Consider the following 115,343-nt stretch of genomic DNA (forward strand, 5'->3'; position numbering starts at 1 on the left):
AGTTTCTAAGTATTTATCTAATATTTCTTGATATTCACCAGAAGCCTTTAAATTTGTTAGACCAGCGTTAAACATTTCAAGAAGTTCTGTATTTTGTCCTTTAGAAACAGCAAAACCATACGATGCTCCTGCTTCTTTGTCTGTGACAATTTTTAAGCCATTGCCTTGCTTGATTCCATACGCTAATACCGGATAGTCATCAAATACAGCAACAGAATTTCCTGTTCTTACTTCTTCATACATATTAGCAGAATCGTCAAACGTTACGATTGAAAATCCGTATTCGTCCTTGATGCCCTCAGCAAAGCTAGCACCCTCTGTTCCTGTTTTAACAGCAACCTTTTGTCCTTTTAAATCTTCATAAGAAGATACCGTTTCATTATCATCTTTAACAGCCATAATGATACCAGAATCAAAATAAGGATCGGAGAAGTCAAACTTCTTCTTTCTTTCGTCTGTAATGCTCATTCCGGCAATAACAGCATCGACTTGTTTGGATTCAAGTGCTTGAACAGCTGCGTTAAATCCAAGTGGCTTCATTTCATATTGGAAACCTTGGTCTTTCGCGATAGCAGCGATTAAGTCCATATCAATTCCAACGAAATCACCATTTATATCTTGGAATTCAAATGGTGCAAATGTAATATCTGTTGCAATCTGATATACTTTCTCCTTTGCTTCTGCTTTTGTTATGGGAGAGATAATATTCAACATAGTTAGAACAACTACAAAGAATATAATTAATTTAGACATTCTTTTCTGCTTCATTCGTGTAACTCCTTTTCACTTTTTTCTTGATGTTTATAAAGTCCTGGAAATCTTATGTTAGATTATCTAACAAAAACATAATTAAAATAATACTAAACAATTGTGATATTGTACAGATAAGAAAATAGAGTGAAAATTTACCATTTCCTCTTTCGGCAGTGGATTACGAATTGGAAAGTGTGTTATACTACAGATACTTATAACGAAAGGGATGATGGGTGAACGATGAAGAACTAATCTTATTTTTCAACAATTTGAATGAAATAAATTTCAAATTAAACAAAAATAGGATTAGTCTGCCCATTTCCATAAACCGCTTTTTCATGTATATCTCTAATGGTATGCGCACAATTATTCGTCAATATGCACATTTTTTTGTATATGATTGTGATGATGAGTGAATAGATAATTAGGTACGGCTAATCCTTCCAAGAATAATTGGGAGGATTTTTTTCTCCCTTCTTAGAAAGGGTTTGATAGGATGACAGAACTTTTAAAATTAGTGAATATCGGTTATGAAGTGTTGGATGTGACCATTTTTGAAAAAATAAATGCAAGTATACAGCAGGGAGAGGTTATTGGGATTATTGGTAAGAATGGTGCAGGGAAATCGACTCTATTGCAATTAATAAATCAAGATATTACTTCTACCGATGGACATTTGAAGTGGGTAAAGGAAAATCTGGTTATTAGAATGGTCGAGCAGGAAACGGAAGATTATGACCTTGAGGAAGAAAATTCTACTGAAATGAAGCTACTGGAAAAATGGCAGGTGCCAACAAATGATTTTCAGAAAATGAGCGGTGGGGAAAAGTTAAAAGCTCGGCTTGCGAGAGGCTTTGCTGTTGAAGCGGATTTACTATTATTAGATGAACCAACCAATCATTTAGATGAGCACAGTATGGAACTACTTCAAGAGCAAATCAAAAAATATAAGGGCACAATTATCCTTGTTTCCCATGATCGTTATTTTCTTGATGCTGTTGCCACAAAGATTTGGTCTATTGAAAGTAAGAAGCTTATCGAGCATAAAGGAAACTACTCCAGTTATATGGAAGCGCGCGAACAGAAAAGATTAACCCAGCAGAGGGAATATGACAAACAACAAAAGAAGATTAAACAAGTCGAAGGGCAAATGAAAGAAATTACCTCTTGGTCACAAAAGGCACATGCACAATCAACGAAACAAGAGTTTCCAAAAGAATATTATCGTGCAAAGGCGAAACGAATGGATGCTCAAGTGAAATCGAAGCAAAAACGATTGGAAAAGGAACTGGAAAAAAATAAAGTGGAGCGTGTAGAAGAAGAGTATACGGTATCTTTTTCGATTGAAGCGAATAAAAAGAAAGGAAAACGCTTCTTGGAGATTAAGGATTTATCGAAGAAATTTGGCTCTCGCGTTTTGTTTGAAAAAGGGAATATTACGATTCAATATGGCGAGAAGGTTGCTATTATAGGTCCGAATGGAAGCGGGAAGACAACCTTATTAAACATTATTTTAGGAAAAGAAAAAGCAGACGGGGAAGTCTGGATTTCTCCTACAGCCAATATGGGGTATTTAACACAGGAAGTATTTGATCTCCCTTTAGAGGAAACACCAGAACAGCTATTTTTTACCGAGACGTTTGCTGCAAGGGGAAAAGTACAAACGTTAATGAAACATCTAGGGTTTATGCCGTCCCAATGGAAGGAACCGATAAAAAATATGAGCATGGGGGAACGGGTAAAGTGTAAGTTAATGGCATATATTTTAGAAGAAAAAGACGTGCTCATTCTAGATGAACCAACCAATCATCTTGATCTACCATCCCGTGAACAATTGGAAGAAACATTATCTCAATATATAGGAACGCTCATTATCGTTTCCCATGATCGCTATTTCTTGGAGAACACAACCTCGAGCAAATTAGTCATGGAAGAAGGAACGATTCGAAGACAATGGACGGAGTCTGGAGAGCAGGTAAGAGACAATAAAGAAGAGCTCCGTTTAAGGCTAGAAACGGAAAGACAAGAAGTCTTAGGTAAATTAAGCTTTATGACACCGAAGGATAAGGAGTATGCAGAATTAGATAGAAAGTTTTTGGAATTGACGAAGAAAATTAAAGAACTATAGTGAAATAGCGGGATGAAGCGAAGGGTCTAAAAGTTGGTCAAGAAAAATTAATTGTTTTTTTTAGAAGAGTAAAGAAAAAAGGAAGTATTTATGAAGCAACATGGTATTAATTTTATTCCCGGCACTTTAAGGAGTATCAAGTAATAATTCCTTCTCACAAAAGTAAAGGGATTTTCAGGAATTATTTATTAAATGAATATTCTTTACCGAATGATTTAAACAAGTTAATTACAATTTCTGACGGTGAAGTTTATCCAATACGTTTAAAATACGGACATAAAAAAATTAAAGGATTTCATTTTATTCTAAGAACAAAGGTTTTAATATTAGTCGCTCTGCCATCATTAGAGATATCTATAATAACCTTATTAAAGGTTACAAGGATAATCCAATTGCTGCAGGAGAAAAAAACGTCTAAATTTCACAGTTAAGTTTGGAACCAAAAGAAGCTTTAGCTAAGATAATAAATGAAGGCAAGAGGATTTATTAGCGATCATCATTCATTATGGAAGGTTATGTTCCAAAAATCCAGAATATAAAACCTGGAAATAGGGGTTTGAAAAAGAGATACTAGTGTTTCATACAGATGAAGAAGTATTTGATAAATTAGATAATATTGCAGCAGAGCTTCAAATGAAAGCAGGCCGACCCAAAGTATTTAGAGATGCTGTACAACAATTTATTGATGTAATGGAAGATAAAGAAATACAATTGCAGCAAGAGTTAAAGTAAGAGTTAAAGTCTGTTATCAACCGATATAAAGAAATTTCAGATCCTATAGCAATAAAAGAAAAAGTTGATAAATATCTTAGTCACTAAGACAGAAAATCTTAAAAGAAGTTATAGATAGTTAATTTTACGAATTTAAATTACTATTTCTCCTATCATCAAGAAGAACTTAATTATATGTTTAAAAAAGAATCCCTTTTAAATGAATATGCTCTAAGATTATATGATGCTGATAAAGTTTATGATGTGACTGTATCAAAGAAATTTTCAATTGAAGGAGGTTTTTTTCATGACAAGAAGCCCTAATCTAGAATTACGAAAAGAATGAGAACAGTGAATTAATGACTACAAAGTGAGTGGTCAATCACAAGCTAAAATGGTGTGAGAACAATGGGATAAACTATTATCAATTTGGATACTGGAAGAAAAGGCTTAAACAAATGGGGACTATTTGTCGCTTACTACGAAAAAATCAGTCATAGAAAACATTCAGTTTTTAATATGACTGATTTTTTAAAATAAGAGATTATTGGGGGTATAATGTTAATCAGCAAGAAAGTATAAAGTGTGATTATGTTGCAGCAATAATTGTAATTAAATTAATAATGATAATTGTCAAAATTATTATAAGTGTTTTCTTCATAATATCCACCTTTCATTTAATAGAATTAAATTTCGTTGCAGGAACAGCTTAAATTAATCTTACATATAGCCTCTTTATAAAATCCAAGATAGAATCACTAATGAAAGAAACACAGTCATAATAGTAAGCGAAGCAAGAATTATAACAACTCCCATGGCAGATACACTAATAACATTAAAATGGATTAAAGTAATAAACAATAAAAAATAGAACATCAAAATGAAATAAGAGTAAAACATCCCTTTTTCTCGTATTACTTTCATTCTTTCATCTTTCTTCTCAAATTGAGGTTGTAAATATCCTAAGGATAAAAACATAATAGATAATGCAAATATTAGTCCTGCTATTGGTGATAAAAAAAAGTTACCAGTTGCTCCACCATAAATAAGATAACCACTTTCTATCAACAAAAGAAAACCAATGAATAAATATCCTAATCTTGATTTCACAATAATCCCTCCTAAATTAGTTAATACTACTTATAATCTTTTTCTTCCAAGATAAAAATATTTTCCACCCTGGTTTGAAATATTTCAGCGATAATCATTGCTAAAGGAAGTGATGGATTATACCTACCCTTCTCAATAGATATTATTGTTTGTCTAGAAACTCCTATCTTTTCTGCTAATTTATCTTGCGAAAACCCAAAATTCCTTCTGTGTTCACTTAGCTTATTCTTCAAATTGAAAGCCACCTCCCACATTATTATTGGTTTTAATTACATTGTAAAGTTAACTTTACTGTAAAGTAAGCTTTACTGTCAAGGTGTTATTTATCTATTTTTTAAGAAAAATTAAACAAATTCTATCAAATGGGTCGGATTCCTTTTTTTGGAATTATATACTAAATATGAATTTAAAAATGAGAGGAGAATAATGTACAAATGAAGAAATTTATTACTGGATTAGTAACTACTGGATTATTGTTGAGTTCGGTAACTCCGTCTTTTGCAGAAGCAGCATCGGAAAAAAATAATAGATTAATAGTAGGCGAACAAAAACAGCAAGAAATTTCACAAGGAACATTACTCAAAAAAGTAGAGCCTTTCGTAAAAGTAACAGAACAAGGTACATTAGAATTAGAGGGGGTACCAACGAATTTTTATGAAACATATAATCTTGATCAATTACAAGCACATTTTGATAATTTGAATCAACTTGCACTTAGAGGAAATATTACTATAAATAAGGATTTGAGTATTCAAGATAATTCTATTCAGCTTAATGCTGTTTATGGAAAATGGACATATCATTGGTGGGGCTATGATAGAAAATTTACTAATGCACAAGCAAACGATTATGTAAATTATCTTTTATCAGCCGCTGCTGGAGGGGCAATTGTAACAGGTGCAGGGGCATGGTTTCCTCCAGTTGCAGCAATAGAAGGGACAAGTTCAGGATATTGGGCTTTATTAGCGACTCGTGTAAATGCTAATAATAAAGGATATGGAGTTCTTGTCGAAGTTAGCTGGTTAGCGGTTTTTGATGTAACTCCACTATAAGACTATAAATAGTCATATAAGAAAATTATAGTTTAATAGTAAGCGTCAAACTCCTCCCACATATTCAAATAGAATAATCTTTGATATAATCTCTTCAAATAAATATTTGAGGAGGTTTTTTCATGACTAAAAAAACCAATTTAGAATTACGAAAAGAATGGGAACAGAGAATTGCCGACCACAAATCCAGTGGTCTATCCCAAGCTAAATGGTGTGAGGAAAATGGTATGACAGTGGGGTCAGGTTCCTTGTCCCACTTTCCGCTTCATAGGAACTTAATTTGTAAAATAATAAATCACTCCAGCTATTGCCAACGAGACAACACCAATCAAACCAGCTACCATTGAAATTTTTGTATTTAATGCGCGATCCTCTTTTGTTTCTGTGAAAGAATGGTTTCTATGTTGCCTTCCATCGGGCCATGCGCCCACCATAGTCACAGCGATGAAAATCGCGATAATCCCAATGACTAAAAAAAATGTAAACATAAATATTCCTCCTTTATAAATGAAACGAAATTTTCTTTTGTAAAATATACGTTTTGTTCTCCCTAAAAGTTACAGAAATATGTGATTATTTGTGCTTTAATAAGAAGAAAGGGAGGAATAGGCATGAGAATACCTGCTAAGCTGCAAAAGGGGGATGAAATTAGAGTAATCGCTCCTAGTCGAAGTGCCAAAATTTTATCGGAAGAAGGGATTATGCAAGCAAAGAATAGATTAGAGGATCTTGGATTTGTTGTTACGTTTGGGAAGCATATCTTTGAATCTGACTTACAGTTTTCCACGACAATAGAACATCGAATAGAAGATATTCATGATGCTTTTCGAGATAAAAAGGTGAAAGGAATTTTAACTGTAATTGGTGGATTTAACAGCAATGAGCTATTGCCTTATTTAGATTATGATTTAATAAAAAACAATCCAAAGATACTTTGCGGGTATAGTGATATTACTGCTTTAGCAACAGCAATCACAATAAAGACTGATCTTATTACATATTCAGGACCACACTTTTCTAGCTTTCAAATGGATAAGTTACAGGAATACCAAACGGAATACTTCCAGAAATGCTTGATGGAATTACAGGAATTTATTGTTGAGCCTTCTGATGTATGGACAGATGATGCATGGTATTTGGATCAAAAAAATCGTAACTATGAACCTGGTGGCTGGGAAGTATACCAAGAGGGTAGGGCAAAAGGGCAATTGTTTGGCGGTAATTTATGTACCTTAAATTTACTGCAGGGAACAGAATATATGCCCAATCTTAAAGCCAGCATCCTATTTGTAGAAGATGATGAGTTAACCATTCCTGAAACGTTCGCAAGAGATTTAACCTCTTTGTTGCAGACAGCAGGAAAAGTTAAAGCATTAGTAATTGGAAGATTTCAACGAGCTTCCAAAATGGAAGAGGAGCAGCTTTTGTTTATTCTAGATAAACATCCTAGTTTGAAACAAATCCCTGTCCTATATAATGTTGATTTTGGACATATCCAACCATTCTTTACTTTTCCAATTGGGGGAGAAGTAGAGATTGATACGAAGAATCATGGAATTAAAATGACTTCTTTTTAAAAGCCCAGAGGAGGAATCGACTTGGAGCTTAAAGAAAAAATAAAAAATCTGCCAGCATCTCCAGGGGTGTATTTAATGAAGGATTCCTCGGGACAAATCATTTATGTTGGCAAATCAAAAAAATTAAAAAATAGAGTTTCTTCCTATTTCCAGCATTCGAAAAATCGAATGGGTAAAGTGGAGAAGCTTGTAAAGCATATAAAGGATTTCGACTTTATCCTAACAGATACGGAATTTGAGGCATTGATGCTGGAATGTAAGTTAATAAAGGAAATTCAGCCAATGTACAATAGGATGATGAAAACGACAAAGGCTTATAACTACATCGTTTTTCGATGGCAGAAGGGTATCTACCATATGGAGATTGCTAATGAGATGGATAAGGACGACATTCATTATTACTTTGGTCCTTTCACTAGTAAAGGAACGGTAGAGAAGGCAATAGAAGGAATCAAAGTATTTTATAAAATTGATTGTTCGCAGTCAATACCAAGTAATACTCCATGCCTAAATTATTCAATCGGAAAGTGTAGGGGAATTTGTTTTGACCCACTAGCCAAAGAGACTTATCAACAAATCATCCATCGTATTATCTCTTTATTAAAAAAAAGCGACACTAAAATAATAGAAGAGATGTCTGCGAAAATGATCGAAGCTTCCAGTAATTTTGAGTTTGAAAGAGCAGCGGAAATAAGAGATACCATTGCGAAAATAAAGACCATTTTGCAAACAGAAACAGTAGTAAATTTTATGGTGGATAATCATCTAATAATTGCAGTGGAATCCTTAGATGATTTCCGAATAAAGCTTTTTCTCATTAAACGGAATGAAATTATGTACCGGCAAATATATGTGTTGAATAATTTAGATATTCAAGATTTAAAGTGGAAAATTACATCGTTTCTTTCTATGAATATTCAGCATATCGGTACTTTGGAAAAAGCAGAAATAGACGAAGCTTATATTATTTACAAATATTTAAACAGCGACAATTGTAAGTATGCTGTTATAGAGGATGAATGGTTAGGAAATAGCGAAAGTAATCATTTAGAAAATTTTTTTGAAAGAATACTTTCGATTCGCTGAAAGGCTATTTAAATAAACTAATTGGTGAAATTTGTGAATGAGAGTAACCCCCAAGTAAGATACCCCAAATCAGAGGAGCAAATAAATATGCTGTCAAAAGAGCAAATTGCAGAAATTAAAGCGCTTAAGGAGATTTGTGAGAAAGAGGAAGGTTATGAATTAAAGCTTAACTTCGATATGCTAGAGAACCGAAATGGAGAAAAGAAAGAGGACTTTTTCCAATATGCAGACGGCAAGCTAGTTGGATTTTTAGGAAGCTACTATTTTGGCAGAACAGTAGAGTTTTGTGGCATGGTTCATCCACATTATCGAAGGAAAGGGATTTTTACAGCTTTGTTAGAAGAAGGTTTAGAAGAGGCAAGAAAGAGAGCGGCGACGAGTATATTATTAAATGCTCCTGCTGCATCGCAGAGTGCAAATGCATTTCTGGAAAAAATACCATGTTCCTATGCCTTTTCGGAGCATCAAATGAAATGGCATAAGGCAGATTTAATGGAGGATGCAACGATTTCATTAAGACCATATGATTATGTCCAAGATAAAGAAGTAGAAATCCAGCTTGATGTCTTGGGGTTTGGAATGGTGGCAGAGGATGTTCGAACATATGTGGAAACAATAAAGGAACAGGAAGGCAATCACCGCATGATTATTGAAGCAGATGGAAAAATAGCTGGAAAAATCAGAGTTTCTGAAACGGATGGAGAAGCATGGATTTACGGCTTCGTTATATTTCCAGAGCTTCGCGGCAAAGGAATTGGAAGAAGGGCATTATCCCAAGTTGTAAAAATGGAAAAGGAAAAAGGCTTCCCCATTTTTTTAGACGTAGAAGCAAAAAATGCCCGAGCGCTCAAACTCTATGAGTCTTGTGGATTTAAAAGCTATCAATCTCAGGACTATTACGAATATAAGTAACTCTTGTGAAGAAGGAATCTAAATTTAACAGTCGGGATCCTTCTTATTTTATCCCATTCTAAACTTTTAGTAAGACTCAACCGTAAACTTATGAGAAGTCAAGGACGATAGGTGAGAAACCAACTGCACGTAAAGGTTCGAGTGTTTCAACTAACCAACAGTGGGGAGGAAAGAACCCCCTCACTGTTGGAAGTTTCACTTTACGTTAAAGGGAGTGTTGTAATACAAGTATTATCATCTTTAAAAGTAGTGAAATCAGTTTTAGCTGTTTTACCATTATAGGTGATGGTAAGTTGATAATCCTTATTGCGAGGAAGCCATAAATCAATAAAACCATTTGGTTGTGATTTTAAGCGTTCATCTACATAAACATTTCCATCTCGATCTTCAATATATACAGCAAATTCCTTATTAGCTAATTCGCCACGACAACCTGCTAGATTATGAATAGCACAAGGATGGGTATCTATTAAATAGGGAGCAACAGATACGAAAAATTCATCTTTGGGCAAATGATAGTTGAGTTCTTTGTTTTCAAGTGTACTTACTGTTAGTGTATCGGAGCTAATCGAAGCAGCAGCAGCTGATTTCTTGCCGGAACTATAATCTTGGACGAGTTGCTTTACATCAATACTGTCCGTTTTTTCATATCGATTATTTTGATTAATTAACAAAAAGACGGTTACAGCAAATACTATCGTAATAAATATCGGGATGATAAGTTTATTTTTCTTCATCTTAATCGCATTCTCCCTTCTAGTTTGATTGCTTTTTTTAAAGATAACAAAAATAAATAGAGAAATTATGTATGAAAAATGGAGATTTTGTGAATTTTTCTGAACGAACAAGGATGAAGTATAGATAGTTATGTAAAAAAATGTGAAAAAAGTCCTTGCTTTCTCTTGTCTATCTAACTATTTTCCTATAAAATTTGTAATAGAAGCTAGAAAAAGGAAATAGGATAAGTACGATATTTCATTAATTAAATATAATAAAGTGATAAAGGCAAATTCATCGAAAGGTGAAGACGCAAAGCTATAGGGACTAAGATCTTGGAGATTAAGTCAGCCAGTTACCGATTTATCTTTATAAATAGAAGGCTAATCGGTAAAAGATTAGCTTTTTTCTGTTATTAGGATAGTTGTAATATGCAGATGATAGTCTCACTAATTTTAAGGTGAGGATGAAGATGGGGATATTCTATTTTTTTAGCGGTATAATATTTGGTATTTTCTTTTGGAAAATAAATGATAAGCGAAAACATAACAACTGGAAAGTGAAAATGGAAAAGGAAGATATTATGTTTCGCCTAGTGGAAAGCTCGAAGGATATTGTTTACAGATATGAAGTAAAACCGCAAATGAGACATTCCTATATTAGTCCTTCTGCTGATTATATTTTAGGAGATGGCATGGTCAAGGAAAGCTTTCGCAATCCGAATGCACCATTAGAGATTATTCATCCAGACGATTATGAGATTATGTACAAAAAGCTCCATGGAGAAATTGATTATAGCAAGCCATTGATTCAACGCATGAGATGTGTAGACGGTACTTATAAGTGGTTTGAGGAATATGCTACCCCTATTTATGAACATGGGGAGCTAGTTGCTATTCATGGAATCATTCGCAATATTGACGAGAAAGTAAGACTGCGACAAAATTTAGAATATCAACTGATTCATGATGCACTGTCAGAAGTACATAATCGCTTTTACTTTGAACAAAAGATGGAAGAGTTTGATACAAAAATAGATGAAGCAATCGCGATAATTTTATGTGACTTAGATGAACTAAAGCAGGTAAATGATAAATATGGTCATAAACAAGGTGATGATCTTATTAAAGAAGCTGGTACATTATTAAATACTTTTTCCTCACCGTATATTACCGTGTCTAGAATAGGCGGAGATGAGTTTGTACTATTAATCAAAGGAATGAAAAAGGAAGAAATCGATGAGTTATATAAAAGAATGTCTATTGAATTAGGTGGCAATGAACATAGTGAGAAAGATATTACGGTGAAAATGTCGATTGGTTATGCATTTGTTCCCAGCTCTCTTGGAAAAATGACAGCGTTATTTACAGAAGCAGATAATAATATGTATCAAAATAAAATGAAGAAGAAAAAAAATACCGTACCTTATGGAAATAGAACGCTAGTTAAGTAACATTTTTGGTAACTCGCATATTGGTAGTTAAAAACAGCTTTCATTAATGGAAGCTGTTTTTTTGATGAATAGAGGAAAATATCCTTCATAGGCAGAAAGAATGACAGTCATTATTTAAGAAAGCACGAGTAATAAAGCTCTTCATAAGACGGAGGGCACTGAAAAAGTCCTTTTTACGAATAAAATTAAGTGAAAACAAATCCTACATCTCCATTTAAATAATGGCTACTATCAGTAGGAAGTGCATGGAAGTTTTCAATGGGCACATAAGAACTAACCCACTTTTAAAGAGAACACCCCTCATATTAAAAAAATACAGAAGATATTAAAAGAGTACTACTGTTAACGCTTACAAAAGAATGGTTTTTCCCATACAATTTTAACTGTAAAGAAATGAAAGAACCAAATTCAAAGGGGGAAAAAATCAATGAAAAGATGGAAATCCATATCCTTATTACTTGTAGTAATGCTAATTGCGGCTCTTATGGGAGCTTGCAGCAACAGCACAGGTGGAAGCAGCAATAAAATCAGTGTGGGAATTGTCTTGCCAACTAAAGATGAGCCACGATGGGTACAGGATGAACAACGTTTTAAAGATGCCTTAAAAGACTCTGAATACACGACTGAAATTTTATTCAGCCAAGGTTCTTCTGCGAAGGAAAAAGAAAATGTGGAAACGTTAATTAATAAAGGGATTGAAGTACTTATTATTACCCCACAAGATGGGGCAGCAGCAGCGGCGGCTGTTGAGGCTGCTAAAAAAGATGGCATTAAAGTTATTTCGTATGATCGTCTGATTACGGATACAGATGCAGTCGACTACTATGTCACTTTTGATAGTGTGGCAGTTGGTGCTGCACAAGGGCAATATTTGATTGATCATTCAGAAGGAAAGGACGTACCTTTGTATCTATATGCAGGAGCTGCTTCGGATAACAACGCCTTTTTATTCTTTGAGGGCGCATGGAGTGTACTTCAACCGAAAATTGCGGATGGAACATTCAAAATTGCTAACTCAGGTGAGGCAGAAAAGTTAAAAGATAAGCAAGAGCTTAGCCGTGATGAAATGAGTAAAATCTTAGGTCAGGTTACAACAAACTGGGATCCAAACGAAGCGAAAAATAAAGCACAAACGCATTTAACAGCGGTAGGAACCGATATGAAGGGGGATGTTGCCGTCCTAGCGCCTAACGATGGTACAGCTCGCTCAATTGCAGATGTTTTTGCTTCTGACGGAGATATTTCTAGTTATACAGTGACAGGTCAAGATGCAGAAAAAGCATCTATTCAATATGTGATTGATGGAAAGCAATCCATGACAGTATTTAAAGATGTTCGTACATTAGTAACGGATGCAATGGGGATTGCTGTCGATATCTTAGATGGAAAATCACCAGAAACGACGGGTTCTTATGATAATGGAGCGATTGAAGTAAGCGCGAAGCAAACAAATGTCATTGTTGTAGATAAAGATAATGTGCAAAAAGAATTAATTGACTCAGGCTATTATGAAGCAAGTGAATTTACAGGATTAAAGTAATTTTATAGAAGGGACTTCCCAAAAAAAGCTCGACCTCAATTGGCCATATCGATTGCTTCTGGTGAAGGATATACCAAGGGAGGTCGACCCTTTCATCCATTCCCTTGTCAGCTTTTAAAGGAGGAAGAAAATGAGTGAATATATTCTCGAAATGAATGGGATTACGAAAGAATTTACAGGAGTAAAGGCGTTAAGCAATGTTAATTTCAAGGTGAGTAAAGGAGAGATTCATTGTTTAATAGGAGAAAATGGGGCTGGTAAATCGACTTTGATGAAAGTATTGAGTGGGGTCCATCCATATGGAACGTATGAGGGAGATATTGTCTTTGAAGACGAGATTCAGCAGTTTCATAAAATTAGTGACAGTGTGAAAGCAGGCATTGTTATTATTTATCAGGAACTTGCTTTATTTCCTGATTTATCAGTGTATGAAAATATTTTCGCTGGCAATGAAGTAAAGCAAGGCGGAGTGATCAATTGGAATCAAACGATTGTTGAATCGAAAAAATTATTAGAAAAAGTAAAGCTAGATGTTGCTCCAGACACACTTGTAAAGGATTTAAGTGTCGGAAAAAGGCAGCTTATTGAAATTGCCAAGGCATTAAGTAAAGATGTAAAGCTACTTATCTTAGATGAACCGACCGCTGCATTAAATGAAGATGACAGTGAAAATCTGCTCCGATTATTAAAGGAACTAAAGAAGCAAGGAATTACTTGTATTATGATTTCCCACAAACTAAAGGAAGTTATCTCGATTGCAGATAAAGCAACTGTTCTTCGGGATGGCCAAACGATTTGTACCTTAGATGCTGCAAAAGGAGAAATAACAGAAAATATTATTATTAAAAACATGGTTGGTCGAGAAATAGAGGATATTTATCCAAAACGAGATAAGAAAGAAAAAGGAAACCCTGTTTTAGAGCTGAAAAATTGGAGTGCCTTTGATCCTCAATTAGGGAGAGAAGTGGTAAAGAATATTAACCTTCATGTAAAAAAAGGCGAAATTATTGGGATTGCAGGCTTAATGGGATCGGGACGAACAGAACTTGCATTAAGTATTTTTGGAAATGCCAAATCGTATAAAATTCAGGGTGAAATGTTCTTGAACGGGCAACCGCAAAAGCTTAAACATACGAGCGATGCCATTCAGGCAGGAATCGCGTATGTAACAGAAGACCGTAAAGGAGATGGATTATTCTTGTTACAAGATATTAAGAGTAATATCTCCGCTGCTAATTTGAAAGGAATTGCGCAAAAAGGAGTCATTAATGAAAACGAGGAAATTAAGGTCGCTGACTCCTATAAAAAGTCGCTTCATATAAAAGCTTCATCTCTTGAACAGCTCGCAGGTAATTTAAGTGGAGGGAATCAGCAGAAGGTCTCACTTGGAAAATGGCTATTTGTTGCCCCGAAACTATTAATCTTAGATGAACCAACCCGTGGCATTGATGTTGGTGCTAAATTTGAAATTTATACTGTTATGAATAAGTTAATTGAAGAAGGGTTAAGCATCATTATGATTTCTTCTGAGCTAGGAGAGGTACTTGGCATGAGTGACCGAGTGTATGTCATGGCACAAACCGAATTAAAAGGTGAATTGAAAATAGAAGAAGCGAATCAAGAAAACATTATGCAGTTGGCAACACAATAGGGAGGGTGGAATGAATATGTATCAAGAAACAAAAACACTTATTCGAGCGAATATTCGTGATTATGGAATGTATATCGCTTTGTTTGTTATTATTCTTACTTTTACGATTATGACAGACGGATTATTTATCTCTTCGCGAAATATAAGTAATTTACTAGATTCAGCAGGATATATAGCCGTGCTTGCAGTTGCGATGACATTGATTATTGTCATTCGTCATATCGACTTATCTGTGGGATATGTTGCGGGATTTCTCGGAGCGATAGCTGCAATCCTATTGACCCAGGCAGGCGTTTCGGTGTATATTACCATCCCTATCATTCTAATTCTAGGAATTGTAGTAGGGCTATTTAACGGACTATTAGTAGCGCAAGTGGGAATACCATCCTTTGTGGCTACCTTAGCGGGAATGCTGATTTTTCGGGGGGCTTTATTGCAAGTAACGGAAAAAACGGGAACTATTATCATTCAAAATGATGCGTTTAATGCGATTGGTAATGGATATATTCCATCTCTTCTTGAAGTAAATGGACTTCATTTCTTATCCTTATTGGTGGGTTTAATAGGGATCCTGCTCTATATTTATAGCGAAATAACAAATAGAAGAAATAAATTAAACTATCAATTTGATGTATTGTCTAAACCAATGTTTATTTTAAAATTAGCATTTGTTTCTATTATTATTGCCTATATTACATGGATTCTTGCTGGGTATAACGGATTTTCTTGGACCGTTATTATTATGCTTGCAGTGGTTTTTGTGTATCATTTCTTGACTACGAAAACAGTACTTGGAAGGCATATTTATGCAGTCGGAAGCAATCCAGAAGCTGCTCACCTTAGTGGAATTAATGTCAAAAAAATTACCTATATTGTTTTTGGATCAATGGGAATGATGGCAGCATTATCCGGGATTTTATTCACGGCTCGTCTCCAATCAGCAACCACAACAGCCGGTACTCTATTTGAATTAGATGCAATTGCCGCTGCCTATGTAGGGGGAGTTTCAGCTGCCGGAGGAGTTGGTAAAGTAACAGGTGCTATTATTGGTGCAATCGTTATGGCATCTCTTTCAAGTGGAATGAACTTACTAGGAGTCGGCATCTCTTATCAATATATGATTAGAGGCGGAGTTCTAGCAGGTGCGGTTATTTTTGATGTAATGACGAGAAAGTCAAAATAAACTAGAAGGAGAGACAGCGGTCTCTCCTATTTTCCGCCTTTTCACTAGGACAAGCTGATGCCTCGTTTTTTCTCTATTCCCTTTTTGCTGTTATTTCCACTAGATAATGACATTTCTTTTCCAGCCAACATAACTATTGTACAATTTACAAAGCATGCTATGATGAGTTTATAGGATACAATTAATGGAAGGAGATCGATCTTTTGCGAAAAACGATTATGGTTGTATTATTAACGGTCATTTTAATTCTTTGTTATTTTACATTTGATTCAGCAAAAAATGTTTTTCGTGCGGATTGGCAATTCCCCTCCGATGATATGGTTAACAATCAAGACCAGCAACGTCTTGTCTTAATCACCCAGGAAAGAGATACCCCTTTTTGGGATAAAGTAGCAAAGGGTGCGAAGAAACAGGCGGAATTAGAAGAGGTTAGTCTTGAAGTTTGGGGGAGCTATGGCAATAATCAGGAAGATTTTCTGAAGAACATCGAAATAGCGATTCAATCGAAAGTAGATGGAATTATTGTTCAAGGATTAGATACAGATGAGTTTAAGAATTTGACGAAAATAAAAGCCTCCTTTTATGGAATCCCCATTATTACTGTTGCCAATGATGTTCCGATAGCTGACAGTTTGCGAAGAACCTATGTAGGGTCAGATCAATTTTTCGCTGGAAAAATGATTGCAGAGCAACTAGTAAGGGATATGGGATCAAAGGGGAAGGTTGTCCTCATGCTTGACTCCCAGGAGGAATATTTTCAAAAACAGCGATTGAAAGGCATAGAGGAGATACTTAAACAATATAAAGATATTAACGTTGTTTATGCAAAAACAATTGACACAACGAAAGAGCAGGTAGTTGTAACAACACAGGATATTTTAAATAAGGAGCCTGATACGAATGCGTTCATTGCTATTAATGCAAATGTCTTAGGAACTTTGGTTAAAGAAATAAGTAAGCGTTATCAAATTGATCCTTATTATTTATATTCCTTTGATGATGGACCGGAATCCATCTCCTTATTAGAAGCAGGAACCTTAGATGCAATGGTGGAGCAATCTCCTGAAACAATGGGAGAACGGAGTGTACAATTAATGATGGAATGGCTCAATGGTGAAAAAGTTCCGTTAGATAAAAATGGCTATCTAACAGATATAAAGATACAGAAGGCGGAAACTACATATGAATAGTATTCAGAAAAAAATCCTCCTGCTCACAACAATTGTCTTGATTATCATGTCCGTCATTTGGATAGCGCTTACTTATTACAATCATAAGACACAGCAACAATACAATGAGATTTTGCAGCGTTATTTAAAGTTAAACGAAGTTACCACTAGTAGCCAGAATGTAATCACTGATTTAAATAACTACATGATAAATCCATCTGAAGAGAATATGTCGCAGCTTAATCAAAGCAAGAAACGAATGGAAGAAGCAAAACAAGGGGTCATTACGCTAAGAAATGTAGAAAACAATTTTACTTTAACAAACTATGTTCATTTAATTGATAGTTTTATCGAAACAACCAATCGACTTCTGCTGTTTCTATCAGAAAATGACAGTGAAGCAGCTGCACAGGAATTTTCTGAAGTTACGAGCATATCAACATATATTTCAGAGATGTCCTTATCTTTAGTAGATACGGAGCTAAAAACCTATGACCGTTTTTATCGAGGCATTATTAAACAGTCAGGTGAAGTGATGAAACTAGGAATCTTCCTTTTGTTATTAATCATGTGTGTATTATTCTTGGTAACGTACTGGTTTTCGCTAACCATTACTAGACCGATATTTAAGCTAACCCAGGCAGCAAACGAATTATCTAAAGGTCGATTTGATTTGCAGGTGAAAGTAGAGACAAAGGATGAGATTGCCTTTCTAGCGAGAACTTTTGATCGCATGAGAAAGAATATAAATATGCTCATTTCAGAAATAAAACATAAGGCACAGCTAGAACATGAATTGCAGCAAAGCAAAATATTGCTGCAAGAAAGCCAGTTTAAAAGTCTACAGAGTCAAATCAGTCCCCATTTTCTGTTTAACACCTTAAATACGATATCTAAAAAGGCTTATTTAGAAGGCTCAGAAGAAACAAGTGATTTATTAGTTAGTGTAGCAGGAATCCTTCGCTACAATTTAAAGCAATTAGATCGGTCGGTGACACTGCGAGAGGAAATAATGGTGTTAAGGCAATATATGGATATACAAAAAGCGAGATTCACAGATAGATTACGTTTTTTTATGGAGATAGATGAATGCTGTCTAGATTGGAAAATTCCGTCGTTAACTTTACAGCCAATCATTGAAAATGCAGTTATTCATGCAGTGGAACCAAATGAGGATGGTGGTACGATTTGGGCCAGAGTAATCGATGAGAAGGACACAGTCCTAATTGAAATTGAAGACGATGGGATTGGAATACATAAGGATAAAATACAACAATTGCTTACAGAGGATTTACAGCTAGTTGAAAATAAATCAAAAGGCATTGGAATAGGATTTAGCAATGTAGTAAAAAGATTACGACTTTTTTATGGAGAGGAAGATGTCATAGCGATTAAGAGTGAGGTTGGCTCAGGAACTAAGGTGATCATTCAAATTAAAAAATAGGGTGTGGGATGATGATAAAACTCCTCATTGTAGATGATGAACAAGTAGAGAGAGAAGGAATGGAGGCAATCATTAAAAAAGGTTTTCCTGATACGAAGGTAATGCAAGCAAAAAATGGGAAAATGGCAATCGAATTAGCGGAAACATTTCGACCTGATATAATTTTAATGGATATTAAAATGCCTGGCCTTAATGGTTTAGAAGCAATTGAAAGGATTACTGCAAGCAATTCAATGATTCGATTTATTATGGTAACTGCTTTTGATACGTTTGAATATATGCGTCAAGCCATAAAGCTAGGAGTGAAGGATTATATTCTTAAGCCGAGTCGAGCAAGTGAAATAATCACAACGGTGGGCAAGGTTTTTCAGCAAATTAAAGAAGAACATAGAGCATCTATTGTCAGAAAGTATCAAGAAGAAGCATTTTTGAAAGCGTTATCTCTGGTGGAGACAGATGTGGTGACACAATTATTATTTGATCATGTCCACGAAGTGCATGTGGATATGCTTGTGGAAATGTTAGAGACACCATCTACACAGGAAATGTTTGTCATGCTAGTGCTAATGCCAACAGGGGAAGAGTCCCTTTATTCGGTCATAAAAGAGAAAATTAGAGAAACGAAAAGCTGCTGGGTAGGTGCCCTTTATGGCAGTCATCTTCCTATCATTGTGTTTAGAGACGAAAAGGTGTCTTATCGTTCACAGGCAACTGCTCTAGCTCATCAAGTGCTTTCCATTGTTAAACGTAAACGTACGAAGAAAGCAGATTGTTTTATTGGAATCGGGAATGTTTCGGATTCCTTAGAGAAGGTTCGCCAGTCGTACCACGAAGCTCTATTTGCGACAATGGATATTTCATTATCAGCAAAATATCGTTTTTATTCAGAAGAAACAGCATCTTCAAGTGAAGCCATGAGCGGAAGACTAATAGAGCACCGGAAAAAGGAATTTGCTGACCAAATTCGAATGGGACAGTGGGAAAATGTACGAAAATATATTTTATATGTTCTGCAGCACTATGAGAGAGAAGCGGCAGATGTATTGCATACACAGCAACGAATTTTAGAAATTCTCTGGATAATATCGCGAGTGATGGAAGAGATGGGAATGGAGACAGATCCCCCTTTATATGCGTATAAGCCTTTAAGCTATCGGGAATTGCAAGTAGAAACAACGAGATTGCTTGATGAAATGGTTCATTCTTTCAGACAAAGAACAGAACGATTGGAAGCAGATGCGATTCATCAGTTGAAGCAATATATTCTTTCCCATTCCCAAGAAGATATATCCTTAGATTCATTGGCTAGGAAAGTCGGTCTTAGTCCCATTTATATAAGCAAAATTTTTAAAGAAAAACAAGGGGTTAACTATATTGATTTCTTAACAGAATGTCGAATTGAGAAGGCAAAGGAATTAATAAGAGAAACGGATAAAAGTATAAAAGAAATCACCTTCGAGGTTGGCTATCATGATCCAAATTATTTTAGTAAAGTCTTTAAAAAGCTATGTAATATGTCACCAAAGGAATATCGGAAGTTATTATTAGCGAATAAGACATCCTAGATACTTTTTTCATTAACTGGTTCCTTAAAAGGAATAGCTAAAGGAAAACAACGAATAAAAAATAGGAGAGGGATGGATGAAACGGATTGGAAAACAATCATTGTTAATTCTTATGTTACTATGCATGGCAGGTGTCCTTTCTGGCTGTTATAAGGAACAAGGAAAAGAAGACGGTCATTCTCTATCCAAGTCTTCTTCCCAAACAACAAAAACAGAAGAAGGGAAAAAAAAGCTTAAAATAGGATTTTCAATGGATACCTTGAAAGAAGATAGATGGCAAAGAGACAGAGATTTATTTAGAGAAGCCGTGGAAGAATTAGGTGCAGAAGTGGAAATTTATGCTGCCAATGGAGATGACGCTTTGCAAATTCTACAAGCAGAGACGTTAATAAGCAAGGGGGTCGATTTATTAGTCGTAGTCCCACATAATGCAGAAGCAATGGCAACAATTGTGAACAAAGCGCATTCTTCTGGAATAAAGGTTCTCTCGTATGATAGATTAATAAAAAATGCCGAAGTCGATTTATATATTTCTTTTGATAATGAAATGGTTGGAATATTGCAGGCGGAAGCAATTACTAATATAGTGCCAAAAGGAAAGTATGTCTACATTGGGGGAGCAGATACGGATAATAATGCTCATCTTATTAAAAGAGGCGTCTTTCAAGTTTTACAGCCTTTTATAGATAGAGGAGATATCACTGTAGTATATGATCAATGGTCAAAAAACTGGGATCCAGAATATGCTTACAGTAATATGGAAGAGGCTTTAAAAGCAAATGATAATAAAATAGATGCTGTTATCGCAGCAAATGATGCAACAGCTGGAAGTGCCATTAAGGCCCTTAAAAAACATGGACTAGAGGGGAAAATTCCTGTCGCTGGACAAGATGGCGATCTTCCGGCAGCACAACGGATAATCCAAGGCACTCAGACTATGACTGTATATAAGCCAATTAAAGCCTTGGCAGAAGAAGTAGCGCAAATTGCTGTTCAGATGGCAAATGGAGAAATGATTCCTGTGGAAAATAAAGTCAATAATGGAAAAATAGAAGTTCCGACTATCTTGCTTTCACCTGTTGCTGTAACAAAAGGAAATATGGACGAAACAATCATAAAAGATGATTTTCATTCAAAAGAAGAAGTGTATAAAAAATAAATGATTTCGCTCCTCTTGAGTTATTGCATGTTCCATATGTTGAAAAGGGTATAATAGAAAATATCCAAATAACGATTGGAAGGGAGCTAAATATGAGTAACAGTGAAAAGAAATTAAATGCTGGCTGGAATTTTGATAACAGCTATGCTCGTCTTCCCGATGTTTTTTATTCTGAGATGACGGTGAATCCGGTCAGTTCGCCAAGCTTGGTGAAGCTTAATAACGATTTGGCAAAGACATTAGGATTTAATAGGGAACAATTGCAAAGCCCAGTGACGATACAAATATTAAGTGGAAATAAGGTTCCCGAAGGAGGCTTTCCTCTTGCTCAAGCGTATGCAGGGCATCAGTTTGGTCACCCAACGATGCTTGGAGATGGAAGGGCAATGTTGATCGGAGAGCAGATTACTCCAACAGGCGAAAGATTTGATATTCAATTAAAAGGTTCTGGCCGCACTCCGTACTCTCGAGGAGGAGATGGGAGAGCCGCTCTTAAGCCAATGCTAAGAGAATATATTATAAGTGAAGCGATGCATGAGCTTGGTATTCCAACAACAAGAAGTCTTGCTGTCGTGGCAACTGGCGAAAAGGTTGTCCGTGAAACAGATTTGCCAGGAGCCATTTTAACGAGAATTGCAGCAAGCCATCTCCGAGTTGGGACCTTTCAATTTGCCGCTTCCCTAGATTCGAAAAAGGATCTCAAAGCTATTGCTGATTATGCAATCGACCGTCACTTTCCAATGATTGAGAAAGATGGAAATCGTTATTTAGCAATGTTTAAAGAAGTGATTAAACGGCAGGCTGCCTTAATAGCAAAGTGGCAGTTGGTTGGATTTATCCATGGTGTTATGAATACGGATAATATGACAATCAGCGGAGAAACCATTGACTATGGTCCTTGTGCTTTTATGGATAGCTTTCATTTAGATACGGTGTTTAGCTCTATCGATGTTCAAGGTCGATATGCATATGGCAATCAACCGAAAATGGGGGGCTGGAACCTTGCGAGATTCGCAGAAAGCTTGCTACCGTTATTTCATGACGATATGGAAAAGGCAGTCGAATTAGCACAAAAAGAACTATATGAATTTAATACATTCTATCAACAGCATTGGCTTGATGGCATGAGAGGAAAGCTAGGATTAGAAGCGGAAACGGAAGAAAAAGATGCAGAACTAATCGAGAAGCTCCTTGGTATCATGCAAAATAATCAAGCAGATTATACAGATACTTTCCGGGCTTTAACATTAGGGGAAGTTGAAAAACTAGAGTTAAGCAAAAATCAAGCATTTATTGATTGGCACAAGGATTGGAAGAAAAGAGTAGAGAGTCAAGAAGGTGGAGAAGAAGGAGCACGTGAACGAATGAAAAAACATAATCCAGTCGTTATTCCTCGAAACCATCTTGTAGAAGCAGCCCTTGATGCAGCAGAAGGTGGGGATTTAAGTGTGATGGAAGAATTATTACAAATGCTTTCTCAGCCTTTTGCTTATACAAAAGAACAAATCGAATACGGAGTAGCCCCGCAGCAGGTGAATCCTTCGTATAAAACATATTGTGGGACATGAGTTAAATGCAATAAATATAAAGACCTTCAGTAAATGCTGAAAAAGCAATTTGCTGTCAGCTTTTTTGTTAACGGTAATATGGCTTAGGGACTGTTAAAGAAGTCTATTTTTCTGTCATTTGCAGTTCGTTTTGAGTATCAAGGGTTCGAAAGGGTCCGCACTTGTCGGTTGGGGTATAAGGTAAAGCGCATGAGTTGAAAATAGACGGAAAATTTTCGCTTATTTAGTAATTATTATTAAAAAAGGCTTAAATAGACGGAGAGATTCCGCCTATTGACCCGAAAAATGCGAAAAAGGGAGATTTTGTTTTACGTAATCGGAAAAGCTTCCCTTATTTACGCCGAAACAGGCTCTATTCTGAATTTAACCGGAAAACTTCCGCTTATTTCCCTTTTGCCGATTACTCGATTCAGGACAAAACATCTTGTTTAAAAGGGAGTGAGTCCAAGAGATCCTTATTTTAATGCATTACGGTGAACCCTACCAAAAGTAAGTGAGGGTTTTATATAAATAGGAAAACTTGTTAATTCCTAATGGCGAGTTTTCCTATTTTATACCAATAACGCTGCTAATGCCACTGTCAGATAGACACACATTTTAAAGAAAAGCATCTCAACAGAGAAGGTATCTTAAATCTTAAAGCCAATATAATCAAAAAGAACAAAAATGCTGCATGAAAAGTAGTTTATTAAGCTGAAAATGATATAAAGTAACCCCAAATAATGCTATGACGTCCCCCTCTATCCAAACATTCTTTAGTTTCAAATCGTTGATTGCAAAACTTCATTCTTTACTTCATGAACATAATTTTTATAAACATATTCCCTACCACCATGTGTTTCATACCATTGCTTAATACGATGTATATGCGCAGCATCTAATTTAATTTTTGTTTCAATTTCTTGATATTTTTCATAGCTATCGTATTCCCAAATGGCAAACACTTCTGTTGAATCTTCATTAAATGGGGGCATCCATCTGCCGATTAATCTTGCACCGTGCTTTAATTGATTAGGCAAATTGGTCTCGGTAAAATGGTTATTAAAGACTTCCACGAATTCATTTTTAACAAGGTAATATTTTCTGCGATAAAACATCGTGTTACCTCCTCCTCCAGTATTTTTCTTTTATTATGACACAAGCATGATTGCCCGTTCCATCTAAGGACAGAATAGGAAAATGAAACTTTTTCTTCATCCAATCAGTATATGTATATATCAACCTTTTTCAAGGGTAGAAAAGCAGTAAGTGGAAAAATGAGTTATGATTAGTATATTGATAGATAAATAAATTGAGGTGATTGACTTGATCCTTCATTATAAATGCCCAAATTGTGGGGGAGACATGAGTTTTAATGCAGATACTGGCAGTTTAACTTGCCCTAGCTGCGGAAATGAAGAGAATATTGAGAGCTATCCAGAAAATTTAATGTCAGCATCCTTTGAGGATAATGAGGTTAAGGAGTATCATTGTGACAACTGTGGAGCTGTTTTAATAACAGAAGCAGATACTACGGCAACCAATTGTAGTTTTTGTGGGGCGGGAGTAGTTATCGCTAATCGGTTGGCAGGCGTGCTTGCCCCTAAGAAAGTAATTCCTTTTACTATTAGTAAAGAAGAGGCAATCGTTGCTTTTCGAAAATGGTGTAGAAAAGGGCTTTTAACACCGAAAGGGTTTATGAGTGCAGATCGAATAAAAAGTATTACAGGTATGTACGTTCCATTTTGGCTTTATGATTTAAATAGTGATGTGGATGTAACTGCTTCTTGTACAAAGGTTCGGACTTATACAAGTGGAGACTATATTTATACGGAAACAAAGTATTATGAAGCGTATCGGAAAATAAATTTAGATTATGTGAAAATTCCAGTAGATGCTTCTGAAAAAATGAATGATCAACTAATGGATAAATTAGAGCCTTTTCCTTATGAACAGTTAAAAGATTTTAAAACACCTTATCTTGCTGGCTTTATTTCGGAAAAATATAATTATACCGATTCAGAATTATTACCGAGGGCGAAAGATAAAGTTAGTGATTACATTGATTCATTTGTGCACTCGACTTTCGCTGGTTACCATTCAATACATTATCGCAACAAAAATATTGATACGAAAGCTGTGCGTAGTGATTATGTCTTACTTCCTGTGTGGATGGTAAGCTATGATTACGAAAACCAAGAGCATATTTTTGCGATGAATGGGCAAACAGGAAAGGTAGTAGGAAAGCCGCCGATTAGTAAAGGGAAAGTGGCATTATGGTTTAGTGGGATTGCCGCTGGTTCGTTTCTAACATTAAAATGCGTATCCTTCTTTATGGGAGGTGGCTTCTTTTGAAAAACTTGCTAATCAAGTATAGTAGTTTACTGCTGATTGCCTTGGCAATACTGTCCGTTTTTTCTGGAATTACTGTCAATGCAGTCTCAGAAAATCAAAAGCAATTTATCTTTGATCATGCAAAGCTATTAACTGATACAGAAAGAACAGAACTAGAAAGCTTGGCAGCGGAATTAGGGGAAGAAACGGAAACAGCTTTATTGGTACTAACGCTAGATGGTACAGATGGGAAAGACATTGAACAATATGTAGATGATTATTATGATGAAGAGGCTCCTGGTTATGATCAGCCTTTTGGAAATACAGCTATTTTAGCCATTGATATGGAACAACGGGATATATATTTAGCAGGCTTTAAAAAAGCTGAAGATTACTTAGATAATTCTACGTTAGATTATATTCGTGAAGAAATAACCCCAGCTTTATCTGATGGTGAATATTTTGAGGCTTTTTCAGCCTTTATGCATGAATCAGCCTATTATCTGGTTGAAGATTCATCGAATTTAGAAAATGATTATGACTACAGCGGAATTGCTGACTCTCGAAATGAATATATTGAAGAAAACACTTCAAGTGGGATGTCGGCATTTTTCACTAATTGGCTCTTTCAATCAATTGTTTCTGTCGTGCTTGCAGGAATTGTTGTAAGTATCATGGTCTTCCAATCAGGTGGAAGAGTAACGGTGAATGGGAATACGTATATGGATAAACGAAATTCAAAGATTATAAATAGGCATGACCGATTTATCCGAAAGACAGTGACAAAACAAAGAAAGCCACAAAATAATTCAGGTGGCGGTGGAGGGATTACTGGCGGTGGTCACTCTCATAGTGGAAGCCGTGGGAAATTCTAAGCAGTTAGTTGAATCAGGAAAGGGGACAAAAAAGTGTCATTTTTTCGCAATCAATTTGCAAATGTAGTGGAATGGGAAGAATTCAGAGAAGATATGATCTTCTATAAATGGAATAATCGTGAAATTAAGAAGGGGAGTAAATTAATTATTCGTCCTGGCCAAGACGCCATTTTTCTAAACAATGGTAGCATAGAGGGAGCTTTCCAAGAGGATGGAGAGTATGATATTGAGTCACAAATTGTCCCTTTTTTATCTACTTTAAAAGGATTTAAATTTGGATTTAACAGTGGAATGCGTGTAGAGGTATTATTCGTAAATACAAAGGAATTTACCGTTAAATGGGGTACGAAAAATGCGATAAATATTCCGGCAGTTGGACTTCCGGGTGGAATGCCAATTCGAGCGAATGGAACTTTTCAGTTTAAAGTAAATGATTATATTTCTTTAATTGATAAAATCGCCGGAATTAAAAATCAATATTTAGTGGAAGATGTAAAAATTCGCATTATCTCGGTCCTAGACCAGCTTCTTATGAAGTGGATTGTCACAGAAGGCAAGGATATGTTTAATTTACAGGCAAATGCTTTTGAAATTGCGAAAGGCATCAAAGATGATCTAGATAGTCAAATGGGAGAAAGTGGTCTTACTATTACTGGCTTCCAAATCATGAGCTTCAGTTATCCAAAGGAAGTTCAGGAAATGATTAATAAAAATGCTTCCCACGGAATGGTCGGCAATATTGATAAGTATCAGCAAATTTCCATGATTGATAGCATGTCCAACGGGAAAAATTCTGGCGGTGGAGCTGCATCTGATATGGCTGGAATGATGATGGGCATGAATATGGCCAATCAAATGATGGATAAAATGAATAAACAAAGTCAAAACCAGCCGCAAACACAGAATCAAAATCAACAACAAACACCAGAAACAGCACCACCGAATGAAGAGAAAAAGCAACGACCAAATTTCTGTCCAAATTGCGGGACGAAAACAGGAGAAGGAAACTTCTGCTCAAATTGTGGATATAAGCTCGTATAGTAAGGATAACAGGACGGTTCTAGTAAATAGAGAATTGTCCTGTTTATTTTTCATGGGAATTTTCTTAACAAAAAATAAATTTAAGGAGATAATAGTTACATAATTGAAATAAGCAATAAAGAGGGTAGCAAATGAGCAGTGAGAATAATATGGAGCGTCGATTAAATACATTTATACAAGTTTCAAAAAATATTACGACGAATGATAGTCTAAAGGAATTAATTCAGCAAATTATCGAAGACGTCATTGGAGCTATTGATAAAGCAGATGCAGGTTTTTTATTACTTTGGAATGAGGAAAATCAGTATTTAGAAATTGAGGCTGCTGTCAATTTTAAGGAAGATATTTACTTGCAGAATAAGCTGCTAGAAGGAGAAGGAATTAGCGGAACTGTTTTTGCAGAAGGTAAAAGCATGCTAATTAATACAATCGAAGAAATTGAAAAAGCGATGTCTAATATGCGTAATAAGACTCTTCAATATTACTTAAAATCGACGGTTCATGCTTTAATGCCAGTTAGCTGTATGTCTGTTTTACTTGTATATCAGCAGCAAAAAATTGGTGTTCTTACGATTGATAACTTTAAAAATGATGGCTTTTTTACAGAAGAGGATTTGCGGTTTTTAGAAGCAATTGGTAGTCAGATAGCGATCTCTATTGTAAATGCACGTGCTTTCTACGAAAAACAGCAAAGAGCTCTGCAATTAGAAACAATTCTTAAACTGCATAATCAATTAAATGAGACAGTGCTAGAAGGAAACGGGATGCAATCACTTGTAAAAAGTCTTGCCCGAAATCCAAATGATTTCATTTATTATTTTGATTCATTAGGTCGACTTGATATATCTCATCCAACTTCTAGCGGCGATGTTTCATTTTTAAGCGACTGGCTTAGGGAAAATCGGAAAGTCCTGCAAATCCAGCAGCTACAGAAAATATATGAAGGGAAGGAGTTGTTTGGACAGGCATTATCTGTGCAATCTTCATTTGGAACAATTGGTTATTTAGTGATTACAGGAAAAAGCGTTCCACTCGATATTGTGGGAGAGCTTTCCTTTCAGCATGCTGCTTCTATTATTGCGATTGAGCAAATAAAGCTCCAAGAACAATTAAAGAGCAGACAAGCGGAAAAGGAAGCTTTATTAAAAGATATTTTAAACGTGAATTTAACCACAGAGGTTCAAGGTTATTTAAAAAAGCAGGAGATGATTCCTTCCAAGTACTTTGTCTTTCTTGTAATCAAAAGCAATCAGCATTCCTTTGAAGAACTAATTCAGTTTAATTTGCTAGAGGAAGGGATGCGGCAAGTATTCAAAAAAGATTTTTCGGTGATGATTTTTCCTAACCGAAATAAACTGTTTCTACTGTTAGGAGCAAAGAAGGAAGAAGCGGGGAATGTTCAAGTCATTAAACAATATGTAGACCGGTTACAAGCGAGCTATAAGGATATACTCGTTTATATTGGCCGTCCGGTTTACTCCATGCGTCACCTCCCCATCTCCTATAAAGATGCGGAATTATTAGAGAAAGAAATGGATCATTTTCAAGGAGAGGAAACGGTGTTTGACTTTCAAGCTCTTGGCTATAAGCGCTACTTGTTTAATGTACCAGAAGAAGAAGCAGAATACTTTGTAGAAAATATTTTGGGACCCATTCTTTCCCAAGTGAATAATCGAACAAAAAATGAATGGTTGAGTACCTTACAAAGCTACTTATATTCGAATAAAAATGTCTCAAAAACAGCTGAAATAATGCATCTTCACCAAAATACGGTCTACTATCGAATTCAACAAATTCAGGAAAAATTGCACTGTGACTTTGATAATCTAGACGACTTAACCAATTTAAAGGTAGCGTTGTTTTTGTATGAACAACAAGAACAAGGAACGATGGGGAATGAAGAATATTAACAACAGCATTACGGAAACATCTCTTTTAAAAAGCTATTGAAAAGCCAAACAATCAAACGAAAACTTTCGTGTAATTGTTTGGCTTTGTCTTTAGCTGAAATACATATGTCCCAGCTTCTTTTTCCTTTTATTCGTTGATCAAGCTTTCTTGTTTAATTTCGACAGATTCATTCTTTAAATAGTTTAATGATGCAGTCCCTAGTGTCTTGGCTGCGATGAGAAGTGACCGTTCATCAATATTGAATTTCGGATGATGATGTGGATAGACTTCCTCCCAGTTAGGATCCATTGCACCTGTAAAGAAGAAAGCACCTTTTACATGCTGCAAGTAATACGCAAAATCTTCTCCGCCCATAATTGGATCGCAAATTCTTACTTGTTGAACTTCCTCAATTTGTTCGGCATGTTTGATGATAAAGTCTGTTTCTTCTTTATGATTTACAACTGCAGGATAGCCACGTTTAAAACGATAATCATAAGATGCGCCAACCATTTGGCATGATGCCTGGATGACATTTCCGATTTCCTTCTCAATTAAATCACGAGCTTCATCGTGGAATGTACGTGCTGTTCCACTTAATTTTACTGTATCGGCAATAACATTGAAGGGATTTTGAGCTACAAAGTTACAAACAGAAACAACAGCAGGATGTAATGGATTCACGCGTCTTGAGACAATTTGCTGCACATTGGTGATAAATTGGGCACCGATCATAATCGCATCTTTTGTCATATGTGGTTCCGATCCATGACCCCCTTTTCCTTGAATGGTAATATCAAATTGGTCTGCAGCTGCCATTAGAGGACCAGCGTTAATCATGATGTTTCCAACTGGTTCTGTTGCCCATAGATGGGTTCCAAAAATCACGTCTACACCTTCTAAACAACCATCCTCAATCATTGCAATGGCACCACCTGGAGATAATTCCTCTGCAAATTGATGAATAAACACGATGTTTCCTTCGATGTCTGCTTGCAGCTTGTTCAATGCTTTTGCTAAAACTAATAAAGTAGCAGTATGACCATCATGACCACATGCATGCATAACGCCGTCTACCTTGGATTTATAGGGGATATCATTTTCCTCTTGGATAGCAAGTGCATCAAAGTCCGCCCGTAATGCAACGGTTTTACCTGGTTTGCTGCCTCTAAGTGTAGCAACAACCCCACGACCGCCGACACCTGTTCTTACTTCATGCCCTAATTTTTGATGATATTCTGCAATATAAGCAGGTGTATATACTTCATGATAGGATAATTCTGGATGTTCATGGAGATGACGACGAATGTCAATCATCTCTTGTTCGTATTCTTTTAATAGTGAAAATAATGCTTCCATGTTACTTACCCCTCATTTCCATTTTTACAGGCTGCTCGTCGTAATTCGTTTAAATTATTTTAAGAAGATAGGATCCCCTGGTCCTAAAGGAAGTCCACATAAATACCAGATGGAGAATAAGAGAATCCAGCTAATCGCAAAGAAGATGGAATACGGAAGTAAAGCAGATATTAAAGTTCCAATCCCAATCGACTTATCGTGTTTTCTTGCAAAGGCTAAAAGTATGGCAAAGTAAGCAAGCATTGGCGTGATTGGATTTGTGATAGAATCTCCAATTCGATAAGCCATTTGTGTTAATGCTGGGCTATAGCCTAAATACATAAACATTGGTACAAAGATTGTAGAGAGTAATGCCCATTTTGCTGATGCACTGGCAATTAATAGATTAATAAAGGAACAAATAATGATGAAGCCAATAATCATTGGCAGGCCAGTAAAGTTCATCGCTTGAAGCAATTCGGCACCTTTAATCGCAAGAATCGGACCAATATTACTCCAGCTAAAGTAAGCAATCATTTGTGCAGCGACAAAAGCTAGCACGATAAACGGAGCTAAGTCTGCAATGGATTTAAATAATTTTTCTGCCACATCTTTATCATTTTTAACCGTTTTGGAACCAATACCATATGCTAAAGCAGGTAATAAAAAGAAAAATAGCATGATAGGAACGATGGAAGACATAAATGGTGAGTTAATAACAGAGCCTGTCTCTAAATCACGTAACCAACCATTTCTTGGAATAACCATTAATAAAATGACAGCAAAATAGATGATTAGGGTAATACCTGCAAAACGTAGACCTCTTTTTTCATTGGCAGTTACTTGATCTAGTTTTTGTACCACTCCTGTGTATTTTCCAAAGCGCGGTTCCACAAATTTCACCGTAACCCAAGTAGTGACAGCAACTAATACAAAGGTAGAAATGATTAAGAAATAATAATTCATCGTCGGATTTCCAACATAATTTGGATCTACCGTTTTTGCTGCTTGTTCAGTAATGCCGGCTACTAATACATCTAACGAATTTAGAATCAGATTTGCACTATAGCCACCAGCGATAGCTGCATAGGTAGCGATAAGGCCGACAATTGGACTTCTTCCCACACTCATAAAGATGAGAGCTGCAATAGGAGGGAACACGATAAATGCTGCATCAGCAGCAATATTGCCAAGGATTCCTGTTAAAACAATTACAGGAAGGATTAATTTTTTAGGTGCACTTAACACCGTTCTTTTCATAACCGTTTGGATAAGACCTGTCGTTTCTGCAAGACCAACACCTAACATAATGACTAATACTAGTCCAAATGGAGGGAAGGAAGTGAAGTTGCTCACCATACTTGTTAAGATTTGAATAATGCCTTCACGATTCAGTAAATTAACTACTTCAATTGTTTCGCCTGAGCTCGGATTCGTAGCAGAGACACCAATTAAGGATAGTAAATAAGAAGCAATTAAAATAATAGCTGACATGATGACAAATAACGTAATAGGATCAGGTAACTTATTACCTGCACGTTCAATGACGTTTAAAAATCTGTCCGCTAGTTTTGTTTTGCTAGGCGGAGTTGGTTCGGCATAATTTGGACGTTTTTTTGCTAATTCGCTCATATGTACCTCCGTATCGTAGGGTATTTTTAGATTTTTTTAAATTATACGAATATTTAAGAAAATAATCTATGGAATAAATTCTAAATTTATTCATTATTTTTGTGTTGGGACACAAAGATAGATAGGTAGGAAAGTTTCACCTTTTCTGTTTACAATAAATAAATTATAAAGTAGTATGTAATAGGTTTAAAGATTACTAATAAGGAGTTGAATTTTTATGAGTACTCGAATGTGTTTGGAACCTGAACCGGAACCCACGGCCATGAAAGAGGAAGTCAGGAATAGCCCTTCCTTTATAAGTTTGAATACTGATAAAGATTCAACTTTTTTTGGCAGAGAATTTTGACTTCCTCTACAATAGAGGAGGTAAAAGCATGAGAAAAATTTATATTTCTACTGAAGAAGGAATGCTGAAAGAAACGGATAGCATGTTGAATGGCTGCTGGATCAATTTAATTGCACCAACGGAAAATGAAATCACGGAAATTGCTACCGGTTTAGATATTTCATTAGCGTTTATGAAAGATCCCTTGGATGAAGAAGAGCGTTCAAGAATTGAAAAGGATGGGGAAAATGTATTAATTATTGTTAATCTTCCTCTTGTTTCCTTTGATGAGAAAAATATGCCAATTTATGACACAATCCCATTAGGTATGATTATTGCGAAGAATTGCTTTATTACGGTTTGCTTAAAGGACAATCCAATATTTCATCAATTTTCAGAAGGCAGAATGAAGAGCTTTTTTACGTATAAAAAGACACGGTTTTCCTTGCAAATCCTATACTGTATGGCAACTGCATATTTAAAATATTTAAAGCAAATCAGCAAAAAGACAGATAGTATTGAAAAAGAACTTCACCAGTCCATGAAGAATAAAGAGTTATTTTCTTTGCTTAATATAGAAAAAAGCTTAGTATACTTTACCACTTCCTTAAAATCGAATAATATTGTCATGCAAAAAATGCTCAAAAGCAATTACTTGAAAATGTATGAAGATGATCAAGAATTGCTAGAGGATGTCATTATTGAGAATCAGCAGGCAATTGAGATGGCTGAAACCCATATGTCTATTTTAAGTGGTATGATGGACGCTTTTGCTTCTGTTATTTCCAATAATGTTAATATCGTGATGAAATTTTTAACATCCTTTACGATTATTTTGTCCTTGCCAACAATGGTTGCGAGCTTCTATGGAATGAATGTTCATATCCCATTTCAAGATGTTCCCTATTCTTTTACAATCGCGATTATGATTTCTTTCCTTTTATCAGGAGTAACTGCTTTGATATTTTGGAAGAAGCGGTTTTTTTAATAAGGAAGCCTGCTCGTCTGTGCTAGTTGCCTTTATTAATATATTGTTAACTCCTCCATTTTGAAGTGGAGGAGTTTTTTCTAATAAAAGGAGCGGAATTCTTTAGGGGTATATCCAGTTTCTTTTTTAAAGGTTGCTACAAAATGACTTGTATCATTGAATCCGGTTAGAAATGTAATGTCTTTTATTTTCAAATCGCGATTTGTGACTAAAATTTCTTTTGCCTTTTTGATACGATAAGCAAGGACATATTGATAGACAGAGACACCGATAAATCGTCTGAAAAGTTTGTTTAAATATTGTGGTGAAATAAAGAGACTTTTCGCTAAATCAGCGATGGCACATTTTTCTCTGTAATTGGATTGGATCCATTGAATACTTGGCGATATATATTGATGATATAAATCATTTGTTTGAAATGTTCGGTGTAACCCATGATCTCTAATGTTTAATAAGAAGGTATACACATCAATAGACAGCTTTTGATGTATGGAATTTTTGTTTTCTTTTTTTATATGGGACAACATTCTTTTCGTCCACTCACTATAGGAAAAATCAAGACAGTCATTTGCAAGATAAAAGGAATCTGTACCAAGTATTTTGGCTATACTTGGAGCGAATGTACCGTTAATAGTCAAAAAATTTGTCTTCCATCCCTTTGCTGAAATAGCTTCATAAAAATGGGAAACAAATGGGGCTATTAGAATCCCTTCAGAAGGTTTTAACCGAATTTTCTCCTGTCCAATGGTAACTTCTCCTAATCCTTCCTCTGTTTGTAGCCAATGATAATAGGGATAGCCTTCTTCTCTTATAACCATTTCCTGTTCCCATTTATAGCCAATACTTTCAATCGAAAAAGGATTGAAATCATCCAATAAATTAAAATGAACCTCCATTTATGTATCCCCTTACAATAGTTTCATATTTTTATATAAACTAGTTACTCTTATTATACTTTTTCTCCTTTGTCCTATCTATAATGAATGTATGAAAAATGACGACGGAGGGATGGAAATGGAGAAGAAATTCTTTAATCGTATATTATATGGTGGAGATTATAATCCAAATCAATGGTCAAAGGATATTTGGGAAGAGGATATGCGCATCTTTAAAAAAGCAGGCATTAATTCGGCAACGATTAATGTTTTTTCATGGGCGAAAATCCAGCTCTCGGAAGAAGCGTATTATTTTGAAGAATTAGACGAAATCATCGAAATGTTAAGTAAGGATAAGCATGATATTATTCTCGCTACGTCTACAGCTTCTTTGCCTGCATGGATGGTGAAAAAATATCCTGAAGTGGCGCGAACCGATTATGAAGGAAGACATCATAAGTTTGGACAAAGACATAATGCCTGTCCGAATAGTCTTGTTTATCAGAAGTTTGCTCGCAAATTGGCGGGAAAACTAGCAGAAAGATACGGAAGTAATCCCCATGTAACCTGTTGGCATATTAATAATGAGTATGGCGGCGAGTGCTATTGCGAAAACTGTGAGAAGGCATTTCGTGTATGGCTGAAAGATCGTTATAAAACGATTGAAGCACTAAACAAAGCATGGAACCTAGAATTCTGGGGTCATACTATTTATGAGTGGGATGAAGTAGTATTGCCGAATGCACTAAGTGAAGGAATTGGCAGCGATAAAACCGCTTTTGCGGGAATATCAATTGATTATCGCCGTTTTAACTCGGACAGTATGCTGGAAAATTACAAGATGGAACGAAATGCGATTCGGAAATATGATGCTGATACGCCAATCACTACAAATTTAATGGGAACTTATAAAAATTTAGATTACTTTAAATGGGCAAAAGAGATGGATATTGTTTCATGGGACAATTATCCAAGCTATAATACGCCATTAAGCTATACGGCGATGTGTCATGATCTAATGCGTGGTCTTAAAGATGGTCAACCATTTATGTTAATGGAACAAACACCAAGTCAACAAAACTGGCAGCCATATAATTCTTTAAAACGACCAGGGAAAATGCGTGCCCAAAGCTACCAGACACTTGCCCATGGAGCGGACACCATCCAATTTTTCCAATTACGTCGTTCAGTAGGTGCGTGTGAAAAATTCCATGGTGCAGTTATTGAGCATGTTGGACATGAAAATACACGAGTATTTCGAGAAGTGATGGCACTAGGAAAAGAACTGGAGCAATTAAGGGAGATTATAGGCTCAACAATAAATAGTCAAGTCGGCATCATCTTTGACTGGGAAAATTATTGGGCGCTGGAGTATACGAGTGGACCAAATAAAGATTTAACCTATGTAGACCAAATTCATCAGTACTATCAATATTTTTATAATAAAAATATTCCAGTCGATATGCTGTCGGTTGATAGTGACCTTTCTAAGTATGATTTGGTAGTTGCCCCCGTTCTCTATATGATGAAAGCTGGCTTGGCAGAGCGCATCACAGCATTTGTTGAAAAGGGAGGGCAGTTTGTCACTACCTTTATGAGCGGTATCGTTAATGAATCAGATAATGTATACCTTGGAGGATACCCAGGACCATTGCGCGAAATAGCAGGAATATGGGTAGAAGAAATTGATGCATTAGCTCCAGAGCAAAAGAATGGCGTTGAATTTAAGGATGGAAATGCATATACCTGTGAGTTGTTATGTGACATTATCCATCTAGAAGGTGCAGAGACCATTGCCACCTATAAAGAAGATTTTTACGGTGATACCCCAGCGATTACGAAAAATTCGTATGGTAAAGGGAATGTCTGGTATGTTGGTACCCAAGTAGAGCAAGATGGCATTGCCCATTTATTCAATCAAGTGATAGCAGAAACGAATGTAAAACCAATTTGTTCGAATGGAGAAGGACTCGAAATCACGAAAAGAGAGACAACGGATTCTTCTTATTATTTTGTCATTAATCAAAATACAAAAAAGCAATTATTACCAGAAGAGCTAGTTGGAAAGCGAAATCTTTTAACAGGAGAAATTGTGAAGGAAGCAGTGGAGCTAGGGCAATTTGATGTGCTTTTATTGAAATAGAGGTTTTGAGATTTTGAGGCTACACCGATTAAAGTTCGGTGTGGCTTTTGTTGTGGTTTTGGTGTGTGGAGGAAAGGCGTGTAATGGTTGTTGCTATGCTGGATGAAAGCCGGAATTTTTGGGGGAAAGAGGGAAAAGTGGCGTTCATCAAGGGAATGAAAACCACAATTCAAGGGAGAAGCAGGAAAAGTGGCGTTCATCAAGGAGATGAAAACCACAATCCAAAACAGAAGCAGGAAAAGTGGCGTTCATCAAGCAAAAGAAAACCAAAATCCAAAACAGAAGCAAAAAAAAAGGTGTTCATCATGCAGATGAACGCCGAAATCTTAACAGGAAGCAAAAAAAAGGCGTTCATCCAAAGAAGGAAAACCAAAATTTCAAGTAAAAAAGAAAAAGTGTCTTTTATAAACACCTCTTCTCCAGAACCGAAAGAACCATTAACTACTCACTTCACTCACTCTTCGCACAACAAAAGGATGATTTCCCCATTCCATCACACAGGATTACTATAATAAGTAATAAAATTTATATCTTGATCGTAATTCCCAAACCCTTTTCCAAATAAAGTAACGCCTCCAAGATTTTGGGCATCTTCTTTTATTTCTACCTTTAGATCCCACATCCCTCGTTGTTCATCACGAAACTCGTCAATGGTAGTGTCTGATAATTTTTTTCCATCTGCATAAACACCATGCTTGGTGATGCGGATAGTAAGCAAGATGCCGTATTGATTGGTTTCATTTGGCCACCAATCAGGGGTGAAGCGGCCTCTTGTATCAGAGAAGTCTCCTGGGCTAGTCCAGGTACATAGCTCTTTTCCATTTAAGGAAAAAGTAATGTCAGATGGCCAAACATTATTGGAATATGGAAACTCAGACGATGCTTCTAATACAACATCTATCATCTCAAGCTTATCCGTCTCTTTTAAAATAGACGGAATGCGATATTCAATAAATCCCTTTGTAAACCAAAGGATAGCTGCTTGATTTTTTTGTGGATCCATAAAGTATTTAGGATCGTCATATTCGCCAATCGATTTTGTTGTAGTAGCAAGTCCACAGGTTGGATAAACATCAAAATTAAAATAATGTCCAACAGGAATTTCTTGTTTATAGCTTTCATAGGCAGAGTAGATCTTTTGCGGAAATTGTATTTCGATTCGATCTACTTTTAAGATAACGACTTTTTGTAGACCGGATTTACCAGGGATTGTTTCGGTTTTCACTAAACCTGCATCGCTCATTTTTGTGATATGTCTACTGACTATCGCACTACTTATATTCAATTCTTTTGCTAATTCCCCAATATTCATTTTTTTCTTGGATAATAATTTAATAATGTTTATTCGAGTAGGACTGGATAGAACCTCGTACACAGGGATAGAATTTTCCGATATATCTAAATGCATGTGTGATTCCCCCTTTTATTACTCTTATATTACTACAGTGATAAGATAATGGCAAAAGAATTTATTTTATATAACTGATTAGTTAACTAAAATAATTAAAAATATTAAAATAGTATACTAATAAGTTATTGACAACGGTTTCAAATTATAATATATTTTATTCGTAAGTTTATCTTTGAAGTATGTAACTGGCAATGGATAATGAGTTAGACGTAAAGGAGGAAATGATACATAGATTAGCCTGTTATCTATTCACGTTTTTCCAAAAAATAATAATGGAGGAATAACAATATGCAAGTAAATTTATTATTAGATAAACAAGGACCGAAGATTAGTAAACACATTTATGGACAATTTGCGGAACATTTAGGGCGGTGCATTTACGAAGGAGTATGGGTTGGCAAAGATTCAGATATTCCAAATGTAAATGGAATTCGTAAAGATGTAGTGGCAGCATTAAAGGAAATTCAAGTACCAGTAGTTCGCTGGCCAGGTGGTTGCTTTGCGGATGAATATCATTGGAAGGATGGAATTGGGCCAGCTGAGAACAGAAGTACAATAGTTAATACACATTGGGGTGGCGTAACAGAAAATAACCACTTCGGTACACACGAGTTTTTTGAATTAATCCGTCAGTTAGAATGTGAAGCATATATTAACGGGAACGTTGGTAGTGGAACTGTTCAGGAAATGCAAGAATGGGTCGAGTATATGACGATGAACGGAGAGTCGCCAATGGCAAATCTTCGTAGAGAAAATGGTCAAGAGGAAGCATGGAAAGTAGAATTTTTTGGAGTAGGAAACGAGTCTTGGGGCTGCGGCGGAAATATGCGTCCTGAATATTATGCAGACTTATACCGTAGATATCAGACATATGTGCGTAAGTATGGAGAGCATAATATTTATAAAATTGCTTGTGGTCCCAATGTAGATGACTACAATTGGACAGAGGTATTGATGAAAAATGCGGCAAGATTTATGGACGGACTTAGCCTACATCATTATTCTATCCCAACAAGAGTATGGCAGGATAAAGGAATGGCGTTAGATTTCCCAGAAGAACAATGGTATTCCGTTTTAGAACATGCACAGTATATGGACGAGTTAATTACAAAGCATAGTACAATTATGGATAAGTATGATCCAGAAAAACGTGTTGGCCTAATCGTAGATGAGTGGGGCGCTTGGTATAACGTAGAACCTGGCACAAACCCAGGCTTCTTATATCAACAAAACACGATTCGTGATGCAATGCTAGCTGCTATTACGTTAAATATTTTCCATAAGCATGCAGACCGAGTCCATATGGCGAATATTGCGCAAATGGTGAATGTATTGCAGGCAATGATCTTAACAGAAGGGGAAAAAATGATCAAAACCCCTACTTATCATGTCTTCGATTTGTATAAACATCATCAGGATGCAGAGTTAGTTGATTCTTATGGAGATGAAAGTAACCATGTAACATACACAGCTTCTAAGAAGGACGGAAAATTAACAGTTTCCCTATGTAACTATGATTTAACGGAAACGAGAGAAATTACACTTTCCAGAAAAGAAGGGGAATTTGTAGTAGTAGAAGCAGAATATATTACTGCTGATACAATGAATGCCCATAATACATTTGAACAACCAGATGTTGTAGCAAAAAAAGAGTTTACTAGTTATATAGTAGAGAACGATACATTAAAGGTCACTTTACCACCTATGAGTGTAGCAAGCATCGTAACAAAGGAAAATTAAGATGGCTTGTGTGGGTTGTGAGATAAAGGAACAAGTTAGTCGACTAGATGTTGACGCACTTGTTCGAGAACAGCTTTCCTTCGAAATAGATTTAGCCGAGGAGGAAGTAAGAGATCAGCGGTTGAGCATATGTGAACAATGTGAGCACCTAAATCAACACACATGTGGAAAATGCGGATGCTTTGTCCGCTTCCGTGCTAGCTTAGAAAAGAAAAGCTGTCCAGTTCGAAAATGGTAGCTTTAGATATTAGACAACCGTGAATATTACTTTATAAATAAGAACGGAATAAATATTTTTGCGAAGGTTAGCGTATTGCTGCCTTCTTTTTTTGTGTACCTATTAAGGTAGCCTTTTTTTTTACGAAAAATAAATTTCATAATCCGAAATTTTTTCGCGAATTATAGTGAATATTTTCATTATTTGTAATACAATAACTCTTTGTGGGGAGGAGAAAGAATGAACTTATTAAGAACTACTTTACAGCATTTTAAACCATATTGGCGTAAGTTATTGATTGCCTTATTTTTCTCATTAGTTGGTGGTGCCTTTACGATTTTGCCGCCGATTTTTGTAGGGAAATTGGTGGATGAAGTAATTGGAGACAAAGCATTAGCATTTATTTTATGGATAGTATTCGGAATATTAGCAGCATTTTTAGGAAAGGCGCTATTTGAATCCTTACAAGAATTTGTCCAGGTGAAAATTGGATTTGATGTGATTACAGATATGCAAATTCGTGCGTTTAAAAGGCTTCACAGAACACCGATGTCCTTTTTCTCAAAGACGCCTCGTGGGGATATGCTATATCGACTAACCCATGATGTAGAATCGATACAAAATTTAAATAATACGGTTGTACCTAGGATTCTTCAACAAGTAATTAGTGCAGTAGCAGCTTTTATCACGGTATTTGCGATATACTGGCCTGCTGCGATTGTGATGTTCATTGTATTTGCCATTTATATTCTCCCATCCTTTAAGTTAGGGAAAACAATGCGGAAAATGAGTGCGGTACAAAGAGATATGAGTGCTGACATGTATCAGCATTTGCAGGAAAGTATCGAGAGTGTTCGTTTAGTAAGAACCTATCAAACGCAAAAAGAGGAGATTGCTACACAGGAAAAGAAACTGACCAATTGGAAAAATTATTCTATTCGAGCGGCTTTAATTGGAAAAGTCAATTGGCGTCTAGGGAATTTATTTAATATCGCTACTCCTGGTGTCGTGATGCTGATTGGTGGATTAGCCATTTGGCAAGGGAATATTACCGTTGGAACACTCGTTTCTTGTTTGAACTTTATTCCAATCATGTTCCAGCCTGTTCGTTCCTTAGCGGAAAATGCCTTAACGATTCAACAGGCAATTCCAGCGTTGCAAAGAATATACGAATACTTTGATCTGCCAGAAGAGCATGAACAAAATCTTCCGAATTTTGGTGCAGTTCAAGGGCAATTAGATTTAGATAATATTTGGTTTTCCTATCCAGGGAGCGACAAGCAAGTTTTAAAAGGTGTATCTGTTTCAGTAGAAACCGGTAAGCATATCGGCATCGTTGGCACGAGTGGTGGAGGGAAAAGTACGCTTATTCAAATTTTGCTTGGTCTATATGAGCCGGAGAAAGGCACAGTGACCATTGATGGGAAAAATTTATTTGCCTTTAACCGCAATAGTTTTCGCAGGCAGGTTGGAGTAGTCTCACAGGAAACCTTCCTATTAAATAGTACGCTTCGCAATAATCTTCTTTATGGAAAGCCTGATGCAACGGTGGAAGAGCTGGAGCAGGCTGTTGAAGCAGCAGGATTAAAGGAGTTAATTGATTCCTTGGAGGATAAGTATGAAACGGTTGTTGGAGAACGTGGCTTGAAGCTTTCTGGGGGACAAAGACAACGAGTTGCCCTTGCAAGAGCGATTTTGCGTCAGCCACCAGTGTTAATTTTTGACGAAGCTACATCTTCCTTAGATGGAGAAACGGAAGAAAAGGTTCAAGACTCGCTGGAGCAATTAATTCCAGGAAGAACGACAATTACCATTGCCCATCGATTGATTACAGTTAGAAAGGCGGATACGATTCTGCTGCTTGATCAAGGAATGGTTGCCGAACAAGGTACACATGAAGAACTATTAGCCTTAAAAGGGCAGTATTATCAATTATATCGAGCACAATATAGCGAGCTAGAGAAGGAGATGATTGGATGAGTAAGCAGAATATCTCCAAACAAAAGAAAATCGGTGATGGCAAACGTGTTATTCAATTTTTAATGCCCTATAAAAAATGGGTAATTGGAGATTCGCTTGTTATTGCTATTAGCCAAGTTTTTTCAGCATTAATACCGACTTTAGCACTGAGCTGGCTGATCGATACGATTCTTCCAAGTGAGAATAATACGTGGCTATGGGGATTAATGTGGCTACTGGTATTATCTGCAGTATTAGATTTAGGCATGATGATCATTGATGAATATTTTTGCCATATTACTGCGAAGTCTGTGACAAATAGACAAAAGCTACGATTATTTGGGCATTTGCAAGTGCTACCTTTTTCGTTTTATCAAAATAATTCATCAGGAGAATTATTAGCACGAACTTCTGATGATCCAGATACCCTTCATAATTTTTTAGCATGGGAAGGGTCAACTTTTATGGCAAGTGCACAAGGGGTAGTGATTTATAGTATTGTATTGCTGTTCATCCATCCTTATTTAATGATCACAAGTGTTGTTCTTGGAATTCTGTTTTACTGGGCATCCAACTATTTAGGGGCTAGAACGCGAGCTGCATCCGCGGATGCTAGGGCAGAAGCTTCCAGATATTTAGAGAGATTAAGAGAATCTGTAACAGGTATTCATCTATCACGAGTAATGGGTGTTTCCGATAGTGAAGTGGAAAGTGTTGTTTCCATTAGGGATTCTTTTGTAAAACATTCTTTACGAGAATTAAAAGCAAGAATGCAATCAGTAGTTGTGATTGCAAGCTATAACGGCTTTGCATTAGGACTTGTTTATTTTATCAGTACTCTCCTTATCTGGAATGCTGATTTAACTAGCGGGCAAATGTTAACAGCAGGCGGGTTAGTAACGATTGCAGCAAATGAAATGCAACGTCTCCTTCGGAATTGGCTTTCAGTCAGACGAACAGGACCTGCTTTGGATCGTTCCGATATCTTGCTTTCTCAATCTGTATCAGAAGCAGAAACGAAGCAAGGGGTAAGAGGAGAAAGAGCAAGTGGCGATGTGCGCATGAAGGACGTGTCTTTCGTTTATCCGGATAAAGAAGAGAGTGTATTAAAAGGTGTTTCTTTTGATATTAAGGCAGGGGAAAAAATAGCGTTAGTTGGTCCGAGTGGTTCTGGGAAATCAACGATTATTGATTTGCTCTTTCGATTATATGACACAACAAAGGGTTCTATTGAAGTAGATGGTCGAGAGATTCGAGAATGGGATACAGACTGGCTTCGCTCGCAAATGGCAATTGTTACACAGGATGTACAAATGCGAAGTGGCACGTTGGCAGATAATTTACGAATCGGAAAATCAGATGCTACAGACAGAGAATTGTATGATGTTCTCCGTGCGAGTGGTTTAGGCGAATTACTAGATACCCTTCCAGATGGACTGAACACAAAGGTCGGAGAAAGAGGAAGCTTACTGTCTGGCGGGCAGAAACAGCGTCTATCTTTAGCGCGGGCAATTTTGAAAGATGCACCAATCCTTGTATTGGATGAAGCGAGTTCAGCGCTAGATCCTATTACAGAAGCAAAAATTAATGAAGTAGTTTTAAAAACAGCGAAGAAACAAACGATTTTCATTATTTCCCACCGACTATCAACAGTACTATCTGCAGATCGTATTATCGTATTAGATAAAGGTGTAATAGTCGAAGAAGGTACACATAACGAGCTATTAAAAAATAATAATGGCGTATACACACGACTATTCAAGCGGGAAGCAGATATTGGAGAGGCGACTGTTAATCAGAAAGAAACACAGCTTATTTAAATAATGGCAAAGAACAGTATTTCTTTTGGGGATTACTGTTCTTTTCGTATGGTTGATTTTTTTTAAGACGAAATAAAGTTGGAGAAAGAGGGGTTCTCAGAGCCCGTTTTGTCAAAAGAGGAAGGAGAAAGGTAATAGAGAAGGCCGCTCTGAGCCCGTTTTGTCAAAAGAGGAAGGAGAAAGGTAATAGAGAAGGCCGCTCTGAGCCCGTTTTGTCAAAAGAGGAAGGAGAAAGGTAATAGAGAAGGGTGCTCTGAGCCCGTTTTGTCAAAAGAGGAAGGAGAAAGGTAATAGAGAAGGCTGCTCTGAGCCCGTTTTGTTAAAAGAGGAAGGAGAAAGGTAACAGAGAAGGCTGCTCTGAACCTGTTTTGTCAAAAGAGGAAGGAGAAAGGTAACAGAGAAGACCGCTCTGAGCCCGTTTTGTCAAAAGAGGAAGGAGAAAGGTAACAGAGAAGGCCACTCTGAGCCCGTTTCGTCAAAAGAGGAAGGAAAAAGGTAATAGAGAGGTCCGCTCTGAGCCCGAGTTGGCATTAGAGCTAGGCAAAAGGTAACTGACTCTTCCCGACAGAGCCCGCTTCCTATTTTTCAAGAAAGTAAAAAGTGCTATAGTTATCATATCGTCAAAATATTCTGAGAGAGTAGGGGAAATACCATGAAAAATACATTAAGAGAATCCTATAACAAAACCGCCTATAAATTAGGTAATCATGGCAAAAGAAATGTACAAGTACTAAAAGAAGCGTTCCAGCAAATAGACGAAAATGTAGAAAGTGATATGTATGGACAAGGACAAATAATAGAAGACTTTCAGCAAAAAATGGCCAATCTTTTCGGAAAGGAAACAGCAGTTTTTTTTCCAAGTGGAACAATGGCACAGCAAATTGCTTTACGAATATGGTGTGATGAAAAAGATTTAGGGAAGGTTGCCTATCATCCATTAAGTCATTTAGAAATTCATGAACAAGATGGATTAAAGAAGCTTCATAAAATCGAAACCATTCTATTAGCTGATGAAACGAGAGTAATAGAATTAGAAGATATTAGGCAAATGGAGAATGGAGTTGCCTGTGTGCTGTTAGAATTGCCTCAGCGTGAAATTGGTGGTCAATTACCAAGCTTTGAGACATTAGAGGAAATTTCTCGTTATTGCAAAGAGCATGGAATTAAACTCCATCTCGATGGGGCAAGATTATTGGAAGTGCTCCCCTACTATCAAAAAACAGCAGCCGAGCTATGTGCGTTATTTGATAGTGTTTATATGTCTTTCTATAAAGGAATCGGCGGAATTGCCGGGGCAATATTAGCTGGAAGTAAGGAATTTACAAGCCAATCAAAGGTTTGGAAACGACGATATGGCGGTGACTTAATCAGTTTATATCCATATATTTTGTCTGCAGATTATTATTACGAGAAACGAGCGCATAAAATGGCTGAATACTATGAATCTGCCCAAGAGCTAGCAGCATTTTTTAACGGATGTGAAGGAATTAGTACACTTCCAATTGTGCCAGTTTCTAATATGTTCCATGTGCATTTTGATTTGGATAAAGAAGCAGTAGAGACTATTTTGACAGATATTCAAGAAATAATGGGAATAGGAATAAGTGGCTATGTAAAAGAAATAGCTGAAAATACTTCTTCTTTTGAAATTAGCCTAGGTGATGCCTATCAAGAAGTTCCGATAGAGGCGGTTCGAAAAATGTTTGGTTTACTAGCAGAAAAAATAAGCGAAAGAAGGAGGGGGGAATAATGGAAATAATCCAGCAATGGGTTCAAGAGGATAGTGATTATATTAGAAAAAAACTGGTTGCTTATAATATGGAGCAGCTGCCAGAAAAATTAAAAAGTCCCTATGAAAATATTAGTTTTGTTGTAAAAGATGATAATGGCACAATTGTGGCTGGGGTTACTGGTCATATGTTTTGGCATCATATGCATGTTGATTTCTTATGGGTGGATGCAAGTGTTAGAAAAGCAGGATATGGCAGCAAGCTTTTAGCGAAGATGGAACAGACTGCGAAAGAAAATGCGTGTGCATTTATCTATTTAGATACCTTTAGCTTTCAAGCACCAGCCTTTTACGAAAAGCATGGCTACGAAGTATTCGGGACTTTAGATCGTTTTCCGGAAGGCGTAAAACAATACTTTTTGCAGAAAAGATTAGTGGAATAGAAAAAGTCTGAAAGTGAAGAAGAGGATTGGTTGATAAATTGAAATTTTGGCTGGTATATCATAAATTTCACTGATATTAGATTTAGCAAGCCTTATTTCCCTATCCCTTCACCCTAATTTGGAAAAAATAGGGTTGATTAGTAATCGATATATTCCTATAATTTGAATAGTAAGAATTCTTAGTCGGTAGTAAAGAAAAAGAAAGGAGATCTATGAGAAAATTTGCGAAATTAATCATCTATTATTTACTTGGCATGATTGCAATACTTGCTTTAAGCGTTTTTCCAAAATATTTTCAAATGAGAAATTTTCCAGAGGGAGAGGGATATTTTTCAACACTGCTGTCTTTTTTATCAAAGGAATTTTTTCAGAAGGATAGATGGGTATATTCCTTAAATGGGGTAGATGAAAAGCCAATTTTGGATGTTTTATGGCCGGCTTTTGTTTATTCGATGGAAATTCTATTTGGTGCATTATTGCTAGGATGTGCTGTTGCTTTTATTTTATCACTCTTCTCTTTTTTTCTACCCAAATTTCTATTGCAGCCAATAAAAAGAATCCTAGATTTCATTGAATCAATTCCAGACATAATTATTGCGACACTTCTGCAAGCTCTAGTCATCTTTATTTTTGTACATACTGGTGTAGAGATATTTGAAGTGGCCAGTTATTCAGATAAGGCATATTTAGGTCCGATTATTACCCTTGCTATTCTTCCTGCCATTTCATTATTCAAAATTCTTATCCTGATGATGGAAGAAGAATTTTTGAAGATGTATGTAACTTTTGCAAGAAGTAAAGGGATTCACAACTTTCCGATTTTACTGAAACACATACTTCGAAATATTATTCCAGTCTCGTTCCATCATTTGAAAATAATTATATGGGGATTGTTATCTAGTCAATTTATTATCGAACGGCTCTTTAATGTACATGGATTTACTTATTTTCTAGTAGAAAGCTTTTCGCCAATGACGATTGCTGTGTCCCTGCTGCTTATATTCACGCCGTTTTTTATTATTTTTCAACTAGTCGATATCGTGATGAACGAGGAGAAAGAACCGACACGTGAACTGAAAAAGGAAGCATGGAAAGAGAAGCTGACCTTTACGCATTTCGCTTCTTCCTCTAAAGTATTTCTTATTAATATCAAGGATGGATTCCAACAGTTTAGCTGGAGAAGCCTTTCCTTGATTCGTCCAGTAATGTGGGTAGGAAAGATGTTTGGCGTACATATGAAGAACTGGAAATTTGCTGTGGGAAGCTTGTTTTTTATCGTGGTAATTGGGTATAGCATTCTTTACTCTGTCACAACTAATAATCATGTTGATCAAATGAACTTATTATATGCAGAAGATGGAGCGACCCTAATTGCTGCTCCGCCGTTTGCGCCAACAGAACCTTTTTTCTTTGGGTCTGACAAAATGGGCTATAGCCTTTTTGATCAAATTGTTATTGGGGCAAAATATACCTTGCTTTTTGCCCTGCTTATTGCATTTTTACGAGTAATTGGTGGATTACTGTTTGCTGTTGTTTATTCTTTTCATGTCAAACCTCAAGTGCAGCATTGGCTGGCAAAGATGGTAGATTCCATTCACTTTATGCCATTAAGCTTGATTGCCTATATTTTGCTAAGACCGATTCTGTTACCTGGCTTTGACGGATTCAGCTATTCCTTTTGGGAAAGGGTCTTTTTAGAAACGATGATTTTGACTTTACTAGTTGTCCCTTTAACTACTGTATTATTAGGGAAAGAAATCAATCGCGTGCTTGATTATGAATTTATTGCAAGCGCTAAGGTGATGGGCGGTGGGAAATTTCAAATCTTTACTCGGCATATTCTCCCCCACTTAGGTCCAAGACTTACCATTCTTTTTGGACAGCAATTTATCCAAGTGCTGTTAATCTTTATGCATTTAGGCATTTTTGATTATTTCTTTGGTGGAACTAAATTGTCCATGGACCCCATGTTTGCAGATCCTCCTCAATCATCTACCTATGAATGGTCTGGATTAATAGGACAGGTTGGCAGAGGAGCCCTTGCTTCTGGACGGTACTGGTATTTATTTATACTTGTTCCATTTATTATTGCCATTTTTGCAATGCAGCTGATTGTACAAGGGGTAAAAGAGGTTCAGCAAGTAAAAGTGGGAGTAGTCTTTAAACAACCAAGTGCTCAGAGGAAAAAACAAAAGACAGAATCAAATGCTGTAGTTCCATCCATTACAAAAGAAAGTTTTACACAGATAGGGAGAGAGTCAAATGGAAATCAGGCAATTACACCTCCATGATGCAAAAGCATATTTTGCACTAAGATTAGAAGCGCTGAAAACAAATCCAGAAGCATTTGGATCAAGCTATGAGGAAGAAAAAGACTATTCAATCAGTCGAACGGAGAACCGGTTAACCGATCCCACTTCTTTTGTATTTGGGGCATTTGCTGAAAATAATCTAGTCGGTGTCTTGACCTTAATGAAGGATACGAAACAAAAAATGAGTCACCGTGGCCATTTATATGCAGCTTATGTTACCCCTTTACACAGAGGTAAAGGTGTCGGGAAACAGTTAGTACAAATAGCAATTAATAAAGCACAGAAGTTACAAGAGATAGAGCAGTTATATTTAGAAGTAGTTTCTGATAATATCCAAGCCAAAAAGTTATATGAGTCCTTGGGGTTTGAAACATATGGAATGGATCGAAAAGCATTAAAAGTTAGTGGGAAATATTATGATGAAACATTAATGGTTCTCTATTTATATTAGATTTTAGACTGTGGTTATACTTTTACTAGTAGAAGTTTGACCACAGTTTTATTTTTTAATAGGGGGACTGTACAAATAAAATAAAAGAAAATATTATCATAAAAAAATTTTTAAAATATAAACAATTGAGTAAAAAGTCCGATATATTATTTGTAAATAAAATTGAATTATTCTGTAAATTACTTTAGTATTGTACATATAAAGTAATAAAGTACCTTGTTTTTAGTGAATCTCTAATTCTATTTTACTAGTTAATAAAGCGCGATAGTTTAATTTTAATGAAATAGATGAAGACAAACAAAGCATATTATTTTTATAAAAAAGGAGAGAATAAACATAAAAAACCAAAATCACTATTTCGGAATATACTAGAATTTGTTTCGAGATAAGTAAGCGGAATAAAACTCTTAGTAGTAGGGGTCTTAATCATCAAAGGGGAGAACTTGTGATGGCAAAAATAAAGTTTAAAAAACTAAAAATAGCTGGTCCTAAGAAAGAAAAAAAACCTAAGCAATCTAGCAAGCTTATTGATGGGAAGTTTAAGATTTTTGGTAAGTTTACATTAAATAATAGTAAGCTATATAAGTTAAATAATGTATCGATTGGTTGGAAATATGGATTTACCTTACTGTTTGTTTTTGCACTTTTAACCATTACTACTATTCTAGTAACGACACGTTTAATCCATATTAATAATAGTATTGAGAAATTAAATAAAACCGATGAAAGAGCACTTATCATAACAGAGATGGGTTCTATTACCCGTGAAAAGAGTATTAGTATCTTAAATTATCTCGACTATCAAAACCCTACATATGTGGACGAATATCAAGTGAGTATTACTAAATTTAATGAATATGAAGAAGAGATAAAAAAAGATATTCGAAATTCGGAAGAGCAAGCTTTATTTGATGAAATCGTCGAGCGTGATAAGAATATGAATGAACTGTTCATCGATCAAATTATGCCTGCAATGCAAGCGAATGATCGTTCTGCTATTAATTCCTTAAGCTTAACAAATACAACGATGCGTAATAGAACGATAACGGCTTTAAATAAACTGCAAGAATTGGTACAAGTTAGTCGTACAAAAGCAGCAAGCGATACGGTTGATAGTGCGGCTATTGCGACAAAAACCTTAATTATAGCGATGATAACGGCTCTAATTATCGGTACAGCCTTAATTATCATTATAAGTCGAATCATTTCTCGTAATTTAAAGAAAGTTGTTCAAGTTAGTGATACGATTGCGAATGGTAATTTAACGGCTGAAAACATTAACTATGAAGGCAAGGATGAGATTGGAAAACTTGCTCAGTCGATGAATAAAATGAGTAGTAATCTCCGTATGGTCATCCAAAAGATATCAGAAGTATCGATTACCGTTAACAAACAGAGTGAGAACTTATCTCAATCTACAAATGAAGTGACTGCAGGAAGCCAGCAAGTAGCGACTACTATGCAGGAATTATCATCTGGAGCCGAAAGCCAAGCGAATACGGCAAGTGATTTAGCAGCATCGATGGAATCATTTTCAGGCACAATTGGTGATGCATATACGCAAGGGGAGTTAATTTATCAATCATCTAATAGGGTGTTAGGTATGACGAATGATGGAAGTCAATTAATGGAATCTTCTATTGAGCAAATGATTATTATTAATAAAATTATGAAGGATGCTGTGGAAAAGGTTCGAGGCTTGGATACGCAGTCTCAGGAAATATCGAAGTTAGTTTCCGTCATTAAAGGAATTGCCGATCAAACAAATTTACTAGCTTTAAATGCAGCGATTGAAGCAGCACGAGCTGGAGAGCATGGGCGCGGCTTTGCAGTGGTAGCGGATGAAGTAAGGAAGCTTGCAGAGCAAGTTGCATTCTCCGTCACAGACATTACAAACATCGTAGGAAGCATTCAAAAAGAATCAAGTGTTGTAACTGAGTCGTTGCAAGGTGGCTATGAAGAGGTAATAAAAGGTGCGGAACAAATCAAAACAACGGGTGCAACATTTAATGGTATTAAAAATGCTGTAAATGACATGGCAAATAGCATTGAAGTGGTTTCAGAAAATCTCGCTTCCATTTTAGAAACAAGTAAAGAGATGAATCGTTCTATTGAAGATATAGCGGCTATTTCCGAAGAAGCTGCTGCAGGTATTGAGCAAACATCAGCCTCTGTTCAACAAACAAGTAGCTCGATGCAAGAGCTGGCCGATAGTTCACATGAGTTATCTAATTTAGCAGTAGAGTTAAATGGATTAGTAAAGGAATTTAAAATCAAGTAATGATGGAAAGTTGAGAAACGAAACAAAGTTTCTCAACTTTTTTATGACCTAACTTTTCGGAAAATAAAAATTTCGGGTATAAAAATAAATGGTAGTATGCTATGATGGAGGAAATAAATCTCATTGGCTTGGTATTTGTTGCTGATGTCTTAGGAGAGCGATACTAAATGGAAATTTGGAAGCGGAATTTACTTGTTTTATGGATAGGGGTTTTCTTTACCTCTGCATCATTTAACATGGTAATTCCCTTTTTGCCAATTTTTCTTCTAGAATTAAATGTTCACGAAAACACAGAGATTTGGTCAGGAGTATTGTTTAGTGCAGCGTTTTTTGCAGGAGCATTTGCTTCTCCATTTTGGGGAAGGCTAGCAGATAAATATGGAAGAAAACCGATGATTATTCGAGCTGGATTTGTGCTTTTTGTGGTGTACACCTTAGCTGCTTTTGTTACGAATCCTTATCAATTATTAGTACTTCGAATTCTGCAAGGGTTGTTATCTGGTTTTATTCCTGGAGCAATTGCATTAATTGGAACGAATACCCCTTCTGATAAAACAGGTTATGCTTTATCGATGATTTCCACTGCTTCTGCATCAGGAGGCATAATGGGACCATTGATTGGAGGGGTGATTTCGCAATTAGTTGGAAATCGGCTTTCCTTTGCGAGTGCGGGACTTCTTGTTTTCATTGCAACATTTTTGATCATTTTCTGGGTAACAGAGGATAATTTTTCGCCGAGTAAAGAAAAAGGTTCTGTTAGAAATGACTTGCGAATAGCCTTTTCGAATAAACCCCTTATGCTAGTACTCCTTTTAACAGTGGTCACCTCCTGTTCTATTATGACCATTGAGCCGATTCTTCCTCTTTATATTTTGGAGGTGGGTGGTTCGATGGACAAAGCTTCCTTATTAGCAGGGATTATCTTTTCTCTTCCTGGTATCGCGAGTGTCATCATGGCACCTTATTGGGGGAAATGGGCAGACAAGGTTGGATTTAACCGTATCTTATTTATTGGATTATTAGGTGGGGGACTGGGTACCTTTTCCCAAATAATCTTCAGCAATATTTGGGGCTTCTCGATTACCCGTTTTATTTTTGGCCTTTTCTTCTGTGCTGTTTTTCCGGCATTGAATGGATTAGTTGTAAAATCCACAGCAGAGAATTTCCGTGGCAGAGCCTTTAGTCTTAACCAAACAGCAACTCAACTAGGCGGAATGTTTGGACCGATGGTAGGAGGATTCCTTGGAGGGATTTTCCCTACGCAGTCTGTTTTTATCGTAACAGGCATATTGTTGTTAGTAGCAACAGGAATAGCCTATAAAAAAGGAAATGTGTTTAGAACAACCATAAAGCAAAAGGTGAAAATCGTGACCCACGGAAAATAACAGACAGAGACTTCCAATGCTTTAGATAGCATGATAGGAAGTCTCTTTTTTTGCCGTGAAAATTTCACCATTCAGCTTACATATTTCTAATGGGGCAAGAAAGAATAAAGGATGGAGGTGACAATCATGGCAAAAAATAAAAATAAAAATGCTAAACAAGCAGTGCAGGATGATACATCCCGGCAATTTGATCATGAATTTGCCAATGAGCCATTAACAGCAGCGGAGAAATTAAATAATAAAAAAACAAAGAAAAGACAATAAGCGTAGCTAAAAAGTATCCTTCCAAAAGGGGTACTTTTTTTCTGCTTAATGGGAGGTAAGATTGATTTCTTCTTATAGCAGGAAAATATATGGGGGAAATAGAAGGTAATATCATAAATGATAGGATGATTTCTTCTTGGAAAATTTTTTAGAAAGTGTGGAGAAGGATGGAATATTTACTAAATAGTGAAGAAATGAAAAGATGTGATGAAACAACGATTCAAAAAATTGGCATGCCATCTATGGTGCTCATGGAAAGAGCAGCTCTTTCTGTCGTCGAAGAATTGACTTCCTTTGATTTAACTAGAGTACTCGTTGTATGTGGTTCTGGAAATAATGGGGCAGATGGGTATGCAGTGGCAAGGTTATTGCATTTACAAAATATTAAGGTGGATGTTTTATTTGTAGGCGATGAACAGAAACGAACAACAGAAAATAAACAGCAACAGAAAATAGCCGAGTATTATGGGGTAAGCTCAGTAAAGGAGATAGAGAATAATCCATACACAACGATTGTGGATGCCTTGTTCGGGATTGGGTTATCACGGCCGTTAAGTGGAAAATATCTAGAGATAATAGAGCAAGTAAATCAAGCTGAAGGGGAAATCCTCTCTGTAGATATTCCTTCAGGTATTTCAGCAGATAATGGAAAAGTGATGGAAAACGCCATGAAAGCGACACTAACAGTAACATTTGCGTTTCGTAAATTAGGCCTAGTCCTTTATCCTGGGGCAGAATATGCGGGGAGTATAAAGGTAAAAGATATTGGGATTACGAAAGCAGGATTTGAACGGATATTTCCGAAAATATATACCTATACAAGCGAGGATTTAGAGAGAATTCCGAAACGTCATTCTTATTCTAATAAAGGTACATATGGAAAAATAGTAGTGATTGCCGGTTCTAAAAATATGAGTGGTGCAGCTTATTTTTCCGCAAAGGCAGCTTATAGGATGGGAGCAGGTCTAGTAAGAATCGTGACTCCAGAAGAAAATCGGCAAATACTTCAAACCTTGCTTCCAGAAGCCATTGTAACGACTTATCAAAGAAATCAATTAGAAGGAGACTGGTTAACAGAGGCGATTAATTGGGGGAGTGCCATTGTCATAGGACCTGGAATGGGTGTATCAGAGGAAGCTAAATATTTGTTAAGTAAACTACTTTCCATTAGCAAAGTTCCCCTAGTGATAGATGCTGATGCAATTACAATCGTAGCTAAGGAACCAGAGCTTTTGCACGATCATGGACAAAAAATCATTATGACTCCACATTTAGGAGAGATGTCTCGCCTCACTGGTAAACCAATTCCCGAGATTGCAGATGATATTATCGAAGTAGCAGAAAAATTCGCGGCAGAAAAGAAGCTAACATGTGTATTAAAGGATGCAAGAACAATCGTAACAGAGGGTGCTGGAAATACGTATGTGAATACATCTGGGAATAATGGCATGGCGACCGGTGGTACAGGAGATGTACTAACAGGTGTGATTGTCGGTTTGCTTGCACAAGGGTTAAGCGTTGCAGAGGCAGCGAGGTTAGGTGTCTATATTCACGGCTTGGCAGGAGATGCTGCAGCATCCAAAAAGGGACCTTATGGATTGTTGGCAGATGATGTATGTGATGCGATAAATGAGGTAGTGAGATAAAATAGGGATACGGAGGAAAAGAATGGACGCGCGGATTAAAGAACTAGTAGACTTTACAAAAGATCAATGGGGACTATCGGAATATTATTTAGGAAGGCATCGTTTATTTAGAAGGCTAATGTTGGATGGGGAGACGTTGTATTTCTTAAATATGGAATGGTTTCCTAATATATATGCCGATTGGACAGATGAGGAGGAGAATCCTGAAGGGGCAGCCTCTATTGATATAAACATCCATTCAAAGGAGTTCCACTCAGCTATTTTTGTACAAGGCCTGACCTATGCGGAAAATGGAGTTATTTTTCTAAATAAAGACATAAATGAGATTAAGGATTGGCTCACTGATTTCACTGGGTTAAATATAGAGAAAGATTTTGTTTGCCAGCAAACAGACGAAAGGGAGTTTTACTTTCAGGAACAGTGGAATGGCATTCCATTATCCCCATCTTGTTCGATAAATGTAGAGTTTAATGAAAACGGAGAGCTAACTTTTTATTCGAAAAACGTTAGTGTGTTATCGAAAAAGAAAGATTTGCAAGACGCATTTACATTATCATTATTTAGTATAGGGGATATCGCAAAGGAGCAAGTTGTTTTAGCAAAATTTCCTGAAGCTGATGGTACGATGATCGTATATGGCGTCGAAGAAACGTACATCAGAAACGATCGTAATGGAAGTCTTCCATTTATGCAGGAGCATGGTGCATGTCGAAAAAATGTAAACAAAATCTTGGGATGGGAGGAAGTAAGAGAAGATACTTTTGAACGGGCATATATACAGTGGGGGAATGTGGTGAGTATCGATCAAGCCTATTTGATGGAACCCGATCCAGATTCCTTGCCAATAACGGATGAGGAGGTAGAAAAATCGATACAAGCAGTAATAGCATTTTTGCAAATGAAGTATCCGAATGATTCAGGTAAATGGACACTTACCTATTTATCTCGAGAAAATTCCTATTTGCATGCATACCTAGAGCAAAATACTGCACCAACTCTTTTTCCAGGGAAGTTAATCGTTTTCCTAGATACAGAAGGAAAGGTAGTAAATTATATGGACAAAAAGGAATTATGGGATAATTTGGACGTGAAAGAAGATGAAGCGATTGAGATGAAGGTGAGTAAAGAGGAGGCTTTTGAGAAGCTACAGCCATATTGCACGCTAACTCCATACTATGTGTATGATGCACATGATAAAAATTGGGTACTATGCGGAAAGCTTGACTGTGATTACTTTGTAGATGTAGAAAGTGGAGAAGTCAGTAAGTTAGGTGCGTCTTTCTTTATTAATTAATAAGAAATGATATCCGTCAAATGTGGATTTTAATAGAAGGCACTGTTATAACTGAATGATTATTTTTTTTGTGTTTGAAAAATAAACGGTATAATTCCGTTTAAATGGAAAAATACTCCTATTTCCTTAAAAATAAAGGAGGTTTTTCCGTCTATAGTATCCAAATCCTTGGATTTTGTCTTTTTTAGAGCAGTTAATCGGAATATCTCCGCTTATATCTGCTACTTAAGCTCACTCTATATACATTAACCGGAAATTCTCCGCCTATGATTTCTCATACCTACAAGAAAATCAACAATGAATAATAGCTAAGCCTGATAGAAAAGGAAGTTAGAAATCAATAACTTCATTCGAAATATTTAACACGAACAATCATCAAAGGTTTTTAAACAGAAGGAGGAAGAAGAATGGACTCTTCCCTTGAATTACAAATGCTCATCCAGTTATTTGAACGAGCTGCACTTTTACTTATTACCTTATTTTTTATGACGAGAGTTCCGAAATTTAAAGAAACCTTGCAAAAGGATCATCATTCTCCTACAGAGCTAACGTTAATTACTTTGATATTTTGCGCATTTGCTCTATATGGTACCTATTCAGGAATCCAAGTAGAGGGTTCAATTGTTAATATCCGAACAATTGCAATCATGTCAGGCGGTATCCTGTTTGGCCCATGGGTTGGAATTGTGACAGGGATTGTATCAGGGGTTCATCGTTACTTAATTGATATTGGTGGTGTAACCTCTATCCCTTGTTTAATAACGAGTATTTTGGCAGGGATTGTATCAGGCTACATCCATCAAAAAGTGAAAAAAAAGAGCCGTTGGATTTATGGGATTGTAGCGGGAATGCTATGCGAAATGCTAACGATGATACTTATTTTACTAATGGCAGACCCCTTTGATTTAGGGATAGATATTGTATCCAAAATTGCCTTACCGATGATTCTAGGACAAGTTAGTATCGGGTTAATTGTCTTAATGATTGCTAGTGTAGAAGGGGAAAAAGAAAGAATCGCTGCACAGCAGGCACAGCTAGCTCTTAATATCGCCAATAAAACATTGCCGTATTTCCGTTCCATTAATGCAAATTCCTTGCGTACAATTTGTACGATTATAAAAGAGGATATTCAGGCAGATGCTGTGGCAATAACGGATACAAAGGATGTCCTTGCCTACGTAGGTTTTGGAGAAGAAAAATATAAAATTGGTCAGGAAATTATTAGTGATTTAACGAAAGACACCATTCGAAGCGGAAAGATTACCATTCGAAATAATATCGCTGATCATCATACCCCACAAATTCATTGTTTATTGGTTATTCCGTTGGAAGAAAGAGGCGTTGTAACTGGTACTTTAAAAATCTATTATCGAAAAGCATATACGATTACAAATACGCTCCAAACAATGGCGATTGGCTTAGCGCAAATTATCTCAACACTAATGGAAGTTTCAAGAGTAGAGCAGATGAAAGAAGAAGCAAATAAGGCGGAACTTAAAGCATTACAAACAAAAATCAACCCACATTTCTTATTCAATGCTCTAAACGCGATTGCTTCAACGACCCGTCGTGATCCAGAAAAAGCACGAGAATTAATTATTAATTTATCAGGCTATATGCGTTACAACCTAGAGGTAGGGGAGGAGCTTATTGATATTCAAATAGCCCTGCAGCAAGTAAGAGACTATATCCAAATTGAAAAAGCACGTTTTGGGAATCGACTACAAGTGAACTATGAAATAGATGATACACATATTAAGCTTCCTAGTCTGCTTATCCAGCCGTTAGTGGAAAATGCCGTTGTTCACGGTATTTTAAAGCGCAAGGGACCTGGAATTGTCACGATAGCAGTCAAAGATTTAGGAGAAAAGGTTCGAGTGAGTGTACGAGATACAGGGGAGGGGATTGATCAGGAAGTGATTGATCGCCTCGCAAAAGAAGAGGTATCATCAAAACAAATCGGTTTAACGAATGTCCATCAACGAGTAAAATTAATGTATGGAACAGGCTTGATCATTCGAAGATTAGAGCCAGGTACGGAAGTTTATTTTGACATAACGAAGGAGATAGCATGAAAGCAATTATTGTAGAGGATGAAATTCCAGCAAAAGATGAACTAGAATATTTAATTCAAACTCATAGCAGTATTGAAATTGTTGCCTCATTTGAGGATGGTCTAGATGTGCTTAAATTTTTACAAGCGGAAGAAGTCGATGCCATTTTCTTGGATATTAACATCCCTTCTTTAGATGGAATGTTTTTAGCAAGCAATATTAGTAAATTTGCAAAAAAGCCTTATATCATTTTTACGACAGCCTATAAGGAGCATGCAGCACAGGCATTTGAATTAGAAGCATTTGATTATATTTTGAAGCCATACGAAGAAAAGCGCATTGCGGCGATGCTTGCAAAATTAGAATCAGCATATCAAAGAGAAAGCAAAGGACCAGAAGAGGTCACAACAGAGGTAAATCGCCGTATCAACCTGCGCAAAAATGAAAATATTATTGTGACAGATGTAAATGATATCTACTATGCGGAAGCGAGTGAAAAAGTAACAGTAGTTTATACAAAATCAGAGGAATATATGATGCCAATGAGTATCTCTGATTTTCACGATAAATTGCCGCAGGATACTTTTTTTCGCTGTCACCGTTCTTATACAGTGAATCTTTCGAAAATCCATGAAATTGTGCCATGGTTTAATCATACTTATTTAGTTCGATTAAAGGATATGAAGGCAGAAATACCAGTTAGCAGAAGTAAGGCAAAAGCATTTCGACAACTTATGCATCTGTAATTACCATTCATTCCGAATATAGGGCATTTCATTCTGACACCGGTTTCAAATAGCTTTCAGGCGGTATAATTTAACTATAAATAGAAAGAATAAACAACCTTTTATAGTAGAAAATACTGTTTATAAACCGAGTAGAAAGAGGAGATCGGAATGAAAGAACGAAATGGAAATCGCCTTCTTATAGTTATTGGTACAATTATTGTTCAAATGGGATTAGGCACCATTTATACATGGAGCTTATTCAATCAACCACTCGTTGATAAATATGGATGGGATTTAAGTGCAACTGCAATAACTTTTTCGATAACAAGTTTTGCACTAGCATTTGCTACCCTTTTTGCAGGGAAGATTCAAGATAAATGGGGATTGCGTCGATTAATTGCTATCGCTGGAATTTTCCTCGGTGGAGGATTAATGTTAAGCTCTCAAGTATCGTCTTTATGGATGTTATATCTTGTTGCAGGAGTAATCGTTGGTTTTGCCGATGGTACTGCATATATTACTTCCTTAACGAATTTAATTAAATGGTTCCCTGAGAAAAAAGGATTGATATCCGGTATTTCTGTAGGGGCGTATGGAACTGGTAGCTTAGTTTTTAAATATTTAAATGCTAGCTTTATTGAATCATTTGGTGTTTCAACAGCCTTTTTAATCTGGGGTATTATCGCATTAGCTATGGTAGTGGGAGGATCATTCCTCTTAAAAGAAGCGCAAGAAGTAGAAACAACCACAGCTTTAGCAACTGGTCAAAAGAATTATACTGTGAAGGAAATGCTGAAAACGAAACAAGCATACTTACTATTTGTTATATTTTTTACCGCATGTATGAGCGGGCTGTATTTAATCGGAATTGTCAAGGATATTGGTGTTAGTCTAGCGCATTTAGATGTTGCGACAGCAGCTAACGCCGTTGCGTTAGTAGCCATATTCAATACAATTGGACGTATTATTCTTGGAGCATTATCTGATAAAGTAGGACGAATCAAAGTAGTTTCTGGAACATTGGTAGTAACTGCAGTTGCAGTCACTGTTTTAAATGTAGTGCCATTAAGTTTTCCATTATTCTTTGCCTGTGTAGCAGCAATTGCATTCTGTTTTGGAGGAGTAATTACCGTCTATCCGGCCATTGTCGCTGATTTCTTTGGTCTGAAAAATCAAAGTAAAAACTATGGAATTATCTATCAAGGTTTTGGATTCGGTGCACTGGCTGGATCTATGATTGCAGCAGTACTAGGAGGATTTCATGCAACCTTTACGGTTATTACGGTATTATGTGTGATTTCATTTGTTATTACATTGATTATCGAGCCACCATACATGAAGACAGAACCGAAAGAGAAAAAGACACGCCAGCCTGAATTGGCAAATCGCCTTGGGTAAAAAAGAAAAGTGAATAAAGAAACGAAAAGAAGCCAGTTATGATAATCGTAACTGGCTTCTTCCTATATAATTACTTATGCAATTGCTGTTTCTTTTTTGTGTTTATTATTTCTTCTATTGTTAAATTGATTTTTAATATATGGCATTACGTAACGATCAAGACCGAATTTACCAGCATTTGCACCTGCTACGATTACGAATATTGCTAATAGAATCATTTGTCCATTTGTGCTTACTGTTCCACTAAATAAGAAGGCGAAGTTCATTACCATCCCCATTAATGTTGCGAAGCTTGTGAATATACCAAGGATTAATGCAATCCCTACTAGTACTTCTCCCCATTGAACTAAGAAACTGAATAAATCTGCATTTGGAAGTGCTACATGCTCAAGAAATGTTGCCCACCAGCCTTGTACTGCGGGATGATCTCCTGTGCTACTTGCAATTGCTCCTTGTAGGAAGCCACTTGCGTCAAAGCCGCCACTTGTTATTTTTCATAGCCTGCATGGATAAATTGATAACCAAGATAAATTCTAAATATCGCTAAAATTCCTGCCACCACTTTATTATTTCTTAATAGGTCTAACATTTTACTCCATCTCCTTAAGATTCATTATTAGTTTTTTTATTCGGTTTGTTTGTTCACTATTTCACATTATTTTTACAAGATCTTGTTTGTTTCTTACTACACTTATATAATAACACCATTTCTAACGTAAGAAAGATGTTTGTGATGTAATTCACATTTAGTTCACAAAGTTATGTCTGAATTGTGAAGTACCTTAATTAAGTATGGGCAACATATTCGAAAGGGATTAGACCACTGAAAAACGGCTAGCTAATGATTATTGATAGTAGTCAATTTCTAAACTTAGATGTTGAATCTGTTTTTCGAGTCGTCCCCTCGCTTTTCAAAGACCCTATATATCAATATGTACCTTTTGCAACCCTTGGAAATGATAAACATAAGTCTAACATTTCCGGTTTTTTTCTATCTATTACATTCCATATCTAATCGAAACCTGAAACATATTCCTAGATTTGATAGAATCAAAAGGATCAAATCATTTTTTTATGCTTTTCCACATAGATATAGTTTAAGGGACAGTATAACAAAATACGTCTTTAGTCGTAGACGATATTCCATTTAAAGTCTATAGCAAAAAATAGCCTGTTTACGTTAAAATAGAATTAAATAAAACGTACATTTTTGAAACAAATGTTGATTAGAAACGTATAAAAATTAAAGGAATACAAAGGCAGGAGTCGATTATAGTGAACTCATTTTTAATGTTTTTAGTACGAACAGGCATCTCTTTTCCTGTAGGTGCTTTAACATGGTTAATCAGTTATGTGGGATTTGACCAATATTTCTTCCTTTCCGTTGCATATGGGATAGCAGCAACCGCTGTTACTTATTTTATCTCCGATGGTGTAATCAAACATCAGCTAATGGTAAGGCAAGGATTATCAAGAAAAGAATATAAATTTATCCAGACACAATTAAAGGAAGCGAATGAGAAAATTAGTCGTTTAAATCGACATGTATTTGCCATCCGTCACTTTCCTTCCTTTAAACAAAGAATCGATTTAATGCGTGTAACAAAGAAAATCTATCGATTAACGAAGGAAGAGCCACGCCGTTTCTATAAAGCGGATAAATTCTATTATTCTCACTTGGATTCATTAGTAGAGATTGCAGAGAAATATGCACTGTTATCAGCTCAACCAAAAAAGAACAGAGCATTACAGGCGACTTTAAATGATACAAGAAGAACATTAGAGCAGCTTTCAAGAACGCTAGAAGACGATCTTCATGAAATACTGTCAGATGATATTGATGATTTACATTTTGAATTAGATGTAGTAAAGCACACATCTTTTAAGGAGAAAGACACTGATTTATTAGATGAAAGCAGGCGGCCTAAATGACAGATGAACGAGAAATGAAAACTATAACAGATGATTATTTCTCTGACCCTTTAGGAGAAAGCAATAATTTGTTGTTAAAAAAAGGCGAAACAGCTGAAACTGTTCGCCTTATTGATGTTTTGCCACCAGACAATCAGAAGCGGGCATATGAACTGGCGGCTAAACTTGATCCGACTAATCACCGAATCATGATTTCTTACGGGGCAGAAGCTCAGAAGAAATTGCTTTCTTTTTCTCATATGATGATTGAACATGTACAGCGAAAAGATGTTGGAGAAGTAGGCGATGTTGTAGGCGAATTAATGGAAAGACTAAATGAAATAAATCCAGATGAATTACGTGTAGAGAAGAAAGGATTTTTTCGCAGATTATTTAGTAGGCCATCTAGAAGTGTTCAGGAAGTCCTTTCTAATTATCAAAAAGCGAGTGCGCAAATTGACCGCATGAGTGTTCGTCTCGAGCGCAGCAAAAATGTCCTGACTGCAGACATTCATTTATTAGAGCAATTGTATGAAAACAATAAAACGTATTTCCAAGATTTGAATGTCTATATTGCAGCGGCAGAAATGAAATATGAAGAAATGACTGAAAAGCTTATTCCAGAGCAAAAAAAATTGGCGGAAGAGTCAGGGAATCGAATGAAGCTACAAGAGGTAAATGATTTAATTCACTTTGCTGAATTACTCGAGAAGCGTATTTACGATTTAAAGGTCAGCAGGGAAATTACAATCCAAACAGCTCCACAAATCCGCTTGATTCAACATACGAACCGAACTGTTATTGATAAAATTCAGTCATCAATCATGACCTCGATTCCCTTATGGAGAAATCAAGTTTCCATTGCTTTAACTCTTTTAAGGCAGCGTTATGCGATTGAAACGCAAACGCGAATAAATACAAATCGGGTAGACTCAAATGTAAGAGAGATGGCCACGATCGCGAATGAAAATCGATCAGCGATGCAGGAAATAGAATCATTAAAAGAAACACAGCATAAATTGATGAATTCGTTAGAAGAGACGCTACATATACAAGAAGAGGGTAAGCAGAAACGAAATCAGGCAGAGCAAGAGATTGTTCAAAGAGAAGGTAATTTAAAGCAAGCATTGGATACTGCTAATAATAGGTATTAAAAAAAGCTGGATAAATGGAATAGTTCCTTGGACAAAAGATTGGGTAAAACAATACTATGAAGAAGAAAAAATACTTAAAAATATTTTTAAAGATGAAATTCTTGATATTTACCATATAGGGAGTACAGCTATACCTACAATAGGTTTTGCCAAACCGATTGTAGACATCTTAATTGTTATAAAAGATATTGAAAAAATGGAGTTATACAACGGAAAAATGAAGGTTGTCATTTGGGTATGGGCCAAGAGGTGAAAATGGAATTTTAGGCAGAAGATATTTTCTAAAGGCGAAGGAAAAAAGAACTCACCATTTACATAGTTATCAAGCGGGAGATGGAAATAGTAGGAACAGTTTAGATTTTAAGGAATACTTAATTAAACACCCAGAGGATGCCAAAAGTTACGGGGATTTAAAATTAGCTAATCAGTTCCTGAATGATATCCATAAATATCAAGATGAAAAAGAGTATTTTGTTAATAAATTAGTTGAAAAAGCTATAGATTGGAGGTTAAAAAGAACTTCTTGTTGTTGAGCTAAAGGGTGATTATGTCCAAGATCAGCGGCCAAATATGTTTCTTTTCTTATGTAACAAACGGGGACAGGATAGTGGAAGAAGGATAGCAATAAACGTTTGAAAAAAAAATCGCCGATGAGATTATGGCGTTTTTTTTATTGTTTAGAAGGTAAGGGATAATTAGGAATCAATTCCGAAATAGTTTTTAAACCCTACCTTCCCTAAAGCAGTGATAGTAAATTTCACGTGAATTTTTATTTGGCGTTATCCACTTCAATACCATATACCAGGGCTTTCCTGAAATAAAAGGAAAGCCTTCTTCTTATGTCGCTAAAGGGGCAGGTTAGTGAACAAGACTTTTAATAAATTCCTGTAATTTGGAGAGAATAGGAATACTAATTTTTTTAAGGATGGATCTTATTGTACATTATAATCAATGTTTTCTATTTGATAGCAGCATTTAAATGGGGAGATTGGAGGAATTGGAAACTTTATTATCCGACAATACTCTTCTTAATCATTGGAGATTTTCTATATAACTTTCTCCTCTATAAAAAATCAATGTGGTTGTTTCACGATTTAATCTTACCTAACCATACCATCATTACAATTTTAGCTATGGTTGTATCTTACTCTGCGACCGTATTAATTTACCTAGGGAGGTTTCCAGAGGAATGGAATAAACGCTTCTTATGGTTTTTATTATGGGTAGGAATATACTTATCTGCTGAGTATTTTAACAGTAATTTTGGGTTTATTACATACCATAATGGATGGAATATATTGTGGTCTGCACTATTTACAGGTATTATTTTCGTTATCTTACCAATACACCAAAAAAAACCTTTGTTAGCTTGGATATTATCAATAGTGATAATATTATCGCTGTTTACTATCTTTGATGTGAAAATTAGTGAAATGAAATAAAAAACTACAACGGTATCCTTGGATTGAGTTTGAGAAATTATTTAAACGAAAGGGGGAAAGAACTTAGATCCGGTTGTAATTAGCTGTTTTTATTTAATGAAAGTGGATTAAATAGAAGTTTTTATGAAGTGTTTCACGTAAATTAACGGGTAAGATAATGCAAGAAGAAGTTTAAAAAAGCCTGTATCAATGATTACTTGGTAATCTACGATACGGGCTTTATTTATAGGTAAATAATTCTCCAAATATATATTTAACTACTTGAGGAGTTCTTATTTTATTTGGTTGTTTGATAAGATTTTCTTTATCCTTCTGATCTCATATACAATCCAAATCGTTTGAATGTTAGCTAAAATCCAGCCCGCCAAATGCGAGACAAAAAAGCCAAATGTTATTTTCTTACTTGTAAACATAGCGGAAGGCTTTAATTTCATCAACTCACTTATTTCTTAATTTTTTATTAGAATGCCAACGTTAAAAAAAATAGGATACAGTATATAACCTGTATAAATCGAAAACCTTGTGAAGAAATGTACTTAAAGTAACGGCGGCTTTCCATAAATAAAAGGGAAGCATTTCTTTTGTATCGCTATAGTGCAGCATTCCAGTAATAAGTGAACTTTGCTTATAGTAGAAGAGGGGCAGGTTACTTTAATAAGTTCATCTAAAAATGTACATTTATGGTAAAGTATAGAGAAAAGGGAGTGATTTGTATTGACAGTGTGAAATTATATGCAATTACAATTGTTGAAATAGTAATTTCCTTATTAGTGGGATTTTTCTTGACCGAAATGGTATTAAGCAGAATATATGAAAACTTCGGTATACAGTATTTAGGAAACATTGGCGTTGTTTGGTTTGGATTATCTTTTATATTATTCTGTCTATATACATTGATCCAAACTTATTTAATATCTAAAAAGAGTTCATTACTGAATGGACGTATTAGCTCTCTTACTTTCTGGGTAGTTTTTATTTGGTCTGTCTATTCCGTAATTTCACCTTTTATTAGAGGTGAAATTTAACTAATGGACAGTAAAATTATAGTTTATATATTTGAATCAATTTCATAAATTTAACGCTTAGAGCCTCAAGGTCTCAGAGACACAAAAAAAGGAGTACCTCCCCAAAATGTCGAATTTAGTAAGCACTACACAAACTAATAAGACTGGAGGAAGACTCCCTATGACTATTATACGACAAGGAAGCCTATTTGACCTACAAGAATTATATCATTTAGAACCTACCCAACGGTTTGAAGCTGTTTTTTCTACCATTGACATCGAACCGATCTTCGCTGTGGTAACGAAGAAATCGCGTTTTGGAAGGCCTGTTGGGCTAAACTATGCAGCGATGATTTATTCGCTCATCGCTAGAATTACGGAGCGAATTCCGTTTATTAAGGATTTAGTGAAACGGTTAAAATATGACATGATCTTTCGTCTCGACTGTGGGTTTTTAGTTTCAGACTCTATCCCCTCAGAAGCAGCTTATTCTAGAATGATTACTGTTCTTTGTGAATCCGATGTTCTTGAAAATGTGCAAGGAACACTGCTCCATCAAGCCATTTCAGAAGGCTTTGTGGAGGATGACACAGTTGCCATTGATGCCACGCATGTACTAGCCAAAGATGCAGCACCTCCAAAGGAAGAACAGCCAAAATCGGAACCGAAAAAACGTGAACGTAAATCAAAAGAAGAGCGTGAACAATGGCTTATCGAAAAAGCAGAACAGGAAGCCAACCTTCCACTTTATGACAAGAAAATAGAAGAACAACTAGATATTCCTCTGGATGAACTTCGAGCTGAAATTCCTCAAGATCCTCAATGGGGAATCAAGAAAAACAGCCAAGGAAAAAATGTTTTTTGGTATGGCTACAAAGCTCATTTAGCTGTAGGGACAAAGAGTCAGTATATCTTTCAATCTCTTCTATCTTCCGCTAATTTAAATGATGGAAAAGCTGCAATCCCTTTATTAAAAGGACTTCACGAACACGTTTTGTTTCCTTCCATGCGTTATCAAACAATGGATGCAGGTTATGATTTTGAAGCGATTTATACCCAAATTCATCGAATGGGGCATCAATCTGTGATTGCTTATAATAAGCGGAATGAACCCGAACCTATTGGATTTGATAAGCACTTCGCCCCTACATGTGTTCGAGAGCATTCTTACCGTTACGATAGCTTTGATCATCAGTATGAAACGTTAAAATATACACGTCCAAAAGAGTGTAAAGACTGTCCGTTAGCGAATGATGGTCTTTGTCAGAGAGTATACAAAGTAAAAATCACAACCGATCTTAGAAGATATACCGCACCAGCTCGTGGGTCAAATACTTGGAAAACCATCTTTAAACGACGTACAGCGGTTGAACGAGTAAATGCCTATCTTAAGGGTTATTTCCAGCTCAATAATGTTCGTTATCGTACTGGGAAAAGAGCGAAAGTCCATTTTGATCTCGTGACGCTTGTTTATAATGCTTCCAAGTTAAGCGCAGATAGGATTAACCGTAAGTTAAGTAAGCAACAAGCAGCTTAAAAATTTTATAGGAGATAAAATTCTGTAAGTCTGTGTTTCTTTAAAAGCTCGAATTATGAAATTAACTCATTTAGTTTAAATTAAAGTTTATGAAAAAAATACTTAAATAAAGGGAAGGCTTTTTCTAATGTCGCTAAAGGGGCAGGTTGTTTAAATAAGGTTCCTATTGTACTAACTATCTTGGAGATTAAAATATTTTTAATAAAAGAGGAGTATTTTCTATGAAGATAAGTAAACAACACGCAGAACACTACATATGGGGAGGTATTTGTGATGGATGGCATTTAATAAAAAATAAAGAATTAAGTGTCATTCACGAAAGGATGCCCTGTAACACATCAGAAGTAAGGCATTTTCACGAGCAAGCACGTCAATTTTTCTTTGTTTTATCTGGAATTGCCACGTTAGAGGTCAATGGTGAACGCATAATTTTGAATCCTCAAGAGGGAGTTGAAATAGCCCCTTTAATCCCACACCAAATGATTAATGACTCAAGTGAAGATGTTGAATTCTTAGTAATTTCTCAACCTACCAGTAAAGGCGACAGAAACGTAATTTGATTTGTTATTTAACTAATGGGGAGGTTAGTGTGAAGTAACCTCAGAGTAGTACCATTATTTTCAATGGTACTACGATATACTAAATATAACCTTTGTAAGAAAATTACTTTTGGTTAATTAGATAAAAATATCTGGAGGGAAAATGAGAAAATTCTTTTCGTTTTTATCTGTAATATCAACCTTAATAGGCCTTATTATGTTTATTTCGTTATTTCAGAATGATGAAGAACTTCTTAACACTCTATCATTTGGAACTAATGGAAAGACCTTTTTTATTATGCTAAATCTCTACAACTTTATGGGTTTGCTATTATCAAGCGTTTTTTCATTGAAAAAATTTATTTTCTACCCAATTTATTACTGAATGACGACATTCCCTACATATTGGGCAGTTCCGCTATCCGTATTGAGTGTCACATCAATAACATAACTACCTACTTCTGACGGATAATTAAAATCTAAACTTTTTTCATCTATGTCTATTGTTGTACTCTGTCCATCTTTCCAAAGTAAAACAGTTATACTTTCAAGTAAAAAATCTTGATTGTCAAATTGAACACTATCATTATCTCCAGCTTTAACTACTACTTGTCCTTGTTCATTTGCCAATTCAAAAATGTCGTCAGTTTTAACGGTACCATCTTCTGAAGTATCTCCCTTTGTATCCCAATTGATATTTGCTTCTTTTAACTCTAAATCACTATATGTTAGTGATACAGTCGGAGGTGTATAGTCATAATTTTCTCCTATGCACCCCGATAATAAAAAGGTTAAAAATAACCCTGTAGTCAATTTGTAAATTCTATTCACTCAGCTTCACTCCTGACATGTTTTTCTTCTATAATTCTATACAATTTTTTACAATCTATAAATTTACTTTAACACAAAATATGATTTTCCTATTTTAAATTGAAAATAACGAACGATCTAAGATGAATAATATCTTTTATATCAAAGACTTTATCAGTTAAACCTAACCTTTGTGCAGTAGTGAGTTCTTTACCATCGGCAGATTTATAAGTTTCACAAAAGTTGTAATAGGTTCTAAGAATTGTCAAGGCGTATTGAGCATACTTTGGATTGAAGTTGGCGTAAATATAACTTTTTCCGTTACCCCTTGCAGTCATTAACGGTCTTTCAAAGGATAGACAGCCTTCTACGAATTTGTTGAAAAAAAATATGGGTGGCATTGTCATTCACATTCATTCCTATTTTTGTAATATCCTTCGGTTCAAGAAAAGATATATCGATTGAGCAATCGATGAAGGTTCTTGTGGGTAATATTAAAAATCCAAACGATTATTCTTTTTGCAAAGTCATTCAAATGGTATTCTTTATAAACAGCCATTCTAAATTTTGATAATAAGTTCCAACACCAATTTCTAAAATATCGCAGGTACGACTGATTGGCATTTTATTTAAAAATAATTTTGACAATGGTTATTGTCACTATGTGATTTAAACTGCTATTATATATTTTTTTAACATAAAACATTGATATATCAACAAAAATAAAGGACTAAATCACTATGCGATTTGGTCCTTTATTTACAGCGTTATTTCGACTGTTTCTCCAGAATAACTGAACTACTTAATGTTATTTTACCTGTTTTTTTACATTTTCTCCACGGTATCAGAACTAATTATGCAGAAATGACAGCCTTTTTTAAATACCCTTATTTAATCCACTAACTTCCCAAAGGAAATACGTTTATTTAAGAAATGCATAATAGGTATACCGATTGCCATGACAACAAATTCACCAATAGCTGTTGTTCCCCAGGTGATTAAGAAAGGGAAACCAAGTGCAAGATGCAATTGATAGGCAATAATAAACATATTAAAAGTAAATACAAGTGTATTAATGATCATTCGTAAAAGATGACTTTTAATAAACTTGCTTATACCAATTGTGATTAACAAACAAATAATAGAATGAGCAACTCCAAAAGTTAAATCGTATAACTTGATGGTTGAAAGGAATAAGTTTGCTAAAAATACGCCAACTACAATCCCATAAATATATTTTTTGTTAAATACAACAAGATGATTAAATAATTCCGAAACACGATATTGGATGCTTCCAAATGCAATTGGCGCAATCGCAATCGTAACCGCAACATATAATGCTGCTACCAAGCCATTTACTGCGAGTGTTTTTGTTTTCATTGTCTTCTCTCCCTTAGTTTTTTTACGTGGGATGGTCTCGAACCACGTTAAACAATAACTTTCACACAATTAATAATCATATAATAGATAGCGTATGTCCGTCAATGGAATTTTATCGCGACTTAAACAGGCAGTAAGTGAGGGAGTTTCTTGTATACATAGAGTGATAAATAAAATGATTGTAAACTATACCTTTTTCAATAATTGTTCATCTAAAGAGGCAGTGTATGAATAAGAAAGGTTTTACACGGTTAAGCAATATCGATGAAAGTGATTCTTCCATGAAATTAAGTTACACTAAGATAGGAATAAATAAATGGATAAAGAGGTGATGCAATGAGTGTTATATTGGCATTACTAGCAGCCATATTTGCAGCATTAACAGGAATACTAGCAAAGATAGGAATTAAAGATGTAAATTCAAATTTAGCAACGGCAATTAGAACAATTGTTGTATTAATCATGGCTTTTTTTATGGTTTTGATTACGAAACAATTAGATAGCATATTTCTGGTTAGTAGGAAGTCCCTCGTTTTTCTTGTTTTATCAGGAATAACAACAGGATTATCATGGCTTTTTTATTTTAAAGCGATTCAGATTGGCGATGTTTCAAAAGTAGTTCCAATTGATAAATCGAGTGTTATTTTAACGATTCTTTTTTCCTTTATTTTTTTAGGGGAGCCTGTGACGACGACGATTGTCATCGGCGGTTCGCTTATTGCGATAGGAACTTTTGTTTTAATAGGAAAAATCAAAAAGAGCTCTGACACATCGTATTCCAATTCATACATATTTTTAGCATTGCTATCAGCGGTATTCGCAGCATTAACAGCGATACTCGCGAAGATTGGGATAGAAGAGGTAGATTCAAATGTGGCCACTTTTATTCGTACAATTGTTATTATTATTTTTGCTTGGGGAATTGTCTTCTTCCAACGAACGTATACACAAATGAAAACAATATCTAGAAAAAGCTATCTTTTCTTGATCATATCTGGAATAGCAACAGGTTTGTCATGGTTATGCTTTTTTGCAGCTATCTCCATTGGAAAAGTATCCATAGTAGCACCAATTGATAAATTTAGTGTCGTCATTACCGTCATTTTAAGCATTATTATATTAGAAGAAAAGCCAACGAAAAACACACTGATAGGATGTGCGATTATTACAATAGGAACGATATTTCTTTTATTTTAAAATAGAAAGGAAGACCTTTTATACAACAAGTATAAGAGGTCTCAGACTGTAGACAAACTCCGATATTTTAGAGACAGACGTTTTTATATAGTACATTTATTAATCTCTTCGAACAAGATGTTGCTTTCCGCTACAGGGGTTCGCTTTCCGTGGGGCTCGCGCTGAGCCGCTTCGGCCCTTGGCCTGCAGGGTCTCAGCTGTCTCGCTAATCCCACAGGAGTCTCACCCCTTCCGCTCCAATTAACGCATAAAAATTAAATTTAACTTATTAAAAATCTTTTTGTCGACAAACTGAGACCTTTTATACAACAAGTGTAAGAGGTCTTTTTTTTACAGAGAAAATAAGAACATTGCAGACAACGATTATAATACCTCCATTCTTTGATCATCTCCTTATCTAATTTTCCCTCAAAATAATGTGATTAGCCAAGAGGTATCTTGCATGAACGGAAGTAATCTTGTAAGATAATGTTAATTATTAGAAAAATGAAACTTTTCTAACAATAAGGCTTATTTTAAATAGAAGTGACATAAGAATAGGTAATCTACCTAGGAAATGCATCTTATGGGAGGAAGGATGAAACATGGGAGCATTAGTTTTGCAATCTGACTTTGGGATAAGTGATGGGGCGGTAAGCGCCATGTATGGGGTCGCACATTCAGTAGATACGAAGATAGGCATATTCGATTTAACGCATGATATCCCTCCCTTTAATATTTGGGAGGCATCCTATCGACTTTTGCAAACTGTATCTTATTGGCCGCCTGGAACGGTGTTCGTTTCTGTTGTAAATCCAGGAGTGGTCTCAAGTCGAAGGAGTGTTGTCGCTCGAACCTGTAAGGATCATTATATCATCACACCTGATAATGGAACCTTGTCTCATTTAAAAGAAGAATTAGCTGAAGTTCGCATAATTGGTCCACAAGTCTCTCTAGATTCACTTATCCATCTCCCATTACAAGAAGCATATATAAATAGAAGTGGTTTGCACGGAATTATTGAAATTCACGATGTTCGCTTCGGCAATTTATGGACGAATATAAGGCGATCCTTCGTCCAAAAGCTAGACATTAATTATGGAGATTCTGTAGAAGTAACCATTTACCGAGAGGAAGAAATCCTTTTTAAGGACAACGTTATTTTTGGGAAATCCTTTGCGGATAGCCAAATAGGGGAGCCAATTTGCTACATAAATAGTTTAAATAATCTCGGTATTGCCATTAATCAACAATCTTTGACATTCAAATATAAAATAGGAACGGGCGTAAATCGGAAGGTGCGGATCAGATTGATTACATAGGATTTGAAAAAAAGTCGGCTTTTCTTTAAATGTTATATTGATATTAAACAAGGGGGAAATAGGAAAATGGGAAGTAAGAACGTTTTATCAACAAAAAATGTTGTAGCAATTGGGATTGGGGCCGCTGTATTTATTATCCTAGGAAGGTTTGCCGCCATTCCTACAGGGGTTCCAAATACATCCTTTGAAACCTCCTATGCTTTTCTCGCATTAATGACTGTTATATTTGGACCAGTCGTAGGTGGACTAATTGGATTTATCGGTCATGCATTAAAAGATATTTTAGTATGGGGCTCACCTTGGTGGAGCTGGATAATAGTATCTGGAGTTGTCGGAGTTGGATTTGGTCTAGCTTGGAAAAAAATAAACATAAAAGAAGGCATTTTTGGATGGAAGCAAATACTCACATTTAATGTCGTCCAAATAATCGTTCAAGCGATTGGCTGGTTTGTGCTAGCTCCTCTATTGGATGTGCTAATTTATGCAGAGCCTATCAATAAAGTAGTTTTACAAGGGCTAGTTGCAGGCGGTCTAAATATCGCGACAGTAGCAGTGCTTGGAACATTATTAATCTATGCTTATTCTAAAACAATTAGTAAAACCAATAGTTTAGAAAAAGAAGAGACAGTTTAGCAAAATGGCCATTCATATGGGAGAGTCCATATGAATGGCAGTTGTTATCCAATTTTAAACACGAAACCAAGTCCGAGATTAATCAACTAGGAATGTATTGTTTAAAAAAAGTGGGAGAGTAGGATGAACAAGCCAATAATAGAGTTTAAAGATTTCGTTTTTAAATACCGGAGTCAGTCTAAGCCAACCTTATCGAATATAAATCTAACAATCTATGAAGGGGAAAAAGTGATAATCGTAGGCCCATCTGGATCAGGAAAAAGCACCTTTGCCCATTGTATAAATGGATTAATACCTTTTTCCTATGAAGGCGAGATATCAGGGAGCCTTAGGATAAAAGGCAAGGAAACCAAATTACAGACTATTTATGAGCTATCCCAATCTGTGGGAACTATATTGCAAGATTCAGATACTCAGTTTATTGGATTAACAGTAGGAGAGGATATTGCATTTGCTTTAGAAAATAATCAGGTTTCCTCGAAATTGATGCAGGAAAAAGTCGTGACAGCAGCGTCTTTAGTAGGGATGGAGCAGTATTTAGATGCTTCGATTCATCAGCTATCTGGGGGACAAAAGCAAAGAGTCGCTTTAGCAGGTGTCTTAATAGAAGAAGTCGACATATTACTTTTTGACGAACCACTAGCAAATCTAGATCCGGTAGCTGGCAAACAGGCGATGCATCTAATCGCAGACATTCATAAAAGGCATAATAACACCATTATTATTATTGAACATCGATTAGAAGAGGTATTAGAGGCGGATGTCGATCGGATTTTGCTTATTGATCACGGAACCTTAATAGCGGATCTTTCTCCCCAGCAATTACTTGCTTCTAGCTTATTAGATGATCATCGTTTGAGAAAACCACTCTATATAAAACTATTGCAGGACGCAGGCGTTCGTTTGCCCGATCATATACCAATTCATCCTCTTTCTATGATTCCCATGAAGGAGTATAGACAGAAAGTAATCAATTGGTTTCAAGGGAGAAGGCGAGAATTACAGCGGAAAAAACAACCGACTTTGCTAGAAGTGAATAAGTTGTCTTTTACCTATCCAAATCAGGAAAGCGGGATAAAAAACTTGTCTTTTTCATTAGAAAAGGGAGAAATGGTCAGTATTGTTGGAAAAAACGGTGCTGGGAAATCGACTCTCGCCAAGCTGATTAATGGTTTTGAAGTACCGAAAGAAGGATCCCTCTTTTTAAATGGAATGGATATCACCAATCTTACCATTAAAGAAAAGGGGCAGAAAATAGGATTTGTCCTGCAAAACCCTAATCATATGATCTCAAAGCATTTCATAAAGGATGAAGTCTCATTAGGTCTAATCAATCAAGGGATGGATCCATCTGAAATAGAGAAGAGAGTAGAGGAAGCACTGAAAATCTGCGGTCTGCTTCCTTATCGGAAATGGCCTATTTCTGCTTTAAGCTATGGGCAGAAGAAGCGGGTAACGATTGCATCCATCTTAGTATTAAAGCCAGAAATATTGATATTAGATGAACCAACCGCAGGGCAAGACTTATATCATTATACAGAAATAATGGATTTTTTACTCGAGCTAAATCGCACAGGAATAAGTATGATGATAATCACTCACGATATGCATTTAATCCAGGAATATACAAGTAGAACGATGGTGCTCGCGGATGGAGAAATCATCGCAGATAGCAGTTCTGCGAATATATTAACAAATCCACAAATAATGAAAGCTGCCAATTTGAAAGAAACGTCTCTCTATGAAATGGCAAAGCTATTGCAGGTGGAAAATCCAAGTGAATTCATTGACGCATTTATTTCATATGAGCAAGAGGGGAGAAAAACATGGCTGAAATGCTAGCCTATTTAGAAAAAAATTCACCGATTCATCGTCTTGCCGGCGCTACTAAACTACTTTGTTTTATACTATGGTCCCTTGCAGCCATGCTTACATATGATACCCGGATTCTAGTGATTATGCTATTCCTTGGGCTTACGCTATTTAAATTATCTAAAATCAGCTGGCAAGAAGTTTCCTTTGTTGTACTTCTTTTTGGTTTATTTCTTTTGCTAAACAATATTGCTATATTTCTATTTTCACCGAAACAAGGTGTAGAAATTTATGGCACGGAGCATGTATTTTTTTCAATCGCTGGACCCTATGTGGTGACAGCAGAGCAGCTGTTTTATTTACTAAATGTGACATTGAAATATTTCACCGTCATTCCAATCGCTCTATTATTTATTTTAACAACCAATCCTAGTGAATTTGCTTCATCCTTTCATCGAATTGGCGTAAGCTACCGCATAACATATGCGATCAGTATTACCCTGCGCTATATTCCAGATATTCAAAGAGATTACCGTAATATCACCTTATCCAAACAAGCTAGGGGAAATGATTTATCGAAGAAAGCTTCTCTTCTAACGCGTGTGAAAAATGTGATGGGTATTATTACTCCGTTAATCTTTGCAAGCTTAAATCGAATTGAAACAATAAGCAATGTGATGGATCTAAGAGGATTTGGAAAAAAGAAAACCAGAACTTGGTACCGAGAAAAACGATTTGATAAGGGCGATTATCTTGCTATTTCATTAGTAGCAATTTTATTTATTTGTAGTTTAGTTATTACCTTTTACGATGGTCAGCGATTTTATAACCCTTTTGAGTAGACGTTATGGTACAGCACGAAACAGCACTTGAGGCTAATCCTTAAATACAAAGAAAGAAGGAATGAGCTATGTCGATTATTGGAATGAATAAAATGGAAAGTGTATTTACTAAAATGCTTGAAAATCCGCTTGTGAAGGAAGGGCTCGTGTTTTTGCAGGAGGATGATGAGAACACACTAAATGAACAAATTGAGCTTACCTTAGTACCAGCTCCGTCCTTTCTGGAAGCAGAGAAAGGGAAGGTTTTTCAATCGAAATTAGCATCATTTGGTTTAGATGATATTCAACAGGATCGGCATGGAAATGTATTTGGGATAAGATATGGAACAGGAAAGGGACCGAGAATCTTTGTCTGTGCCCATTTAGATACAGTATTTCCGGAAGGAACAGCCATTACAGCAGAGTGGAAGGAAGGAAAAGTATACGCACCAGGAATATCGGATGATGGAAGAGGACTAGCTGCAGTGTTGACGGTTTTACGTACTTTTCATAAAACAAATATGGAAACAGAAGGAGATATTATCTTCGGAGCAACGGTTGGGGAAGAAGGATTAGGAGACCTGCGCGGTGTGAAAGGTCTATTTAAGGATAGGGAAGACATTGATGCATTTATTTCACTAGAGCCTGGTACGCCAGAAGAGATTACGTATTTAGGGACAGGCAGTCATCGCTATCATGTAACGTATAAAGGCTCTGGAGGCCATAGCTTTGGAGATTTTGGGATACCAAGTGCCATTCATGCTTTAGGAAGAGCAGTAAGCAAAATTGCAGATGTAAAAACACCCATTGATCCGAAAACGACTTTTACAGTTGGCACCATAGCTGGAGGAACTTCTGTCAATACGATTGCTCAAGAGGCAAGCATGATGGTTGATCTACGCTCCAATTCGCAAGAAGAGCTCCTTCAGTTAGAAGCGAAGGTGTTGTCTATTTTGGAAAAAGCGGCAGAAGAGGAAAATAACCGATGGAACAGCGAGAAAACAGTGATTGAGGTTGTGATAAAGCAAGTCGGAGATAGACCGGCAGGAACACAAGATCCAGAAGCTTCGATTATTCAAACAGTTATCGCTGCAGGGAAAAGCATCGGCTTAGATCCTGTTCTCTCTGCCGCTAGTAGTACAGATTCAAATGTGCCAATTAGTTTAGGGATTCCTGCCGTTACATTAGGTGCAGGAGGAGCATGCGGAGGCATTCATACTTTAGAAGAATACTTTGATCCAAAGGATGCTTATTTAGGCCCACAAAATCTATTTTTAACGATTTTGGGATTGGTAGGTATAAAGGATAGTACGAAGCCTTTATTGTAAAAGTGGGATGGGGTGGAAAAAGTTAAGCTAGTTTTAGTAAAGCTATCGGCAACGTAGAAGTTGTTGATGGCTTTTTTTATGGCGACGTAGGTGGGGGGTTGCATCAGTGCCCGTAAGTTGGGGGAGATGACGGAAAAGGTAACAGAGAAGCGCTGTCAGTGCCCGCGAGACGGTTTTGGAGAAGGAAAAGGTAACAGAGAAGCGCTATCAGTGCCCGTGAGACGGTTTTGGAGAAGGAAAAGGTAACAGAGAAGCGCTGTCAGTGCCCGTGAAACGGTTTTGGAGAAGGAAAAGGTAACAGAGAAGCGCTATCAGTGCCCGTGAGACAGTTTTGGAGAAGGCAAAGGTAACAGAGAAGCGCTGTCAGTGCCCGTGAGACAGTTTGAGAGAAGAAGAAGGTAACAGAGAAGCTCCATCAGTGCCCGTGAGACAGTTTTGGAGAAGGAAAAGGTAACAGAGAAGCGCTGTCAGTGCCCGTGAGACCTTTTGGGAGAAAGAAAAGGTAACAGAGAAGCGCTATCAGTGCCCGCGAGACGGTTTTGGAGAAGGAAAAGGTAACAGAGAAGCGCTGTCAGTGCTCGTGAGACGGTTTTGGAGAAAGAAAAGGTAACAGAGAAGCGCTATCAGTGCCCGCGAGACGGTTTTGGAGAAGGAAAAGGTAACAGAGAAGCGCTGTCAGTGCCCGCGAGACGGTTTTGGAGAAGGAAAAGGTAACAGAGAGCATTCATCAGAGCCCAAAGCCAAGCCGGAAAGAACAAAAAGGTAACAGAGTTCTACTTCCCATAAGCAGAGTCCTACCAAAAAAGAAAACTGCCAGCTATTGACATCCTCTAAAAAAGATTTTAAAAAAAATTTCCCCTGACTTATTCCTGACACATTTCTTTTTTATTCTATTACTTGTAAGCAGCAGGACAAGACAATCATACGAATAAGTAATTTATGTTAATAGAATAGAAAGAGGTTGAAGCAAAAGATGAAAAAAAGTATAAAGAAGTGGATTATTAGTGGAGTAACAGTAGTAGTAATAGGTACAGGAATTGGGTCTTATTATTATTTTACCAATGACAACCAAACAGAAGTAAGAGCACAGGTTAGAACGCAAACTGCGACTGCTGAAACTGGTGATGTAGAAATAGAGGTAAGTGGGACAGGGAGCATTGCAACCATCAATAAAGAAACCTTTACTTCCACAGGCAATGCAACTGTTGACGGAGTGTTAGTCGAGGTTGGGGATGAGGTAGAAGAAGGCGATGAGCTAGTAACATTTGAAGATGATACGCTTGATCCAATTGAAGCAACTTTTTCTGGTGAAATAACTGCCTTGAACGTAGAGGAAGATGGAAATGTATCGATGGGAACAGAAGTCGTTACCGTTACGGATTATGATCATCTAGAAATGGTCGTGAATGTAGATGAACTAGACATCTCTAAAGTGAAGGTTGGACAAGCGGCAAGTATAAAAGTAAGTGCACTTGAAGATAAAGAATTTACTGGAAAAGTAACAAGCGTTGCGAAAGAAGCAAACAGCGATAGTACTAGTGTTGCTAAGTATGCTGTAACGGTCAAAATAAGCAAGCCGAGTGGATTATTAGTTGGTATGACAGCAGAAGCAACTATTACAACAAGTACAGCTAAAGATGTCATCACTGTTCCGATTGAAGCAGTACAAGAGGAAAATGACGAGTATTATGTGCTAGTAGCATCTGGAACAACAACGAATGAAGATGGAAATACTGAAACAACTTCCACGAAACAAACAGTTGAAGTAGGTTTACAAAATACAGATGTCGCAGAGATCAAGAGTGGATTAGAGGAAGGAACCACTGTTGTACTGCCAACATTTGAATCATCGAGTGATAGTGAGACACAAGGTATGTTCCCAGGCGGCGGCCAAATGCCAAGTGGTGTAGGTAGAGGTCAGATGCCAGGAGGAGGCCAAGGTGGCGGAATGCCCTCCGGTGGATTTGGAGGTAGAAATGAATGATTGAACAGCATGCGCTTGTTGAGATAAAGAATGTAAAGAAGGAGTATACACTTGGAGGAGAAACGGTTACTGCATTGGATAATGTCAGTTTTACAGTAAATAAAGGGGATTTTATTGCGATTATTGGTCCATCAGGCTCTGGTAAATCAACGTTAATGAATATGATCGGCTGCTTAGATACACCCGATTCTGGAGAATATTATTTGGATGGACAAAATGTTTTTTCCTTAAAAAGCAAACAGTTAGCAGAGGTTAGAAATCATAAGATCGGCTTTATTTTTCAATCCTTTAATCTTCTAACCAAACAATCTGCATTTGAAAATGTGGAATTACCATTGGTGTATAGAGGAATTGGAAGTAAGGAAAGAAAAGAGATTGCCCTACAGGCTTTGAAAAAAGTAGGCTTATTAGAAAGAGCAGGGCATAAACCAACAGAGTTATCTGGCGGTCAGCAACAGCGCGTGGCAATTGCCCGTGCTCTTGCTGGGAATCCTCCGATCCTGCTTGCCGATGAGCCAACTGGAGCCCTTGATAGTAAAACAGGAGTAGAAGTAATGAATTTAATGAAAGATTTAAATAGACAAGGACACACCATTATATTGATAACCCATGATTTAGATATTGCAAAACAGGCGAAGCGAGTTATCCGCATTCAGGATGGCCGGTTAGCAGAGACAAAGGAGGTAGTTGTCTCTTGAAATTAGGACAAGCAATCAAGATAGCTTTTAAAAATATTACAATGAATAAATTAAGAGCGGTGCTTACTATGCTTGGTATCATCATTGGTGTAGCAGCGGTCATTGCATTAACTTCATTAGGAATGGGAGCTTCTACTTCCGTTTCCGATGAAATTTCGGGATTAGGAACGACAACCGTTTCTGTCAATCTTTCAGGAAATTCGAGTGATGAAGAGGTTGTCGATTACGATGAACTGATGGCTTTTGAGGAATATGAAGAAGTGAAGGCAGTTTCCCCTACAGTAACAACTTCTAGTACGCTTAAAAATGGAACAGCATCAAGCTCTGGTGTTACCGTTACTGGTGTTACTACTTCTTATGAAACCGTGCAGGATATTACTTTACAGTCAGGAAGAAATGTGATGGATATCGATTTAGATAATCGCAATAAAGTAGTAGTCCTCGGGTATAATGTAGCAACAGAATTATTCGGATTCACCAATCCAGTTGATAAAACGGTTCAAATTGATGGTACAACATATAAAGTAATTGGGGTGCTTGCTGAAAAAGGAGAAGAGTTAACTGGATCGGTAGATGACTCCGTTCTTATCCCATTTACAACAGCACAGCGTTTTATCGGACAAACATATGTTACCTCAGCGACAGTGCTTATGACGGATGAGGATTCTGTAGAAATGGGAATGGCAAAAATGAAGCAGAAATTATACAATCAGTTTGACGGAGATGAAACTTTATATTCTGTCCGAAATCAATCATCTGTGTCAGAAGCTTTAGATTCTGTTTCTAACACAATGACCTTATTATTAGCCGGGATTGCGAGTATTTCCTTAATTGTTGGTGGAATCGGAATCATGAATATCATGCTTGTTTCGGTTACGGAAAGAACAAGGGAAATCGGGATTAGAAAAGCAATTGGCGCTAGAAAAAAAGATATTATGCTCCAATTTTTAATTGAAGCAATTGTACTTAGTGCGTTAGGTGGAATTCTTGGCGCTGCTATTGGTATAGGAAGTGCAGAAATATTGTCTAGTACATTAGATATGACTTCCCAGATTACTTGGTGGGTTGTCGGAGGATCGGTTAGTTTCTCTGTCTTGATTGGCATTATATTTGGAATCTTCCCAGCTAATAAGGCTTCCAATTTAAGTCCGCTAGAAGCTTTAAGATATCAATAAGAAAAAAAGATCAGCCATCTGTTAGCAGATAAGGTCTGATCTATTTTTTATCCTGTGAATTATCGATATAATTGATTTCAATAGGAAAAAATAAAGCATGAGGAAAAGAAGATGAAAAAAATTCTAATTGTAGAAGATGAATTGGCAATTTCCATGGTTCTAGGAGCATATTTAGAAAATGCAGGATACGATGTGGATTATGCTTATAATGGAGACGAGGCATTACAAAAGCTGGAGGAAGAAACGCCCGCTTTAATCCTGTTAGATATCATGATGCCTTATTTGGATGGCTGGGGTGTCCTTTCTTATATTCGAAAGAAATCAGCCTGTCCAGTTATTATGCTAACTGCACTATCGGATACAGAGCAGAAGTTAAAAGGATTTGAAAATGGGGCTGATGACTATATTACAAAGCCTTTTGTAGGGGAGGAAGTCATTGCACGTGTACAAGCGGTGTTAAGAAGATCTTCTCATTATCAAGACAACGATGAGCGTGTAAAATACTATGGCGATTTAAAAATAAATGATGTATCGCATCAGGTTTTTCTTAATGGCATTGAGGTTCCCTTTACCCCCCGAGATCTTGCTGTCTTTCTCTTTTTAGCAAGCAATCCCAATCAAACCTTTACAAGGGATCAGCTTTTAGACCATGTGTGGGGAAGTGACTATGACGGGAGTGATCGGGCGGTTGACCTAGCAATTAAAAGAATCAGGAAATTATTAAATGGGTGGGATCCAAAAGATGGCGAAATTAAAACATTACGGGGACTTGGCTATCAATTTTATATTCAGGAAAAATAAAAAGGAAAAAACGCCTCTTCTTTATTATTGGACGAAAAGATATTTGCTTACATTATGTGGTGGCCTTTTGATTATTGGGATTGTCTCCATTTTATGGATTCGCCATAATGCATTGGAAAGTCGTTTGGAACTAACGAAATTAGTTGCCCAGGAAATAGCAGAGCACGCCAATGAAATGGAAGAAGGAAGACTCAAGGATATTCGTCTGCCGTTTTTGCAGGATAGGCAAAAATTTATTAATGAAGGCCAGCCGCTAGATGCTTTTCTTAAAGATACAACAGGAAATGTCCGTTCACTGAATCAGAATTTCCCTCCCGACTCTCTAGAAAAACAGCAGCTGATTGAGTCATTGCCTTTAGTAAGTGAATTAACCATTAAAAAGGTAACACTATGGAATAATCAAAAAGCATCTGTTGTTATAGCTCCCATTAAAAATGGAGGGGCGCAGACAGGGTCTGTCTATATTATTCAGCCTCAAAATCAGCTACAGCATTTAAATAAAGAGGAATATCAATTACTGGGATTATTGCTGCTTAGTTTAGCGCTTCTTGGCTGGTTTGTCATTTACTCCTTGTCCAAAAAGCTGGCAAAGCCGGTAGAAGAGGTTGCGAGTGCTGCTCAACAACTAATGAATGGGAATTATCATATTACGTTAAATGAAGATGTGCAGGAAAAAGAGCTCTACCAATTGGTTTTATCGTTTAATGAAATGACAAAAAGGCTCTATGCGTTAGAAAGTTTGCGGACGCAATTACTCGCAGGAGTCACACATGAATTAAAAACGCCGATAACCTCAATCAGCGCATTAATACAAGCTGTTAATGATAATGTGATTCCAGATAATAAGAAGAAACAATTTTTAACGATGAGTTTAAAGGAAGCAGGAAGACTGCAAAGCATGGTGGAGGATTTACTAGATTTTAATAGCTTTAGTGCTGGGTCGATTAAGGTGAATAAGGAAAAGTTAAATGTACAGGCTACGTTAAAGGAAATCATTTATCAATGGGAAATTGTGCATGGAGAAGCTTTGGCTACTACGGAGATTACCTTTGTGAATTCCGAGAAACCGATTTATGCTATGCTAGATAGTGTGCGTTTTCAGCAAATTATCGTCAATTTATTAAATAATAGTCTACATGCAACCAAGGGGAAGCAAAATGGAAAAATAACTATCCAATTAACCTATGACCAACATAATGTAAGCATTTTAGTAGAGGATAATGGCTACGGAATTCCAGAAGAAGAACAAGACTATATTTTTGAACGATTCTATCGAGGGAAAAATAAGAAAGACATCGAGCGGGGTCTCGGATTAGGATTACCATATAGTCTTCTGTTAGCAAAAGCACAAGGAGGACATTTATCTTTACAAAATTCAGACCTTTCCTCTACAATATTTCTATTGCGATTTCCATTACTTGCATAAATAAAAGGAAGGGGTTGTTCGGAGATGACGGTTCAACAAGAAAAATATTGCAGGGAATCTTTGGTAGTAAAAACAAGCAGAATATTCCCTATTGATACAAATAATCATAATTCATTATTTGGTGGAAAGCTTATGAGTTATATAGATGATGTAGCTTCCATTTCAGCATCTAGGCATTCACGAAGTGATGTAGTTACAGCTTCTACTGACTCTGTTGATTTTCTTTTTCCCATTCGCCCTACTGATTCTGTATGTTTAGAATCATATGTAACACATACAGGTAAATCTTCGATGGAAGTATTTGTGAAGGTAATAGCAGAGAATCTTAAAACAGGCGAAAGAAGACTAGCTGCTACATCCTTCTTAACATTTGTTGCCTTAGATGAAAATGGCAAGCCACAGCGGGTTGCCAAAGTTATTCCGCAATCGGAGGAAGAAACAATGCTCTACAATACAGCGGAGCAACGTGTAAAAATCCGCAAAGATAGAAGAGAGCATAGTAAAGCATTTGCAAATGTTATTAGTACAGATATGCCTTGGGGATGATCTGTGTTAGGAGGGGGGGTGGCTGAGAAGCAGTTAAGTTCGGCAGATTTCTAGCGGAATTTAACTGATATCCATTAAATTTTGCTCCTATCTAATTGAGTGTAGCTCATATTCTCGTCTAGCTTAGCTCATAAATGCTTGAGTATAGCCGATTTTGCTGTAAAAACAGTCAAATTCTCTCTAATATTGCCAATCCCTCCACCTATGAAATTTTCTTTATTAACTTCCTCGAACAAATCAAATACTCTCTATTTTTCTAGCTTATCGTTTCTCTCCAAGCTAGTCGTAATCTCCCGTCCTATAGCTGAATTCTATCCTATTTCCCTAGGCTTTTGCTTTTTATGAAAAAAAGTAGCATCCCAATGTCGAAAAAACGGGAAAACGTTGCTATTCCTACCAATCATTTCGAAATACGAAGAAAAATGTCAGAATATATTAACTTTTTTGAAAATATAACGTCAGAATATCTGACAATATTAAAGACACTTGTCTAGAAGAGGATTATAATCCATACATGGAATAGGAGCAATTGGGAAAATATCCAGGAGCTTCATAGATAAAAAGACAATTATAGGGGGCATACTATGTTATCCAAAAAAGTACTTTCTTTAGCTATGACAGCAACATTGGCACTAGGATTTATGAGTGGCTGTGCTTCAAATGCAAACTCTGATGGAGAAGGATCCGGTGACAAAAAAGTAATCAAAATTGTTACACAATCCCCACTTTCTGGAGGTAGCGCAACCTTAGGAGAAGCGATTAAATTAGGAGCGCAACTAGCAATTGATCAACAGAAGGATAAATTTGCTGAATTAGGGTTTGAACTTAAATTAGACGCACAAGATGATCAGGGAGATCCGAAAAAAGGGGTTGCGAATGCTAACTTAGTTGTTGCTGATCAATCCGTCTTAGGCGTAGTGGGACACTTAAATTCAGGTGTTTCCATCCCAGCATCTGAAGTATATGAGAAAAATAATTTAGTAAGTGTATCTCCTGCAAGTACGGCAACTGATTATACAGATCGCGGTTTAAAAACAGTTAGCCGTGTTGTTGCCCGCGATGACTTTCAAGGACCGGCTGGTGCACAATATGCAGTGGGAACATTAGGGGCTAAGAAAATTTTTGTTGTCCAAGATAAAACAGCATATGGCTCTGGTCTAGCAGATGCATTTAGAGCTGCTGCAGAAGAGTTAGGAGCAGAAATTGTAGGATATGAAGGAATTACAGTTGGTGAAAAAGACTTCAATGGTGTTTTAAACCAAGTAGCTTCTAAAAAGCCAGACTTAATCTATTTTGGTGGTCTTTATGCAGAAGGTGGAATCCTTGTTAAACAAGCTCGTGAAAAAGGACTAGATATCCCATTCATGGGTGGAGATGGATTAGACTCTTCGACTTTCGTTGAAATTGCTGGAGACGCAGTTAAAAATACATTCCTTACTTCCGTTGCTGGAGACACAACGAAATCAGAGACAGGAACGAAATTCGCTGAAGACTATAAAGCAGCTTTCGGCAAAAGCATTGAATCCTATTCAGCATATGCATACGATTCAGCTGCCGTATTGCTAGCAGGTATTGAGAAAGCAATTAAAGATAATGATAACAAATTGCCATCACGTGAAGACGTAACAAAGGCTGTACGTGAAACGCAAGACTACAAAGGGGTAGTAACAGAAGTTGGATTTGACGATAAAGGAGATAACAAATTCGCGAAAATCTTTATCTACAAATTTGACGAAGCAAAATACCCAGCTATTTTAGAGGATGAAATCAGCCAATAAGCAAGAACATAGAAAGGGTATGGATCATCCTGTACCCTTTTTATTTTTTACAAGCTTTACATAACTAGGGAAGTCTACCAATTTAGGTTGAATATATATTCTAGTAGATAGATAGTAACTATGAATGCCAGGCTCATTGAAGTTATTATTGCTGAGTTGATTGGAGCGGAAGACACTTGACTCCTGCGGGAAATGAGGGAAATGGGAGACCCCACAGGCGAAGCCGAGGAGGCTCCCATCCCTCCCGCGGAAAGCAAGTGTCTGTAGCGGAAATCAACGGACTTCATGATAATTCCTATCTATCTACTAAACACAATTAAATCAAAAGTGTGGGGAAGAAAATGCTAACAGAAATCTTACAAACATTACCGCAAGTTTTAATTGATGGATTAACATTAGGAGCCGTATATGCCGTTATTGCATTAGGATACACAATGGTTTATGGAATTTTAGAATTAATAAACTTTGCTCACGGAGAAATATTTATGACCGGAGCATTCATTGGGACAGGTATCTTAATTGTTTTAACAAGCCTAGGATGGACATCCATGTTACCTGCGGTTGTATCGTTAATCATTATGCTCCTAATTACTAGTCTCATTACTGGATTTCTGGGAATGGGAATTGAAAGAGTTGCTTATCGTCCGCTTCGTAAAGCACCAAAGCTAATCGCTCTTATCTCAGCAATTGGTATCTCCTTTTTATTACAGGATATCGTTCGTTTTATCACAGAATTATTCAAAGGAAATTACATTTTAACATCACCAAATCTGTTCTCCGATAAGATTAGCATCGGATCCATTTTCGGTTCCCATGCAGCAAGCTTTAAAAGCTCATTTCTCGTTGTCATTATAGTCGCCGTTATTTTGATGGTTGGATTAGATTTCTTCGTGAATAAAACAAAATGGGGCATGGCAATGAGAGCAGTTGCCCAGGATCGAGATACTGCCTCTTTAATGTCGATTAATGTGAACAAAGTAATTTCTGTGACCTTCTTTGTAGGATCTGCCCTAGGTGGTGCAACAGGAGTATTATTTGCGGTGCAGTATGGAACTATCGATCCTTATATAGGTTTTATACTAGGACTTAAAGCATTTACAGCTGCGGTATTAGGCGGAATAGGCAATATTCGTGGAGCCATGCTTGGAGGTATATTGATAGGATTAATTGAAATGTTTACAGCTGCCAATCTTTCCATTATTACAGGTGGCGTGATGGGAGCAGAATATAAAGATGTTGTCGCATTTGCCATATTGATTATCGTCCTTATTTTTAAACCAGAAGGCTTATTTGGCAAAGCCGTAGCAGAGAAAGTGTAGGTGGAAAAGATGGCTAACATGATTAAAACAATCCAAACAAATAAGGTTGCACAAATCATTCTTTTCTTTGCGTATGTATTGGTTACTACAGCAGCCTTGGCCTTTTCACAAAAATCAGTCATTGCCTTTTTACTTCTACTATTATCGCTACTACTTCTCTATTATTTGAATCTAGGAAATAAAATGAAGTGGGGAATCGCCTTACTTATCTTAGTAATTGTGTTGCCAGCTTCAGCTAGTCAAGGGCCATCCTATCAAGCATATATGGAAGTAGCAACGATGGTAGGGATTTATGTATGCATGGCCCTAGGTCTGAATATTGTTGTGGGACTTGCCGGGCTGCTTGATTTAGGATTTGTGGCCTTCTTTGCAGTAGGTGCCTATACATATGGTATTTTTGCTACTGCCCAGGCGAATAATTTCATGCCCTTTGGAACCTATCCTTTGTCTGGAAACAGCTTTTGGTTTTTTATCATAATCGGGCTATTTGTAGCGGCTTTATTTGGCGTATTATTAGGGATTCCAGTTTTGAGGGTAAAAGGAGATTATTTAGCCATTGTAACCTTAGGGTTTGGTGAAATAATCCGAATTGTGTTTAATAACTTAGATAGACCTGTAAACATTACGAATGGAGCGATGGGGCTTCCAAGCATCCAGCAGCCAGAATTATTTGGAATCACTTTATCCCAGCCAAATCAATTCTATTATATTGTGCTAGTTATGTTTATTATTGTTATTTATGCGGTTACTAGAATGGAGCATACAAAATTAGGGCGCTCTTGGAAAGCGGTAAGAGAAAATGAGATTGCTGCTCAAGCAATGGGAATTCCCCTTGTAAAAACAAAATTAACGGCATTTGCTATCGGAGCTTCTTTTTCTGGAATGATGGGAGTTGTCTTTGCTGCTAAGCAGATGTTTGTTGATCCAACTAGTTTCACTTACTTAGAATCTACGACCATTCTCGTTATGGTTATTTTAGGAGGAATGGGAAGCGTACCTGGTGTCATTTTGGGAGCGGCAGTTGTTACCATTTTGAATTTACAGGTGTTAACAGAGTTAACTGGTTGGTTAAGCCAAGTAACAACTATTCCTGATGCCTTGTCTCCAGCAAAAATGCAAAGATTTATCTTCGGTGCACTTTTAATTATTATGACCTTATATCGCCCTCAAGGATTGATACCTGCTAAAAATAAGAAATTTAATGAAAAGAAATTAAAAGAGAGCATAGCGGAAAAGCAGTAATCTACTAAATTGCTTAAGGAGGGGCATCAAGTGAATATACTCGAGGTGAAAGGATTAACAAAAACATTTGGCGGTCTTGTGGCGAATGCCAATATTGATATGACCGTCGAAAAGAATTCGATTACAGCTGTTATTGGCCCGAATGGTGCTGGAAAAACTACTTTTTTTAATATGATAACAGGTGTATATAAACCGACATCTGGAGAAATAGTTCTAGCTGGAAAATCGATTGCTGGGTTTAAGCCACATGTAGTGGCAAGACAAGGGATTTCTAGAACGTTTCAGAATATCCGCCTTTTCAGTGATATTACGGTATTGGAAAATGTTATGGTCGGTATGCATAACCATATTAGAGGAAGCTTGATTGGAACATTGCTTCAATTACCAAAGGCAAGGCATGAAGAAGAGGAAGCGATGAAAGAGGCATATCGGATATTAGAATATGTAGGGCTTGCTGATCTATTAAATGAAGCAGCTGGAAATTTGTCCTATGGGGCGCAACGGAGATTAGAAATTGCGCGTGCTTTAGCCACAAAGCCTAGCGTTTTATTATTAGATGAGCCTGCTGCTGGTATGAACCCGAAGGAAACGAGTCTATTAACAAATTTAATTCAAGATATGTGTAAGAAATATGATTTAACGATTATTTTAATTGAGCATGATATGAAGCTAGTAATGGAAATTTCAAATCATATCATCGTATTAGATCATGGAGAAAAAATTGCAGAAGGTGGTCCTGAAGAGATTCGTTCCAATCCTAAAGTAATCGAAGCCTATTTAGGAAAAGGAGCGGTATCACTTGCTTAAAGGGGGTAGCAGCGTGGAAAAGATACTAGAAATAACAGGAATCGAAGCTTGGTATGGTGGAATTCAAGCTTTAAAAGGAATTAGCTTACATGTGGATAAAGGAGAGATTGTTACATTAATAGGAAGCAATGGTGCTGGAAAATCGACAACCCTTAAATCAATTAGTGGGCAGGTTCCGATAAAAAAGGGCAGCATTCTTTATAAGGGAAAGGATATTGCCAATATAGCTGCACATAAAACAGCTGTTTTGGGAATTTCACAGGTGCCAGAGGGAAGAAGAATTTTTCCGAAGCTTTCGGTGAGAGAGAATCTATTAATTGGAGCGTTTGCAGTAAAGGACAAACAATTAATCGAAACAAGAATGCAAAAAGTGTTTGAATATTTTCCTAGATTAAAAGAAAGAGTCGAACAAAAAGGCGGAACGATGAGTGGAGGAGAGCAGCAAATGCTTGCAATTGGGCGGGCACTCATGATGCAGCCAGAGGTGCTGATGTTAGATGAACCATCAATGGGGCTCGCTCCTATTATCGTGGAGCAAATCTTTGAAATTATCAAAGAGCTTAATAAACAAGGGATGACGATATTATTGGTTGAACAGAATGCATTCCAAGCATTGCAAATTGCGAGTAGAGGTTATGTTATTCAAACAGGCGAGATTGTACTAGAAGGAACAGGAGAAGAGCTTATTACGAATAAACAAGTGCAGGAAGCATATTTAGCTTAATAAACTTAGACTGCAAATAAAGGAGAAGGCTATCTAAAATGGTACCTGTAGTTAGGACACTTGAAAAAAGAGTGTTTTATCTACAGGTATTTTTTTATATACTTAAATTACTAAAAAGGGATTAGGGGACAACATGAGTAAGATAACATTTTCAACTAAAGAGATAAAAATGCTTAAAAGGAATCCAAATGTACAAAGTGTCAGCGAGCGAGCTATTACCTATACGGATTCATTTAAAAATAGATTTATGGATGAGTATCTAGGTGGAAAACTTCCTCGACAAATCTTCATGGATAACGACTTTGATGTGGACGTAATAGGAATTAAACGAATTGAACAATCCGCATACAGGTGGAAGAAAGCCTATGAAAAGGATGGGTTAATCGGACTCACAGACTCAAGAAAAGCCGGTTCTGGTAGACCATTAAAGCGAGAACTTACGCCGTCTGAAGTGATTGAAAGGCAAGAAGCTAGAATTAAGCTATTGGAGGGTCAGGTAGAGTTATTAAAAAAGCTAGAAGTGACAGAAAGGAGGCTGCTAAACGAAACAAAAAAACTAGAACCAAGTAGAGTATATCAATTAATTTCTGAGACCATTGAACAAAATGGTTTTAAGCGTATGACTAAGTATTTTTGCAAACTTTTAGAGGTTTCCCGTTCTGGATACTATAGTTTCCTTCAAGCATATACTATCCGAGAAGCGAGAGAACAATTGGACTTGGAAGCGAAAGAAATCATACTAGAAGCCTTTAATCGACGGGGATATAAGAAAGGTTCCAGGTCCATAAAAATGATCTTGGAGAATGAATATAACATTATATTTAGTCGTAAAAAGATACAAAGAATCATGAAGAAATATAGTATAGTCTGTCCTCATAGAAAAGTAAATCCTTATAAAAAAATCGCTAAAGCAACAAAGGAACATCAAGTCGTACCAAACAAGCTAAACAGAGAGTTTAAGCAGGGTATACCAGGAAAGGTTTTATTAACGGATATCACTTATTTGCCATATAACGGAAATAGTATGGCTTATTTGTCGACCGTAAAAGATGCTTCCACAAACGAACTCCTAGCTTATCATGTTTCTGACCGTATTACCTTAGATATCGCAACGAAGACAATCCAGAAATTGATGAACAACAAGAAAGTAATTATACATAAAGATGCCTTTATTCATTCAGATCAAGGAAGTCATTATACGAGCCCAAAATTTCAAAGGTTATTAAAAAAATATGGTCTAGACCAATCGATGTCTAGAAGAGGAAACTGTTGGGACAATGCCCCTCAAGAGTCATTCTTTGGTCATTTAAAAGATGATGTGGACTATCAATCTTGTAAAACCTTAAAAGAACTAAAGGCAAAAATAAATCATTACATGGTTTACTATAACAATTATCGATATCAGTGGAACTTAAAAAAGATGACCCCTATTCAATATAGGAATCATCTTCTCACTGCTTAATCTCTTTTTTTACTGTGTCCTTGACATGGGTGCCAGTTTAATCCGCCTCCTCCTTCTTCTTGATGTTAAGAATGTAAAGTTTTTTTAAGTCAATTTGGTGTCTAGCGCCGGGCATCCAGGAGCTGATGGGCTTCCCGACCTTTCCCTACGATAAGTCAACATCGAATCGCTATCGCTCTTCGTGACCCGTTATCTCAGGAAAGATCGCTCCACCCCACACGCCCTTAAACGGGTGCCCTCCGCTTTTCTCAATTATTTAAAAATTTTACACAAACTGGTTCTGGTGCCTCTATTTCTGATTGTAATAGAGTAAGTTTTCCTGTAACAGAATCTCTCTCAAATAAAGTAAGTGTGTCAGACTGCTCATTTGATGCAAGTAGGAATTGTTCTGTTGGATCTAAAACAAAATCTCTTGGCCAGTTGCCTTCTGTAGAAGTTCGTTCGATAAATGTTAATTGACCTGTTTCACTATTAACTTGGAAAATAGAAATGGAATTATGCCCGCGGTTACCTGCATAAACAAAATTTCCATCGGAAGAAAGATGAATCGCACTTCCTTGGCTATTTTCTGTGAAATCAATTGGTAAAGTTGAAATGTATTGTAATTCTTCAAATGCGCCCGTTTCTGAGTTAAAAGATAAAGCAATTACTTCATTGCTTAATTCTGTCATGACATAAGCAAATTTACCATTAGGATGGAAGGCGATATGTCTTGGGCCACTTCCAGGTTTAACAGATAAACTGCTAACTTCTTCTAGCTTATTATCAACGAGCTTGTAAGTATCTACGCGATCTGTACCTAAATCAATAGAGACTGCATATTGATCATTTAGGGTAAAACCAGCGAAATGCATATGCGGTTTTTCCTGGCGTGCAGTATTAGGACCTGTCCCAGTATGTTCAATAATAGATGCAACGCTATTTAATGAACCATCCGCTGTATTTAATGGATAGGATTCCGCAGTTCCTTTGTGGTAATTTGCAGAGAGAACGATTGTTTTATCGGTATCTACACTTACATGGCAAGGGGATGGTCCCTCAGAATATTCGCTATTAATTAGAGAAAGACTTCCGTCATTACTAATAGAATAAGCAGAAACTCCACCTGTAGAGCCTTCTTTGCCGACTGCAAATAGTTGCTGATTATCGTTTGTAACCGTTAAATAGGTAGGGTTTTCAATTTCAGCAACAAGAGAAACATCCGTAATTTTTTTCTCATCTGTGTCTAGTACAAAAGAATAAATACCTTTACTTGTTTTCTTTGTATATGTGCCAATGTAGCCAGTGAATTTTGTCATAAACAGATCTCCTTTTAACATTTTTACAAAATTAATACTATTTATTAATTATAGCATGAGCCTAATAGAATAGTGCAAATTAGAATCTGTCTATACAAATAAAAGTATTATTTGTATCTATTTTCCCTTAATTTAAAGACTTGAAACAGAGTGAATAAAAAGAACTTTCAGTAAACAATGTTGCAGGATGCAGGAATTTGACAGTGTTTGTCGAATTTTTGTTTAACAGTAGGAATAAAAAGAAGGTAGATTATCCATACTAAAAATTTCAAAGAGCTAAAAAATGGAAATCATTAGTATAGCTGAAAGGATAGAGACATGAAGAAAAGAATTTGGTTTAACCAATGGTTCACAACGGTTGCACACTTTATTGATATGATTCGCTATAATTCCGATGGGATTGAATTTGAAGTATACGGAACTTCGAATAATGAAAATGCCCTCTACTTAAGCTATTGTGATGCTGCTTTTAAAGAACCAAATGTTTCTGGAGAAGAATATCTTCAATTTTGCTTAGCATTTTGTCGTACCCATTCGATTGATATATTTGTTCCACGGAAGGAAAACGTCCTTATTGCCAAGCATTTAAAGGAATTTAATGCATTAGGAGTTAAGGTACTTGTTTGCCCAGATGCGTCTTTAATGGAAAAGCTCGATGATAAAGAAGCAACCTATCAATTAATCGAAAGTCATTCCTTCTTAAAGAAATATGTTTCCATTCCTGATTACTTTATCGTAACGAATGCAGAAGCTTTTAAAGAAGCTTACTATGCTTTAAAAAAGAAAGGGCATACGGTATGCTTCAAGCCTGTAATCGGGGAGGGGGGAAATGGTTTTCGAATCATACAAGATGGCTTAGCTACGATTGAGGAACTGTTTTACAATGGTGTTTCTCATAAAATCACATTTGATCATGCCTACGATATATTAAAACAGCAATCAGAATTTCCACCCTTAATGGTGTTAGAATACTTGGATGGAACAGAATATAGCATTGATTGTTTAGCATATGATGGAGAGCTTATGACAGCTATCCCAAGGAAAAAGAGCAAGGGTAGAGTGAGAGAATTAGAAAAAAATCAAGAGTTGCTGACTTTAGCAGAAAAAATAAATGAAGTACTAGAAATACCGTTTGTCTATAATATTCAAGTGAAGTATAAAGACGGAAAACCCAAACTATTAGAGATTAACCCAAGAATGTCGGGTGGGCTGCATTATAGCTGTCTAGCTGGAATTAATTTTCCTTATCGAGCTGTAAAGCTATTGATGATGGGAGATAAAGCAATAGAATACATCGAACCACATTTTGGTATTAAAGCAAGTTATTTAGAAAAAGAGATAATATTGAAAGATATGCATTTAAAGAACGTAAAAGATAGCCTATTTCTTTCGAAATGAAAATTGGGATAATAAAGGAGTTTGGGAGACCCCAGACTCCTTTTTGCTTGAAAGAAAGAGTGGAACAGGATGAATAATGATTAATATTTTTGTTAATTAAATGTGAATAAAAATCGTTTTATGTGTGTTTTTGTAATGTGAAACTATATTATTTGTAAGGGTATTATTAGGAGAGCGATACATAGATTAAAAATAGATTAGCTGCATTTTATCAATGTTAAATGCTTTAAAATACGGATTTTTATATTGTTTAAGTATAGGAAATATAGTAAGCTAATGTGGAGTAGTAAAAGCTGGATTTTAAGAAAGGGGTGGAAGTATAATTAATATAAATATTAATCATTTGAATAGATGATTAAATGATGGAAACATGTAAAGGAATCCATTTTTTTACCCCACTTTTACATAATAAAATCTGAACGTTCACTTTTGTTCTGCACATCAAGCGACTTCCTATCGATATGTATAAAAGATGGGATTTTTTATGGGTAAAAATGTATACGTTTACAAAAAAGTGTGATAAAAGGGGAGAATGAAACGATGAAGAGCATTATCAAAAAATGGTTGGTTGTTTCGTTAATCGTAATTGTAATATTTCCATGGACTTATGTAAAGGAGAAGCAAGTAAAGGCGGAAGGTTTTCAAGCTGATTCGATTGAATTTCAACATGTTTCCGTTCATGATCCGTCCATAATTAAAGCGAAAAATGGCTCTTATTATGTTTTTGGGTCACATATTGCAGCAGCCAAATCAACCGACTTAATGAATTGGACTTCTTTAGTAACAAGCGAATATCAAACGCCAGAGAATAATCCTATCTATGGTAACTTGACTGAGAATCTTGCGGAGTCTTTTAAATGGGCTGGGGAACATGACGCAGATAGCTCTGGTGGATACTCCGTATGGGCGCCTGATGTTTTATGGAATAAAGATTATGTTTGGGAAGATGGATTAAAGGGAGCTTATATGTTGTACTATAGTGTCTCTTCAACCTATATTCGATCAGCGATAGGCATTGCAGTATCGAAGAATATAGAGGGACCGTATGACTATAGGGATACCGTTATTTATTCTGGTTTTACCAATTATGAAACGACTGATAACAAGAGTGTTATTAATAAACATTGGGAAAATACGAATATCGCAGATTTGATTGCAGACGGTACTTTGGATAATGCAAATCCAGATTGGTTTACAAGTGAAGGAAATTATAATAACGCACTTTATACGAATGCGATTGATGCAAATGTTCTCTATGATGAGAATGGGGATTTATGGATGACATATGGTTCATGGTCAGGTGGAACGTTTATTTTGCCATTAGATAAGAAAACGGGTGAACCCATTTACCCTGGGGCGGATGGGAAAACCTCGGATGGCAGAATGATTGATCGATATTTCGGTACGAAGATTGCTGGAGGATACGGGAGATCGGGTGAAGGAACATATGCTGTTTACGATAAGGAAACAGGGTATTACTATCTCTATATTACGTATGGTGGATTAGCTTCTGACGGTGGTTATCAAATGAGACAGTTTAGATCAAAAAATATTGATGGTCCGTATGAAGACGCCGCTGGCAATGCTGCTGTTTTTCCAGAGAGCTTTAATTTAGGTACAGGAAATTTTCCGAGCAATTATGATCATAAAGAGATTGGAAATAAAATGATGGGGAATTTCTTGTTTAAAAGAGATCTTGGGGAAGATGGCGTAGGAATAGGAACAGGCTATATGTCACCAGGCCATAATTCTTATTTGATAGATGAAGAACTTGGCAAAGAGTTTATTGTGACTCATACTCGATTCCCTCAACAAGGAGAGCTTCATCAAGTGCGTGTCCATCAAACCTTTAAAAACAAGGAGCAATGGCCAGTACCGACTCCATATCAATATGCCGGTGAAACAATAGAGGCTGTTTCAGAGGAAGATATTATTGGTGATTATAAGTACATCAATCACGGCAAAGAGATTACAGGTAATTTAACAGAATCGCAATGGATTAAATTAAATGCAGACAAGACTGTTTCTGGTGCTGTAACTGGGACATGGAAGCTATACGATAATTACAGAGTGGAAGTAGAGATAGAAGGACAAATATTTGATGGTGTTTTTATTCGTCAATATGATCCTACATCTGCAAAATGGGTGATGACCTTTAGTGCCATGTCTGGTGATGGTGTTGTAATTTGGGGGAGTCATGTTGATAGTAAATCAGATCAAGAAGTTGTATCTAGTGTGAAAGTGGAACTAAGTAATGCGATTCCAACAGAGGCGATTAAGGATATCTCCTTGCCAACTCAAGCAACGCAAGGTACGACAATTAAGTGGGAATCTTCACAGCCAGAAGTAATTTCGAATGATGGAATGGTAAAAAGACCACCATTTGGTTCTGATGATGCTAAAGTAGAATTGACAGCTACTATTACTTTAGGGGATGCGATAGAAACATTATCTTTAACGGTTCAAGTATTAGCAGAAGAGGAAGGGAGATTAACTGCCTATTATGACTTTAATGAGGGGTTAGCAGATCGTTCTGGTAATCAAGCAGATGCAACTGTAACAGGCGATCGCATTCATAATACAGGCGGTAAAATTACGTTTGAAGAGGGTATTGTAGGGAATGCTGCTAAATTCAACGGGGAATCAGGGCTGAAATTGGCAGATGGTCTAATTGCAAGTAATAAGTATTCCATATCACTTTGGATGAAACCAGAAGAAATCACAGAATTTACAACAACTTTCTTTGGTACCAGAACTGAGAATAATTGGATTAGTCTTGTGCCGAATGCACATAATGTGACAAAAGTATGGTCCCATAACGGTGATCAATGGTATGACGCAGTATCTGACTCTATTATTCAAAAAAATGAATGGACACATTTCGGATTTACGGTAAATGAGGGAGAAGCAAAGGTCTACATTAATGGAGAGGAAAAATTTTCTGATGGGAATTTTCCAGATGTCTTTACAACCGTTAATGCCCAATTTAGTTTAGGTGTAAACTATTGGGACATTCCATTTAAAGGTCTAATGGATGAAGTGCGTGTATATGATGGACTTGTCCTTTCAGCAAACGAAATGCAATCGCTTTTTGAAAATCCAGTAGCAGAAGAGCCAGGAACAGAAAATCCAGGGACAGACAACAAGGGAGAAGCGTTACCAGATACTGCAACAAACGAATCTAATTGGATAATAGTAGGATTATTCTTGTTAGTAGTTGGTGGAAGTGTATTCTTATTTTTACGAAAAAGAGCAATGAAAGTGGAATAAATCATGATAGGAACCTCTTAATTTCTCCCGAGATTAAGAGGTTTTTCTTATTGAGAATGGAGAATGTATTTATAAGTTACTCTTTCCGTCATTAAGAAATTTTAATAATGAAGGATTTGTATCCACTTTCATGAGTTGTTCTTTATAAAAAACAAAAATATATTGACATTAAGAACGAATGGACTTATATTTAAGATATAAAAAGGGGAATTTTTTATCAAAGAGTTCTTTATAAAGAACGGATGATGATAGAAAAATAAAGAGTATATCTAAGCTTTTTCTTTTATTGTTTCGTTCGTTATTAAGAATTAATAAGGGGGATAATGATGAAATCTGTTTTGCTAAAAATAAAGATCAGAAATAGTAAACGGCTAGCGAATAAATATTCGCAAAAATCGAATAGAGCAAAAGGAGGCTTAGAAAGGAATCATTATTTTCAAAAATACATTTTTTACTATAATAAAGCTCAATTATTAGAAGAAGGTAGAAACAAAAAAGAAATCATTTAAAGGGAATTGTTTGTTATATGCTATTATATCAATTTTTCATATATAATTATTAAAATGGATCTTAGCCATGAGAGTGGAAAGGTCCATTTTGCTGTATCTTCAGAAAATAAACCTAACGTTAGTTGTGGGAAAACACCTAGGTTATCAACTTATTTACTCACAGGATAAATGCTTTATAGAAAGTACTCCACAGGTTTATCCACATTATCCACAAAAAATGTAAGGGGTTACACAAGGGGAAGGAGAGAATGATTAAAAGGATTCTCTCCTTAAAATAGTATTTATTCGGATTATTTCGTATCTTTTCTACTCGCAGCCCGATCTGCCATTTTAAATTCATGTTGATAGGTTACTGCCTGCATACTAGATAGTGTATGCTTTGGTTTTTGTTTTTTCTTTCTATCCATTTATATCATTCCTTTCCAATTCCAAGTATCTTTTTTATTCTTTCCTAGTTGAGTAAAATAGATTCACTAATGGTTAGGGATTTAATTTGCAGAAGAAGGCAAAAGTACTGCTATTCCTCTTTTTCTATGCTACATTTTAAGGAGAAGAGTTGAATTAATGACAATAAAAGCTCTATTTTCCTTGTACAAGCTGAGTGGGAAAGCCTCAAAATAGATAATGATGTGGTGATAAGATGATTATTAGTAAAATTACAAGGCAAAAGGAATTAAACGACCGATACAATATTTTTACGATAAAGCAAGGGAAAGAAGTTTATGCATTTAGTGTAGATGAGGCAGTATTAGTGAAGTACCAGTTGCAGAAAGGGATGGAACTAGACTCGCTCTTATTAAATGAAATCCAATATACGGATGAAATAAGAAAAGGCTACCATATGGCAGTTAGGTATTTGGCTAAAGTGAAAAGGACGGAAATGGAAGTAAGAAAACATCTGCTTGCTAAAATGGAAAACGAGTCATTCGTATCAGAAGTAATGATGAAATTAAAGGATATGAAATTTATCGATGATGAGGATTATGCTTTTTCCTATGTGCGCACCCAACGGAATACAACAATAAAGGGACCAGAATCGATTAAAAGAGAGCTGAAAGAAAAAGGCGTTCAGATGGAATTAATCGAACGTGCCATGGAAGAGTTTGCATATGAAGATCAGCTTCAGTCTGCGCAAAAAGTAATGGTGAAATTTTTAACGGGGAAGAAAAAGGATTCTAAGAAAATTTTATTACAGAAGCTGGAGCAGACGCTTGTTCGAAAAGGCTATACAACTGCTATTATTCAGGAAGTAAAAAGGATGCCAGAGATTCTTGAAATGGATAGTGATGAATTAGAAAACATTCGGATTCATGGTGAGAAGGCAAGAAGGAAATTCGCAAAATTTACAGGCTATGAATTCACGCAAAAAATGAAACAATTTTTATACCGCAAAGGATTCTCGATGGACCTTATCGAACAGTATTTAGATGAAATCGAAAATGAAATGTAAATGAAAAATCTAAATTTTTGCCGAATCAGGTGAATTTTATTACACTAGTTTGTAGTGGAGGGAATAAAAAATGCTGACAAAAAGATATAGCATGATGACAGAACATGAGCTCCGTATGGAAATATCCACTTTAAATGATCAAGCAAAAAAGGCGGAACAGCTTGGAATGATTAATGAGTATGCTGTCTTAGAAAGAAAAGCAGTTCTCGCAAAATCCTATTTATTAAATCCAAAAGATTTTAAACCGAATGAAGTGTATGAAATAGAAGGAGATCCTGGAGTTCTTTTTCAAATCGATTATATGAATGGTGTATTTGCCTGGGGAAAACGAAAAATAGAAGGAAGCCAAGAAGAAGGTATTCCGATTGCGTTATTGAAAAAGAAGGATTGAGGAAAAGGAGTGGAGGGACCGAGTTTGGTCTCTCCCTCTTTCCTACAGTAATAAAAAACTACTTCCTTATTATTTCGGTCTGCGATGAGAGGAAGCATGCATTCTCTCTTGAGGATGTGTATTGATTGTACCATTTGCTCTTTTCGAAGCGAATTCCGCTTTAGCTCTCGGTTCCCCTTCAAGCTTCATATCATTTGTATTATCTACATTTCCCATCGTTATACCTCCAAGTATTAACAAAGTAAACGGTAATAAACTTATATTTGTTTATTACTACGGATAGTATTTGTTATCTATCTGCAATCTATAAGTAAAAACAGAAAAAGAAAGAAGGAATCAACGATGCATGAAGCACAGAAAAAGTTAGTTGAACGGCTACTGGAGCTTAATTCTTTTATTTCGGTAGGGCAAGCGCAAACATGGGTTGAATTATTATGGGAAGATTTCGAAGCAACCTATGCAAAAGCTGGTCGGAAATATCAAGGGGAAGAAGTGACCGAGAAAGTTGTCAGTCAGTGGATTGAAAACTATGGAGGAAAGCTGCATGAATTTGTCGCGGAAAATCCAAAATATAAAGAATTCCTTACAGATGATAAAAAGAAATTACATTAAAAATCCATATAAACAGTGAGGCTGGGACATAAGTATTCCTGCCATAGATAAACCCGAACAACTATAAAATCCTATATGGTTGTTTGGGTTTATATTAGTTTTATAAACGGTTCAGTTAGTGTTAATATCCGCAGCCTGAATACACTTCGCTTTCCATGGGGCGAGCGCCGAGCCTCCTCGTCACTACGTTCCTGCGGGGTCTCGGACTTTCTCGCAGCTCCCATAGGAGTCTACGTGTATTCAGGCTGCTCCATTTTTCTCACTAATTTATTTTTTCTTAGAAAAATAATAAGTTTTTAGGAAATAGCCTTTAAAAACGAAGGGTAATAGAGCGGAAAACACTCGACTCCTGCGAGAAATAGAGCAAAACCTAAGACACCCATAGGCAATAACCTTGGAGGATTAGGTTGTTCCCCTGCGCATTGTGTGTCTGTAGCGCAATGGAACGTATAAGTTTTTACAATTGACTATATTTAAAATCATAAATATTCGGTAAGAGTAGCCTTAATTTTAGAACTAAATTAGAGATTGTTCGTCTTTACAGATTAACTATTTAGTTTTGTCCCAGTCTCTGTGTTAATTCGTTAGTATATCGAGTTTCTTTTTAAGTTTATCTTCACTAAAGATCCAGCCTGTGTACGAGGTAATAATATTTAAGTTTAAATCGAGATGAACGACAGCGACAAACGGATAATGTCCATTACTGCGATAACGCAAATCAATGAAGCGGACCTGGTATTGATCATCAAGCTCCAAGACCTCCCAGCGAAAAACAGGAGAAAAGGATAAGAATGCAGATAGGTTCTTATCTTTTTGTGCTGCTGCAAGAACTGGAGTATTAGGAATTGGAATGCGATGAAATTTATCGTAAATTTCAATTTCATGCTGATGCGATCGACCCACGTAGAAGGAGTCATTGGTCATAACAGCAATACGCCAGTGATTATATCTCATAGTAGGTGATAAAATGATTTCAGTTGCATTAGGAATCATCTTTTTCACATTTGTTTTTACCTGCCGCTGTGTGAAAATTCGCAGCAGATAATAACCGATTAGAACGATGAAAAGCGTTAAAAAGGTATATCCTGGATTGAAGCCAAATGCCCAAAATAAAATAGCAACAATATGCATGGAAAAAATGATTGGATCGAATGTATTGATAATTCCCAACGCAACCCATTTATTTGTAAAAGGGCGCAAAGCCTGTGTACCGTAAGCGTTAAAAATATCAACAAAAACATGCAGAAAAACTGCTAAAAAGGACCAAAGCCATAAATGCAATACATTGGCTTCTGAGAAAAACGGATAAATGACCGCGGTAATAAGCAATGGCCATAAAATTACTGCTGGTATAGAGTGGGTGACTCCACGATGATTACGTATATAAACGGCATTGTTTCTTAATTTTAAAACCGTATCGATATCTGGTATTTGAGAGCCGACTATTGTGGCAATCAAAACACTTGTAGCTGTTACTGGACTTGAAGCAACAACCGGGTCTAACGTGGCTAACCCACCAAGTGCAATCCCCATGACGATATGTGTTCCTGTATCCAAAATACCAAACCTCCCTGATTTTTCTCCATTTATTTGGATGAAAACACCATAATTACAATTAAAATATGCTTTTCTTTTTTCTTAACAAAAGATACACTACAAACAGTTAAAGAAATGCATAGGACAAAAAATGCGGATAATGTTATTAAATAATAAAAATCGATGATATACATCGGACAATCGCGTAATTTTTATAAAAAAGTTCTCTTATTTAAAATGAGACAAATTTACTTATTTATACTTACTTTAGTTATCATCAAATCTATTGGCGAGGATATCGCTTGTTAGTGAGATTTGTAATACTTTCATTCTATCCCATTTCATCCTATGATGCATGTCATGTCCAATAGAATAAAAAAGAAATCTATACATTGTTATTCCCAAAAAAAATTAATAATTAACATATGGAGGTTTATGGTGACAGAAAGGCAAGAAATAATAAAGAACCAAGTGAATGTAGAGCAATTTAGAGAAGATTTATTAAAATGGTTTACCGAGGAACAAAGAGATCTTCCATGGAGAAAGGATAAGGATCCTTATAAAGTATGGGTGTCTGAAATAATGCTTCAGCAGACAAAGGTTGATACGGTTATTCCCTATTTTAACCGATTTATTTCTCAGTTTCCAACAATCGAAGCATTGTCAGTTGCGGAAGAAGAGAAGGTATTAAAGGCTTGGGAAGGTTTAGGCTATTACTCAAGAGCACGAAACCTTCATGCCGCTGTAAAGGAAGTCCATGAAAAGTATGAGGGCAAAGTGCCAGATTCGCCGAAAGAAATTTCTGGCTTAAAGGGAGTAGGCCCGTATACGGCGGGAGCGATTTTAAGTATTGCCTATGGTGTTCCAGAGCCTGCTGTTGATGGAAATGTTATGAGGGTTCTATCTAGAATTCTTTCGATTTGGGAAGATATCGCCAAGCCGAAAACGAGAAAAACATTTGAAGAAGCCGTGCGCGTCCTGATTTCACATGAGAATCCATCCTATTTTAATCAAGCCTTAATGGAGCTAGGTGCCTTAATTTGTACACCTACTTCACCGTCTTGTTTGCTTTGTCCTGTTAGAGAGCATTGTCATGCATTTGATGAAGGGACAGTAACGGAACTGCCGGTTAAGACGAAAAGCAAGAAGCAAAAGTCAATCCAGCTTGCTGCTGTCGTTTTGACAGATGAAGATGGAAGAACATTGATTCATAAGCGACCTAGCACAGGATTGCTTGCAAATCTATGGGAATTTCCTAATATGGAAATCGTTCAAGTGTTAAAAAGTGAAAAAGCACAGCTAGAGGAAAAGCTTTTAGAAGACTATCAGGCAACAGTAGAAGTTGGCGAAATGATTACTAGAATTGAACACGTCTTTTCCCACTTGATTTGGAACATCAACGTATATAGTGGAAAATTGATTGATTTGAAAGAGGAAAAGGAAGATTTACGAAAAGTGAATTCCGAAGAGATAGAACCTTTCCCATTCCCAGTTTCTCATCAGAAAATGCTGAAGTTTTTACCGGAGCAAGTGAATAAGGGGTGACCGTAGTTGGTCCCCCCTACTCTATTTTACTCGTAGCTCACTTCTGTTCCATGCGTATAATCTGCTTCGTTTCTTTTTAAACCGCCTCTGTTTTCAATCTCCCCTATTATTTCGCGGTGAATACTTGCTCCTTCGCTATTTAAATAGGGAGTCATTTGCTGCAAGGAATGATGGAAGTAGGCAAGCTCGTTATCCTTCCAATCAGCTTTAGCGATCATTGCTAATTCAGTCATATCTCTACCAATATACATTATCCAATACCTTCCTTTACTTAAAGCATATCTATATTTATTGTGCGAATGTTGATTGCGAACTATGCATTAATAGAGGTAAAATGAAAAGTAAATGGATGGGAAAGGAATTAAAAGAATGACAAACAAAGTCGCATTAATTACAGGAAGCAGTAGAGGAATAGGAAAAGCAACAGCGATTTCATTAGCAAAAGAAGGCTATGATATTGTGATTAACTATGCAAGAAGCAGAAAGGCTGCCCAAGAAACAGCCGATGAAATAACGGCATTAGGAAGAAAAGTTCTTTTAGTAAAAGCGAATGTTGGGGATGTAGAAAAAATTAAAGCAATGTTTGCAGAAGTGAAAGAAGAATTCGGGCGTTTGGATGTTTTCGTTAATAATGCAGCATCTGGTGTGTTACGACCAATTATGGAATTAGAAGAGTCCCATTGGAATTGGACAATGAATATTAACAGTAAAGCGTTATTATTCTGTGCACAGGAAGCAGCTAAGTTAATGGATAAAGGCGGCAAGATTGTCAGCATCAGTTCATTAGGAGCAATTCGCTATTTAGAAAACTATACGACTGTTGGGGTAAGTAAAGCTGCAGTAGAAGCTTTAACTAGATATTTAGCAGTAGAATTAGCTCCAAAAAATATTGTGGTTAATGCTGTTTCTGGTGGAGCTGTTGATACAGAAGCATTAACACATTTCCCAAATAGAGAAGAATTGCTTCAAGCGGCAGCTGATAAAACGCCAGCGGGAAGAATGGTGGAAATGGAAGACCTAGTGAACACAGTTATGTTTTTAGTAAGCGATGACGCTAGTATGATAAGAGGACAGACTATTATTGTGGATGGCGGTATTTCGTTATTAGTATAAGAAAAAAAGGGGATTTTCCTAATGAGGAAGATTCTCTTTTTTTCTTTTTGAAGAAAAAATAATGGGTTTTATTGGTAATGAAAAAATTTGGATAGAACCGAAATGTCTGGGACAAATTAATAGGCGTGGAGGTGATATTCATGGCTAAAAAATCTGGTGTAACTCAAACTGGAACTAACATTCAAGAAGTAAAACAACAAAACGCTCAATCTGCTGGCCAACAAGGTCAATTTGGTACTGAATTTGCTAGCGAAACAAGCGCTGCAGAAGTAAAAAAATATAACCAACAAGCAGAAGCTAAAAAATCTCAAAACTCAAGCAAATAATGCAAACAAAGGGCACTTCACTTACGGGAGAGTGCCCTTTGCTTTTTATGGAAAATAGCTATTATTTAATTTTTTTAATACAAGGTGGCTTACAATAAAAATAGTTCGACAAAACTTCTTCTTTGTCTACAGAAGTAGTCAAAGGAATAATCATACATACGAAGAAATAATAAAAGAAAGATTTAAGAGAAAAGGCAGCTTCTTAAAAAAGATTAAATAAGCAGTACCGAACCAAAAATAAAGAGTAGGATGTGTTTTTTCATGGATGTATTTAACGGTTTAGTTGGAGAACAGATGCGAATAATGGAAAAACTACTATATTTACAAGGAGAATTAGAACGGTGCGAAGAAATTGAAGCACAATTACAGATGCTGCAAAAAGAGACCGAATTAAAAGAAGTGCAAATAGAAATTATCAAAATGAAAGAAGAGCTCAAACAAATACAACAAATTTTTGAAATGCAAACAGAAAAAGTCATTCGAGTCTATCAAGAAAATGAGCTAAAACTATCATCGAGTTCATAAAAAATAGGGAATATTTGAAACCATTGTGTAATTTCAATGGTTCTTTTGTTTTAAATTTACCGGAGAACCGTTATAATAAGAAAAAAGAGGAATCGTACTTTGTTGCCTTAAATGAAATAATGAATCGCTTTTAGTATGTAACAGGTTACAAAGCGTCCGTAAATAGAAAGTAGGGGAGAAATAAAAATGGGCGTACCTATCGAGGGTGAACCAATACAAATTCATAGTTATAAGCATAATGGGCACATCCATCGAATCTGGGACGAAACAACGATACTTAAAGGGACGCAGAACTTAATAATAGGTGGTAATGATCGTACAATTGTTACAGAATCAGATGGAAGAACGTGGGTAACACGTGAACCGGCAATCTGTTATTTTCATTCACAACAATGGTTTAATGTCATTGGCATGCTTAGAGAAGATGGCATTCATTATTATTGCAACCTAAGCTCACCATTTATATACGATGGAGAGGCACTTAAATATATTGATTATGATTTGGACATCAAAATTTTCCCGGATATGACATTCAATCTATTAGATGAGGATGAATACGAACGTCACCGCGAAGAAATGAAATATCCAGATGTCATCGATCATATTTTAAAGTCGCAAGTAAATCAATTAGTACAATGGATAAGACAAAGAAAAGGTCCCTTTGCACCAGATTTTGTTGATTTGTGGTATGAAAGATACTTAACGTACAGAAGTTAATATGGATGACTGAAAAAGCATGTTGAAATTCAGCAGGCTTTTTTCTTATGCATACGCTTAGAATAGTGATAAAATGGTTCATTGTTATCAAAGAGTTAGTTATCGAGGAGTTTGTGTGAATTATTATCAGTGGCTGAATTGTGGTTGCGAGAGGATAGAAGGTAACAGAGAAGGTTGCTCAGTGCCCGTTTTGGCTTAAAAAGCGAGAGGGAGGTAACAGAGAGAGCTTCTCAGTGCCTGAATCGACTCGAAAAGGGAGAGGAAGGTAACAGAGAAGGCATCTCAGTGCCCGATTCATCTCCCAAAAAGAGCAAATGGTAATAGAAGCCAACGTTTCAATGCTCCACCCACATTCAAAAGACAAAAAAGGAAATAAAAAGGAATGCTAATTTTCTTCAAACAAAGTAAACAAAGCCAAACACAAAACAAGTTTTCCAACCACCAAAAAAGGAAATAGAACAAATGCAACATAGAGAGGGGAGTATATGTGGACAGTATTAAAAGATATATGGCTTTTGTAAAGCCCTATCGGTGGCAAATCATTGGCACCATTATCATCGGCATTGTCAAATTTGCCATCCCGCTATTAATACCATTGCTATTAAAGTACGTAATCGATGACATAATCAATAATCCAGACTTAGCACAGGCAACTAAAATGAGCAATTTATGGACAATCATGATCATCATGACGATTATTTTTATCGTAGTAAGACCGCCAATCGAGTATTATCGTCAATATTTCGCACAATGGACTTCTAATAAAATTCTATATGATATTAGAGACCAGCTATTTATGCATCTCCAAAAATTAAGTTTAAAATATTATTCCAATACCCGTGCAGGGGAAGTTATTTCCCGTGTAATAAACGATGTCGAACAAACGAAAAACTTTATTTTAACAGGCTTAATGAATTTATGGTTAGATGCTGTAACGATTTTGATTACGATAGGCATTATGTTCACTATGAATATTAAGTTAACCTTCGTTTCCATCATCTTATTGCCTTTCTATGCCTTTTCAGTGAGCTATTTTTTTGGAAATCTACGGACGCTGACAAGAGAAAGGTCACAGGCGTTAGCTGGAGTACAAAGCTTTTTGCATGAAAGAGTACAAGGAATTTCCGTTATTAAAAGCTTTGCTACAGAGGATCATGAACAAAAGCATTTTCAAAAGTATAATAAAGCCTTCTTAGAAAAAGCGGTCAATCATACGAAATGGAATGCTAAAGCATTTGCAGTTGTTAATACGATTACCGATATTTCTCCTTTATTTGTGATTGCCTATTCCGGCTATCAAGTATTAAATGGCGATCTATCTTTAGGAGCAATGATTGCATTTTTTGCCTATATTGAAAGATTATATAATCCATTAAGAAGATTAGTGAATTCCTCGACAACGTTAACGCAATCAATCGCCTCAATGGATCGCGTATTTGATTTGATTGATGAAAAATATGATATTCAAGATAAGCCTAATGCTATTCCTTGTGCAAATGTCAAAGGCGACATTGCTTTTGAAGCGGTTGATTTTGCCTATGATACAAAGGATCCAAACGTATTAGACAATGTTTCCTTACATATTAAGCAAGGGGAGACAATCGCATTTGTTGGAATGAGCGGGGGCGGAAAATCTTCGTTAATTAGTCTTATTCCAAGATTCTATGATGTGACAGGTGGAAGAATTCTATTAGATGGAAGAGATATAAGAGATTTACAGGCCCGTTCCTTAAGGGATCAAATTGGGATGGTTCTTCAAGAAAATATTCTCTTTAGTGAATCGATTAGAGAAAATATTATGATTGGGAGACCAAATGCGACGGAAGAGGAAGTGATTGCCGCCGCAAAAGCTGCAAATGCCCATGACTTTATTATGCAGCTGCCAGAAGGCTACGAAACGAAAGTAGGAGAAAGAGGCGTGAAATTAAGTGGGGGGCAGAAACAAAGAGTAGCGATTGCTCGCGTATTCTTGAAAAATCCACCTATCTTAATTTTGGATGAGGCAACCTCTGCTTTAGACTTAGAAAGTGAACAATCGATTCAAGAATCCCTTGAAGAGCTAGCAAAAGACAGAACGACCTTAATAGTTGCCCATCGTTTATCCACGATTACTCATGCAGATCGGATTATTTTAATCGAACACGGAAAAATCATGGAAGATGGCACACATGATGAGCTGATGAAATTACAAGGTCATTATCATGATCTATTTCAAATACAGCAATTGGGGAATTAGGTGTGAAAAAAAGAGATCCAGAAAATTGTTTCTGGATCTCTTTTACAATTAAGAAGGTTTTCTGAAGTCTAATTGGTGTCTAGCTCTGGGGACCCTGGAGTTGATGGGCTTCACGCCCGTTCCCGCTATATGTCATCTAACGTTCACCGTGTTTCCTTTATCCAAAGAACATGCCCTTCCAGTTTGTACGGCGGTGAGCAAACGCTTTTCTAATTACTCCTCAATCGTTACCTCTGCTTCGTGGTTATGATGAACCTGAATAGATGTAATCAACGTATCAAGATGCTCCACATTCTCGTCATATTCGATAATAGCAGAAACGATTTGCATCATATGATATTGCTTTAATTCTTCTTCATTTTCATGAACGATTGACTCTGTCTCTTTATAGTAATGCATTAATTCTTGGAATAGCATGTTTCGGTCAAGGGAAATGCTGCCTTCTTCAAAAACAACATTTGGCTTTACTTTTCCAATAAATTTAAGCATAACATGTTCGTGATGGTGAATAAGACAATCGAGCTGCTGCTGAATGATATTTTGAAAATCTTCAGGTAAACTTAATAACTCATTTTCATAACGATGAATCTTTTTCAATGTTTGAAAAGATTTCTTTAATGTTACAATCATTTGCCGATAAATCACTAATTTTCTCGTTTTTAATAAGGTTGTTTTTTTGAAGTAATTCCGTTCTTCTTTGTATAGAATATATAACTGGTCTATTTTCATTAACCGGTCGGACATTTTATCAATATCATTCTTTAAAAGACTGTGCTCAGATGCATGTCTAATGTTCATGCGAATCCATTTTGTTATTTCCTCACTCATATCGGAAATTTGATTGTACAATTTATTTTCATACTTAGGTGGTAGAAAAATCAGATTGACGATCGATGCAGACAGAATTCCAAGCATTACGGTTGAGAAACGAATAACCGCAAATGTGATGAAATCATCTGTAGGTGACTCCATAATGGCAATTAACGTTACTACTGATAAAGTAATCGTCTTTTCTAAGTTTAATTTTAAGTTAATGGTAATAACAATGATTGCTGCAAGTCCAATAATAAAGACGTTGTTTCCAAAGCTTAATACAAAGATGACGGCAATGATGGCACCAATGATATTCCCTTGTACTTGTTCAATAATAGATAAATAAGACCGATAAACGGTTGGTTGTATGGCAAAAATGGCAGAAATTCCTGCGAAAACAGGAGTTGGTGCATGTAATAGTTGCGCTAGAAATAAAGCTAAAACGATGGCGATTCCTGTTTTCAGAACGCGCGCTCCTAATGTCATATATTGGTGTTCCTTTCATTTGATCTTAATAACATATTTTCTTATACCCCTTACTTTTTGCGAAAAACACGAAAAGTAAACACAATATTGTACTATACAGTGATTAGATGCTAACTTCAATAGACGAATGCCTGATTTTTTCTTTTTTCGATGGATTTTAAAAAAATGGACATATTGTTGTTAAAATTGAAATGGGTTTAAACTATGTTCGAGGTGTGAAACGTTCTAATGGGGTGCTGATTTCCGCTGCAGGGGCACGACTCGTCGGGGCGGGCGGTGAGCCTACTCGGCGTTCCGCCTGTAGGGTCTCACCTGTCCCGCTAATGAGACCACTGAAAAACTACTACTTAACGATTATTGAAGGTGGAAGACTGTTAAAATTAGAGGTTTGCGTTTGTTTTCCGAGGCGTCCGCTCGCTTTTCATGGGGCGAGCGCCGAGCCGCTTCGTCGCTTTGCTCCTGCAGGGTCTCGGACTTTCTCACAGCTCCCATAGGAGTCGAGCGGTCGCCTCTCCAAACTAACATATTATTCGCTTTCAAACACCTAAATCCTAATTGGATTTGGATAACTATACTTTTTCAGTGCCCTCCTCGCTAATCCCACAGGAGTCTCACCCCTTCCGCTTCAATCATCTGTGGTAGGATTTTAGAGAGCTTCTAATCTTTTTAATTAAAGAGAGGAAGATATAGTAGATCACTTTTGTGAAAATAAAAAAAGGTCCAGAATTCCTCTGAACCTTTTCTCATTCTACTGTTTAAAACGTATACTCTTCTTTTAATGTAGCGAATGCTTGATCTACTGCGTGTAGAGTAGCTTCGATGTCTTCTTCTGTGTGTGCGATGGTGATGAACCATGCTTCGTATTTGGATGGTGCTAGCATAATTCCTTGTTCTACTAATAGTTTGAAGAAGCGGCCGAACATTTCGCTATCTGTGCTTTCTGCTTGTTTGTAGTTGAATACTTTTTCGGTTGTAAAGAAGACAGTAAGTGCTCCTTTTAGGCGGTTAATTGTAATTGGAACATTGTATTGGGCTGCTGCTTCTAAAATACCTTTTTCCAATAATGCGCCTAATTTATCTAGATAATCGTATACGCCTTCTTGCTTTAATACTTCTAGACAAGCGATTCCTGCTTGGATGGATGCTGGGTTTCCGGCGTGTGTACCTGCTTGGTATGCTGGTCCAACTGGTGCCACTTGATCCATAATTTCTTTTTTACCACCGTAAGCGCCAATTGGTAGACCGCCGCCAATTACTTTTCCTAAGGCAGTTAAGTCAGGGTAAACGCCTAATAAATCCTGTGCTCCCCCGTAAGTAAAGCGGAAAGCAGTGATTACTTCATCATAAATAACAAGTGCGCCTGCTTCGTGTGTTAGGTCATTGATTCCTTGTAAAAATCCTTCAATTGGTTCTACGATACCGAAGTTACCAACGATTGGCTCAACAAGAACAGCTGCTACTTGATCTCCCCATTTATCCAGTGCATCTTTATAGGCGTCTAAATCATTGAAAGGAACGGTAATGACATCAGCTGCAATTACTGCGGGAACACCGGCAGAATCTGGCGTGCCAAGTGTAGAAGGACCAGAACCTGCTGCGACGAGCATTGGATCAGAGTGACCATGGTAGCAACCAGCAAATTTAATTACTTTGTTTCTGCCAGTATAAGCACGAGCAACACGAATCGTTGTCATCACAGCTTCTGTTCCGGAATTCATAAAACGGATTTTTTCCATAGAAGGGATTGCTTCCTGAAGCATTTTCGCAAATTTTACTTCATGGGGCGTTGGTGTACCGAATAATAGCCCCGTTTCGGCTGCGCGTGTTACCGCTTTTGTAATATGTGGATGTGCATGTCCTGTCACAATTGGACCGTATGCAGCTAAATAATCGATATATTGATTTCCGTCTACATCAAAGAAGTAAGCGCCTTGCCCTTTTTCCATCACTATCGGTGATCCGCCACCAACGGCTTTGTAAGAGCGAGAAGGACTGTTGACACCTCCGACAATAATCTCTAAAGCTTCTTCATGTAATCGTTCTGAATTGGTATGTAACATATAAACCTCCTATAAATCGTAACATTCTGTATAAAATACCTTCCCTCATTTTAGCACTTTTTGAAAGAAGATAAAGGGAAATAGCTTTTTAACAACAGGTAACTTTCATACGTTCTCAATAGGTGTAAGTGGATAAACGCATAATTACCTTAGACAAGCATAAATATTAATGATGGAGGATTCAGACCGTGCAGCTAGAATGTAAGGGGGTAAAGGAATGTTTTATGTCTTATTAGCTTTAATCCTTTTTTTTATTGCGATGAGCTTAAGAACATTGTTTGTTCCTTACCGCATAAAAGAAAAATGGGTATCCTTTGAAAATTTTATATATTTAATATTTGTCTATATCACTATTATGATAGGCTTTGGCTTAATCTATACGTTATTCCAGATGAATGGAATTCCTGTTTATAATGATGGACAATCGCCATCGTTAACCTATGATTTTTTTCATACATTACATACTAGTGTGTATTTTAGTGGTGTGACCTTATTCTCTGTAGGATTTGGTGATTTAATGCCAGTTGGAGTTGGAAGAATGGTTGTCCTTGTAGAGGCCTTGATTGGCTATACGATTCCAGCAGCCTTTGTCGCAAGGGCAGTACTAGATATGAATAATTAGTAATCTCCTTTTCTTGATTCATCTAAGCAAATTCGGTAGTCTAGGTATATGAAAAGAAAAGGCGGGATACTATGTCGATTCAATTGGGAGAAACAGTTCCAGATTTTGAACTAGAAGCAGATAATGGAGAAAAAATAAAACTATCTGATTTTCGAGGAAAGAATGTTGTCTTATACTTTTATCCAAAAGATATGACACCTGGATGTACAACAGAAGCTTGTGACTTTCGCGATAACCATGCGGATTTCGAAGGCCTAAATACAGTAGTACTAGGGGTTAGCCCAGATCCGATTTCAAGACACAAGAAGTTTATCGAAAAGCACGAGCTGCCATTTCCATTACTATCCGATGAAAATCATGAAGCTGCAGAAAGCTTTGATGTATGGAAATTAAAAAAGAATTTCGGAAAAGAGTATATGGGGATTGAAAGATCGACCTTCTTGATTGATAAAGAAGGCAAGCTTGTTAAAGAATGGCGTAAAGTGAAAGTGGCTGGCCATGTAGACGAAATAAAACAAGCATTAGAAAAAATCGAAGCCTAATTTTCAAGCTAGGGACTTTTGTCCACTCATTAAGAAACGATAAGCATATTGTATAGTGAGCATATACCTCCTCATATATATGTCGGTGACCAACGAAGCGTTCGTTGGTCTTTTTTTAGGAATAAAAAGAGAAATGGATAAAACTTCTGGTGAAAAATAGCGGGCTACATGCATATAATGAAAGTGTATTATCAATACCATTCCATCATTGACTATTATCTAATAGTCGGTATTGTTAAATAATCATTATTATTGTTGTTATAACGGTTTATTCGTCTATAAACGGCGTTATTACAGTAACTGTATTGACAAAACCCTCCTATTATTAGTACACTATTTATAAACATTATAAAATAAGAATATCTTTTAGAAATGGGGTGCATGTCCGTGGAACATAACGAGCATAATGAGTTACAAGAAGCTCTTGATAAGCTGAAGGAAACAGGAGTGCGCATTACCCCGCAGCGTCATGCGATACTTGAATATTTAATAAGCTCAATGTCACATCCGACTGCCGATGAAATTTATAAAGCACTTGAAGGTAAATTCCCAAATATGAGTGTAGCCACTGTTTATAATAATTTAAGAGTTTTTCGTGAAGTAAATTTAGTAAAGGAACTGACATACGGAGATTCTTCCAGTCGGTTTGATTTCATTACTTCTCACCATTATCATATTATCTGTAAAGAGTGTGGCAAAATAGTTGATTTCCATTATCCAGGACTGGATGAGGTCGAACAATTTGCCAGCCATGTTTCAGGATTTAAAATCAGCCACCACCGTTTGGAAATTTACGGTACTTGTCCTGATTGTGCTAAAAAAGAAGCGCACTAATGTAAGGAATAGAAGAGGTTGTCTTTTTAAGATTAGTTTTCGTATAAATGGATGCGAAGGTTAATCTTAAAAAGATACCTCTTTTTTCTGTTTTCCTTAAGAAGGTTCATTCATTATGCTGGGATAATAGATGGATGAAAACAGCGAAAAAAGTAATACTATTTTTTTATAAGTTGTAGTAAGATTTCATGTATGCCATGGAAATAGGGCAGGATTTTAATAGAAAATGTCGAAATAATACGAAACGAATAAAATTTATTCATGGAGATGGAGGAATAACGATGGAAGATATTCTTCGTCCTATATATCAAGAAAGAGCTAGCCAGACAAATACATTGGGCGTATTAATCATTGATAAAAAACAAAATGAAATGACCGTGACAGATACTTTTGATACGGTGATGCTTATTATTGTAAAAGAAGCAGAACAGCCTGTTTTTATAAAGCACTATACTTATGTGGAAAAGAAAGCAGCTTTGCATATTGTCACAGAACAACAATTAAGAAATTGGATTTTATTGGGGAATAATAAAAGAATATTTGAATGGTTATACAATGGAAGAGTTGTTTTTGATCGAAACGAATATATCTATCAACTTAAAAATGAGTTAAAAGAATTTCCCGTTAACGAAAGAAAACAAAAGATGGCGCTAGAATTCGCTAAGCTTATTAAACGATATATGGACGGGAAAGCTTTCTTTGAAAATAAGCATTATCTTGACGCTTATAATGATATTATTCATTCCCTACATCATTTAGCGCGTTTAGCTGTGATTGAAAATGGCTTCCATCCAGAGGTAACAGTTTGGAGCCAAGTAAAACAAATAGAGCCAGAAATCTATAAATTATATGTTGAGCTAGTAAATAGTGATGAGCCAATTGAAAAAAGGCTAGAGCTATTATTCTTAGCAAGTGAATTCTTGATTCATTCCAGAATGAGAACAAGTACAAGTTATATTTTTGATATACTAAAAGAGAAGGAAGCTTGGACATTTAATGAGCTATTAGAAAAAGAAGAATTACTTATTTATGCAGTTGATCTTGGTATGCTTATAGAATATTTGATTGATAAACATTTAATAGAAGTAGTCAATGTTTCAACGAAAAGTCCAGGCGTTTATCATCGATATTATCAGGTTTTAGAAAAAAACTAAAAAAAGTTTTGAAAAAGTATTGACCATTATGTTGGAATAATGTTATATTTATATCCGTCGCCGAAACAACACGAAATGTTGAAGTAAACGACGGAAAAGATTTTTAAAAAACTATTGACAGAGAATGTTGGTAGATGGTATATTAGAAAAGTCGCTTCTTGAGTGACTAACTAAATTGCTCTTTGAAAACTGAACAAACAAACGTCAACAATAATCGTTTTATAATGAACGTTATAGAACAAACAAGTAATAAAAGCTAGAGTTTAGCATTTGAGCTAATCAACTCTTTATTGGAGAGTTTGATCCTGGCTCAGGACGAACGCTGGCGGCGTGCCTAATACATGCAAGTCGAGCGGACTTTAAAAGCTTGCTTTTAAAGTTAGCGGCGGACGGGTGAGTAACACGTGGGCAACCTGCCTGTAAGACTGGGATAACTTCGGGAAACCGGAGCTAATACCGGATAATCCTTTTCTACTCATGTAGGAAAGCTGAAAGACGGTTTACGCTGTCACTTACAGATGGGCCCGCGGCGCATTAGCTAGTTGGTGAGGTAACGGCTCACCAAGGCAACGATGCGTAGCCGACCTGAGAGGGTGATCGGCCACACTGGGACTGAGACACGGCCCAGACTCCTACGGGAGGCAGCAGTAGGGAATCTTCCGCAATGGACGAAAGTCTGACGGAGCAACGCCGCGTGAGTGATGAAGGTTTTCGGATCGTAAAACTCTGTTGTTAGGGAAGAACAAGTACAAGAGTAACTGCTTGTACCTTGACGGTACCTAACCAGAAAGCCACGGCTAACTACGTGCCAGCAGCCGCGGTAATACGTAGGTGGCAAGCGTTGTCCGGAATTATTGGGCGTAAAGCGCGCGCAGGCGGTCCTTTAAGTCTGATGTGAAAGCCCACGGCTTAACCGTGGAGGGTCATTGGAAACTGGGGGACTTGAGTGCAGAAGAGAAGAGTGGAATTCCACGTGTAGCGGTGAAATGCGTAGAGATGTGGAGGAACACCAGTGGCGAAGGCGACTCTTTGGTCTGTAACTGACGCTGAGGCGCGAAAGCGTGGGGAGCAAACAGGATTAGATACCCTGGTAGTCCACGCCGTAAACGATGAGTGCTAAGTGTTAGAGGGTTTCCGCCCTTTAGTGCTGCAGCAAACGCATTAAGCACTCCGCCTGGGGAGTACGGCCGCAAGGCTGAAACTCAAAGGAATTGACGGGGGCCCGCACAAGCGGTGGAGCATGTGGTTTAATTCGAAGCAACGCGAAGAACCTTACCAGGTCTTGACATCCTCTGACACTCCTAGAGATAGGACGTTCCCCTTCGAGGGACAGAGTGACAGGTGGTGCATGGTTGTCGTCAGCTCGTGTCGTGAGATGTTGGGTTAAGTCCCGCAACGAGCGCAACCCTTGATCTTAGTTGCCAGCATTTAGTTGGGCACTCTAAGGTGACTGCCGGTGACAAACCGGAGGAAGGTGGGGATGACGTCAAATCATCATGCCCCTTATGACCTGGGCTACACACGTGCTACAATGGATGGTACAAAGGGCAGCAAAGCGGTGACGCCTAGCAAATCCCATAAAACCATTCTCAGTTCGGATTGTAGGCTGCAACTCGCCTACATGAAGCTGGAATCGCTAGTAATCGCGGATCAGCATGCCGCGGTGAATACGTTCCCGGGCCTTGTACACACCGCCCGTCACACCACGAGAGTTTGTAACACCCGAAGTCGGTGGGGTAACCGTA

The 115,343-nt window shown here is 36.6% G+C and carries 100 protein-coding genes, 1 rRNA gene, 2 pseudogenes and 2 riboswitches (2 of these 105 only partly in view); of the genes and pseudogenes, 82 read left to right on the top strand and 21 right to left on the bottom strand.

Annotated elements, in window-relative coordinates:
- Positions 1-768: the 5' portion of an amino acid ABC transporter substrate-binding protein/permease gene (locus AB3U99_RS04245; protein WP_400245733.1), read on the bottom strand. The gene continues 681 nt to the left of window position 1, outside the view; 768 of the gene's 1,449 nt are visible here — the first part of the coding sequence; it begins with the start codon at positions 766-768; the stop codon falls past the left edge of the window.
- 481 nt (positions 769-1,249) lie between these two features.
- Between AB3U99_RS04245 and abc-f the strand changes: the two genes are divergently transcribed.
- From abc-f to tnpA (AB3U99_RS04260), 3 genes are all read left to right on the top strand, one after another.
- Positions 1,250-2,881 (top strand): ribosomal protection-like ABC-F family protein, encoded by a 1,632-nt coding sequence (abc-f, locus tag AB3U99_RS04250; RefSeq protein ID WP_400245734.1) that lies wholly within the window; start codon positions 1,250-1,252, stop codon positions 2,879-2,881.
- Positions 2,882-3,454: 573 nt separating this feature from the next.
- Entirely contained in the window at positions 3,455-3,613 is a 159-nt protein-coding gene (locus AB3U99_RS04255; protein ID WP_400245736.1) for a hypothetical protein, read from the top strand.
- 353 nt (positions 3,614-3,966) lie between these two features.
- Complete coding sequence (tnpA, locus tag AB3U99_RS04260; protein WP_400245738.1) at positions 3,967-4,092, top strand: IS66 family insertion sequence element accessory protein TnpA; 126 nt, start codon at positions 3,967-3,969, stop codon at positions 4,090-4,092.
- Positions 4,093-4,327: 235 nt separating this feature from the next.
- Here the strand turns inward: tnpA (AB3U99_RS04260) and AB3U99_RS04265 are convergent, their stop codons facing one another.
- Complete coding sequence (locus AB3U99_RS04265; protein WP_400245740.1) at positions 4,328-4,702, bottom strand: permease; 375 nt, start codon at positions 4,700-4,702, stop codon at positions 4,328-4,330.
- Between the two features lie 26 nt (positions 4,703-4,728).
- A complete protein-coding gene (locus AB3U99_RS04270; RefSeq protein WP_400245742.1) occupies positions 4,729-4,935 on the bottom strand; it encodes a helix-turn-helix transcriptional regulator in 207 nt (68 codons plus the stop codon).
- A 201-nt stretch (positions 4,936-5,136) separates the two neighbouring features.
- Between AB3U99_RS04270 and AB3U99_RS04275 the strand changes: the two genes are divergently transcribed.
- Positions 5,137-5,754 (top strand): hypothetical protein, encoded by a 618-nt coding sequence (locus AB3U99_RS04275; RefSeq protein ID WP_400245743.1) that lies wholly within the window; start codon positions 5,137-5,139, stop codon positions 5,752-5,754.
- Between the two features lie 122 nt (positions 5,755-5,876).
- On the top strand, positions 5,877-6,101 hold the full coding sequence (gene tnpA / locus AB3U99_RS04280) for an IS66 family insertion sequence element accessory protein TnpA (protein WP_400245745.1): 225 nt from the start codon (positions 5,877-5,879) through the stop codon (positions 6,099-6,101).
- Here the strand turns inward: tnpA (AB3U99_RS04280) and AB3U99_RS04285 are convergent.
- A complete protein-coding gene (locus AB3U99_RS04285) occupies positions 6,030-6,242 on the bottom strand; it encodes a DUF5316 family protein (protein ID WP_400245747.1) in 213 nt (70 codons plus the stop codon). The genes tnpA (AB3U99_RS04280) and AB3U99_RS04285 overlap by 72 nt on opposite strands.
- Before the next feature lie 123 nt (positions 6,243-6,365).
- Here AB3U99_RS04285 and AB3U99_RS04290 point away from each other — a divergent pair, with 123 nt between their 5' ends.
- The 3 genes from AB3U99_RS04290 to AB3U99_RS04300 all read left to right on the top strand — a co-directional run bounded on the left by AB3U99_RS04290 (position 6,366) and on the right by AB3U99_RS04300 (position 9,329).
- Positions 6,366-7,331: a S66 peptidase family protein gene (locus AB3U99_RS04290; protein ID WP_400245749.1), complete on the top strand. Its 966-nt coding sequence runs from the start codon at positions 6,366-6,368 to the stop codon at positions 7,329-7,331.
- 21 nt (positions 7,332-7,352) lie between these two features.
- Positions 7,353-8,417, top strand: coding sequence for a UvrB/UvrC motif-containing protein (locus tag AB3U99_RS04295; RefSeq protein WP_400245751.1), 1,065 nt, complete (start codon positions 7,353-7,355; stop codon positions 8,415-8,417).
- Between the two features lie 87 nt (positions 8,418-8,504).
- Positions 8,505-9,329, top strand: coding sequence for a GNAT family N-acetyltransferase (locus AB3U99_RS04300; RefSeq protein WP_400245753.1), 825 nt, complete (start codon positions 8,505-8,507; stop codon positions 9,327-9,329).
- Positions 9,330-9,529: 200 nt separating this feature from the next.
- Here AB3U99_RS04300 and AB3U99_RS04305 read toward each other — a convergent pair whose 3' ends face one another.
- Positions 9,530-10,066, bottom strand: a complete 537-nt coding sequence (locus AB3U99_RS04305; protein WP_400245755.1) for a CueP family metal-binding protein — start codon at positions 10,064-10,066, stop codon at positions 9,530-9,532.
- Positions 10,067-10,323: 257 nt separating this feature from the next.
- A riboswitch (cyclic di-GMP riboswitch) is annotated at positions 10,324-10,409 on the top strand.
- Between the two features lie 109 nt (positions 10,410-10,518).
- On the opposite strand from AB3U99_RS04305, the gene AB3U99_RS04310 reads away from it, so the two are divergent.
- The 9 genes from AB3U99_RS04310 (at position 10,519) to AB3U99_RS04350 (ending at position 22,778) form a co-directional block, all read left to right on the top strand.
- On the top strand, positions 10,519-11,499 hold the full coding sequence (locus tag AB3U99_RS04310; RefSeq protein WP_400245757.1) for a diguanylate cyclase domain-containing protein: 981 nt from the start codon (positions 10,519-10,521) through the stop codon (positions 11,497-11,499).
- Between the two features lie 427 nt (positions 11,500-11,926).
- Positions 11,927-13,039 (top strand): sugar ABC transporter substrate-binding protein, encoded by a 1,113-nt coding sequence (locus AB3U99_RS04315; RefSeq protein WP_400245759.1) that lies wholly within the window; start codon positions 11,927-11,929, stop codon positions 13,037-13,039.
- Positions 13,040-13,169: 130 nt separating this feature from the next.
- Positions 13,170-14,690, top strand: coding sequence for an ATP-binding cassette domain-containing protein (locus AB3U99_RS04320; RefSeq protein WP_400245761.1), 1,521 nt, complete (start codon positions 13,170-13,172; stop codon positions 14,688-14,690).
- 10 nt (positions 14,691-14,700) lie between these two features.
- A complete protein-coding gene (locus AB3U99_RS04325; RefSeq protein WP_400245763.1) occupies positions 14,701-15,873 on the top strand; it encodes a sugar ABC transporter permease in 1,173 nt (390 codons plus the stop codon).
- Between the two features lie 203 nt (positions 15,874-16,076).
- The gene (locus tag AB3U99_RS04330; RefSeq protein ID WP_400245765.1) at positions 16,077-17,063 is read left to right on the top strand and encodes a sugar ABC transporter substrate-binding protein; all 987 of its coding nucleotides are present in this window, start codon (positions 16,077-16,079) and stop codon (positions 17,061-17,063) included.
- A complete protein-coding gene (locus AB3U99_RS04335; protein WP_400245766.1) occupies positions 17,056-18,486 on the top strand; it encodes a sensor histidine kinase in 1,431 nt (476 codons plus the stop codon). Before AB3U99_RS04330 ends, AB3U99_RS04335 begins: the two co-directional genes overlap by 8 nt.
- Positions 18,487-18,497: 11 nt before the next feature.
- Complete coding sequence (locus tag AB3U99_RS04340; RefSeq protein ID WP_400247959.1) at positions 18,498-20,051, top strand: response regulator; 1,554 nt, start codon at positions 18,498-18,500, stop codon at positions 20,049-20,051.
- A gap of 76 nt (positions 20,052-20,127) precedes the next feature.
- Positions 20,128-21,210 carry a D-xylose ABC transporter substrate-binding protein gene (gene xylF / locus AB3U99_RS04345; protein ID WP_400245768.1) on the top strand — a complete coding sequence of 361 codons (1,083 nt, stop codon included), beginning with the start codon at positions 20,128-20,130 and terminating at the stop codon, positions 21,208-21,210.
- Positions 21,211-21,302: 92 nt separating this feature from the next.
- Positions 21,303-22,778, top strand: coding sequence for a YdiU family protein (locus AB3U99_RS04350; RefSeq protein WP_400245770.1), 1,476 nt, complete (start codon positions 21,303-21,305; stop codon positions 22,776-22,778).
- A gap of 761 nt (positions 22,779-23,539) precedes the next feature.
- On the opposite strand, the gene AB3U99_RS04355 is transcribed toward AB3U99_RS04350, so the two are convergent.
- Positions 23,540-23,875 carry an NIPSNAP family protein gene (locus AB3U99_RS04355; protein WP_400245772.1) on the bottom strand — a complete coding sequence of 112 codons (336 nt, stop codon included), beginning with the start codon at positions 23,873-23,875 and terminating at the stop codon, positions 23,540-23,542.
- Between the two features lie 208 nt (positions 23,876-24,083).
- Here AB3U99_RS04355 and AB3U99_RS04360 point away from each other — a divergent pair, with 208 nt between their 5' ends.
- The 4 genes from AB3U99_RS04360 to AB3U99_RS04375 all read left to right on the top strand — a co-directional run bounded on the left by AB3U99_RS04360 (position 24,084) and on the right by AB3U99_RS04375 (position 28,917).
- Positions 24,084-25,112: a TFIIB-type zinc ribbon-containing protein gene (locus tag AB3U99_RS04360; protein WP_400245774.1), complete on the top strand. Its 1,029-nt coding sequence runs from the start codon at positions 24,084-24,086 to the stop codon at positions 25,110-25,112.
- Positions 25,109-25,966, top strand: coding sequence for a TPM domain-containing protein (locus tag AB3U99_RS04365; protein WP_400245776.1), 858 nt, complete (start codon positions 25,109-25,111; stop codon positions 25,964-25,966). The genes AB3U99_RS04360 and AB3U99_RS04365 overlap by 4 nt, the downstream gene beginning before the upstream one ends.
- Positions 25,967-25,999: 33 nt before the next feature.
- Positions 26,000-27,007 carry an SPFH domain-containing protein gene (locus tag AB3U99_RS04370; RefSeq protein ID WP_400245777.1) on the top strand — a complete coding sequence of 336 codons (1,008 nt, stop codon included), beginning with the start codon at positions 26,000-26,002 and terminating at the stop codon, positions 27,005-27,007.
- A gap of 131 nt (positions 27,008-27,138) precedes the next feature.
- Positions 27,139-28,917 carry a helix-turn-helix domain-containing protein gene (locus AB3U99_RS04375; protein WP_400245779.1) on the top strand — a complete coding sequence of 593 codons (1,779 nt, stop codon included), beginning with the start codon at positions 27,139-27,141 and terminating at the stop codon, positions 28,915-28,917.
- A 127-nt stretch (positions 28,918-29,044) separates the two neighbouring features.
- Here AB3U99_RS04375 and AB3U99_RS04380 read toward each other — a convergent pair whose 3' ends face one another.
- Positions 29,045-30,256 carry a M20 family metallopeptidase gene (locus tag AB3U99_RS04380; protein ID WP_400245781.1) on the bottom strand — a complete coding sequence of 404 codons (1,212 nt, stop codon included), beginning with the start codon at positions 30,254-30,256 and terminating at the stop codon, positions 29,045-29,047.
- A gap of 54 nt (positions 30,257-30,310) precedes the next feature.
- On the bottom strand, positions 30,311-31,867 hold the full coding sequence (locus AB3U99_RS04385) for an AbgT family transporter (protein WP_400245783.1): 1,557 nt from the start codon (positions 31,865-31,867) through the stop codon (positions 30,311-30,313).
- 374 nt (positions 31,868-32,241) lie between these two features.
- On the opposite strand from AB3U99_RS04385, the gene AB3U99_RS04390 reads away from it, so the two are divergent.
- A complete protein-coding gene (locus tag AB3U99_RS04390) occupies positions 32,242-33,180 on the top strand; it encodes a magnesium transporter CorA family protein (RefSeq protein ID WP_400245785.1) in 939 nt (312 codons plus the stop codon).
- Between the two features lie 80 nt (positions 33,181-33,260).
- On the opposite strand, the gene AB3U99_RS04395 is transcribed toward AB3U99_RS04390, so the two are convergent.
- Positions 33,261-34,076: an AraC family transcriptional regulator gene (locus AB3U99_RS04395; RefSeq protein WP_400245787.1), complete on the bottom strand. Its 816-nt coding sequence runs from the start codon at positions 34,074-34,076 to the stop codon at positions 33,261-33,263.
- Positions 34,077-34,194: 118 nt separating this feature from the next.
- Between AB3U99_RS04395 and AB3U99_RS04400 the strand changes: the two genes are divergently transcribed.
- Entirely contained in the window at positions 34,195-36,198 is a 2,004-nt protein-coding gene (locus AB3U99_RS04400) for a beta-galactosidase (protein WP_400245788.1), read from the top strand.
- Between the two features lie 83 nt (positions 36,199-36,281).
- Entirely contained in the window at positions 36,282-36,710 is a 429-nt protein-coding gene (locus tag AB3U99_RS04405; protein WP_400245790.1) for a hypothetical protein, read from the top strand.
- On the opposite strand, the gene AB3U99_RS04410 is transcribed toward AB3U99_RS04405, so the two are convergent.
- Positions 36,692-37,606: an ArsR/SmtB family transcription factor gene (locus tag AB3U99_RS04410; protein WP_400245792.1), complete on the bottom strand. Its 915-nt coding sequence runs from the start codon at positions 37,604-37,606 to the stop codon at positions 36,692-36,694. The two genes, AB3U99_RS04405 and AB3U99_RS04410, sit on opposite strands and share 19 nt — an antisense overlap.
- Before the next feature lie 291 nt (positions 37,607-37,897).
- On the opposite strand from AB3U99_RS04410, the gene AB3U99_RS04415 reads away from it, so the two are divergent.
- The 16 genes from AB3U99_RS04415 (at position 37,898) to AB3U99_RS04490 (ending at position 59,330) form a co-directional block, all read left to right on the top strand.
- Entirely contained in the window at positions 37,898-39,349 is a 1,452-nt protein-coding gene (locus AB3U99_RS04415; protein WP_400245794.1) for an alpha-N-arabinofuranosidase, read from the top strand.
- A 1-nt stretch (position 39,350) separates the two neighbouring features.
- Entirely contained in the window at positions 39,351-39,587 is a 237-nt protein-coding gene (locus tag AB3U99_RS04420) for a DUF6171 family protein (protein ID WP_400245796.1), read from the top strand.
- Between the two features lie 219 nt (positions 39,588-39,806).
- A complete protein-coding gene (locus AB3U99_RS04425) occupies positions 39,807-41,546 on the top strand; it encodes an ABC transporter ATP-binding protein (RefSeq protein ID WP_400245797.1) in 1,740 nt (579 codons plus the stop codon).
- Positions 41,543-43,345, top strand: a complete 1,803-nt coding sequence (locus AB3U99_RS04430) for an ABC transporter ATP-binding protein (RefSeq protein WP_400245799.1) — start codon at positions 41,543-41,545, stop codon at positions 43,343-43,345. The genes AB3U99_RS04425 and AB3U99_RS04430 overlap by 4 nt, the downstream gene beginning before the upstream one ends.
- A 652-nt stretch (positions 43,346-43,997) precedes the next feature.
- Positions 43,998-45,095, top strand: a complete 1,098-nt coding sequence (locus AB3U99_RS04435) for a threonine aldolase family protein (protein ID WP_400245801.1) — start codon at positions 43,998-44,000, stop codon at positions 45,093-45,095.
- Entirely contained in the window at positions 45,095-45,517 is a 423-nt protein-coding gene (locus tag AB3U99_RS04440; protein ID WP_400245803.1) for a GNAT family N-acetyltransferase, read from the top strand. The genes AB3U99_RS04435 and AB3U99_RS04440 overlap by 1 nt, the downstream gene beginning before the upstream one ends.
- Before the next feature lie 212 nt (positions 45,518-45,729).
- Positions 45,730-47,808, top strand: a complete 2,079-nt coding sequence (locus AB3U99_RS04445) for an ABC transporter permease subunit (protein WP_400245804.1) — start codon at positions 45,730-45,732, stop codon at positions 47,806-47,808.
- Positions 47,780-48,280 (top strand): GNAT family N-acetyltransferase, encoded by a 501-nt coding sequence (locus AB3U99_RS04450; protein WP_400245806.1) that lies wholly within the window; start codon positions 47,780-47,782, stop codon positions 48,278-48,280. The genes AB3U99_RS04445 and AB3U99_RS04450 overlap by 29 nt, the downstream gene beginning before the upstream one ends.
- Positions 48,281-48,728: 448 nt before the next feature.
- On the top strand, positions 48,729-50,561 hold the full coding sequence (locus tag AB3U99_RS04455) for a methyl-accepting chemotaxis protein (protein WP_400245808.1): 1,833 nt from the start codon (positions 48,729-48,731) through the stop codon (positions 50,559-50,561).
- A gap of 167 nt (positions 50,562-50,728) precedes the next feature.
- Positions 50,729-51,946 (top strand): MFS transporter, encoded by a 1,218-nt coding sequence (locus AB3U99_RS04460; protein ID WP_400245810.1) that lies wholly within the window; start codon positions 50,729-50,731, stop codon positions 51,944-51,946.
- Between the two features lie 126 nt (positions 51,947-52,072).
- Entirely contained in the window at positions 52,073-52,210 is a 138-nt protein-coding gene (sspO, locus tag AB3U99_RS04465; RefSeq protein ID WP_031536143.1) for a small acid-soluble spore protein O, read from the top strand.
- A gap of 167 nt (positions 52,211-52,377) precedes the next feature.
- Positions 52,378-53,856 (top strand): NAD(P)H-hydrate dehydratase, encoded by a 1,479-nt coding sequence (locus AB3U99_RS04470; RefSeq protein WP_400245812.1) that lies wholly within the window; start codon positions 52,378-52,380, stop codon positions 53,854-53,856.
- 22 nt (positions 53,857-53,878) lie between these two features.
- Positions 53,879-55,150, top strand: a complete 1,272-nt coding sequence (locus AB3U99_RS04475; protein WP_400245813.1) for a hypothetical protein — start codon at positions 53,879-53,881, stop codon at positions 55,148-55,150.
- Positions 55,151-55,557: 407 nt separating this feature from the next.
- A complete protein-coding gene (locus AB3U99_RS04480; protein WP_400245815.1) occupies positions 55,558-57,225 on the top strand; it encodes a LytS/YhcK type 5TM receptor domain-containing protein in 1,668 nt (555 codons plus the stop codon).
- The gene (locus tag AB3U99_RS04485) at positions 57,222-57,950 is read left to right on the top strand and encodes a LytR/AlgR family response regulator transcription factor (RefSeq protein WP_400245817.1); all 729 of its coding nucleotides are present in this window, start codon (positions 57,222-57,224) and stop codon (positions 57,948-57,950) included. The genes AB3U99_RS04480 and AB3U99_RS04485 overlap by 4 nt, the downstream gene beginning before the upstream one ends.
- 150 nt (positions 57,951-58,100) lie before the next feature.
- Complete coding sequence (locus tag AB3U99_RS04490) at positions 58,101-59,330, top strand: OFA family MFS transporter (RefSeq protein ID WP_400245819.1); 1,230 nt, start codon at positions 58,101-58,103, stop codon at positions 59,328-59,330.
- 74 nt (positions 59,331-59,404) lie between these two features.
- Here the strand turns inward: AB3U99_RS04490 and AB3U99_RS04495 are convergent.
- Positions 59,405-59,919: pseudogene (locus tag AB3U99_RS04495) on the bottom strand (DoxX family protein).
- Positions 59,920-60,605: 686 nt separating this feature from the next.
- On the opposite strand from AB3U99_RS04495, the gene AB3U99_RS04500 reads away from it, so the two are divergent.
- From AB3U99_RS04500 to AB3U99_RS04530, 7 genes are all read left to right on the top strand, one after another.
- Positions 60,606-61,262 (top strand): 5-bromo-4-chloroindolyl phosphate hydrolysis family protein, encoded by a 657-nt coding sequence (locus tag AB3U99_RS04500; RefSeq protein WP_400245821.1) that lies wholly within the window; start codon positions 60,606-60,608, stop codon positions 61,260-61,262.
- Entirely contained in the window at positions 61,259-62,395 is a 1,137-nt protein-coding gene (locus tag AB3U99_RS04505) for a toxic anion resistance protein (protein WP_400245823.1), read from the top strand. The genes AB3U99_RS04500 and AB3U99_RS04505 overlap by 4 nt, the downstream gene beginning before the upstream one ends.
- Before the next feature lie 70 nt (positions 62,396-62,465).
- On the top strand, positions 62,466-62,648 hold the full coding sequence (locus AB3U99_RS04510; RefSeq protein ID WP_400247961.1) for a GrpB family protein: 183 nt from the start codon (positions 62,466-62,468) through the stop codon (positions 62,646-62,648).
- Positions 62,620-62,928: a GrpB family protein gene (locus tag AB3U99_RS04515; protein WP_400245825.1), complete on the top strand. Its 309-nt coding sequence runs from the start codon at positions 62,620-62,622 to the stop codon at positions 62,926-62,928. The genes AB3U99_RS04510 and AB3U99_RS04515 overlap by 29 nt, the downstream gene beginning before the upstream one ends.
- 402 nt (positions 62,929-63,330) lie before the next feature.
- On the top strand, positions 63,331-63,837 hold the full coding sequence (locus AB3U99_RS04520) for a CBO0543 family protein (protein WP_400245827.1): 507 nt from the start codon (positions 63,331-63,333) through the stop codon (positions 63,835-63,837).
- 1,185 nt (positions 63,838-65,022) lie between these two features.
- Entirely contained in the window at positions 65,023-66,378 is a 1,356-nt protein-coding gene (locus tag AB3U99_RS04525; protein ID WP_400245828.1) for an IS1182 family transposase, read from the top strand.
- Between the two features lie 221 nt (positions 66,379-66,599).
- Positions 66,600-66,938 carry a cupin domain-containing protein gene (locus AB3U99_RS04530; protein WP_400245830.1) on the top strand — a complete coding sequence of 113 codons (339 nt, stop codon included), beginning with the start codon at positions 66,600-66,602 and terminating at the stop codon, positions 66,936-66,938.
- Between the two features lie 357 nt (positions 66,939-67,295).
- Here the strand turns inward: AB3U99_RS04530 and AB3U99_RS04535 are convergent, their stop codons facing one another.
- The 3 genes and pseudogenes from AB3U99_RS04535 to AB3U99_RS04545 all read right to left on the bottom strand — a co-directional run bounded on the left by AB3U99_RS04535 (position 67,296) and on the right by AB3U99_RS04545 (position 69,107).
- Complete coding sequence (locus tag AB3U99_RS04535) at positions 67,296-67,730, bottom strand: hypothetical protein (protein WP_400245832.1); 435 nt, start codon at positions 67,728-67,730, stop codon at positions 67,296-67,298.
- Between the two features lie 107 nt (positions 67,731-67,837).
- A pseudogene (locus tag AB3U99_RS04540) lies at positions 67,838-68,201 on the bottom strand (insertion element protein); the annotation flags it as partial.
- Positions 68,202-68,618: 417 nt separating this feature from the next.
- Entirely contained in the window at positions 68,619-69,107 is a 489-nt protein-coding gene (locus tag AB3U99_RS04545; RefSeq protein WP_400245834.1) for a QueT transporter family protein, read from the bottom strand.
- 7 nt (positions 69,108-69,114) lie between these two features.
- Positions 69,115-69,159, bottom strand: a riboswitch (PreQ1 riboswitch).
- A gap of 284 nt (positions 69,160-69,443) precedes the next feature.
- Between AB3U99_RS04545 and AB3U99_RS04550 the strand changes: the two genes are divergently transcribed.
- The 18 genes from AB3U99_RS04550 to AB3U99_RS04635 all read left to right on the top strand — a co-directional run bounded on the left by AB3U99_RS04550 (position 69,444) and on the right by AB3U99_RS04635 (position 90,161).
- Entirely contained in the window at positions 69,444-70,304 is an 861-nt protein-coding gene (locus tag AB3U99_RS04550) for an EamA family transporter (protein ID WP_400245836.1), read from the top strand.
- Positions 70,305-70,888: 584 nt separating this feature from the next.
- Positions 70,889-71,605 carry an S-adenosyl-l-methionine hydroxide adenosyltransferase family protein gene (locus tag AB3U99_RS04555; protein WP_400245838.1) on the top strand — a complete coding sequence of 239 codons (717 nt, stop codon included), beginning with the start codon at positions 70,889-70,891 and terminating at the stop codon, positions 71,603-71,605.
- Between the two features lie 66 nt (positions 71,606-71,671).
- On the top strand, positions 71,672-72,238 hold the full coding sequence (locus AB3U99_RS04560; protein WP_400245840.1) for an ECF-type riboflavin transporter substrate-binding protein: 567 nt from the start codon (positions 71,672-71,674) through the stop codon (positions 72,236-72,238).
- Positions 72,239-72,361: 123 nt separating this feature from the next.
- Positions 72,362-74,080: an ABC transporter ATP-binding protein gene (locus AB3U99_RS04565; protein ID WP_400245842.1), complete on the top strand. Its 1,719-nt coding sequence runs from the start codon at positions 72,362-72,364 to the stop codon at positions 74,078-74,080.
- Positions 74,065-74,892 carry an energy-coupling factor transporter transmembrane component T family protein gene (locus tag AB3U99_RS04570; protein ID WP_400245844.1) on the top strand — a complete coding sequence of 276 codons (828 nt, stop codon included), beginning with the start codon at positions 74,065-74,067 and terminating at the stop codon, positions 74,890-74,892. Before AB3U99_RS04565 ends, AB3U99_RS04570 begins: the two co-directional genes overlap by 16 nt.
- A 68-nt stretch (positions 74,893-74,960) precedes the next feature.
- On the top strand, positions 74,961-76,199 hold the full coding sequence (locus tag AB3U99_RS04575) for a M20/M25/M40 family metallo-hydrolase (RefSeq protein WP_400245846.1): 1,239 nt from the start codon (positions 74,961-74,963) through the stop codon (positions 76,197-76,199).
- Between the two features lie 973 nt (positions 76,200-77,172).
- Positions 77,173-78,183, top strand: coding sequence for an efflux RND transporter periplasmic adaptor subunit (locus tag AB3U99_RS04580; protein WP_400245848.1), 1,011 nt, complete (start codon positions 77,173-77,175; stop codon positions 78,181-78,183).
- Positions 78,180-78,881, top strand: coding sequence for an ABC transporter ATP-binding protein (locus tag AB3U99_RS04585; protein ID WP_400245850.1), 702 nt, complete (start codon positions 78,180-78,182; stop codon positions 78,879-78,881). Before AB3U99_RS04580 ends, AB3U99_RS04585 begins: the two co-directional genes overlap by 4 nt.
- Positions 78,878-80,056 carry an ABC transporter permease gene (locus tag AB3U99_RS04590; RefSeq protein WP_400245851.1) on the top strand — a complete coding sequence of 393 codons (1,179 nt, stop codon included), beginning with the start codon at positions 78,878-78,880 and terminating at the stop codon, positions 80,054-80,056. Before AB3U99_RS04585 ends, AB3U99_RS04590 begins: the two co-directional genes overlap by 4 nt.
- A 111-nt stretch (positions 80,057-80,167) precedes the next feature.
- Positions 80,168-80,857: a response regulator transcription factor gene (locus AB3U99_RS04595; protein ID WP_400245853.1), complete on the top strand. Its 690-nt coding sequence runs from the start codon at positions 80,168-80,170 to the stop codon at positions 80,855-80,857.
- Positions 80,799-82,283 (top strand): ATP-binding protein, encoded by a 1,485-nt coding sequence (locus AB3U99_RS04600; protein ID WP_400245855.1) that lies wholly within the window; start codon positions 80,799-80,801, stop codon positions 82,281-82,283. Before AB3U99_RS04595 ends, AB3U99_RS04600 begins: the two co-directional genes overlap by 59 nt.
- Positions 82,284-82,307: 24 nt before the next feature.
- Positions 82,308-82,829 carry an acyl-CoA thioesterase gene (locus tag AB3U99_RS04605; RefSeq protein WP_400245857.1) on the top strand — a complete coding sequence of 174 codons (522 nt, stop codon included), beginning with the start codon at positions 82,308-82,310 and terminating at the stop codon, positions 82,827-82,829.
- A gap of 584 nt (positions 82,830-83,413) precedes the next feature.
- A complete protein-coding gene (locus AB3U99_RS04610; RefSeq protein WP_400245859.1) occupies positions 83,414-84,607 on the top strand; it encodes a branched-chain amino acid ABC transporter substrate-binding protein in 1,194 nt (397 codons plus the stop codon).
- Positions 84,608-84,948: 341 nt separating this feature from the next.
- On the top strand, positions 84,949-85,926 hold the full coding sequence (locus AB3U99_RS04615; RefSeq protein ID WP_400245861.1) for a branched-chain amino acid ABC transporter permease: 978 nt from the start codon (positions 84,949-84,951) through the stop codon (positions 85,924-85,926).
- A 9-nt stretch (positions 85,927-85,935) separates the two neighbouring features.
- Entirely contained in the window at positions 85,936-87,168 is a 1,233-nt protein-coding gene (locus AB3U99_RS04620; protein WP_400245863.1) for a branched-chain amino acid ABC transporter permease, read from the top strand.
- A gap of 30 nt (positions 87,169-87,198) precedes the next feature.
- A complete protein-coding gene (locus AB3U99_RS04625; RefSeq protein WP_400245865.1) occupies positions 87,199-87,975 on the top strand; it encodes an ABC transporter ATP-binding protein in 777 nt (258 codons plus the stop codon).
- A 13-nt stretch (positions 87,976-87,988) separates the two neighbouring features.
- Positions 87,989-88,699: an ABC transporter ATP-binding protein gene (locus AB3U99_RS04630; protein WP_400245867.1), complete on the top strand. Its 711-nt coding sequence runs from the start codon at positions 87,989-87,991 to the stop codon at positions 88,697-88,699.
- Between the two features lie 133 nt (positions 88,700-88,832).
- Positions 88,833-90,161: an IS3 family transposase gene (locus tag AB3U99_RS04635; protein WP_400242725.1), complete on the top strand. Its 1,329-nt coding sequence runs from the start codon at positions 88,833-88,835 to the stop codon at positions 90,159-90,161.
- Between the two features lie 248 nt (positions 90,162-90,409).
- On the opposite strand, the gene AB3U99_RS04640 is transcribed toward AB3U99_RS04635, so the two are convergent.
- Positions 90,410-91,459 (bottom strand): lactonase family protein, encoded by a 1,050-nt coding sequence (locus AB3U99_RS04640; RefSeq protein WP_400245869.1) that lies wholly within the window; start codon positions 91,457-91,459, stop codon positions 90,410-90,412.
- A gap of 318 nt (positions 91,460-91,777) precedes the next feature.
- Here AB3U99_RS04640 and AB3U99_RS04645 point away from each other — a divergent pair, with 318 nt between their 5' ends.
- The 3 genes from AB3U99_RS04645 (at position 91,778) to AB3U99_RS04655 (ending at position 96,636) form a co-directional block, all read left to right on the top strand.
- Positions 91,778-92,857: an ATP-grasp domain-containing protein gene (locus AB3U99_RS04645; RefSeq protein ID WP_400245871.1), complete on the top strand. Its 1,080-nt coding sequence runs from the start codon at positions 91,778-91,780 to the stop codon at positions 92,855-92,857.
- Between the two features lie 540 nt (positions 92,858-93,397).
- Positions 93,398-96,127: a lipocalin-like domain-containing protein gene (locus tag AB3U99_RS04650; protein ID WP_400245873.1), complete on the top strand. Its 2,730-nt coding sequence runs from the start codon at positions 93,398-93,400 to the stop codon at positions 96,125-96,127.
- Positions 96,128-96,453: 326 nt separating this feature from the next.
- Complete coding sequence (locus AB3U99_RS04655; protein ID WP_400245874.1) at positions 96,454-96,636, top strand: hypothetical protein; 183 nt, start codon at positions 96,454-96,456, stop codon at positions 96,634-96,636.
- A 290-nt stretch (positions 96,637-96,926) separates the two neighbouring features.
- Here the strand turns inward: AB3U99_RS04655 and AB3U99_RS04660 are convergent, their stop codons facing one another.
- Positions 96,927-97,043: a YfhE family protein gene (locus AB3U99_RS04660; RefSeq protein ID WP_400245876.1), complete on the bottom strand. Its 117-nt coding sequence runs from the start codon at positions 97,041-97,043 to the stop codon at positions 96,927-96,929.
- A gap of 233 nt (positions 97,044-97,276) precedes the next feature.
- Here AB3U99_RS04660 and recX point away from each other — a divergent pair, with 233 nt between their 5' ends.
- Together recX and AB3U99_RS04670 are read left to right on the top strand one after the other, a co-directional pair.
- Complete coding sequence (gene recX, locus AB3U99_RS04665; RefSeq protein WP_400245878.1) at positions 97,277-98,086, top strand: recombination regulator RecX; 810 nt, start codon at positions 97,277-97,279, stop codon at positions 98,084-98,086.
- 70 nt (positions 98,087-98,156) lie between these two features.
- Positions 98,157-98,477: a YfhH family protein gene (locus tag AB3U99_RS04670; protein ID WP_400245880.1), complete on the top strand. Its 321-nt coding sequence runs from the start codon at positions 98,157-98,159 to the stop codon at positions 98,475-98,477.
- Positions 98,478-98,546: 69 nt separating this feature from the next.
- Here AB3U99_RS04670 and AB3U99_RS04675 read toward each other — a convergent pair whose 3' ends face one another.
- On the bottom strand, positions 98,547-98,693 hold the full coding sequence (locus AB3U99_RS04675) for a small, acid-soluble spore protein K (RefSeq protein WP_400245882.1): 147 nt from the start codon (positions 98,691-98,693) through the stop codon (positions 98,547-98,549).
- A 126-nt stretch (positions 98,694-98,819) separates the two neighbouring features.
- On the opposite strand from AB3U99_RS04675, the gene AB3U99_RS04680 reads away from it, so the two are divergent.
- A complete protein-coding gene (locus AB3U99_RS04680; protein WP_016202763.1) occupies positions 98,820-99,089 on the top strand; it encodes a YfhJ family protein in 270 nt (89 codons plus the stop codon).
- A 576-nt stretch (positions 99,090-99,665) separates the two neighbouring features.
- Here AB3U99_RS04680 and AB3U99_RS04685 read toward each other — a convergent pair.
- Positions 99,666-100,646 carry a metal-dependent hydrolase gene (locus AB3U99_RS04685; protein ID WP_400245884.1) on the bottom strand — a complete coding sequence of 327 codons (981 nt, stop codon included), beginning with the start codon at positions 100,644-100,646 and terminating at the stop codon, positions 99,666-99,668.
- Positions 100,647-101,060: 414 nt separating this feature from the next.
- Between AB3U99_RS04685 and mutY the strand changes: the two genes are divergently transcribed.
- Positions 101,061-102,170 carry an A/G-specific adenine glycosylase gene (mutY, locus tag AB3U99_RS04690; RefSeq protein WP_400245886.1) on the top strand — a complete coding sequence of 370 codons (1,110 nt, stop codon included), beginning with the start codon at positions 101,061-101,063 and terminating at the stop codon, positions 102,168-102,170.
- Between the two features lie 26 nt (positions 102,171-102,196).
- Here the strand turns inward: mutY and AB3U99_RS04695 are convergent, their stop codons facing one another.
- Positions 102,197-102,421: a hypothetical protein gene (locus tag AB3U99_RS04695; protein ID WP_400245888.1), complete on the bottom strand. Its 225-nt coding sequence runs from the start codon at positions 102,419-102,421 to the stop codon at positions 102,197-102,199.
- A 118-nt stretch (positions 102,422-102,539) separates the two neighbouring features.
- On the opposite strand from AB3U99_RS04695, the gene fabL reads away from it, so the two are divergent.
- The 5 genes from fabL to AB3U99_RS04720 all read left to right on the top strand — a co-directional run bounded on the left by fabL (position 102,540) and on the right by AB3U99_RS04720 (position 107,087).
- Positions 102,540-103,283: an enoyl-[acyl-carrier-protein] reductase FabL gene (gene fabL / locus AB3U99_RS04700; protein ID WP_400245890.1), complete on the top strand. Its 744-nt coding sequence runs from the start codon at positions 102,540-102,542 to the stop codon at positions 103,281-103,283.
- Between the two features lie 140 nt (positions 103,284-103,423).
- The gene (locus AB3U99_RS04705; protein WP_400245892.1) at positions 103,424-103,609 is read left to right on the top strand and encodes a gamma-type small acid-soluble spore protein; all 186 of its coding nucleotides are present in this window, start codon (positions 103,424-103,426) and stop codon (positions 103,607-103,609) included.
- Positions 103,610-103,870: 261 nt separating this feature from the next.
- Complete coding sequence (locus tag AB3U99_RS04710; RefSeq protein WP_400245894.1) at positions 103,871-104,134, top strand: YgaB family protein; 264 nt, start codon at positions 103,871-103,873, stop codon at positions 104,132-104,134.
- A 186-nt stretch (positions 104,135-104,320) separates the two neighbouring features.
- Entirely contained in the window at positions 104,321-104,851 is a 531-nt protein-coding gene (locus tag AB3U99_RS04715; protein ID WP_400245896.1) for a DUF402 domain-containing protein, read from the top strand.
- 487 nt (positions 104,852-105,338) lie between these two features.
- On the top strand, positions 105,339-107,087 hold the full coding sequence (locus AB3U99_RS04720; protein WP_400245898.1) for an ABC transporter ATP-binding protein: 1,749 nt from the start codon (positions 105,339-105,341) through the stop codon (positions 107,085-107,087).
- A gap of 213 nt (positions 107,088-107,300) precedes the next feature.
- Here the strand turns inward: AB3U99_RS04720 and AB3U99_RS04725 are convergent, their stop codons facing one another.
- Positions 107,301-108,386, bottom strand: a complete 1,086-nt coding sequence (locus tag AB3U99_RS04725) for an aromatic acid exporter family protein (protein WP_400245900.1) — start codon at positions 108,384-108,386, stop codon at positions 107,301-107,303.
- Between the two features lie 755 nt (positions 108,387-109,141).
- A complete protein-coding gene (locus tag AB3U99_RS04730) occupies positions 109,142-110,446 on the bottom strand; it encodes a glutamate-1-semialdehyde 2,1-aminomutase (RefSeq protein WP_400245902.1) in 1,305 nt (434 codons plus the stop codon).
- A 217-nt stretch (positions 110,447-110,663) separates the two neighbouring features.
- Between AB3U99_RS04730 and AB3U99_RS04735 the strand changes: the two genes are divergently transcribed.
- The 5 genes from AB3U99_RS04735 to AB3U99_RS04755 form a co-directional block, all read left to right on the top strand.
- Positions 110,664-111,068 carry an ion channel gene (locus AB3U99_RS04735; RefSeq protein ID WP_400245904.1) on the top strand — a complete coding sequence of 135 codons (405 nt, stop codon included), beginning with the start codon at positions 110,664-110,666 and terminating at the stop codon, positions 111,066-111,068.
- A 71-nt stretch (positions 111,069-111,139) separates the two neighbouring features.
- The gene (bcp, locus tag AB3U99_RS04740; protein ID WP_400245906.1) at positions 111,140-111,610 is read left to right on the top strand and encodes a thioredoxin-dependent thiol peroxidase; all 471 of its coding nucleotides are present in this window, start codon (positions 111,140-111,142) and stop codon (positions 111,608-111,610) included.
- A 381-nt stretch (positions 111,611-111,991) separates the two neighbouring features.
- Entirely contained in the window at positions 111,992-112,444 is a 453-nt protein-coding gene (gene perR, locus AB3U99_RS04745) for a peroxide-responsive transcriptional repressor PerR (RefSeq protein ID WP_341195107.1), read from the top strand.
- A 281-nt stretch (positions 112,445-112,725) separates the two neighbouring features.
- Positions 112,726-113,598 carry a nucleotidyltransferase-like protein gene (locus AB3U99_RS04750; protein WP_400245908.1) on the top strand — a complete coding sequence of 291 codons (873 nt, stop codon included), beginning with the start codon at positions 112,726-112,728 and terminating at the stop codon, positions 113,596-113,598.
- Between the two features lie 287 nt (positions 113,599-113,885).
- Positions 113,886-115,343: ribosomal RNA gene (locus AB3U99_RS04755) — 16S ribosomal RNA — on the top strand; it runs 90 nt beyond the window's last position.

It is taken from the genome of Niallia tiangongensis (assembly GCF_044704065.1).
GTDB classification, from domain to species: domain Bacteria; phylum Bacillota; class Bacilli; order Bacillales; family Cytobacillaceae; genus Niallia; species Niallia tiangongensis.

Coding starts and splice junctions, on each gene's coding strand:
- abc-f (WP_400245734.1), top strand. CDS start 1,250: ATGACAGAACTTTTAAAATTAGTGAATATCGGTTATGAAGTGTTGGAT.
- AB3U99_RS04275 (WP_400245743.1), top strand. CDS start 5,137: ATGAAGAAATTTATTACTGGATTAGTAACTACTGGATTATTGTTGAGT.
- tnpA (WP_400245745.1), top strand. CDS start 5,877: ATGACTAAAAAAACCAATTTAGAATTACGAAAAGAATGGGAACAGAGA.
- AB3U99_RS04285 (WP_400245747.1), bottom strand. CDS start 6,242: ATGTTTACATTTTTTTTAGTCATTGGGATTATCGCGATTTTCATCGCT.
- AB3U99_RS04290 (WP_400245749.1), top strand. CDS start 6,366: ATGAGAATACCTGCTAAGCTGCAAAAGGGGGATGAAATTAGAGTAATC.
- AB3U99_RS04300 (WP_400245753.1), top strand. CDS start 8,505: ATGCTGTCAAAAGAGCAAATTGCAGAAATTAAAGCGCTTAAGGAGATT.
- AB3U99_RS04305 (WP_400245755.1), bottom strand. CDS start 10,066: ATGAAGAAAAATAAACTTATCATCCCGATATTTATTACGATAGTATTT.
- AB3U99_RS04310 (WP_400245757.1), top strand. CDS start 10,519: ATGGGGATATTCTATTTTTTTAGCGGTATAATATTTGGTATTTTCTTT.
- AB3U99_RS04315 (WP_400245759.1), top strand. CDS start 11,927: ATGAAAAGATGGAAATCCATATCCTTATTACTTGTAGTAATGCTAATT.
- AB3U99_RS04320 (WP_400245761.1), top strand. CDS start 13,170: ATGAGTGAATATATTCTCGAAATGAATGGGATTACGAAAGAATTTACA.
- AB3U99_RS04325 (WP_400245763.1), top strand. CDS start 14,701: ATGAATATGTATCAAGAAACAAAAACACTTATTCGAGCGAATATTCGT.
- AB3U99_RS04335 (WP_400245766.1), top strand. CDS start 17,056: ATGAATAGTATTCAGAAAAAAATCCTCCTGCTCACAACAATTGTCTTG.
- AB3U99_RS04340 (WP_400247959.1), top strand. CDS start 18,498: ATGATAAAACTCCTCATTGTAGATGATGAACAAGTAGAGAGAGAAGGA.
- xylF (WP_400245768.1), top strand. CDS start 20,128: ATGAAACGGATTGGAAAACAATCATTGTTAATTCTTATGTTACTATGC.
- AB3U99_RS04350 (WP_400245770.1), top strand. CDS start 21,303: ATGAGTAACAGTGAAAAGAAATTAAATGCTGGCTGGAATTTTGATAAC.
- AB3U99_RS04355 (WP_400245772.1), bottom strand. CDS start 23,875: ATGTTTTATCGCAGAAAATATTACCTTGTTAAAAATGAATTCGTGGAA.
- AB3U99_RS04375 (WP_400245779.1), top strand. CDS start 27,139: ATGAGCAGTGAGAATAATATGGAGCGTCGATTAAATACATTTATACAA.
- AB3U99_RS04380 (WP_400245781.1), bottom strand. CDS start 30,256: ATGGAAGCATTATTTTCACTATTAAAAGAATACGAACAAGAGATGATT.
- AB3U99_RS04385 (WP_400245783.1), bottom strand. CDS start 31,867: ATGAGCGAATTAGCAAAAAAACGTCCAAATTATGCCGAACCAACTCCG.
- AB3U99_RS04390 (WP_400245785.1), top strand. CDS start 32,242: ATGAGAAAAATTTATATTTCTACTGAAGAAGGAATGCTGAAAGAAACG.
- AB3U99_RS04395 (WP_400245787.1), bottom strand. CDS start 34,076: ATGGAGGTTCATTTTAATTTATTGGATGATTTCAATCCTTTTTCGATT.
- AB3U99_RS04400 (WP_400245788.1), top strand. CDS start 34,195: ATGGAGAAGAAATTCTTTAATCGTATATTATATGGTGGAGATTATAAT.
- AB3U99_RS04405 (WP_400245790.1), top strand. CDS start 36,282: ATGGTTGTTGCTATGCTGGATGAAAGCCGGAATTTTTGGGGGAAAGAG.
- AB3U99_RS04410 (WP_400245792.1), bottom strand. CDS start 37,606: ATGCATTTAGATATATCGGAAAATTCTATCCCTGTGTACGAGGTTCTA.
- AB3U99_RS04415 (WP_400245794.1), top strand. CDS start 37,898: ATGCAAGTAAATTTATTATTAGATAAACAAGGACCGAAGATTAGTAAA.
- AB3U99_RS04420 (WP_400245796.1), top strand. CDS start 39,351: ATGGCTTGTGTGGGTTGTGAGATAAAGGAACAAGTTAGTCGACTAGAT.
- AB3U99_RS04425 (WP_400245797.1), top strand. CDS start 39,807: ATGAACTTATTAAGAACTACTTTACAGCATTTTAAACCATATTGGCGT.
- AB3U99_RS04430 (WP_400245799.1), top strand. CDS start 41,543: ATGAGTAAGCAGAATATCTCCAAACAAAAGAAAATCGGTGATGGCAAA.
- AB3U99_RS04435 (WP_400245801.1), top strand. CDS start 43,998: ATGAAAAATACATTAAGAGAATCCTATAACAAAACCGCCTATAAATTA.
- AB3U99_RS04440 (WP_400245803.1), top strand. CDS start 45,095: ATGGAAATAATCCAGCAATGGGTTCAAGAGGATAGTGATTATATTAGA.
- AB3U99_RS04445 (WP_400245804.1), top strand. CDS start 45,730: ATGAGAAAATTTGCGAAATTAATCATCTATTATTTACTTGGCATGATT.
- AB3U99_RS04450 (WP_400245806.1), top strand. CDS start 47,780: ATGGAAATCAGGCAATTACACCTCCATGATGCAAAAGCATATTTTGCA.
- AB3U99_RS04455 (WP_400245808.1), top strand. CDS start 48,729: ATGGCAAAAATAAAGTTTAAAAAACTAAAAATAGCTGGTCCTAAGAAA.
- AB3U99_RS04460 (WP_400245810.1), top strand. CDS start 50,729: ATGGAAATTTGGAAGCGGAATTTACTTGTTTTATGGATAGGGGTTTTC.
- sspO (WP_031536143.1), top strand. CDS start 52,073: ATGGCAAAAAATAAAAATAAAAATGCTAAACAAGCAGTGCAGGATGAT.
- AB3U99_RS04470 (WP_400245812.1), top strand. CDS start 52,378: ATGGAATATTTACTAAATAGTGAAGAAATGAAAAGATGTGATGAAACA.
- AB3U99_RS04475 (WP_400245813.1), top strand. CDS start 53,879: ATGGACGCGCGGATTAAAGAACTAGTAGACTTTACAAAAGATCAATGG.
- AB3U99_RS04480 (WP_400245815.1), top strand. CDS start 55,558: ATGGACTCTTCCCTTGAATTACAAATGCTCATCCAGTTATTTGAACGA.
- AB3U99_RS04485 (WP_400245817.1), top strand. CDS start 57,222: ATGAAAGCAATTATTGTAGAGGATGAAATTCCAGCAAAAGATGAACTA.
- AB3U99_RS04490 (WP_400245819.1), top strand. CDS start 58,101: ATGAAAGAACGAAATGGAAATCGCCTTCTTATAGTTATTGGTACAATT.
- AB3U99_RS04505 (WP_400245823.1), top strand. CDS start 61,259: ATGACAGATGAACGAGAAATGAAAACTATAACAGATGATTATTTCTCT.
- AB3U99_RS04525 (WP_400245828.1), top strand. CDS start 65,023: ATGACTATTATACGACAAGGAAGCCTATTTGACCTACAAGAATTATAT.
- AB3U99_RS04530 (WP_400245830.1), top strand. CDS start 66,600: ATGAAGATAAGTAAACAACACGCAGAACACTACATATGGGGAGGTATT.
- AB3U99_RS04545 (WP_400245834.1), bottom strand. CDS start 69,107: ATGAAAACAAAAACACTCGCAGTAAATGGCTTGGTAGCAGCATTATAT.
- AB3U99_RS04550 (WP_400245836.1), top strand. CDS start 69,444: ATGAGTGTTATATTGGCATTACTAGCAGCCATATTTGCAGCATTAACA.
- AB3U99_RS04555 (WP_400245838.1), top strand. CDS start 70,889: ATGGGAGCATTAGTTTTGCAATCTGACTTTGGGATAAGTGATGGGGCG.
- AB3U99_RS04560 (WP_400245840.1), top strand. CDS start 71,672: ATGGGAAGTAAGAACGTTTTATCAACAAAAAATGTTGTAGCAATTGGG.
- AB3U99_RS04565 (WP_400245842.1), top strand. CDS start 72,362: ATGAACAAGCCAATAATAGAGTTTAAAGATTTCGTTTTTAAATACCGG.
- AB3U99_RS04570 (WP_400245844.1), top strand. CDS start 74,065: ATGGCTGAAATGCTAGCCTATTTAGAAAAAAATTCACCGATTCATCGT.
- AB3U99_RS04575 (WP_400245846.1), top strand. CDS start 74,961: ATGTCGATTATTGGAATGAATAAAATGGAAAGTGTATTTACTAAAATG.
- AB3U99_RS04580 (WP_400245848.1), top strand. CDS start 77,173: ATGAAAAAAAGTATAAAGAAGTGGATTATTAGTGGAGTAACAGTAGTA.
- AB3U99_RS04585 (WP_400245850.1), top strand. CDS start 78,180: ATGATTGAACAGCATGCGCTTGTTGAGATAAAGAATGTAAAGAAGGAG.
- AB3U99_RS04595 (WP_400245853.1), top strand. CDS start 80,168: ATGAAAAAAATTCTAATTGTAGAAGATGAATTGGCAATTTCCATGGTT.
- AB3U99_RS04600 (WP_400245855.1), top strand. CDS start 80,799: ATGGCGAAATTAAAACATTACGGGGACTTGGCTATCAATTTTATATTC.
- AB3U99_RS04605 (WP_400245857.1), top strand. CDS start 82,308: ATGACGGTTCAACAAGAAAAATATTGCAGGGAATCTTTGGTAGTAAAA.
- AB3U99_RS04610 (WP_400245859.1), top strand. CDS start 83,414: ATGTTATCCAAAAAAGTACTTTCTTTAGCTATGACAGCAACATTGGCA.
- AB3U99_RS04615 (WP_400245861.1), top strand. CDS start 84,949: ATGCTAACAGAAATCTTACAAACATTACCGCAAGTTTTAATTGATGGA.
- AB3U99_RS04620 (WP_400245863.1), top strand. CDS start 85,936: ATGGCTAACATGATTAAAACAATCCAAACAAATAAGGTTGCACAAATC.
- AB3U99_RS04635 (WP_400242725.1), top strand. CDS start 88,833: ATGAGTAAGATAACATTTTCAACTAAAGAGATAAAAATGCTTAAAAGG.
- AB3U99_RS04640 (WP_400245869.1), bottom strand. CDS start 91,459: ATGACAAAATTCACTGGCTACATTGGCACATATACAAAGAAAACAAGT.
- AB3U99_RS04645 (WP_400245871.1), top strand. CDS start 91,778: ATGAAGAAAAGAATTTGGTTTAACCAATGGTTCACAACGGTTGCACAC.
- AB3U99_RS04650 (WP_400245873.1), top strand. CDS start 93,398: ATGAAGAGCATTATCAAAAAATGGTTGGTTGTTTCGTTAATCGTAATT.
- AB3U99_RS04655 (WP_400245874.1), top strand. CDS start 96,454: ATGAAATCTGTTTTGCTAAAAATAAAGATCAGAAATAGTAAACGGCTA.
- AB3U99_RS04660 (WP_400245876.1), bottom strand. CDS start 97,043: ATGGATAGAAAGAAAAAACAAAAACCAAAGCATACACTATCTAGTATG.
- recX (WP_400245878.1), top strand. CDS start 97,277: ATGATTATTAGTAAAATTACAAGGCAAAAGGAATTAAACGACCGATAC.
- AB3U99_RS04670 (WP_400245880.1), top strand. CDS start 98,157: ATGCTGACAAAAAGATATAGCATGATGACAGAACATGAGCTCCGTATG.
- AB3U99_RS04675 (WP_400245882.1), bottom strand. CDS start 98,693: ATGGGAAATGTAGATAATACAAATGATATGAAGCTTGAAGGGGAACCG.
- AB3U99_RS04680 (WP_016202763.1), top strand. CDS start 98,820: ATGCATGAAGCACAGAAAAAGTTAGTTGAACGGCTACTGGAGCTTAAT.
- mutY (WP_400245886.1), top strand. CDS start 101,061: ATGGTGACAGAAAGGCAAGAAATAATAAAGAACCAAGTGAATGTAGAG.
- AB3U99_RS04695 (WP_400245888.1), bottom strand. CDS start 102,421: ATGTATATTGGTAGAGATATGACTGAATTAGCAATGATCGCTAAAGCT.
- fabL (WP_400245890.1), top strand. CDS start 102,540: ATGACAAACAAAGTCGCATTAATTACAGGAAGCAGTAGAGGAATAGGA.
- AB3U99_RS04705 (WP_400245892.1), top strand. CDS start 103,424: ATGGCTAAAAAATCTGGTGTAACTCAAACTGGAACTAACATTCAAGAA.
- AB3U99_RS04710 (WP_400245894.1), top strand. CDS start 103,871: ATGGATGTATTTAACGGTTTAGTTGGAGAACAGATGCGAATAATGGAA.
- AB3U99_RS04715 (WP_400245896.1), top strand. CDS start 104,321: ATGGGCGTACCTATCGAGGGTGAACCAATACAAATTCATAGTTATAAG.
- AB3U99_RS04725 (WP_400245900.1), bottom strand. CDS start 108,386: ATGACATTAGGAGCGCGCGTTCTGAAAACAGGAATCGCCATCGTTTTA.
- AB3U99_RS04730 (WP_400245902.1), bottom strand. CDS start 110,446: ATGTTACATACCAATTCAGAACGATTACATGAAGAAGCTTTAGAGATT.
- AB3U99_RS04735 (WP_400245904.1), top strand. CDS start 110,664: ATGTTTTATGTCTTATTAGCTTTAATCCTTTTTTTTATTGCGATGAGC.
- bcp (WP_400245906.1), top strand. CDS start 111,140: ATGTCGATTCAATTGGGAGAAACAGTTCCAGATTTTGAACTAGAAGCA.
- perR (WP_341195107.1), top strand. CDS start 111,992: ATGTCCGTGGAACATAACGAGCATAATGAGTTACAAGAAGCTCTTGAT.
- AB3U99_RS04750 (WP_400245908.1), top strand. CDS start 112,726: ATGGAAGATATTCTTCGTCCTATATATCAAGAAAGAGCTAGCCAGACA.